We start from the raw sequence: 112,790 nt of genomic DNA, 5'->3' as shown, positions 1-112,790 counted from the left end.
GATCTGGCGGCGGCGCATCTGGGGCTGATCGAGGAGCTCTTGGCCGTCAAGCTGGAGGATGTCGAAGGCGATGAAGTGCGCAGGCAGTTCAGCGGCCAAGGTCTTGGCTTGGCGAACCGTGCGAGCCCGGCGCTGCAAGGCGGCGAAGCTGAGTTGTCCATTTTCAAGGACCGCCAGTTCGCCATCGAGGACGAGCCCTGGAGGCAGCTGGTCTTCTGCTGCCGCGATGAGATCGGGAAAGCGTGCCTGGTACATCGCGCCGCGCCGCGATTGCAGCAGCACTGGCTGTCCTGTGTCGAGCGGGGTGAACAGCAGTGCTCGGAATCCGTCGAATTTGGGGTCGACGGCCATGCCGCCCGGGACTGCTCCGGGAAGCGGGATGGTCTCGCGGGCCTGGGCGAGCATCGGCTCCACGGGAGGACGCAGCACCACAGGTAGGTTCCTTCCTGGGTCGGTCGGGACCGGGTCAGCTGTCCGGGTGCGCGTCTGTTTTCAGGGCCCACGCCTCGCCAGGACAGCCCGCGGGGAGGGGTGGGAAGCGGTGGCCCTTCACGTCCGTGCTCCAGTGGTGGGCCGCCCCGCAGTCACACTCGTAGATCCCGCTCTCGGGCACGATCTCGCCTGGGTGCCATGTCGTCTGTTTGTCGCTCATACCTTCTGGTGTACGTCTCCGCGCGCCGAGCCGCGACTCAGGACGCCGGCGCTGAGTCTTCTCACTGATCATCCGGGAGATCTGAAGAGGGCTTTGGAGGAGGCGTTGGGATTCTCCACGTGCTCAGCTCGTCGCGCGGCCTCGTCGTCACCGATCCGTTCGAGGTACTCCGCAGCCCGGCCCCTGGAAGCTTCGTCCTCACTCACCGCGGCGCCCCACAGGCGATCGTGCTGCTCCTCCCCCATCACTCCCAGGCTCTCGTGGCCGTCGAGCGCCATCAGGGCTGCAATGTGGCGCAGCCGCAGGCCTCCCTCCCCGCGGCCGTGCCGGGCCAGCTGACTGGCCTCGATCCCTTCCTGAAGCGTGCACGTGTCAATCCGTGTATGGCGAGACAGGGGAGTCGGCGGCGCGTTGAAGATGAAGTCTGTGCCGGAGATCGCATCCTGCTGGGTTATCTCCGCAGCAGGATGCCTGTCAGGGATGAGGCAGGCACCGTCTATCGGGGCCACACGCGCCTCGATCACCTTGAGCAACGCACTGGCCGACAGCACCCGCCCCTTCTTGGCCTCCTCCCCTGGCCACTCGAAGGCAACGATCGCGGCCAAGCCGTTGGACAGCCCCTGGTCGAAGATTCCCTCCTTGCCCCCCATAGACGGAGCGAAGAAGTCATCGCCCGTCGGAGCGGAATCCAAGGAATCCGACTGCCCCTCCGATCGAGGGGAGCCGTTGTACTGAAACTGCCTCGGCAACCCGGCCGCCAGCGCCACAGCACACCGGGCAAAATCTCTAGCTCGCTGCTCGTTCATGGGCACATCGTGCCGTGCGCCCTGTCACCCGGACAGGCGCTATCGCTGCCGCCCCAGAATCAGCAGCATGCCTGCGTCGGACCGCCGGCCGCGCCAGACTGCCCCGTCGGCGCGGCCGGAGATCGGAAGCGTCAACCGTGCCACTTACTTCCCGGCGTCGGCGGCGACTTCGTAGGCGAGCGGCTGGTTGCCGCAGGTCTCGGCGAGGGTGGTGAGTGCTTCGGCCTCCGGCTGGTCGACGGTCAGGCCCCATCGCAGCTTGGTGGCGACCCAGTCGGCTGCGTAGGTGCAGCGGGCGTCGGCGAGCGGCGGGAGCCAGGTGGAGGGGTCCTGGTCGGCCTTGCTGCGGTTGGTCTTCGCGGTGACGGCGACCAGGGAGCGCTCGGCGTCCAGGTCGTTGGCGTAGGCCTCGCGTCGGGCCGGCGTCCACTGCGAGGCACCGGAGTCCCACGCTTCGGCGAGGGGGACCATGTGGTCGATGTCCAGGCCACCGGGCGCGGTGAGGGTGAGGCCGTCGTAGTACGAGTACCACTCCCCCGCCGTCACCTTGCAGCCGGCTTCGACGGTAGGAGCGATCCTCGACTCGGCGATCAGGACCTCCATCCGGCTGTTACAGGAGTCCTTGTCTGCATCGACCCAGTGCTTGAACGAGGAGCGCTCGTAGCCGGTGCGGGACTCCGCGGCCAGCGGCAGCTCCTGGACGCCGTCGGCGAGCGTGGTGATCTCGGCGGCCTGGGCCGGGGCGGCCGAGAGCAGGGGTGCGAGAGTGAGGACAGCGGCGGCGAGGCCCCGCGCAACGTTGGTGATCATGGTGTTCTTGTACCGGCACTCCGCCCCGCCAGGGGCCGGACGGGCCGTCATGTCACCCCTGCGGCCGGTAAGTCGTACAACCGGCCACGACGTTGGCTGCCCCGTTGGCTCAGCGCTTGATCGTGACGCAGGGCATCCGATCGTGACCCTTGAACTCAACGCAGAGCTTGGAGCGGTGCGGGAAGCTTTTGTTGATCTTCCAGGTGGTGACCTCGAACTTATGCCCCGAGAGCTCCTTGGCGGAGGTGTACTTCCACCCCCGGACCTGACGGATGTAGGTGTGGCCCTTCCAGAGGCTGACCCGGGCCCGGGCACCGGCCTCCCACCCGGTCAGAATCGCCCGCACCTCCTTCACCTTGAGGCCTTCGCCGATGACCCCAATACTGACCGGCCCGTCATCGGCGCCACCGCTGGCGTGCGCCGGTGCTTGGCCGAAGCAGCTGAGGACCATCGCAGATGCGGCAAAGCACATGATCTTTCGCATGTCGTACTCAACGCCCGTGCTCGGGCGAGGCACCGGCCGGCAACGACTTCTCACTCGTGCGGGGGACCAGTCCGGCCGGCACAGCGCGCGCTGGTAGAGGCCGCTTCCAGCCGCTCAGGCCGTAGAGCGGGCGCCCACAGCCAAGGCGGCTCGGCGGCGAGAAAAGTCCGACAGCAGCGGGGCGATCTTCTCCGGGGTGTACGGAGCACCGGTGATGCCCCGGGCGGCCAGGGCGTCGAAGAGTTCGTCCGGGGTCGGCTCTGCGCCCTGGTCGTCCAGGTGCTGGGCCCACGCGGCATAGATGCGGAAGGGAGGCAGGTAGCGGCGCAGGGTGGAAGGGCTGACGGGTGCTCCGCCGCGTCCGGTCATGCCCTGCTCGGCGAGGTGTTGCGACAGAGCGCTGTCGCGGGGCTCGTGTCCGTGCTGCTGAAGGTACTCAGCCCAGGCGAGGTAGTAGCGGTCCACGGTGGTGAGCGGTTCGACCGCAACGCTATCCAGCACAGGGGCTCCCCCCTCCGCTTCAGCCGCAGAATCCACTTCCGCCTCAGTGGCTGACGCCGGAGCCGGCACGGCCTCTGCTTCTCCCTCGACTTCCTCTTCGAAAGGCAAGGGGTCAGGTAGGGCCTTCGTGAGGTCGACGGCACCGGGATCGAGGTCTTGCTCCTGGGTGGCGGTGAGCTCCTCGACCGGCATGGGGGCCCTCTGGCCGATGAGCGCGTGGACTGTCCGGCGTTCAGGGGCCAGCGCCACCGACCGGTGCTGCGCCGGCTCGAAAGCGTTGAAGGAGCCGGTTGGGTTCCCCGACCGGGCTGCTCGCGCAGTTCGAGGCGAAGCGTCGGCCACCCAGCTGTGCTCTGTGGCCGCTAGGCCACTGTCCTGCTGTGCGAGTTGCAGGTCGTGAGGTGAATCAGCGGCCGCCAGTCCCAGGGCGTGGGGTGCGAGTACGAACTCAGGGGGAAGGTTGATGCCCCCGTCGGCGGAACCGGCCGAGGCGGTCTCGGTGAGCGGAACACCGCGCAAGGAACCGGTCGGGCGTCCCGAAGAAGCTGCCGTTTCCGCATGGCGACGCGAAGCGTCGGCCATGCTGGGCTCTGCGGCTTCCGGGGCGCCGCGCCGCTGCGTGAGCTGCAGGTCACGAGGTGAATCAGAGGCCGCCAGTTCCGGGGTGTGGGGTGCGGAGGCGTGCCTGGAGGAAGGGCCGATGCCTGCGGCGGCGAGGCCGGCCGGGGCGGTCTCGGCGAGCGGGACGCCGTACTTCGCCAGGCGCAGCGGCATCATCGACTCGACGGGTGCCTTGCGCCGCCAGTTGCGGCCGAAGCGGGCCTGGAGGCGGGCCTGGTAGATCAGCCGGTCCTGTTCGAGCTTGATGACCTGCTCGTAACTGCGCAGCTCCCACAGCTTCATCCGGCGCCACAGCTTGAAGGTGGGCACCGGGGAGAGCAGCCAGCGGGTGAGGCGGACGCCCTCCATGTGCTTGTCGGCCGTGATGTCCGCGATCCGGCCGACCGCGTGCCGTGCGGCCTCGACGGCGACGACGAACAGGATGGGGATCACCGCGTGCATGCCGGTGCCCAGCGGGTCGGGCCAGGCGGCGGCGCCGTTGAAGGCGATCGTCGCCGCGGTCAGCAGCCAGGCGGTCTGACGCAGCAGTGGGAAGGGGATGCGCATCCACGTCAGCAGCAGGTCCAGCGCGAGCAGGACGCAGATGCCCGCGTCGATGCCGATCGGGAAGACGACGGAGAACTCGCCGAAGCCCTTTTCCTCCGCGAGTTCGCGCACGGCGGCGTACGAGCCCGCGAAACCGATCGCGGCGATGAGCACGGCCCCGGCGACGACGACCCCGATGAGCACGCGGTGTGTGCGTGTCAGCTGCACGGGATCCCCCAGTTTGCTGCCCCCACTGTCTCCTGTCCCTCCTGCACATCCTGTGTCACGTCAGGTAACACTCTCACGGCCGTCGGACACGTCGCATAGGTGTGCGACAGCGAACCGCCGCGCGACGCCTACGCGCATCGCCGATCGCTCACTTATCCCTGCGCCCCGGCATCAGACTCTCCGTATGCTCGGGTCGTGGATGAGTACCTGGGCCTGACGGCGTTCATCGAATCGGCCTGGCAGGAGTTGAACGACCCTGACACCGACCGCCGGCACTTCTGCCTCGACGCCATCAGCGATGTCCTGGAGACGGGCCGGCTGACGCAGAGCGACGCCGAGCGGACCGTCGAACGCCTCGTCGCGGTCGCACTTTCCGATGAGGGCTACCCGGTGCGGGAGTCCTCCCTGCACGCGGCTTGCACCGCCGCCACACTCTACGAGCTTCCCTACCAGGTAGTGAAACCGCTCGCCGTCGGTGCGGATGGTCTTGAACCCCTCCTCTTGACCTACGTCCTGGGCATCCTCGGCTCAACTCACGACCAGGCGGCACTGCCGATCATCGAGCGGTTCCACGATCACCCCCACCCCGAGGTACGCAGGGAAGTCGAGGAGGCAGTGCACGAACTGCGCTGGAGCGGGGAGTCGTCCCAGGGAGGGACTGCCTAGTGCCGCATCAGAAACGTTCGCCCTATTGTGAGTGTGACGTGCCGTCCGGAGGATGCTCCGGACGGCACGTGTGGTGCCCGCCGCAGTGCACGGCGTCCATGTGGACCTGGTGCTCGGCAACGCGGACTTCGCAGAGTACGCCGGGGCTGCTTCCGAAGAGCCTGATCAGGCGCTGCGGCCCATCTGACCCGATCAGCGGCGGCCGTTGCCTCGGCAGATACTGAATCGTTCGTTGGGGCATGCCGTTGAGTGCGGACGGGCCCGGGCCCCGCCACCCGTCCGGAAGTTCCAGGAGCGTCGACCCGCGCTGCTCAGCAGGCCGACGAGCATTGCGAGGGTCACTCGTTGAGTTCGTGCCCCAGTTCGCTGGCCCGCTCTACGGCGGCTCGAGGTATTGAGTGAAGCGACACTGACCGCGGGACCGGTGTCGACTGCCGGAACGATCACGGGGCCTACGGTCCGGATGGCGCGCCGCGGTACCGGTCGACGGCCGATAGCCGTTCTCGGGAGACCGACGGGTGTGCGAAGCGACGGCCTAAATGCCTCGAAAACACCCGCTCCTGACCGTGTTGCACGTTCTGCCATCTTCAAAGGTTGGCCTGCACGTACCTAGCGATCTCCACAAGCTGCGGCTCGTTCTCGGCAAGGGGCCGGTAGTCATCTCCTCTCACGCGTTCGAGGAATTCTTCCGGAAGTTGTACGTGGTATGTCCAGACGTAGAACCAGAGGTCGCCCCTCCAGATCCACTCGTTGTCGCTGAGGATCGAGTCGCCGCCAAGTACCGCTTTCCCGGATCCCAGCACGTCCTCGGAGGAGCCCATCACGCTGAAAATATCGTGGCCAGCCAGTAGATACTCAGTGATCTTCTTGGCGTCCTCATAGGGGGTAGGACGAGTGAAGTCCCGCACCCTGCCTGCTGCCCTCCCAAAGCACGGCGCCCACAGCTCATGAAAGAAACCAGCGATCTTCATGTGCGTCACCCTCTACTCGCGTGCCAGAGGCAGGGACCCATACCTCTTCGCGGCACCTCTACCACCGGCCAGCGCCACAAGGCCAGGCAACCACCGATCCGATGCTGCATCCCATTCCACCTCTTGCCCAATACGTGCGCAATGCTCGTCCAATCACTGGATAGAGGCATGAGTGAAGGACTGAGCGCCGTTGAAGCACTGCTGGAGGAAGCTCGCCTGACGGCGTCCATGCCGTCCCCTGCCGAGCGTCGGCGTCTACGTGAGGTGGCCAGCCTCTCCCGCGCCCAGGTCGCCACAGCTGTCGGCGTCGGACGCTCGACCATCGCGAACTGGGAAGAGGGGGCTTCGGATCCGCAGCCCCCGGCTCGCCTTGAGTACCTGCGCCTACTCAAGGACCTGGCGGAGATCTATCCGGCCCCGGCCTCCGAGGAAGCACCGGCGGAGCCGGCACCGGCAGCGTTCGTGCCCGTCCCTGAAACGCTGCGGGGCGAGGACGGGCTGGCCGTTCACGGTCCGCCCGGCCCCTGCATCCGCTGCGGTGTCGAAACCACTTACCAGTCCAGGCCGCCAGCTGCACGTCGGTGGTTTCTGCCAGCCCGTCACCACCCAGACTGCCAGCACTCCTACGCCCGTCGCCGAGGATCCGGTCTCCGCTCCCCCAGCTCCCGCCTCGCCGGCCCCGGTGCCCGTGGCAACCCGGCCGCAGCGCCGGGCTCGCTCGGCCGCCCGCGCCCAGGAAGAGACCACTGGCCTCATCAGCCTCGCCGTCCACGAGGAACTGGAACGCGCCGCCGGTGACATGGACGCAGCGCTCAAGGCCCTCATCAAGCGTGCAATCCCTGACGTGATGACACTCTTCGCCGAGACGCGCGCCACCGGACGCTACGACTACACCGCCTACCCGGCACTACCCGACATCCTGAAAAAGACGTTGAAAAAGGACCCGGACCAGATCTGGGAAGCCAGGCCCCGCTTCCACCACCCCGGCTACTCCCTCAAGGCCCCCGGCGACATCAAGGTCACCGCCCTCGACGTCAACGCCGCCTACCTGTCCGCCCTCAAGACGTGGCTGCCAATCGGCAAGCTCGAGCACAGCACCGGCACCGACGGCGTCGAGCCCAAGCGCTCCGGAGTACACCTGATCACCCCCGCCCCCTGGGAGCACCCGCACCTGCCGGACCCGATCGGCGAACGCGACGAGCCCGGCGCCCTGTGGGTCACCAACGCGACCCTGCGCCTCCTGCAGCGCCTGGCCGGCCCGAAGTACGCCCTGGTCATCCATGAGTCGTGGACGTCCGGGGCGACGGAGAACTTCCTCGACGCCCTGCGCAAGACCCTCACCGCCGCGCGGGAGACCGCCATCGCCGAGGACGACACCCTGACTCTGGAGTACATCAAGGCGATGTACAGCAAGTTCATCTCCACGATGGGCGAGTCGATCCACAACAGGGAACTGGTCCGGCCGGACTGGATGCACATCATCCACTCCCGGCCTACGCCAACCTCTAGGGCAAGGCATACAAGGCCCACCAGGCGGGCCTGGAGGTCATCAGCATGATGGGCACCGACGAACTCCACCTGACGGGCGACTGGCGTACGGTTTTCCCCGAGGGCCGGGGCGTGGCCCAGATGAAGATCAAGCACGGTGACGCGAAGGCGTCCGGTGAGTACACCGTCGGCAAGGTCTCCCGCTGATGGCCGGCCGCTGGATGGACCTTGGCATGTTCAACGCCCACGGGGTCCCGGGCGCCGACGCGCTGGGCGCGGCCATCGAGAACATGGTCACCGGCATCACCTCACCCGTAGACAGCGACCGCGGCCTGGCCGCCCGCCTGCGCTACCTCACCAAGACCGATGCCGGATACGAAGCCATGGACCGCGCAGGTATCCACGTCTCACCCCGAACGCTCATGGCCTGGCTCGCCGAGGAACGCAAACCCAACGGCGCCAACCTCAACCGTCTGGACGCCGCCTACTGGGACCTGCGCCGCCGCAACGTGGCCACCGACCTCAAGCACCGGCTCAACAACGACGGCCGCGGCACCCGTGTCGAGATCAACCCCGTCGACCAGTCCCGCGTCGAGAACAAGCACCAGCGCGACGTCGCCAGCCGCAACATCAACGTCCGAGGCGTATGGGACCGCGCCGTCGACGCCTGGATCGACGACGACGTCGAAGAATTGGACGCCATCTGGGACGAGATCATCCAGGACCTCGGCTCCGAGTACGACGCGTACAGCAACGTCTCCTCCATCGGCTGGGCCGCCTGACCACAGCCACACCCACGGAGCGGGCCCGGAGTCATCCCAACTGACTCCGGGCCCGCTCCGTCAACCGTACAACTGGTCGGACAGGGCTTACGGCTCGGTCCGCGATCGACGGTGGGAGTAGCTTCGTCTCGCGGGCGGCCGATCTGGAGTGTGCGAGGACCGTTGACCAGCCCGGGGTGTTGTGATGGGCGGTGCTCGGTTGGGATATTCGATGGTCGCCGCCTGTTGAGGCTGGTCATACTGCCGCGATGGATCCAGTGACGCTTGAGACCGACCGTCTGGTGCTGCGGGCCTTCACACCTGCTGACGTGGATGCGGTGTACGAAGCCTGCCAGGACGAGGACATCCAGTTCTACACCCCGGTGCCGGTGCCGTACCGGCGTGCGGACGCGGAGAAGCTCGTCGGCGAGAAGCTGCCCGCTCAGTGGGCCGAGGACAGGGACTACACCCTCGGCGCCTTCCGCAAGGACACCGGTGCCCTGGTTGGCTCGTACTGCCTGACCCTCGTCAGCCGCGGCGTCTGGGAGCTCGGTTACTGGGCGGTCAAGGAGCAGCGCGGACGCGGGTACTCGGTTGAGGCCGCTCGGGCCCTGTGCGACTGGGGCTGGGCCACGCTCGACGTGCACCGCATCGAGTGGTGGGCCATGGCCGGGAACACCGGCTCGCGTGCCGTCGCCGAGAAACTTGGCTTCACCGTCGAAGGGACACTGCGCAATCGCAGCATCGCCAACGATGGTAAGCCGCACGACTGGTGGGTGGGCGGACTGCTGAGGCCCTGATGCTTCGCCGGCTGCCGTACCCAGCCATCGCGATGCGGCTCAGGAACGCCACCGGTTGGATTGGCAGCATGCGCGGCTTGGTTCTCGGCAACGCGATCGAGCGGCACACGTCCCGCACATCGCCGAAGCGGGTCAGATATCTGCCCCGCTCGCCCCGCGGTCCGCCCTCGGTCATCCGGCCAGCCTTCCGGGCGTTCTCCCGCTCCTCCCCCAGGGATAACGAAATTCGGGGACGAGAATGCCGGGATGAACGGGACCGGCCGGCTTCAGCGCCTTTCCTCCGCCTCTCCGTCGACTTACTTCTTCAAGAACGGCGCGCGTCAGGGCTGACATGGGCAGCATGGCGTTATGACCACCGCCATTCACGAGCCCGTCATGGAGCTCCTGCGCGCCGCCCTGGATCCCGCCAGCCATCGCACCGACGCCCGGTCGCCGATCGAACTACCCACCGGCCGTCTGGTCGCGGCCGCCGCCCACGCGGACGCTGACGCCGAAGGCATAGACCGCCTGACCCAGCTGGCCGCCGGCACCTCCATGGCCGCGCTCGGGCTGACAGCCGAGCTCGCCGCCCGCAACGGGCAGAGTCCTGCCGAACTCCTCGACGCGATGGACCGCACCGCCCGCGAGCACGGCCACGACGAGCCGGCCCCAGTCGTCCAGGTTGTCCGCAGCATGCTGGAGGGTCCGGCCGACGAGGGTGCCGAGCTTCTGGGCCGCACCTTCGCCCGCGACCAGGGCGACTTCCTGACGCTGCTCCTCGAGCTCGCCACTTACTGCGGGACCAGCATCATGATCTTGGAGAAGAAGTACGACACCCCCAAGGAGCAGACACTCCAGGATCTGGAAAACGCACTGACGGCCTGGGGTGACCAGGCCTGAACCGCCCCGCCAGCCGACCAACTCCAATGCCTTCGACGCCGCCGCCGACGACGCCCTTCGGCACACGGTCACCGCCGACGTCAGCGGCACCCCGCAGGTCACCCGGCACATGCCCATCCCGGGCCCCCGCGTGCCGCGAGTAGTCAGCCCTGGCGTCCTGGCCCTTCCTGCCGATCGGCGGATCTGGCTGGGTGCGACCGGTACGGTGCCAGGTGAAACGTCGGACAGCAGGGGGAGAGTGTGGCGAAGATCCGAGACCGCGGCGAAGTACTGGGTTTCGGGGTGCCGGTCGCGCTCTTCCTGCCCGGGGTCGCCTACCTCGGGATTGCCAACGGCCACCGGTTCATCGCCAACGACTTCTTCGCCTTCATGTACTGCCTGGCCGGCATCAGCTTCGCGTCCGCCCCGCTGCTGGCGTGGTGAGCCGAAGCGCGATAGTTGTCACATAGGCAGGCTTGTTGTCACCGGCCGGACTGCAAGCCCTTATGGCGACGTAGGCCGTGAGGTGCGTACGGCTGGATGATCTGGCTCGTGGCGAAGGGCAGCCGACTGCTGGAGGGCCTTGCAGCCGACCTCCGTGATTGAACGCCCACCCCTGCGGAGCAGGCGGTCCGGTTCAGGCTGCCAGCTGCTGAAGCCATTCGCGGAGCAGCGCCGTCTCGGTGTCTCGCAGGGTCAACCCCGCGTCGGCAGCGGCGGGTTTGGTGGTGAGCGCGGTTTCCAGTGCGGCGTCGAGGGCGAGTGCGCGCGAGGCCAGGTCTGACCCGGATGAGGCGGGCGGGTCCGTGGTGATCGAGGCGATGACGGTGTCCCGCAGTCGTGCGGACGTGGTCAGGTCCCGTTCCGAGGGCTCTTCGCCGATCAGTGCCAGCGTGGCGCCCGTTGTCGCAGCGTGGATGACGCGGGTCGCCTGCTTCACCGGAACCCGAAGGCGTCCGGCCTCGGCCGCCCGGCCCAGCAGTGTGACCAGCAGGGCGTGTGCCTCGTCCGCGGCCGGGGGTCGCCGCCCGGGCTGCACTGTGCCGTACATGAGCATGTAGAACGCGGGGTGCCGCACTCCGAAGTCGACGTGCAGGTCCCAGCCGCGGTAGAGGTCGGCCACAGGGTCGTCGGGGGTCAGCGCCAGTGCTTCGCGTTTCTCGGCCAGGTACGTCTCGAACCCGTAGGCGGCCAGCTCGGCCAGGAGTCCGTCCTTGTCGTCGAACATCCGGTACAGCGCGGGGGCGGTGATGCCTGCGGCTGCGGAGACAGCGCGGGTGGAGACCGCCTCGCTGCCGCCCTCTTCCAAAAGCTTGGCGGCCACCTGCAGCACCTGGCGCCGCGCGGCGCGTCGTTCCTCGTTCATGGAACAACGATATCCGATTTTGCGTATCGCCGCCTTATCGGTGATACGGTTGCAACCGGAACGACGATCCACGCTGATGCGGTCGGCCTTGGCCCGCGGCATCTGGGCAATGCGCCGCACCCCGGCCGGTGCCGTCGGCCCTCACTCGTGGAGCCGTGCGGCCGACCGCCGCAGCGGGCAACGCGTCGTCCGCCGGACCACCACCGAACACGCCGCCATCGCGGCAGGAGAGGAATACCCATGTCCGACATCTCGATCGTCATCGCGTCGCATTCCGGCTACGGCCACACCGCGCAGATCGCCACAGCCGTCGCGGACGGCGCGCGCTCCATCGCCGGGACACAGGTCCAGCCCGTGGACGTCGCCTCCCTCAGCGACTCTGACTGGGAACTGATGGACGCCGCGGACGCCATCATCTTCGGCACCCCCACCTACATGGGCACCGCGTCCGGGGCGTTCCACGCCTTCGCCGAGGCCAGCAGCAAGCGGTGGATGACCCGCGCCTGGAGCGACAAGCTCGCGGCGGGATTCACCAACTCCGGCTCCATGAGCGGCGACAAGCTGCACACCCTGCAGTACCTCTCGCTCCTGGCGGCCCAGCACGGAATGCTCTGGGTGAGCCTGAACCTTCTGCCGGGCTGGAACACCACCACCTCCAGCCCCCAGGACGACAACCGCCTCGGCTTCTACCTCGGTGCCGGCGCGCAGAGCTTCAACGACACCCCCGCAGTCCACGACGCGGACCTGAACACCGCCCGCCACCTCGGCCGGCGCGTCGCCGAGCACACCCGCATCCACCGCGCCGGACTGGCCGCCGCAGCGCACTGACCCAGCGGGTCGCTAGAAATCTACCTTCCAGACTTCTTTCAGAGGAGTGCGTCATGCAGCACCGGACACTGGGAAGCCAAGGCCTTGAGGTCGCGGCGATCGGCTACGGCGCGATGGGCCTGACCATGGCTTATGGACCCACCGACGCGGAGGCCGGCGTCGCCGCCCTCCGCCGCGCCCACGACCTGGGCGTCACCTTCTTCGACACCGCCGAGATGTACGGCTGGGGCACCGGATCCAACGAGATCCTGGTCGGCAAGGCAGTCAAGGACTTCCGCGACGACGTGGTCCTGGCCACCAAGTTCGGGGTCGACATGTCCGTGCCCCCGGAGCAGATCGGCGGCCCTCTCAACAGCCGGCCCGACAACATCCGCAAGGTCGCCGACAACAGCCTGCGCTACCTCGGCGTGGATCACCTCGGCGTCTTCTACCAGCACCGCGTCGACCCCGAAGTGCCCATCGAGGAGGTCGCGGGCACCGTCAAGGAACTGATCGACGCGGGCAAGGTGAAGTACTTCGGCCTCAGCGAGGCCGGACCCGAGACGATCCGCAAGGCGCACGCCGTGCAGCCGGTCTCCGTCCTGCAGACCGAGTACTCCCTGTTCGAACGGGACACCGAGCAGCTCTTCCCCACCCTGGACGAACTCGGCATCGGCTTCGTCGCCTACTCCCCCCTCGGCCGCGGGTTCATCACCGGCACCGCCAAGCCCGCCGGCCAGTACGAAGGCAGCGACATACGCAATGTCGACCCGCGCTGGCAGCCGGGCAACTTCGAGAAGAACGTCGAAGCCGTCGACCGGCTCGCCGAACTCGCGGCGGCCAGGGGCGCCACCGTCTCCCAGCTCGCACTGGCCTGGCTTCTGACCCGGGGCGAGCACATCGTGCCCATCCCCGGCACCCGCAGCCCAAAGCGCATCGAGGAAAACACCGCCGCCGCCGACCTCACCCTCACCGACACCGACCTCAAGACCATCGACGAGCTCCTGCCTCACGGCGGCTTCGGCGCCCGCTACGCCGGAGGGCACGTGCCCACCTGGACCTGAGATGTGGTTCCTTCCGAGTGCGGACAGACCGCCGAAGCAGATCACTGTGTCTCAGCCCATCGCCCGGCCGCAGGTTACAGATCATGATCCGCAAGCAGCGTGGCGGGGCTTTTTGAAAGCCTGGTCCCAGAGCACGTGGTCTCCAGCCCAGCGCGTCTCCCCGCCATGGCCTTATGGAACCGTCCCAGACAGTCACGGGCTTTCGGTCTCGCTACTGGTGACAGAAAGGCTGCTGAATGAGCGTTTGTGACAAGTCGCGTGCCTCATTGGTGACAACCAGGCTGCTTCGACCGGTCCTATTCATCAGCTCAACCGGCTCTGCAGGTGACAACAACTGAGCTTCGGCTCACGTGGCGCCGGGGCCGCGGTTGGTACGCCGACCCGGGCTTCGTCCGCTCCGCGTGGTTCCCATGGCTGTTCACCACCATGCAGGGCGTCGCCTACAGTGCCCCGCGCGTCAATACCAACGTCTTCATGCTGATCTTCGGCTGGGGGATGTTCATCTACGCCGGGATGGTCGCCCTGTACTCCCTGGGGAACGCGCTGTGGGACATCGACGACGATGGAGCCGCGCCTTGCACCAGCGGTACAGCTCCCGAGATCCCTCGTCCGCAGGCGGCCAGTGCCTCTGCCCCCGTCGAACGTACCGACCGTCCGGCGGCAGGTGGCAGACGAACCGGACACGGCGCCGGGCCTGCTCTGCGCCCAGCGGACACAGGAAATCCCTGCTACAAGGCCTGGCTTGACCAGTCGCTGCGCGAGCTCAATCAAGCGGCCACTGACCAGGAGCAGAGCGCGTGGGCCGATGCCCTGGCCCAGGAAGTGCGGGCCACCTACCCGGGTGTACATGTCAGCCTCAGGATGGATCGTGGGTATCTTCTGCTGTTCTTGATCGTCCTTCCCAAGCAGCTGCAAGGCAGCGGGCTCGGCACGCGCGTCATGGAGCACCTCACCTCCGCAGCCGACATGCGTGGAGTAGGGATGACGCTCAATCCGAGCGGAAATTTCGGCGCGGATCCGGACCGACTCCACGACTTCTACCGACGCCTCGGTTTCGTCACGAACAAATGGCGCGGTGAGATCGGTGCCGCATCGGAAGTCATGGTCCGCGTACCACGCAACTCCGCAGCGGCTGTCGAAAGCCCCGTTTGCTTCGACAGTTGCTGTGAAGAAGGCACAAGCTGACGCAGCTGGCCCAGCGGGGTGGGAGTCGACCCGACTCTGGCTGCCCCACCCCGGCGTAGGCATCTGCTGGAGTGCGATTACCAGGGGCGGAGCTCGGTGGTCAGTTCCTCCCACCACCGATATTGGTGTTCGTCTTCGGGATCGGGGCAGGGACCGAGGGCGAGGACCTTGTCGTCGACGTGGTAGGTGAGGCGGTAGAGCAGGACGCGGGTCGCGCACTCGAGCCAGCGTTCGGTGTCTCGTGCTGGTGGGGCCGAACCGAGGACGGTGGCGAACCACGCGGGCAGGAGCAGGCGGTTGCTGACGGCGTCAGCCAGTTTGCTGCGTAGCGCCAGCGTGAGGCGTTGTTCCGCGCGCCGGCCGGCGGCAATGGCCGGCTGTTTGTCAGCGGTGGCCGCCCGGTCCGCGGCGAGTGCCCCAGTAGACATGCGTGCCTCGGAAGCCTGCCGGGCCAGGCCCTGCCGCTCGGTCACCTCGCGCACGATGACAGAGCGCAGCTCGGTGGCGGCCTTGGCATGGGGCTGGGTGGTGTAGGGGGTGGAGAGCAGCGTGCCGACCAGGGCGACGGCTTCCTCCCGGGTGGCCTGGTGCCGGGCCTGGGCGTCGTGGAAGCGTTGCACCCGGTTCTTGTGGTGGGTGCGGAGGGTGCTGGTGAGGAGGGCGTCAGCGGCGTCCCAGCCGGACTCCATCGTGGCGGCCAGGGCGTGCTGGTCCTTGGTGTAGGTGTCCAGGTCCGCGGCAGGGACGTTCCCGGCGGCCATGATCTGGCCTTCCAGCAGCCGCACGTGCTGGGTAAGCCTCTTCACCGTCCGCTCCGCGGCCTTGACGCGGTCATCGAGCTCGTCGGCCCGGCCGTCGACTTCCTCAGTCGTGGTCTCCAGGCCGGAGATGTCGTCGCGAAGGGAACGCAGCTCGTGGTCCAGGTCCTCGGTATAGCCGAACCGGGACTTCAACCGCTCGTGCTCGCCCTCCAGATCGTCCAGCCGGCTGTCGAGGTCGCTCACTCGCCGGTCGGTATCGCGGACCCGCCGCTCGGTGTCCCGGAACTGGGAGTCCAAAGCGTCGCTCACTTCCCCGCCCCCTGTCCGTCCGCGACCGCTGTGCCCACAACGGCCCAGCCGATCAGGAAGGCGACGATGAACCAGGGCGACAAGACGCCCAGGACGACCAGGACGAGCAGCGCCCCCACCGCGTGCAGAGCGATGGACGCGTTACGGCGGGCGAGGTGGTTCTTCACGGTCGCTTCGAGCCGCCAGCCGCAGAGAGTGCCCACCAGGTGCGGCACGACCAGGGCGTACCACCCGTCCGAGTATCCCAGCAGGTGGAAGACTACGATCAGGGCGATCGCCACCGCGCTCTGGGCCCGCCAGGACCAGAGGATGACCTTCTGGCTGCGCAGGCGTTGTGGTTCGGCAAGCAGGGCCGGCATCTTCTGCTCGTACGCCATCAGGGCTTGCGCGCGTTCCATCAGGATGTCGAACGCCTCGTCCGGAACGCCCCCGTCGTGGTCCTGGACGCCGGTACGGGCGTGCTGATCGGCCAGAGCACGTTCCAGCTTCTGGTGCTCCTGGTGCACCTCGTGTTCCGTACGCGCTTCGTCCACCGGCCCCCCTCGCTCCGAGCCCTCCCCCGGCTTTCCGGAAGCGGGCGGAACGAGTATCGCGACAGCCGGACAGGCCTGCTGGATCTTGACGAAGGATGGCGCAAACCCCACCATCACGGCCTGAACCAGGAGCTTGGACCAGCTGCCGGACTGAGCTCATCCGGTCATCCCCTGCACGCCCGGGCCATGGGTGTACCGGGCACCCGAGCGCTTCGCGCTGCACGGTCATCCCCTGCGCGCCCCGGGCCGGAGGCCGGGTCGTTGCGGCCGACGGAATTCCCACGCGGTCAGCCCCTGCGCGCCCGGGCCGGAGCACCGGAAAACGTGCACCGAAGCCTTCGGCGTCGGTCATCCCCTGCGCGCCCGGGCCGGAGCAACTCCCGCTGGTCTACTGGCTGGTAGGGGGCGGTCATCCCTTGCGCGCCGGGCCGGAGCTTTCCGACCTGCAATTCAGAACAGCTTTGCCTGTTCTTGACGCGGGTTGGGGGATGTCGGCAGATTGCTCTGCCGAGGTGGCACCATTCCCGGAGGACTGGTGTCTTCCCGTTTCACTGTCTCCTGCTTCCGGCCCCGAGGGGCCGGGAGTCTGACAGAGACTCCACGGGCGTTTTTCGTCTCCCCTGTACCGGGGGCGACGTGTGGAGCGGAGGGTGCGACGGCGTGGCGTTCGATGTTGCGGGCTGCGTTGAGGTCCCGGTCCATGGAGAGGCCGCAGGTGTCGCAGGTGAATACCCGGTCGGCGAGGGTCTGGCGTGGGTTTTGCCAGCCGCATGCCGAGCAGGTCTTGCTGGAGGGCCACCAGCGGTCGAGGACCGCGAGTTGGGAGCCGTACCAGGAAGCTTTGTAGGTGAGCTGCCGTCGCAGCTCACCGGGGGCCGAGTCGAGGATGGCCCGGTTCAGTCCCGTCTTCTGCCGGACGTTCTTACCAGGGCGCTCCTGGGTGCCGCGGGCGGAACGTGTCATGCCGGAGACGTGCAGGTCTTCGATAGCGACCGTGGCGAAGCGGCTGGTGAGCTGCTTGGTCAGGAGGTGCAGTGCGCTGTTGCGGCGGAGTGCGACTTCGTGGTGGAGACGTCCGACGCGGCGTCTGGCCTTGTCCCGCCGCGCGGATCCCTTCTTGGTTCGCGACAGCGCCTTCTGTGCCTTGGCCAGGCGCCGGCCGGCGGTCCGCAGGGGACGCGAGTTGGGGACGAGCATGGAGGCTGGCTCGTCGTCGATAAGGGGGCGGGAGAGTCCGGCCAAGACCTTGACGCCGAGATCGACGCCGACGGTGCCGCGGGCCCTTTGCGCCTTGCTCGGCTGGTCAGGAACGCTCACGGCGACTTTGCACAGGACGGATGCGTACCAACGGTGTCCGCCTCGGGAGACAGTCACCGACTGCACGACGGCCTCACCCTTGCCGATAAGGCGCTGGAGGCGTTTCGCGGACTCGTGGAGGCGGACCTCGCCGAATGTTGGGAGGCGTAGGCGCCGGTAGGTGGCCAGTCGGATGCCGGGCTTGTTCACGTTGTGGTGGAGGCGGAAGCTGTCGCGTGCGCGGCCGCGCTTCTTGAAGCGTGGGTAGCCCACGCGGCGCCCGGCCCGGGTGCCCTTGAACGAGGTCAGCCAGTTCTTCCACGCCGTGTCAGCGTCCAGGAAACCCGACTGGAACACGTACGTGTTGACTTCGTGCCACCACGGGCAGACCCCTTCGAGGCCGGCCCGGGTGTCGCCGCGCTCAGCGACGAACGCCTTGTACACCGACGGCTTGCTCGGAATGGGAACACGGACCCTCTTCCGGGCCTCCGCCTCCGGCTCCCCGGCCTCCACCAGTGCAGCGACTTCGGCTCGCCACTCCTCGTGGGAACGCCGCTTGGCAGCTAGGGCGTAGTTGAACGCCAGCCGCGCATTCCCCGCCCATCGCAGCAACTGCTGCTCCTGAGCCGGCGTGGGGTCCAGAGCGAACCGGAACGCCTTCAACACCTCGGTCCGCACAAGAACACCCCCCAAACGACTCGCTGTGGCTAGGTGATTGCACACGGTAGAGGACTCCACTGACAATCCACCCCTCAGTGGCCCTGAACTTGCGCCTTCGGGCTCAGAAGACCGGCAGCCAGCGACGGGAGAGGGTCCGTCGCGTTGACTACGCTTATCGAGTTTCAGCGCGACTCTCCGTGACGCTCGATAGGCTGAGCATCTGATCGTGATCTGCCTCTTCCCGCGTCCGTCGGGGAGCTCTCGCGTGGGCGGGCGAGGTGGGCTGTGCTGGCGAGGGGGCTGGCGATGGGCATTGACAACCGGCAGATCCAGACGGCTGTTCTGGATGATCCCGCGTCCGATGATCCGGTGGTCTGCCCGACGGAGGCCGATGAGCTCGACGAGTTCCGTGTGGAGTTCGACGGGACAACGTTCTGGTGCGGGGTCCTGCTGGGCGGGTGCGGAGGGCAGCTCCTGACGCGGCGGGGCAATGTCCGTGTCAGCCACTTCGCTCACTTCCCCGACCCTGACGGGCTGCTGCCCGAATGCGGGCGTCGCTCCCGGGGCGTGGCAAGCGCGGACCACCTCTACGTACGGACAGCCACCCAGAATTGGCTGCGCGGTCAAGGGCGCACCCCGCGCTACCGCTACATCGACCAGGACGACACCCCGGTCGGCTCCCTCGTGGAGATCGAACTGGAGGGGCACACGCTGCTGCTGCACATGGACCCCACCACGCCGCCCGAATGGGACGCCCTGAAGGCAGGCGACATCATTCTGGGTCCCGGGGTCCCCATCGATCACCGCACGCTGGCGCGCCGGGGCTACGTCCACCGGGTCAAGTTCGTCAGCGAGGGCAACCAGCGGGTCATGATCCTCGGCACCGAGCTGCCGTATGTGGGCACCGACTGGGACTTCGAGCTGACGGATTGCACCGTCGACGAGCACGGCCGGCTCATCACCCCCGTAGTCACGCGCTGGGAGGCCACACGCGCCGCCAAGCCACAGGCTCCCGTACCGCAGCCGCGTTCTGAGCAGGCAGAGGGGCGGGTGCAGATCGGCGCCCTGACCCGGCTCATTTACCACGCCGTACAGAAGAAGGAGACCGACGCCGCCCGCCAGCTGCGGGACACAGCACGGCTCCAGTTACCTCGCTGCGAGGGCCAGGCCCTCGAACACCTGCAACGCGCGATCGACCACGCGAACGACTGGATCCGCCAGCAGGACCGGGCCCGCCGACGGCTCTTCGACCGACTGGACGAAGCCGTTGGGTATGGACACGACCGCAACGTCTCAACGCTGATTCCCCTGGTCAAGAAGCTTCTCCTGAGCGATGCCGCGGCCACACCACAGGAGGCCGCAATTCTCCAGGCAGCCGAGGCGTTCCTCGAGGAAGCACTTCGTCGTGCTGCCCGGGAACGGCGTGCGGCCAGAGAACGGCGTGCGGCAGAGGACCGGAGGGAGGAAGCCCGCCGTGCCGCAGCCGAGGAGGAGCGCACAGCACGCCGAGCGGCAGCGCGCGAGGAGCGGCGGCTGCGCCGCGAGGCAGAGGATCAGGAGCGGGAAAACGAGACCGAGGCGCCGGCCCTGGATCGCAAAACGCGCAACAGGGCGCGAGGACGGGTTCAGAGCATCACCGGCCGCCTACGCCGTGAGGCGCTGTCCACAACACAACGGCAGGAGCTTGTTGAGGAGCTCGTGGTCGCGGCGAAGGATGCCGGAGACATCCTGTCCGCGGGTGAGCAGGAAAAAGTGAATGAGTGGACAGAGAAGGTCGCAGTCCCCACAGAGGCGCCGGCCGCTCCCACGGTTCCGTTCCCGGCCACACGGCCGCCATCGCAACCGGGCACCACCACAGCCCCTGTCACGCTGCCGACGCAACTCGTAAGCGCTGCGGCGGCTGTCCGGGGAGCCCTGAAGAAGGCAGCCAGGGAACGGACATCGACCAGCTGGAGCCGACTGGAGCACCAGCTCGGCTCCGCGCTGCCCTCCCTGAACAACAGCGAACGCGTCCAGGTCCTGGTCCAGGTCGACCGATCCACAGCAGACAACGAGCCGCTCCTGTCATCCCTGCTGGCAGCGGGCGACCCGCACTTCGCCTACCAGCACTACCGGCACGTCCTCATCGCGATCGGCCTGGACGCCCCGGACGACGACGAGGACCTGCGCGACGTCATCGAAGCCGACGCCGAACAAGTCTTCACCGACAGGCGCCCTCGCTAAACCGTGCGGAAGAAGCGCGAGAGTGCACCCGGCCCGGCAACGAGCGGCGCTGGGCCTCTCTATGTACGATCACGCGCAGCGCTATAGCCTCGGCCGGTGACCAACAGAGGAAGCCGAATAGCGGAGATCAATCCTCACCCCGAGCTCCCCCACTTTCAGGAGCTCTTGGACGGGACAGACTGGGCGTCGCTCGCCACTCCGTACGGGACCGGCGAGTCCCTGCCGGCCGCGCTTACCCGTCTCCTCGACCTCGATCCGGCCGTGAGGGCGGCCGCCGCCAATGACGCTCTCAACGAAGTGACCCACCAGAACAGCATCTACGAAGCCACCGTGCCCGTAGCTCTTTATGTGGCGGCCATCCTGAACCACCCGGCCACCGCCGCAGGTGAACACGCCCACGAGGCGGACCTCCAGCCGCGCCACCCCACCCGCGAGAGGCTACTGGACTGGCTCGGCTACACCGCCTACGACGCTGACGACGAGACCGTCGCCATAGGCGAACGCCATTTCGATGATGGCTTCCTCGACCGTTGCCCCGACATGCGGGCTTTCCGGGACCTGCGCCCAGTGATCTACTTCGCCGTTCAACCGTTCCTTACCAACGACGACGCGAAGGTGCGCGACGCGGCCCTCGTCGCGGCCATCCCCCTCGCAGAGCACCACGCCCTCACCGAGCACCAGAATGAGTTGGCTGACCACGCCCGCCGCCTTCTCAGCACCAGCACAGACAGATACAAACGCGACCGCGCACTGGACGCGCTGAATGCATGGGGCCACGACACCAACACCCTGGAAAACGCGAACGACACCGCTGCCCGTGAACTACGCACCCGCATGGAGGATCACGATCTGTGGTGGGCGGGCAACGGGACAGGCGGCTGCGCCGAAGACCCGCCGTTCTGACGAAACGGAACTCGCACGAGCGCTGACAGGATGTGCCGGACGGGGCGCCGAGCCCCGAGGGGGAGGAACAAGGGCATGCTGAGAGCCGGAACGGCCTGCGCCGAGGCGATCAATTTCCGGGATAACGGCGCGGTCCTCGAATACTTCAAGATCTGAATTTGACAGGGGAGATTGTGGCTACGAGCGTGTCCCGACAGAGCTATCCGACGGCTGCGATGGAGACGGTCCTTCCCGTCATGGAGAAATCCCTGGCCAGTTCGCTGCAGACCATCGAGTCCTCGCACGGCACCAGGAGCGCGTCGCTGACGACATCCTTGAACGTGGCGCGCATCCGCTGTGTCGGCGACCCGGACGCGGTGATGGTGGAGACCTGGGAGTCCTGGCTGCTGACTATGCAGGTGCACTCTGCGGTCTTCGCGGCCGCGTCCACCGATCAGGAGACGGTGACCTGCAAGATCCGCCAGGAGGAACGAGAGCTCACCGCTACCGGTCCGCAGCTCTACCTCAATGCGGGGACGTGGATCAACGCATTCTGCCTGGCGCTGATCTGCCGGGAGACAGCCCGCCTCGACATGCTGGCACGAGTGCCCATGTCGCTGCTGCGTGACTGCGGTGGCGTGTTGGACGAGTACGTCTACTCCTGGGTGGCTACCCTTCAGAGCTTCTGGCTGCGGCGGGACGATGTCAGCCAGCACCTGGTGAAGGCGGTGGACCTGAGCGCTCCAGAGTCAGCTCGCATCCTCGACGCCGAGACCATGGGAAAGCTGAAGTACCCCCCGATCATGATGTTCTACCGCTACCTGCGTAACGACGCGGCGGGTTTCAACCAAGCCCTGAACGACGCTCTGCGCTGGCACAAGGAGTACTGGACGGCCGACGAGGACCGCACCCAGAATATCGAAGGCGTCGTGGCCATCGCTCCGCTGGCGGTGGCGTGCCTGGCAAAGGCCGAAGGCATTCCGATCGAGGTCGAGTCCGGCTATCTGCCGGATGCACTGCTGGACTTCGCCTGGCGCGGCGAATTCGACGCCTAGTCTGCGGGCAGTAACGCCGTGGACCCGATCGTTCCCCGTTCCGCCGGGGGCGGAAACAGGGCGCCGCCGTGCTCCAGGCGGGCGTCCAGAAGCTTATCCATAGGCTATAGGCCGACCCTACAACCGCGCGCCGAGATCGCCGAGCGCTGAACCACGGACCATCCGATGCAACACGCTTGCCACAACACTCGTCGCCGTGGTCTGTCGCCTGCCTCTGAAGAAGAGCACGGCTCCGACAGCCCGAACCAGTACGGCTACGACGCCGAAACCCTCAAGCGGCCGAAGGCCTCGCCTGGGGCGACCCGCTCGTCGAGTCCACACCGGGACGCGGGAACACGGTCGTCGGCGGCGGCAAGACCGCCCTCGCCGCGAAGGCCCTGTCCGCGGCGGGCAAGGCGGGCCGCTTCGTGGACCCGATGACGTACGTCTTCAAGGGCGCGGGCTTCGGCCTGACCAAGGTCGGCGACGCGATGGCCGGCCTCAAGGGCCTGGGCACCATCGAGATACCGCCCCTGCTCGACAACGTCTTCACCCTCCCCAAGGCGCCGTACGCCTGCCCGACGGCACGATCGACCTCCCCGCGGGCGCGACACTCCCGGAGGGCGCGGTCCGACTCGCGGACGGCACGGTCAGACTCGCGGAGGGAGTGATCGATCTCGTGGCCGGAACCCTCACCAACGTCCCCAACCGCATCCCTCACGTGATGAGGACGGGCGCGGACGACGAGTTGGTGGCTGCGGCAGTTTGTCTGCGACAGGCCGTCGCTCCGGGGGAAGTGGTCGTCGTCAGCCGCGACATCGGCGTACGGACCCGTGCCCGCCCCTGGGGGCTGTCGGCACGGGCCCTGCCCGACACGTACCTGATCGAGGGCGGCGAACTTCGCCGGCAGGCGCTGGCCCGCCGTCTCGGCGAGGTCGGCGATCAAGTCGGTGACGGCGGCGGACACGTTGTGGTCCTCGGCAAAGGCCCGGCGGTGCGCCGAGCAGTGCGGCATCGCTAAGGAGGCCGCCAAGCTCGCGGCCACCCAGGTTGCCCGCGTCTACGGCGAGGACATGGACGCCAAGGAGGACGCGGACCTGACATCCGTGTCGGCCGCCGCCCACCACGACTAGGAAGGGAACACCCGCTGATGAGCGACCTCGAACCCCGCAGTAGCGGCACGGCTCCCGCTGACGGAGACAACCGCTACAAGTCCGTCCAGAGCAAGCTGGTCAGGCTCGGCAAGGCGATGGACGACGCCGGCCTCGAACTCGAGGCGCTGCGGCGCAGCATGCAGGCGAACGCGGCCCACACCCATGACGTCGCCGGCGATATTGAGAACGCCGACCTGGACGCCAGGTTCGTGGAGGTGACCAACCTCGTCTCGGTGGCCCTGGGTGGCGCCGCCGTGGAGGTCAAGGGGCTGTGCGACAGCGCGCAAGAGACCGCCGACCTCACCTACGAGACCAAGAGCACCCACTCCCGGCTGTATGGGGCGCTGGACGACATTCGCTCCAACCGGCGCGAGAAGACACCCCGGCCGGGCTTCTTCGACCGCTGACCGACCCCTCCGCCACCCTGCCGCGGGCGGCCCCGCAGACCTTGCGGGGCCGCCCGCGCCCGTTCCCGAAGGAGCAGCTGGTGACCACGCCGCGCAGTGTCGTGCTCGAACGACTCGCTTACACCCTCGCCGCGCCCGTGCTGGCCGTGGCCCCCAACCTCTACCCCGACAGCCCCGTCCACCAGGTCGTGCAGTTGGCCGGTGCCGCCGGGATCGGCGGCTGGCTCCTGGCGGCCAAGAGCGACGAGAGCGGTGCCGGACGCAAGATTCTGCGCTGGTCCCCGCTGGTCCTGGCCGCCGCCATCGACGTCACCGCCAAGATCACCACTGACTTCGGTCCGTACGGGATGGACGGGCTGCTCGCCGCCGGATGGGCGGCGGCCGGCTACCTGGTGATGCCGTTCTCCCGGCACGCCCGCCGCCGCCACCGCCCCGCCCTCGCGGCGCCGGCCCCGCAGCTGGCGCCCGCCGAAGCCCCGGAGCCCGCGGGCGCGGTGCCGGACGACGGAGCCGATCTGCTCACCCGCGAGGTGCGGATGATGTGGGAGAACGCCGGCATGCCCGGCCGTACGCACGTCGTCAAGGCCACCCGGCACCCCGGGATGCGGCACGACATGACGCTTCTGTTGCGCGCCTCGGAGACCGGACGGCCCATCACCGGCCTGTCCGAAGCAGCCGTAGCCGCTCCGTTCGCTGTGCCTTCCAGCGACGTCGTCCTGGCGGACGTCGCGGTCCAGCCCGGCCGGCAGGGAGGGCCGGGCTGGATGGAGGCCCGCATCACCCCCGATGCCAACCAGCGCCGCCGCACCAAGCCGACCGACCAGGAGCGTTGGACGGACAGGGTCGGCTCGCCCAAGGGCGGCGCCCCGGGCTCCGAGCTGGTTCACCGCACCCGCGACGACGTCCGGGAGGTGACGTTCTACCGGGCGAAGATGGCCGATGCGACGGCCACTCCGCGCATCGACCTGGCGAAGGTGTGCCGCGGCCTGGGGCTGCCCGAGGACGACAGTTGCGTGTTCGTCCTCATCGACGGCACCGAGTTCCTCATCAGCGCGTTCGACAAGCCCCCACTGTCCGCGATCTTCCCCGCCACCCGGGAGCTGCTGACTCCGGACGCCAAGGGCATGTACGTGTGCGGGTTCACGATCACCGGCCAGCCGGTGAAGAACATGGTGTTCCAACACGACAAGAACGCAGCCGCCCACGGCCTCATCCTGGGTGTGAGCCGCAGCGGGAAAACGCAGTTCTTCGCGATCAGCATGGCCGCGCAGTCCCTGTACGGCCAGGTGGTGTGGCTCTCCACCGTCCGCAAGGACGAGAAGACGTCCACGCTGGGGCGGTACATCGACCGGCAGGGCTCGAACGCCCTGTGGATGGCCCGCTCGCTGCGCGCGGCGAAGGCGCTGTGTGAGATCCGGGGGGAGATGCCCTGGCCGCACGACGGCCAGCCGCACGACTACAAGCCGGGCGACTCCCGCTGCCCCTACCGGCAGCTGAACGTCTACGCGGACGAGTTCATGACCGCCGCCCAGGACGGGGACTTCGGCGAGTTCATCCAGAAGGACGGGGACGACCTCACGGTCACCGGCCTGAAGTACGGGATCGGCTTCAACCCTGCGGGCCAGTCGCCGTTCGCGCACAACGGGTTCTCCACCGAGATGAAGGACAACCTCCGGCAGAACAGCCGGCCGACCATCTTCAACATGGGCTCCCCCGGTGCCACGCGTAAGGCGGCGGAGGGCACGATGGAGAACGCCTACGACGTGCCGACCATCCCGGCCCGCTACTCCCGAAACGAAGGCTCCGCGATCGAGCGGGCCATGAAGGGCGAGGCCGACCCCGAGAACGGGGTGAGCACCGGAGGCGTGGCCGTGATGGTCCTGGACAACGGGCGCGCCGTCCTCATGCGGTCGCTGTATGCGGATTTCGACACCGACCTCGCCGACCTGTTCCCCGACGACGTCAACCGCCTCACCGACCACGAGATCAGCGAGCTGGACAAGCGCGGCCTGTGGTTCGACTGGCACGAGCCCGTAAGGCCCGGCGAGTTCTGGCCCGAGCCTGAGGAGGACGGCGACGAAGACGGCGGCTCCGGCCGACGCGGAGGCAGCAAGGGAAAGCGCGGCAGCAAGGCAGGCAACAGCCGCCAGGCCGAGCCCCAGACGCTTCACCCCGACAGGCGCTGGAGGCCATCAAGAGCCTCAACAACGCCTGACCCGGCCCATCACCGGCGGGGCCCAGCCTGGCCGTCAACTGCAGCCTCGCCTCATCTGACTACGCCTCCGTCCACGGAGGGTCGGGGGTGTAGTTGAGACCGTCGCAGAAGCGGCAGTCCCACTCCGAAGGGACCTCCCACTTGTCGACCCAGAAGCCGACCTGCCTCCCCACAAAATAGTTGTCCCCACCACACCACCCACAGTCGAAGACGAACTCCACCCGCTCCCCCTCTCCGGCGCCTGTCAAGTCGAGGATGCCCGGGGCGCGGGCGCGGTGACCACCAGTTCGTGAAACCCCCATCTCTCCCGCTGCAACGACGTCGAAGGGCGCCGCCGGACACCAGCCGGCGGCGCCCTTCGACGTACCTCGCCTGGAGCGCCGATGCCCTACGCCACCCCCACGCCCACTTCCGCCGTCGCGGCTCCCTCGCCGGCGGCGGCACTCTCCCTCGATGAACGCCTCGCCCTCGTCAACACGACGATGACCGCCCGTCTGGATGAAGCGGCTGTCGCCTACGAGATCAACACCGCGCACATCCCCACCACCCCCATCGACCTGAACGACCTGGTCGCCCTCCCGCTCACCCCCACACTCCAGCCCCCCGCCCCGCCCTCGACGCCGGTCGCAGCCCTGCTCCAGCGCGCTCACCACCGCCTGCTCACCGACGGCTGGTGCGCGGGGAGCTTCCGGAACGAGTACGGGGCCCTGTGCCTGTTCGGCGCGATCCGGTCCGAAGCTCACCGCGACCCGGGACTGGAGATGGACGCCATCACGGTGCTGATGGACACGATCCGCCGCCAGTTCGGTGACCGCTTCGAGTCCGTACCCGCCTTCAACGACTCCTTCCGCGCCGGCGACGCACGCATCCCGCTACGGATCCTCGGCCAGGCCGCAGACCTCGCCGACGCCCGCAGCTTGTGAATTCCCTCCCGGCCCCCTACCTCGCACCCGGACCGCGGCCTCGGGTGCGGGCCAGGCCGCCCGGCCCCGGCACCAACCCCCGCCCTACCAAGGAGCTGCCCGATCATGCGCGACGCCGACACGCCCCGCACGACCCGGCCCGAACTGTCCCCTGGCAACCGTTCCCGCACCCAGCACCTTCACCACCGAGAAGGAGCAGGCAGACCAGTTGCACCAGTGCCCGACCGACGACACCATGCCCATCGACGTCCGCACGGTCGGCGCACTCACCCTCCTGTTCGGGCTCCAGCCGACCAAGCTGCTCGAGCTCACAGTGCACGACATCGTCGACGATGAAACAGCCACAGTTCTCAACCTCGACGGCCAACGGATTCCACTGCCTCCCAAAGTCGCCCGGCTGGTCCGCGTACTACGCGACCGATGTCAGGAACGCTGGCAGTTCAACCAGACGGCCAGCACCACCCCGTGGCTGTTCCCTGGACAGGAGCCCGCCCGCCCTCTCGGCGCCACCTACCTCAGCCTGAAACTCCGGCAGCACGGAATCACACCCCTTGCCGGTCGCAACAGCGCCCGCCTCGCCCTGGCCGCCGACCTGCCAGCATCCGTCCTCGCCGACTTCACCGCGACCAGCATCAGCAACGCCACCCGATAGACCGGATACGCCAGACGCGACTGGTTCGACTATATTGCCACCCGCAAGAAGAACTGACGCAAGGTCAGCCGGTGCTCCGGGCACCCCCACGGATGGTCGTCACAGTCAGCACCGGATTAACAGGGGGTACCAGTTCCTCCGTGGCGACCCTTAGAAGATGATCAGGAACGGTGCCGTCCTTCAAGGCGCCCACGTACTCGATGACCTCGGCAAGAGACAGCACCGGCAGTCGCTGACGCAGGGTGTGCATGGCGTGGATCCGCCCACGAGCAGCCGCCACACCGCGAACCTCTTCGTGCAGATCATCCACCGCCGTCCGCGCAGCCTGGCCTCGGATGCGGCTTCTGTAGTCCTCCTGCCACCCATCAGACACCGCCGAGACGACGCCGATCTGGTGCAGGCTCCCGTCGAGTCGATCAACCAGGTAGGGACCGTTTCCGACCACCATGAAGTCCGGATTTCGGGTGCGCAGGTACTCCTCGGATGTCCAGGAGACGATCCACACCAGCTCGTGCTCTTCCACTCCCGCGACAGCCATGAGCATCGGGTCCGGGCGCACCGAGCGGTCCGTCTCGTAGTCGCGTTCCAGCTGTTCTTCAACGATCTGAACTGCGGTTTCTCGATCGATCACGTGTGCAGCATCGCGCACGACCTCACACGGAGACCAGCGGGTTTTCGCGGTTCCAGCGCATCCGGGGACGCCGCTGACCTGCCAACGGTCCTCGCCGACTTCACCGGAACCAGCGTCCGTAATGCCCTCCGCTGGACCGGCTGAGCGAAACGAGACCGGCTCGACTGCACCGCCAGCCCAAAGCTGGCCTGACGAAAGCGATGTCAAGTGAAGTGGCGACGAGGGCAGGATTCGAACCTACGTCCACCCGGGATCAGAGCCGGGCGCTCCTCCGCAGAGCTTCCTCGTCGCCACGTCGATCATGGCTGGGGCTGCCGTTTTGGGCAACCGATTTCCCCACGCCCTGGGCAAGCAGTCACAGCCACTCCCTCGCCGCTGCACGCTTGCCATTGCCGGAGAACACGCCTGCCGACCGGAGGGCACTGGCCATGAGAGGGTCCGCAACGGCAACACCGTGCACAAGCTCGGGCGTCCGGCGGAAGGCGACAGCATCAGCCGTCGGCCTGGGGGCGGTCCAGGCGCTGGCGACGGGATCCCTCTGATGACGGGCGCAGACTGCCTCGACCAACGAACGTGGGCATTCCTTTTCCCCTCGGAGTACCTCCCAGGGCAACGGCAGCTCTGCCCAGATGTAGGTGTCAGGGTGCAGCCCGCCGCCGCTCATGCGGTGCCAATACGCCACATCGGCAGCCATCAGGCGGGGAACCTTACCCGGGCAGACCCGGTCCAGAATCTTCTCCTGGCCCAGTTCGGACAGAATCGCGAACCAGTGCGCTCGGGCCGTGTTCCACGCCTGCGCGGCCTGGTTCCACGTCGATGAGTCGTCGCCGCGGCGCACGATCATCGTTTCGCGCTCCAGCGGGTGCCGATTCCAGGCGTCCTCCAACAGGTCCGCGACCTGGCGCAGGAAGCCGTTCCATCGGACCAGCAGTTGAGTGAGGTCCTCCTCGGAGACTGCCGCGAGCACCTCCGACGTGGGATGCACATGCGCGACCGCAGACCAGCAGGTCCGCTCGGGCTGCGCGCGCAAGCGCTGAAACAGCGCCTCGGCGACCTCGTCGTAGACCTGGCGCTGGCGGCCGTTCGTGAAGACGCTGCGCATGTAGCCCCGCGCCGTGATGTACGCGATGAAGGCCGCCGTGTTCGGGTCCACAGCGAAGAGACCGTACGGCACTACGTGCGCGAGTGCTCCCTTACCCGTCATCGTCACCTCGCGGCGGCGTTGCTCGTGGATCAGCCGCGCCAGCTTGGCCTCCATGCGGCGCAGGAGACGGAAGCGCTTGTTGTACTGGCGCTTGGAGACCTCGCCGAGGCCGGCAGCAGTTCGCTCGGCCCGGTCGAGACGGTCCACGCCGAAGTCATTTTGGCCGTACATGCGGCCTATGGACTCGCCTGCAACGCGGATCACTACCTCGATCCGGTCCGGGTCGTCTCCGGCGCTGTCCGGAAGCTCCGGCACATCCGTGAACAGGCTTGCCGCACGGGCGAGCTGGCGCTGTGCGCCAACCGGGCGGGCAAAATCCTCCCGCATGGAGGTGTAGCCGTGCCAAAGGTTGCGCAGCGAGTGTTCGGCGGCCTTGGCGAGTGCGGCCTCAGTGACCTCGTCGAGTTCGGTGCCCTGTGTCTCATACAGATCCTGGATGAGCCGGGCTACATCCTCTGGACGCTTGCGCAGTGTGAGCGAGGCGTGCAGTTCCCGGAAGATTTCTTCGACGGTGGGCGACAGCATGGGCCTCACCTTGTCACTCCTCGGCCAAGTGCCCAACTGGATATCTACCGGCTGCAGCCACGGACCACCCTGCAGTGGTGATGGCGGGATTGCCAGCCCGCCGCCGGGCCGCGACAGGACGGCTCGCTGTCCCACCAAGCCGACATCCAGGAATACGACAGCTGCAGAACAAGGGCACTCCGCCAATACCCTTACGCACCCAAGGCTGTTGTAACGCATGCAACACGGGCACCGAGCCCACCCCCGGCACCTACTTGGCTCCCCCGGCACCGGCCTCCCACCGGCTGGCTGCCTGACCAGTCAGCCGACGCCGGAACAACCGACCCGCCTCACCCAGTAGAGAGGGTTCCCCATGCCCAACCAGCTGTTACGCACCCCTGAGCAGCAGCTCGTCGCCGCAAAGCGCGGCCTCGGCCTGCCGGTGATCGTGGCGATCTGCGGTTCCACCCGCTTCATGGAGCAGATGGTCGAAGCCGACCTGCAGGAGACGTTCGCCCACCGGATCGTGGTCAAGCCGGGCTGCGACCTGAAGAAGCCGCACCCTTTTTGGGCGGACCCTGACCGGGCCGAGCGCCTCAAGTGCGAGCTGGACGAGCTGCACCGGGCGAAGCTCCGCCTGGCCGATGAGGTCCTGGTCGTCGGTGACTACATCGGGGATTCCACCCGTTCCGAGATCCGCTACGCCCGGGCTCTTGGGCTGTGGGTCCGGTTCACCCACCCCGAGGTCGACCCCGATTCCGTCACTCTGCCCGAGTCCGCATACGCATTGCGCACAGTCGGTTCCACCGCCACGATCTCCCTGCCGTCGGTAGTGCCGGTACCAGGCTTGCACGTCTACGAATTGCCGGAAGATCTCCGTGAGGAAGGCGACGGCGTCGCGAATCCGTGGCGGCTGGGGCACCACTCCGGCCTCGTGCTCGCCGCCTTTCCGTCGAAGGAAGACGCGCTCCGCGGCGCCCGCGAGATCGCCGACCTGACCGACTGGACTCGCGGCGCCGGAGACCTGACCGCCGACCCGTCCTTCGACGTGGACGACTACGCCGGCCGCCTGACGGGGCGCACCAACGCCCTGCTCATCTCGGCGCCGACGGGCCGGCAGGAGCTGGCATGACGGTCCCGCTGACCGGCTGCGCGCCGTCATCCCAATCGGCCTCGTGCGGTGAGGTCCGTGCCGATCTCGAAGAGCGGCCGCCGGAGGTTAACGAGGGGGTGCCGGCCAAGCCTGCGCGCGGGTGGGATCAGGCTGTTTTCCGGTGCGGTCAGTGTGGCATCAAGCGCTCTGCCGCCACCGAGGACGACTACCTCAAGGCCGTCGGTGCTACCCGCGACGCCTACGCAGTAGGGGACCGGCTCCACCCCATCGAGCGCGACGGCATCGCCTCGATCTTGCGCACCGTCCTCTCCGCGCCTGATCTTGCGGTGGAGCTCCTGGCTCTCGCGGACGGTGGCCTATGAGCTTCCGCGAGCACACCAGCAAGGTCGGTTGGAGCGACTGGGAGGTCGCCCATCTCGCGGTGGACATCCGCAGCTTGGCGCGTTACGGCGGCAGCCTGCAGGCCGAAGTGGAGCCGCGGATGAGGATCGAGTTCACGGCCGACGAGGTTCGCCGGATCGACGCCTTCCTCGCCGCGAGTCTCCCCGGCACAGGCCGTCTGGCCGGCTCGAGAAGAACCGCCCGGGGCCCGTGGTGGCGATGACATGGGGTGGGTGATCGAGCAGCTCAGGATCGCGTGGGCCCGGCTGGACACACTGCGCGACCGGCTGGATGACGGCGCCAGCCTGATGAGTAACAGCCACGGCGCCAGCGCTATCGGCTACGTCCGCAGGACCCGCGAAGCCGACAACGCCGGTCCTTCCGACATGCCGCGGGGATGACGACGAACAGCACGGCCCCAGCCAGCCCAGCTGGGGCCGCCTCCCCACACCGAAAGGACGGATCGATGAACCCCCTGAACCTCCCGGCCGGCGCTTTGTGCGTCCTAATTGCGCCGCCGGGCTGCGGCAAATCCACTTTCGCCGCCCGCTGGCCAGAGAGCTGGTGTGTTTCTCTGGACAGATTTCGTGAGCTCGCCACGGACTCCTTCTCTGTCAAGTTCAGCATGTTGAGCTGAACTGGGGCAGAGGGTTCAGTTGCCTCCGCCCTTAGCCTTTGTGAGAAAGCCGCAGCCGCCAAACGCACGGTGTTCCCGTGCGCTTGGCGGCTCCGCTAGGCCGTGTGACCGGTGGTCAGCGGTTGTCGTTGAGTTCCTGGTGCATCTGAGGCTGGTCGTCCTGGTCGTGGGTGAGTGCGTACTGCTCGATCTCGTTGAACGCCTTCGAGGCGACTCCCAGGAGGTCCTTGTAGGGGTTGACGCCGACGGCTCGCTGGGTGGCTCCGCCGAAGAGACCGCCGGCCGTTCCGCTGACGACGCCGTGGCCCGCTGCGAGCGGCTTGCCCACGAGATCAAGGGGGCTCTTGGGCAAGCCAGCCATGTCCGCGTACTCGTCGGTGAGCGCTACGCGGGTCAGCGCGATGTAGGCATCACTGGCACCGGGCTTCAGAAGGTCGCGGTAGAACTTGATGGCTTGGGCGGTCATGAAGACGCCGTCGTCGGTCTTCTTCCATTCCTTGTCCCGCTCTTGGTTCCACAGCCGCTCGGCCTCGTCGGCGTCCTTGGGCAGCTGCCATTTCTCCGGCGTGCCGAGGTAGTGGTTGACGTAGTGCCAGGCGCACATGAAGCCGCGGGCGTCGTCGGCGGAGACATCGATGCCGAGGTTCCGCATGCCCTGCAGGATCTGGGTGCTGAAGATACAGGCTGCGCCGGTGGTGTACTTCTGGGAGACCGGCTCGCCCCACTTGTCGTAGTCCCACTGGCCGCTCTGCTTGTGCAGTTGCCGTACCGAGGCGTGCACGAGGCGCACCTTCGTGGCGGTGGCTGCCAGGGTTCCGTCGCGCATGACGTTCTTGTTGCCCATGTCGATGAACAGGCGAGAGGACTGCGACAGCCTTCGGCCCGGTCCCTCGACACCTCCGAGGCGGCCGGTGGAGCGCAGGGTGAATGCCCCAGTGGGTGCGAGGTAGGTGCCGATGAGGCCGACGGTGCCCTGCAGCATCGAGGCGGTGCCGTGGTGGTGGCCGAAGAAGCCCTCAGCGGCCTTGACGTCTGCCTCGCTCCAATCCGGCGGCGGGGTAGCTGCCTCCCGCAGGAACTGGGCCAGCCGATCGGGAAGCCGTGACATATCCGTGTCGGGCTTGAGCGTTCCGATCGTCCGGAACAGGGCGTTGATCCCGTCGACCTCCCTGTTCTCGAGGAGGTCGGTCACCAGCGTGTCAGCCGCGGGATCCCCGACCTTGCTCGCAGCCTCCAACTCAGCCGCAACCGTTGCCGATGTCAACGCCATATCAATACTCCTCGGGTTCAGCCAATTGACCATGCAATGGGTGACCTGCGCACAGACGCGCTCCCGCCCACGGGGCCGCCCCTTCGTGCTGCGCGAGAAGACCCTGGACTGCCGCTCTCGCAGAGGTAGGCCCATCGTGCGGGCTGCTCGATGGGCATGAATGAGAAGGACTCGTGCGGCAAGATCACTTCATTTCGATCTTGCCGCAATCGTCACCGCGAATTGGTCACCCAATAGGAGTAAGGGGGCGTGCGCCCCGCGTGAATCACAGAGTGCGCGGAGACTGTCGCTTCGGTCGGTAGCGTGTTGTGGTGCCGTGTTACGAGGCCGCAGCCGGGCGACTACCGGCTTTGGGGTTGACGAAGCCCCTTCGGCGGGTGGCGTCCGTATGTCTTCTTCCAGGCCGCGGTGGCATCCTGCTTGTCAGGTTGGGCCAGTACCAGCACTCCGTCGTGGAGAGCTCCGAGCCGGGACAGCGGCACCGGTTCGCCCCGGATAGCTGGCTCTCCTCGATCGGGTGGTTATCTCCCGAAAAAACGGTTTGGCACAAATCTGGCCCGTAAAGATCGTCCGTATGACTATCCGTCGCTGGGCCGCTGCTGCGGCCGCCATTCTTTCCGTCGCAGTCCTGACCGGGTCCGCTCAGGCCGCACCCACCGCCGCCGCCGTCCCCTCGGGGCCTGTCGTCATTACCAACGACGCCCACACCAACTACCTGGTCCCTGACGACACGGTCGGCAACGCTGGCACCTTCCTTCAGGTCTACTACCGGCAAGACCATCCCTTCCCGCGCACATTCCAGTTCGAGCAGGTGAACGGGCGCCCCGGAATCTTCCACTGGAAGAGCGCCCGAACCGGGAACTGCGCCGACGCCAGGGCCGGAGAGCCGGGGGGCTCGGTGTACCTAGCTGCGTGTACGACGAACAAGTCCCAATGGTGGATCCTCCGGTCCACCGACGAGAGCCCTGCACGGTGGGTTCTGTCGCCCTTCCTGGACGAGGACGTCGCTGTAACCGGCCTGTTCGGGGACGACAACTACGCACCGCTGCGTGAACTGCCCAACCCGAACTCTCCGACTACTTCGCAGATGTGGCACTTCACCCGGCAGTGATTGCGCTGTCCTTCGGTGCTGCGTTCCGCGCAGGGCTCCGTCCCGCCCTACGGCAGGGTCCTGCGCGGGAAGCTGGTGGCGGAGCGGCACGGTGATCGGCTGCCGGATGTGAGCCGCCGGCGGCACGTGGAAATGGGTCCTGCCCTCGAATTTTCGTGACGGTCCACCGACAGGGTCGGTGGACCGATTTCGTGCTGTGGGCCGAGGCTGCACAGGCGGATGGCCTGATTGCCGCCCTGAGGTGGCAAGCCCCTGCGCCAGCCGAGGCGGTCCCCCTTCGCCACGTAGCTAAGTCGCAGAAGCGACGAGGCCGCTTGCGGCAGTCCCACCGCACGTGCCCGTAAGTTCGGGCAGAGCCGGCCTTCGGTCGGAACGGGGGTGATGCCGAAGGTGGTCCAAAGTTGTTGCGGCTCGCCCACCGGGGCGTGGGCGGGCTCTTCGTCGGTGGCGGTGATGTCAAGCAGGACGAGCCGAGGCCGGCCGCTGAGCCGCCGGGGACTGAGGGGGGAGGTCTCGTCCGTGACGCAAAACAGATTAATGATCTACTCGTCGTGACTGGGTGGAGGGGGGCTTCGCTGGTGGCCCCGGTAGAGGGCGTGGTGGTTTCAGTGGGGCGGGGCTTGCGAGTCGCGGTGCTGGGTGGTGGCGTGGCCGGGTTGACGGCGGCGATGGAGCTGGCGGAGCGCGGCCTCGAGGTGACAGTGGTGGAGCCGGCCGGTTGGGGTGGCAAAGCCCGCAGTGCGTGGGTGCCGGGGACCGGCCGAGGCGGGCGGTTGGACCTGCCCAGTGAGCACGGGTTTAGGTTCTTCCCCGGGTTCTACCGGAGTCTGCCGGACACTTTGCGCCGTATCCCGGTCGACGGCAGCACGGAGGGGGTGGCGGGGAATCTGCGGGAGGCGACACAGATGCTTTCCGCGCGTTCGGGTCGGGTGGGTGAGCGGGTCACGGATGTGTCCGTGGCTGTGGGAGCCCGGACTCCGATGGAGTTCCTGCGTGCCGTCGGGCTGGAGGCGGGTGGCAGGGGGCTGACGAGCGAGGAGCTGCTGTACTTCGCGAACCGGATGCTCGTCTACATGACGAGCAGTGATGAGCGGCGGCTGGGCCAGTGGGAGTCGACCTCGTGGTGGGACTTCGCCGCGGCCGACGGCGCCTCCGAGGAGTACATCAAGGCGTGTGTGGTGGGCGCGACCCGCACGGTGGTCGCGGCACGGGCCGAGGTCTGCAGCGCGCACACGGTCGGCGGGTTCCTGGAGGCTTTCAGTTACGGGTTCCTCGGCAGGGGCGAGGAACTACAGCCGGCGGACCGGGTCCTCAACGGCCCCACCAGCACAGCCTGGATCGACCCGTGGATCCGTCATCTGGCATCCCTGGGGGTGCGGCTGCAACTCGGCTGGGCAGTCGAGCGGCTAACCCTGAGCGGTCGCCATGTCACCGGGGCCCAACTGCGCGGTCCGGCCGACCGGCTGCGGGAGCTGGAAGCTGACTGGTATATCTGCGCCCTACCGGTCCACCGCGTCGGCGCACTGCTGGACCGCGGACTGGCGGAGGCCGACATTGAGCTCAAGAACGTGACGGGCCTCCACACGGACTGGATGGTCGGCATGCAGTTCTACCTGACCCAGCCGGCGCCCGTCACCCACGGCCATGTCCTGTTCCTGGACTCTCCCTGGGCGCTCACCTCGATCAGCCAGGCCCAGTTCTGGGACTGCGACTTCCCGGCAACCTACGGCGACGGAACGGTGGCCGACTGCCTGTCGGTGGACATCTCCTCCTGGGACACCCCGGGCATCCTGTACGGCAGGCCGGCCCGTGAGTGCAGCCGGGCAGAGATCGCGGCCGAGGTCTGGGCGCAGCTGTGCGACGGGCTCAACGGAGCTGGTCGAACCCGCCTGCACGAGGGGTTGCTGCACTCCTGGGAGCTGGATCCGGCGGTGCGGAACCTGAACGGGCCGGGGCCGGCCGTCAACGACGAGCCACTGCTGATCAACACCACCGGTTCCTGGGCGGCGCGCCCGCGAGCGGTTACAGCGGCAACGAACCTGTTCATGGCCGGGGACTACGTGCGCTCCCCCGTGAACCTGGCGACGATGGAAGGCGCGAACCAGGCCGCCCGCCTCGCCGTGAACGCCCTGCTGGAGGCGGCCGGTGGCGCCGGGGTTCCCGCGCCCGTGCACGCCCTGCACCAGCCCGGGGAACTGCGCAGGCTCAAGGAGGTGGACGCCGAGCTGTTCGGCCAGGGCCGCGCTCACATCATGGACGGGCTGCCGCCCTGGAAGGTCAGTGCACGCGCCTGACCACGACCGTGCACAGCGCTTCGAGGTCTTCGAGAGCTTCGGGCAGTGCTGTGAGGCGGTGCAGCCGCTCGCGTGCGGCTGTCGCGTGCTGGGCGGCGCGGTCGCTGGTCCAGCACCGCCCGCCCGCCTCCTCGACCAAGCGGGCGAGGCCGGCCGTATCGCCCCCGGGCTGCGCGTAAAGGCGGGCGAGTTCGTCGCCGGCCGGCGTCCCGGAGCCCAGCGCGGCGACCACGGGCACCGACATCTTGCGGTTCTTCAGATCGTTGAAGACGGGCTTTCCCGTCACCGCCGGGTCGCCCCAGATACCGAGCAGGTCGTCCACGAGCTGGAAGGCCATACCGAGGTCGTGCCCGAACTCTGCCCACTGGACGGAGACGGCCGGGTCGGCGCCTCCGTAGAGGGCACCCAGCCGGCAGGCACAGGCGAAGAGCGAGGCCGTCTTGCCCGAGACCATCTCCAGACACTCAGCCAAGGTCACCTCAGTCCGGCCTTCGAAGACCAGGTCCAGGCTCTCGCCGACGGCCAGTTGGATCAGCACGTCCACCAGGGCGGCCGACGCCTCACGAGCCACCGGCCCGTCCGGCCCGTCGGCTTCCGACAGGACCTCGAACGCGGTCAGCATCATCGCGTCCGCAGACCGGGCTGCGGACGACGGGCCGAAAACCTGCCACGCGGCCGCACGGTGACGCCGCACCGCGTCACCGTCCAGGACATCGTCGTAGAGCAGCGACAGGTTGTGCACCATCTCTACCGCCGCTGCCGCCGGCACCGCTCGCCGGTCCACACCTCCCACCGCACGCGCACACGCCAGAGTCAAGGCAGCACGAACGTACTTACCGCCCTGCCGTGCCCCCTCCCCCGACCAGCCGAACTGATAGGCAGCCACCTCAGCAGCGGGCCCCTGAAGCGACCCCACCCACCCCCGCAGCTCCCTCTCGCAAGCATCGCCCGCGCTCCGCAGCACCTCATCGACCGTGCCCACCGTCAAGCCCCCTATCGTCAGCTCCACACGAAACCATGCGCCTCTCTGCCCCGGCCGTCGGCGGGCAAGATCCCTCCAGGCCTCCATCATGGTGGGCCCGGCCGGTACATAACTTCGCCGCTGCCCCGGCAGTGCGGTCGGGCGGGCACGAGAAGCGTCAGAAATACTGCTGCACATGAATGAACGACCCACCAGCACGTCCGGCAAGCTCGGACTGACGCGACGGCTGGTCCCCATGACCGGCCGTGACCCGGAAGAGCACGGACGAACCGCCTCACCGCTGGAGCTCTTGTTCGACCTGACCTTCGTGGTCGCCGTCGGCACAGCGGCGTTTCAGTTCGCCGAGATGGTCGCCGAAGGGCATGCCGGCCAGGCGGTCATCGCATTCGTGCTGGCGATGTTCGCGATCAGCGTCGCCTGGATCAGCTTCAGCTGGTTCGCCTCCGCCTTCGCCACCGACGACTGGCTCTACCGGGCCCTGACGATGCTGCAGATGATCGGCGTTGTCATCTTCTCGCTCGGCCTGCCCGCGATGTTCCACTCCGTCGAGGAGGGCAGTCACCTCGAACTGCGCGCCATGGTCATCGGCTACGTCGTGATGCGGATCGCCATGGTGCTCCAGTGGTGGCGCGCCGCCCGGCAGTCCCCCTCGTTCCACGATGTCGGCATGGCCAACATCCGCTGGACGCTGATCGTCCAGGCAGGCTGGATCGTCGTGGCCTTCGTCCACATGCCGATCGCCGTCGTTTTCGTTGCGTGCGGCATCCTGGGCGCCCTCGAACTCGTCCTGCCGGTGCTGACGCAGGGCTCCGCGGGAGGCACGCCCTGGCATCCGCACCACGTCGCCGAACGGTACGGACTCTTCGCGATCATCGTCCTCGGCGAGGGGGTCGTCGGTACAGTCGCCTCCTCCGGTGATCTCCTGGGCGGCGGGGACGGCACTCACTGGACCTGGAACGCCATCGCCGTGGTCATCGCTGGTGTGGGCCTGACCTTCGGTATGTGGTGGATGTACTTCCTGACGCCGTTCGGCGACATCCTGGTACACCGACGCAAGCGCGGATACCTCTTCGGCTACGGCCACATCCCCTTGTTCATCGGCGTCGCCGCAGCCGGCGCCGGGCTCCACGTCGCGGGCCTGTACATGGAACATCACGCCAAGATCTCCGGCACCGCCGTCGTCCTCGCCCTCGCTCTCCCCGTCGGCCTCTACATGCTCATGATCTACCTCCTGCACACCCTGCTGCTGTCCACGGCCGACCGCTTCCACATCCTTCTGGTCGCCCTCACCATCGCCGTACTGCTCACGGCAGTCCTCCTAGCCGCCGCTGGCGCAAACATCGCGGTATGCCTGCTGGTCGTCATGCTCGCGCCGTTCGTCACCGTGGTCGGCTACGAGACGATCGGACACCTCCATCAGCAGAAGATGCTGCAAGAACTTGATACGCAGTAAGCAGAGCGCCATCTTCACTGGACCATCAACGCGCACAGTATGGGCGGAACAGCCCCACCCCTCACTGCTGACGCCGCCGGGGACGCGGTCATCGCAGCGACCGCGGAGCGGCTCAGCACCTGGGCAGGCAGCCGTACGGCCGTCGGGCGACTCGGCGGCGACGAGTTCGCCCTGACCCTGCGCATCGCGCGGAGCGACGGCAGGCCCGCCTGGCCCACCTAGTCCACAAGCTCGCTCAGCCCGTGGTCCCCGAGGACGACCGCGTCGTCCAGGTCGCCGCGTCGATCGGTGCGGCGCCCCGGGGACTCTCTCGGCACCACGAACCTGTCGCTCCTGCAACGCGCCGCCAAGTCGCCCTATACAAGGGCAAGCACACCGGCCGCGCAGTCCTGGGCACCCCCGGACGACCTCACCGCGGCCTCCGTCAACGGCCGCCGCGCCGGCCGCCCCGGCACCCACACCCCGGAGCGGACCGCATGAGCAACCACCCTCCGGCCACCGCCGACTGGATCCGCGGCATCACCATCCGGCAACCGTGGACGACCTGCATCGTCACCGGCGCCAAAACCATCGAGAACCGCCCCCGCCCCTGGATTATGGTCAGTTGAAGAGACGCTTACCGGCTTGACCAGGTTGGTTGCGTGGTGGACGTGTCTTCCACGTGGCAGAGGGAGGGGCGCGGGTTTCCTCCCTCTGCCTTGGGAGACGTCGAGGTTGACTTCGTCTGCTATGAACGGGTCGCACTGTCCCACAGTTCGGTGCTGTGGGCATCGATGAGGGTGCTGATGTGGGTCAGGACTTCGCTGACCGGCTGCGGGCTGAGTCGTCGACCGTCACGCAGACGCATTGCGACGAGATTGTCAGCGGCTTCCTTGGCGCCGATGACGGCTTGGTAGGGAACCAAGCGGGCCTCTCGAATACGTGCGCCCAGACTGCCGCGTTCCGGACCGGAGATTTCAGTACGCAGTCCGAGGTCGGTGCATCGCTGGGCAAGCACGGCGGCGTTCGGTAGTTCGGTGTCGGAGATCGGGAGGATCGCGAGTTGAGTGGGGGCGAGCCAGGCGGGGAAGGCACCGCCATGTTGTTCGATGAGATGAGCGACGGCTCGCTCCACACTGCCGATGATGCTGCGGTGGACCATGACCGGGCGGTGTTTGGCGCCGTCCGCGCCGATGTAGTGCAGGTCGAACTGTTCGGGCTGGTGGAAGTCGACCTGGACGGTGGACAGGGTGGACTCCCGGCCGGCGCCGTCGGTGACCTGGACGTCGATCTTGGGGCCGTAGAACGCGGCCTCCCCCTCGGCCGCCTCGTAGGACAGGCCAGAGCGGTCGAGGACGTCGGTCAGCAGGCCAGTGGACCGTTGCCACTTCTCGGGCGCGGCAACGTACTTGCCACCGGGGCCCGGGAGGGAGAGCCGGTAGCGGGTCGCGGTGATGCCGAGCGCCTCGTAAGCACGGCGGATCATCTCGAGCGCGGCCTGCGCCTCCTCGGCGACCTGGTCCAGAGTGCAGAAGATGTGCGCGTCGTTGAGTTGGATGGCCCGGACGCGGGTCAGCCCGCCGAGCACGCCGGAGAGTTCGGAGCGGTACATACCGCCAAGTTCGGCCATTCGCAGGGGCAGTTCGCGGTAGCTGTGGGAGCGGGAGCGGTAGATGACCGCATGGTGAGGACACAGGCTCGGCCGCAGGACGACTTGCTCGCCGCCGATGTCCATCGGGGGAAACATGTCGTCGCTGTAGTTCGCCCAGTGTCCTGAGATCTCGTACAGCTCCCGCTTGCCGAGCACCGGTGAGTACACGTGCTGGTAGCCCGCTCGTCGCTCGGCGGCGCGGATGTACTCCTCCAGGGTGTGCCTCACGGCCGCGCCGTCGGGTAGCCAGTAGGGCAGTCCGGCGCCGATCAGCGGGTCGGTGTCGAACAAGTTCAGTCCCCGGCCAAGTTTGCGGTGGTCGTGCACGGTGGTCATCGCGGTCTCCTTGCTGGTTGCGGAGCAAGTGACCGGGCCTACGACGAAGCCCCGGGGCACTTGCCCCGGGGCTTCGGATCAGGTCGTCTGTCAGCGCGCCGGGACACTCTCCGGCGTCGTCGTCATAGCAGCGCGCTTCATGCCGATCACCGTAGCAGGGGCCCCGGTCACCTGACGGTCATTTTCCGGCTGGGGTGCGAGGAGTTCAGGAAGGGACGTTGTTCTCCTGCCTCTCAGGCTCAAGCCCGCCGGGGTGGGAGATGCCGCGCAACCTGCGGATCTCCCCGTACGCCATTTCTAGGCGGGTGGAGAGGTCGCTGTTCTCAGTCCGTAGCTGCTTGATCCGCGCGAGCGCGACGTCCAGGCGTCGCTGGATGGATGCAATCGAGGCGGGCTGCGAGCCGGTCCGCTGGTTAGAGGGCTGTCGGTTCTGCAGCTGTCGGATGGAGGTGACGAGATCTTGCTGCGTATAGAGCCAGGACCTCGAAACACCCGCTTCCTTCGCGATCGCCGCGCAGCTGGTGTGGCTGCCGGTGCGCTGGGCCGCTGAGATGGCCTTCTCGGCGTTGGTTCGGGCGCGCTGGCTGCGGCGTCGGGTGGCCTCGGCAAGAGCGGCGGTGTTGTCAGCTGGCGGCATCGACGTCCTCCACCTGGCCGCCGACGACGATCTGGTTCTCAGTGGTTCCTTCGAGAGCGCTGATGATCTTGTCGAGTTTGCCGAGGGTGCGGCGGTCTTTCTCCGCGACCCGGGCGAGCCCGGCGTCCTCGGCCTGGGTGATGAGGCTGCTGGTCCGCCCCCGAACCGCGCCCGCGGCCTCGGGTGCGGCCAGGCCGCCCGGCCTGCGCACCACCCGATGCCCACAAGGAGCCTCCCACCATGCCCGCGCTCAACAACACCACCGCACCGAAGGCCCCCGAGCAGCCCCGGCCGAAGAGGACCTCCCGCTTCACCGCTGTCCGCACCTGGTGGGCCACCACCTGGAGCAAGGGCGGTGTGCCGCATCAGCGGTGGGAGGACCTGCGCCGCGCCCCGAAGGGTGGCTGGCACGGCATGGCCCACTGGATCAAAGCGGTGCTCGGCCTCGCCGGGATCTGCCTCGCGATCCTGCTGCTGGAGGGGTGACCGACGTTCTGGCCAACGCGATCCAGTACTTGCTCACCGCCGCACACGACGTCCAGGTCGGCACCGACACCACCACCGGCGTCTGGGGCGTCATCGACCACCCGTCCGCACCTACATCGCCACCCACTCCGCCTCACTCACGATCAGCGGCTCAACCATCTACACCCTCTGGCAGGTCACCGGCCTCTTCGGCCTGACGGCGGCTGGTCTCCATGATCGGCGCCCGCCTCACCTGGACCCTGTGGGGCGCCGCTACCATCGCCATGACCTGGGCCACCGCCCCCACTGACAGCCGCACCATCGCCACCGGCATCACCGTCCTGGCCTGGACCGCAGCCTCCACCCTCGCCCTGCACGGCTGGACCCTGCGGCCCTCCGCTTTCGTCCACGTCCACACCACGCCCCCACCGTCGACGTCCGACCCCAGATTCACCTCCCGGCCCCGCCCGCAGACGGCATCCCAAACAACGTGCACCCACTCCAGCGCTGGCCCGACGCCCTGCCCGGTGCTCGGCCTACTCGCAACACCAGCGCCCTGACTAGCCGCGCGCCGCAATTGATCCCGCTCCCGCCAACCTTCCGGCGACCGACGGGAGACCGCTCCGCTCAACGCGGAAGGGCGCGCCTCGACCTCCCCAGGTACCGGCGCGCCCTTTTCACCCCCAGAGGAGTGATCGTCATGGTTCCTGCCCCGTGTCCCTCCAAACACACCGGCCGCCCACGGCCGATCCTGCCCGGCCCCCGCCACCCGCTCCCGCCCCACCGCCGGCTGCCCGGCGCCCGGGACGCGTCATGAGCGCGAGGATTGGCCCAGTGAGGGCTGTGGTCGACGTCGACCTATACGCGACCGGTCTGTCCACGACCATCGAAACCGGAGTTCACGCGGGTTCCTTCATGCTGTGTCTGCTATGAAGAGTGCAAGTGGGGAGGTGAGGGCCCCTTTGCCGAGCTTTATCCGTGCGGTGAGTTGTCCGCAGTTACTGGCAGATTCTGCGGGTACGGCCAGTAACTTGCGATGCCCTGCAGGATTCAGGAAGTCGCCGCCGACTAACGCTGCTGACTGGTCAGACGGAGGATGGCGACGCACAGGGCGCCGCTCACCCCGAGCGCTTCGCTATCGACCCCACCCGAGCCTGGCGGCCCCGGTCACTACGGAGGCAGCGGCTGCTCCCGCCTCCAGAATGTGGGAAGCCACCAGCACAACACTGAAGTGTCCTGCGGCCACGGGGCTCGTTCGTCGCTCTTCCCGTCCTCGAATGAATCCTGCGTCAGGTCGATCGGACGCCAAGCAGGATCTACAGATTCGTCGGGAAGCGCAGGCCGAACATGCCGTCGGCCGTTCTCGTCGCACGCGCCGAATACCTGGTAGTTCAGCTGCGCCTGCACCAGCGACGTGCTGTTAGCCCCGCCTGCCATCGTCGGCCAGCGGAGCTGAAGCAGATCGTCCTCCCAGAAGCACACTGGACAGATCTCATACAAGCCGACCGATCCAAGCACCAGATGACCACAGCACACACACGGCAGAACCTTGTTCACTCCCACAGCATGGCCGACGCGGCCACGTCGAACGAGGCCGCCCTGGACCGGGCCATGGCGCAAAGGTCCACGTGCCCCACGTGCCGCCGCAGGTACCACCACTGCATGCCGCTCCGCACCATCGGCTCCTGCCTTGTCCGAACTACTGGTGAGACGGCCGTACCCTGCATGAGCCATATCCAGCTTACGAATGATGGAGCTCGTTGGGCTCCCCCATCCCGTGGTCAGAGGTGGGAGAGACCTGCTCACCGGGATCCCCCACCCGCGTCGACAGCGGCGTCAGTTCAACACCTTCCTGCCGTGAATCCCTCCCCGTCCTGGAACTCGATCAGCACTCCGCTGTCGACGAGGTAGATCCAGCATTCAGGAGAGCACCCCAACACCGCTTCCGCCTGGACTGCTACAAGCGCGGCAGGCAAAGCCACGGATGACACTGCGAGATGACGATGGCGCAACGGTCGCAACGCCGACCGTAAGCAGAAGGCGGCAACCCCGGTTCGACCGGCGGTGCCGCCTTCTGGCGTCTCCCGGTACCTGCGCGAGGACGACCGGATCTACATCGCCGACCGGCTGCGGGAGAAGGCCACGATCCGTGCGATAGCCGCTGAACTGGGCCACAGTCCCTCGACCATCAGCAGAGAGGTACGCCGCAACCGGACGGTCGGGACCCGGGGTCAGTGGCATTACCGCCCGCACGCAGCTCAGGCCCACGCCGACGCACGCCGGCCCCGACCGAAGCCGGGGAAGATCGGCCAGAACCCCGAGCTGCGGGACTTCATCCAGAATCACCTGGACCGACGGTGGAGTCCGGAGCAGATCTGCCAGGCTCTGCGCGCCCGCTTCCCCCGACGGCCGGAGATGCACGTGGTCCACGAGACCGTCTACCAGGCCCTCTATGTCCAGGACCGCGGTGAACTGCGCCGCAAACTGGCCCAAGCCCTGCGCACGGGCCGCGTGCGACGCAAGCCCCGCCGTCAGGCTCAGCAGCGGCAGCCCCGCTTCCGCGACCCGATGGTGATGATCAGTGAACGGCCGGCCGAGGCGGAGGCCCGGGCCGTGCCCGGCCACTGGGAGGGTGATCTGATCATCGGCAAGGACGGCGCTTCCGCCATCGGCACCCTGGTCGAGCGTGCCACCCGCTACGTGATGCTCCCGCACCTGCCCAATGGCCGGGGCACCGAGCTGGTCCGCGACGCGCTGGTGCAGGCCGTGCAGACGCTGTCGTCCCCCCTGAAACGCTCGCTCACCTGGGACCAGGGCAGCGAGATGGGCCGCCACCGCGAGTTCACGATCGCCACCGACATCCCCGTCTACTTCTGTGATCCGGCCAGCCCCTGGCAGCGCGGCTCGAACGAAAACACGAACGGCCTGCTGCGGCAGTACTTTCCCAAGAGCACCGACCTGTCGGTCCACACCCGTGAGCACCTGGCCGCCGTCGCCGCCGAACTCAACGGCCCACGCAAAACGCTCGGCTGGGAAACCCCAGCCGAGCGCCTGCACAAGCTGCTCGCAGCCTGAGTCCGACTAGGTGCTGACCGCGCGGACTCAGCTGACCGGCCAGGTGCGCTTGGCCGCCCAGGTGCCGAAGCGCTGCCAGCCGATCTCCGGAAAGTCGCGCCGCAGTGCGTCCACGTCCACATCGAGGCCGACCTCGGTGAAGTAGCGGAACATCGCAGCGAGATCGGCCGAGAACGCCTCGACGTGGGCGATCGGCAGCCGCTCGAAGACGATCGGCCGGCCGCATACGTCGGTCAGGGCTTCCGCGATCTCCAGGCAGGTCAGCTTGTCGGAAGCGATGTCGATGCGCCGGCCCGCGAACTCCTGCGGCCGCGCAAGAACATGGGCTGCGAATGCACCGATGTCCCGCGCGGGAATCAGCGTCAGCGGCCGGTCGGCCGGCATCGGCAGCACGAACCGGCCTTCACGCAGACCCTCGAGCGACCACTCGACCGTGTAGTTGTCCATGAACACGGCCGGACCGAGGATCGTCCACGGCACACCCAGCCCTCGCAGGTGCCGCTCGATGCGGTACTTGCTCTCGAAGTGCGGAATGCCCGTGCCGCGGTCGGCGTGCGCGGCCGAGGTGAACACTATGTGCCCGACACCACGGGCGGCCTGAAGCAAGTCGATGCCCTGCCGGACCTCGGCCTCCGGGTCCGAGCCGAATGGCGTGGACATCGCGAACAATCTGTCGGCGCCTTTCAGGGCCGCCTCCAGCGACTTGCTGTCGTCGAAGTCCGCCGCGTGCACCTCGGCGCCGAGGCCCCTCAGCGCGTGTGCGGCAGCCGAGTCGGGAGTGCGGGTGAGGGCGCGGACCTGGAAGCCTTGATCGAGCAGCGAGCGGGCGGCTGCGCCGCCTTGGGCGCCGGTCGCTCCGGCGACGGCCACCACGGGCCGGTAGGATTCCTTCGTCATGCGGTTACCGTACGACACAGTCACTGCGTTACGCAGATATTTAGCGAGGGTGTGCATGCTGATCGACGATCTCCAGCAGGAGTCCCGCCGCTACCTGGCGTCCTACGTCATGTTCAACCAGACAGTCGCGGACCATCTCAAGCTGCACCCCACCGACGTCCAGTGCCTCAACCTGCTGACGACCGAGCCAGGCCCGTTCACCACGGGCCGGATCGCCGAACTCACCGGCCTGACCAGCGGCTCGGCGACCCGGCTGGTCGACCGCCTCGAGAAGGCCGGCTACGTGGTCCGGCACCGCGACAAGACCGACCGCCGCCGGGTCCGGGTGGAGCCCGTGCCGGAGGCGATGCGGGATCTCATGGAACTGTGGTCCGAGCTGGGCCAGGGATGGCGGGCGATGTTCGCCGACTACACCGAAGACGAGCGCGCCCTGCTGCACCGGCACATGCGGCGCACCGTCGAGCTCTCCCGGCAACAGATCGCCCGCCTGCGCGGCAAAGAATGACGGCCGCCCACGCAAAACGCTCGGCTGGCAAACCCCAGCCGAGCGCCCGCATAAACTGCTCGCGGCCTGATCAACCGACCACGTGTTGCGACGACCCCTAGAAAGCGCCGTCAGGCCGTCGGGCCTTCTCCCTTGCGGACCAGCCGCCAGGCTTCGGTGAACAGTTCGGGGAGCGTGCCGGGGAGTAGCTCGAAGTCCCTCACCTCGGTCCCGTCCGTGCTCAGCTGCGCGCCAATCAGGGGCGCTTTCCAGGACTCCATGGGCGGTAGCGGCTTCTTGGCGTGCGCCCACGGGCCGGGCAGGAAGAGCGAGCGTCCCGCTCGGGCCCGGCGGTCCTCCACCACCAGGCCGCGCGCCGACAGTTCTGCGGAGGCTGCCTTGTGACGGGTTGGTTTCCAGGCGTTCCAGCGCCGCACGTTACGGTCTGAGGGCACGGGGAGCAGCAGGAGCTGGAGGTACAGGGCGGCGGCGTCCTCGGACAGGTCGAGGGTGTGGGCGACGTCGGCGAGCAGGTCGGGAACGCAGGCGCGCGGGTCGGACTCGTAGCGGCCCGGAGGCAGGTCGCCGGAGGTGATGCGGGCTATGACGCGGTCGCAGGTACCGTCGGTCAGCCAGTCCCAGCGCTGACTCCCCCGGCTGCCGCGAATCACACCGGCGTAGAGGACCCGGGCCGGTGAGTCGCCGCCAGCCAGTACCTTGCGCAGGTGCCGGACGGCTTCCGGCGCACCGTTACGTACGGGGTCTCCGGCCGGGAGGTCCGCGTACGCCCACGGCAGGCTGGCGAAGAAGGCGTCCGCGACGGTCTCCGCGTCGTAGCGGCCCATGACGTCCCACGCGGTGCGCAGGTGGCGGTGTTCGGGCGGGCAGGGCCAGATCCGCAGGTAGAAGCCGGGCGGCAGGGTAGCGTTCGCCGGGTCCAGAAGCAGATGGCACAGGTGGGCCGCCGGCATCTCGGTGCCCAGGGTGACCGCGGCCTGCCAGGTGCTCCAAGGCGTGTGCGCCCGGGCGCCGTGCTGCTCCACCCAGACCGCGGCGATGCGCTCCGCGACGCGGGCGAGACCGCCGGACTCCCACAGGTCCGCGGGGTCGGAGGGAAGAACGTCGGCGAGCAAGGCGAGCCGCTCGTCGTCGTGCAGCATCGAAAGCTCGTCGCGTGCCGATTCGAGTTCGCCGGCCTTGAAGCCGTACAGGGCACACTCGTGCTCGTCCAGGAAAGGCGTGTAATAGCCGCCGGCACCGGGGTTGCCAGCCAGGACGAGGGCAGCGGCGGGACGACTCAGGCCTGTCGCCTCGCTCAGAGCGATAGCCGCGTCCGCGTCCCAGGGTATCGGGCCGCGCTCGTGGACTAGCTCGACCAGCCGCAGCAGCTGGTCGGGGGTGCCCCAACCTCGGTGGCAGTCCACGACGTAGAGCGGCTCCTCGGGGCGCGGGGCCGCTTCGCCGCCGGGGAGCACGGCCTCGAAGTAGAGGGTCCGGCGCGCGGCCGGCAGGTGCAGACCAAAGGACGCGCCCTGGTGGTCGCGGACGGTGAACGAGGTCTCTCCGGCGAGCCGGCCCAGCCGGAAGAGAAAGGCCGGGTCGGCGAACGGGGTGTCCGCCCACATGTCCAGGAAGTCGAGCAGCACCTCGCGGCGTTCCGGCCTGGTCGCAGGGGCGGCCGCGCGCAGGGCGAGTGCGCCCGGCCGGCCTATCAGTTCCGTCCAGCTGCCCGCTGCGGGCGGACGGACCTCCCGTCCGCCCGGCTCGGGTGCCCAACTGCCGTCGATGTAGCAGCCGATGGTCCTGATACCGGCGAAGGAGTCTGTGTCCCAGCAGCCCGAGGCCCCAACGAACCCCTGCATGGCAGCGGATGCGGCGAACCCGTTCCACGTACGAGGAGCTCGGGGCGCTGCCGTATTGGTGATCTCGTTCATGCGTCCGATCATGGCGGAGGGCACCGACAATGACCGAGCCGGGTGGCGGTGGAAAGCCAACGCCTCATCAATCCCGGAACCCGCGGCGCCCTCGCCGCTCAGGCAGTTGGGCCTTCTACGAACCGCAACCGGTCGGCCGAAGTCACCGGACCTGCAGGCCAGCGAGAAGAACGACTTGATCGGCCTCGACATCAAAGCCGAGCACTGGATGGCCACAGTCGCCTTCCGAGTCCATGAGCACCGGCTTGCCCAGCCGCCGCCCGATCTCCCGAAGAAAGCCGCAGAACACATCAAGTCGATCCTGGCGCTGCAACTCGCGCAGGTCGACGTCGAAGTCGACTTCATCGTCAGCATGAAAACGGAAGATCGCCAACACGTCGGCAGCCGGCCAGACCCGCAGGTCCGGGCACTCGGCATCCGCCGGACGGGACAGCACGGCCTTCGCCCGGGGCACCGGAAGCACCTTCTCTCGCCTCGTCGCCGCCCGACTTTCCGCCCGCATGTCCCGGAACACCTTGGCAACCCTGTCGGCGTAGAGCGCCGCACCATCCAGCGGTACGAAGCAGGGGAGAGACCCCAGGTACACCGATCTGCTTTTCCTGGCTGACGCCCTTGGTGTGGAACTCGCCGACCTCGTCCGGACGTGAGGAAGCCCCGGCCACAGCATGCGGCCGGGGCTCCTGGTGCTCAGCGCTGCGGTGTCTCAGGCTCTGCCGGGACGACGAAACCCCTCACGCCTCGCGGCTCCTGCGGGTCACGGGAGTCGGGTGCCTGCCCGGCCTCCCACGCTGCGACCAGGTCGGCGTATCGCGGGTCGATCCATTCCTGCGCCATGGGGGCACCTCCTCCCATCAGGCTACCGCTCCGCTGGCGCCAGGCTTGGGCTTCGGCGTGATGACGATGGTGCAGTCTGGGGCGTGCTGGCACTTCGCAGCCACGGACACGAGGGTCTCGTCCGACGGCGGCCCCCACAGCTCCTCGTCTGCCGGGTAGCCGAGGGCCGCGATCGTCTCGCGCGTGCGGTCGATGATCGGCGGGTCGTAGTTCGTGGGGTCGTACCCCGGGAAGTGGTGCACGAAGGATCCGAGCCTCTCGCACAGCTCGGCGTACGTGGCGGTGTGCAGGATCAGGGCGTGCCACCCCTCGTCCACGATCCGCGACGGGGCCAGCCCCGTGGCCGGGTTCTGCGCGCAGGCGGCCACGAACTTGAGGCTGTCCTCCACGATGCGGCCGGCCATCTCCTCGGACATGTCCGGGTTGGCGTCCATCACAGTGATGCAGCAGCTGGTGAACTGCGCGTCGGTGATGAGCGCGCGGGCGATGACAGGTAATACGCTCATGGTGATCTCCTTCTTCTGGTTGGGGATCCGCCCGCCCGGCCGCTGTCCTTCCAGGGAACCGGCGGCCGGGCGGGAGTCTTGGTAGGGCTTCTCGCCTGCGTCGCAGGGCGGGCAGGCCCAGACCTCGGTGTCGAGGACGTGGGCGCCGTCGCGGTCGCAGATCGTGCCGACGGACACGGCGCCCGTGGTGAGCAGGCTCTTGCACCAGACACAGGCCCGGCCTGCCATCTGGTCCCACGTGAGTTCGTCGAGCGGGGGCAGCTCCCGGGCGGGAGTCACGGCCGCTCCTTGCACTGTGCGCACTCGCAAGGCGGGAACCGGTCGGTGGATTCGGGCCGTTCGAGGAGGACCACCTCGGCCTCCGGCTGCAGCACCCGGATTCCGCCGTCGCGGTTCACTTCGTACACCTTCATCGTCATCGTCACGACGACGCCCCTTTCCACTACCCTGAGTTGCCTGGTCATCACTGCACCTACGACGGTAGGGAGCGGGGGCCGCCGCTTGAACTGACCGCGGGTACGGGTGTCCGGCATCGGTCGACAGGCAAGGGGGACGCCATGGACGCGAGCTCACGCACCACCCTGACCGGCGGTCAGGGAACACAGCAGCGGGCCCGCGGCGGCATCGTGTCCGGGTACGTCTTCCGGCTGATCCGTGAGCAGCTGGGCCACACCCAGGACGCGCTCGCCGAGCGGTTCCGGGTCTCGCCCGACACCGTTGCGGGCTGGGAATCCGGGCGCCGGCCCCTGACTGCTGTGCCGGTCGGGCAGATGCTCATGTACCGCCACCAGCTCCTGCAGCTGGGCAGTGCACCCGCCCTGCTCCTAGCTCTGGAGCGGGCCATGGAAGCGGACGTACTGCTGGCCGGCGCCCTCGACGAGGATGTCCCCGCCGAGGACAGCCCGATGGGCGCATGGGTCATGCAGCGCGACCTGGTCGAGGTCCTCTCCTGGCCGCTCAACGGTGTGACCCCCACCCCGCTGCGAACCCTGCCCGAGCCGCCGCGACCGCGACGCGGCCCCGTGCCGCGCGGGCCGGAGCTCCCGGCCCACGACCGGCGCCGCTTCTTCTCCCGCATGCGCCAGACCGCCGAGCAGGCGCGCGGCGAGGACCGCTTCCTGCTACGCCGCCAAGCCCTCTACCTGGCCGGGTATGACGACGCGCCCGACACCTCCGCGTGGCTCGCCCAGCAGCAACGCACCGAGCGCCCGGACGGCTGGCTCACAAGCTGGCTCAACTCCCGTTCCGTCGCAGCCGTCGCTACCAGACAGGGCGACCGAGACCGGATGAGCCACTTCATCCAGACGACGCTCACCGACGACGACGCAGGCGAGGCGGCGAACCTCAACTACTGGGCCTACTGGATCGGCGAGGCCCCACACCTCCAGCTGTCCGACGACTTCATCGCCGACGCGAACCCCGGCCCGTGGCCCGGCGACAAGCTGATGCACCACCTGGTGCGAGGCCTCACCCCGAACCACGGCTTCTTCGACCTGAACGTCCACACCCTGTGGGCGCTGCTCGCCGCCCGCCCCAACCTGCTCCGTCCAGGAACCGTGATCGGTAACGAGCTACGCGCAGCGCTCCCCGTGATGTTGGATGACCGGGAGCTGTCGGCGCAGGCGCGCCGGGAGCTGGAGGGCATCCGGTACGCAATCCGCCTTGCTGAGGCGTGAGAGGAGACGGGCGTGGCTGACGACCTGGCCGCAGTAGGGCGCTTCCTGTACGAGGCCGGCACGCTCAAAAACACGCGGCGCACCGGCTGGTGGATGGCAGGGGTCAGCGATCCGGAAAGCGTGGCCGAGCACTCGTGGCGCACCTCGCTGATCGCGTCGATCATCGCCAAGCTGGAAGGTGCCGACCCAGCACAAGCCGCGTTCCTCGCCGTGTGGCACGACACCCAGGAGACCCGCACCGGGGACGTCAACCACCTGGGTAAGAAGTACGCGCCTGCCGGTGACCCGCAGGACGTCACCGCCGACCAGACGGCGGGCATGCCCGAGGTTTTGTCCTCGGCCGTCCGCGACCTGGTCGCCGAGTACGAGGCGAAGGAGTCGCCCGAGGCGATCTGTGCCCGCGACGCCGACAAGTTGGAGTGCATGCTGCAAGGCATCGAGTACAAGGCTCAGGGCTACGAGAACGCGCAGCGCTGGATCGACAACAGCAGGGGGCGCCTGGTCACGGAGACCGGGAAGCGGCTGGCTGACGAACTCCTCGGGCAGGGGTCTCTCGACTGGCTGCGCGCCGCGCTCGGCGAGAAGCCCTGACCTGCGTTTCCTGGGGTCCCAGAATAAGTCCTCCCCGCCGACGGGGGGTCTTCCGGTCGCCCGGGCCGCCCGGTGATCCTGGCCAGCGTCCTCCCCGCGCGGGGATGGTCCCTGGGGGCGCGGACCAGAACCGTTCCTCAACGGTTCCAGGATCACCGGCATGCCCGTGCGGAGGTCCATGTGCGGGCATGATGCTGCATAGCTCAGTCGCGTAAAGGAACGGAAGCGGGACTATGACGAGTGCGCCGGACTACAGCCAAGGAATCGACGTCGAACGTGCTCTGAAGTTCGCCGTGCAACACATTCGTGGAGACCGCGTTCAGATCATTGAGGGGATCATTGAAACCGTGTCACCGACCTGGGACCACGAGCGTGCCGCCAAACTTGTGCGCCGGCAGATCGAGGACCGGGTTGACGAGCTCGGATGCGTCGAGGGCTCCGGAAACCTCGATCTGCCTGGGTCATCGAACTGGTACGTTCCTGACATCGCGGTCGTTCCTGAGGACCTCGCAAGGGGTGGCGGCGCGCTGCTACCGGATCAGACGCTGCTCATCGTCGAGGTGACCTCAGAGTCGAACGCTGAGACTGATCGAGTAGTGAAGCGCCGGAGGTACGCGGAATACGGTGCACCGCTCTATCTCCTCGTTGACCGCATTGAAGGTAGCGTCACCTTGTTTTCAGAGCCTGGACGGCTCGGCTACACACGGGTCGACGGACCACACCCCTTCGGAACGCCAGTACACCTTCCCGCCCCGTTCAATGTTGACGTCGATACGAGCGGTCTGCAGGCGGGTTGATTGGTTTACGGCGAGGTCGAAGAGGGCTCCGTAGCGGATCCGCAGAAAACCGTCGGGGCGCACGACGTGCGGCCGGGTGACGCAGGCGGCGTGCAGGGCCAGCACGAGGACGACGCCGTACAGGTCGAGTACCAGGATTACCCGGTGGACCACCGGCCAAGGGATGAGGAAGGTCAGGACCGCCGTCTCGAATCGCGGCTGCGGCCCCCTCTACCAGAGGGTAGATACGCCGACACGGGCTCCCTATCCCACCTGCGGCCCCTCGAGAGATGGCTCTCACTGACGGGGGCGGGAAGCAGAAACCCGCACCGCACGGTCTGACGTGAGTCCGCAAGCGCAGCGGGGTGGCTTCTGCAGCCGTGATTCTTTGCCTTCGGCCTTCGCCTGCACCAGTTCACGTGCCTGCCTGATCTCGACGAAGTCGAAACCCGCCTGCTCCGCGAGAACCCCTTTCCGCCGCGGTTCTGGCTCACTTTCAGTGGAGCATGCACTCTGAGTGACGAATGTCGAGCGAGTGGGCCCAGGGGAAGAGACCCGGAATTGATCGGTGCGGACGATTCTCCGTTTACGGCCGACGATCTTCTTGCCTGCATTGATGTCTTGCCCGGCGGCGGGACTTCAAGCCGATAGGCAAGGGTTGCCGGGGCACTTGTCGAAGGTCCGAGCCAAAATCCTGACTAAAGTAAGGGGTGATGGTTGCCCTTCGTGCACTGCGGATGCCCCTGCTCCGCCCTTACGTTCAGTGGCGTGACGATGAACGTGAAGAAGCAGGGAGCGCGCGGATGATCACGCTGCAGGAGCTGACCAAGCGGTACGGGGACCGTGCCGCGGTGGATCGCCTCTCCTTGACGATCCCGGCGGGCCGGGTCACCGGCTTCCTTGGTCCCAACGGTGCGGGCAAGTCCACCACCATGCGCATGATCATGGGTCTTGACCGGCCCACCCAGGGTCACGCACTGGTCAACGGCCGACCCTACGATCAGCTTAAGCACCCGCTGCGGGAGATCGGCGCACTGCTCGATGCCAAGGCCGTGCACCCCAGCCGTAGCGCCCGCGCCCACCTCAAGGCACTGGCCCAGACGAACGGTATCCCGCTGCGCCGGGTCGACAAGGTCCTGGACACCGTCGGCCTCGCCTCCGTCGCCGGACACCGCGCCGGTTCCTTCTCGCTCGGCATGAGCCAGCGCCTCGGCATCGCGGGCGCACTCCTCGGCAACCCGAACATCGTGATGTTCGACGAGCCGGTCAACGGCCTCGACCCGGACGGAGTGCGCTGGATCCGCGGACTGATTCGGGGCCTGGCCGCCGAAGGCCGCACTGTCTTCGTCTCCAGCCACCTCATGAGCGAAATGCAGCTCACAGCCGACCAGCTGGTCATCATCGGCAAGGGACGGCTGATCACCGAAACCTCGGTCAAGCAACTCATCGACGCCAGCTCCCTCAACGCCGTGCGGGCCCGCGGTCCCGAGACCCTGGCCCTGGAGCGCCTGGTGGTCCGGCTGACTGAATGGCGGGTAGCCGTCCGCTGGGAGAGCGCCAACGAACTGCACATCAGCGGACTCGGTGTCGAGCAGGTCTCCGACCTCGCCTACGAACTGGGCGTACGGCTGCACGAGGTGCGCACCGTCGAGGCTTCCCTGGAGCAGGCCTACATGGAACTGACGGCCGACAGCGTCGAGTACGGAACCCCTGCCTCGCGCCCCCTGCGGTCCGACGACGTCAACGGAGGCCGCGCATGACCACCACCCCCGTATTCCTGGCCAAGGCCGGGCCCGGCTACGGCGTCGGCGTGTACCGGGACCTCACCGAGTGGACGGCCGGCACCCCCGGCTGGCAGCAGTCCTTCGGCGAACTGTTCACGGAGGGCGGCCTCCTGCTCTTCGTCGTCATTCTCGCCTACCAGTGGTGGCACGCCCGCAAGGGCGACGACCGCACCATGGCCTACGCACTACTCGCCCCCTCGCCGTGGCCGCTTTCTACGTCCTCAGCGAGATCATCAAGATCTGGCTGCACGAGGAACGGACCTGTCGCGACATCCCCGGAGTGCGGCCTTTCGCCGAATGCCCGGCCACCGGCGACTGGCCTTCCCCAGCAACCACCCGGTGATCGCCGCCGCCTCAGCGGCCGCCCTGCTCGTCACCTGGCGCCTAGTGGGCATACTGCTGCTGCCGGTGGCGTCCCTGGTCGTTTTCCCGGGTCTATGTAGGCGTCCACTACCTGCGCGACGTCGCCGCCGGCCTGCTCCTCCCCCCACTTGTGCTACTTGCTTTGGCCGTGCCCGGCACATCTCTGGTCATCACCTTGCGCAGGCGGCCCCTCCCGGCCCGCGTCCTTGGCCCCTCATCCGCCGCGGTGGCGCCCACGCCGCAGTACACCCCGTACTCCGCGCCGCGCCAATGAGTGCCCGCGCCTCCTCACCTGAACAGGAAGAACGGTCATGACTACAACACCCCATCCAACCGCCGTGTCCGATGCGGCACAGGCGTCCGGCGGCGGACTGCCCGGCGCCGTGGCAGCCGAGTGGACCAAGCTCTGGTCGGTCAGGTCCACATGGTGGAGCCTGCTCGGCGGCGGTCTGCTGATGCTCCTCACCTCGCCGATCATCGGCTCCACGATGGCGAACAACAAGAAGAACAGCGCAGGCGTCAAGATCGGCGAAGTCGCGGTCAACACGGTGTACGTCGCCGAATTCGCCCTGATCGCCCTGTCGATGCTGGTAATCACGGCCGAGTACACCTCCGGCAGCATGCGTACCACGCTCCAGGCGGTGCCCAAGCGCGGACAGATGCTCGCCGCCAAGAACCTCGTCGCGGGCGCCGTCAGCTTCGTCGGCGGCATCGTGCTCTGTCTCATCGGCGCCGGAGTGTCGGCAGTCACGCTCGGCGACAAAGCGATCGTGGACGGCGCCGCAGTCCTGAGCACCTCACTGCGCATGGGCATCTACCTCGCCCTCATCAGCATGCTGACCGTCGCCGTCGCCGTCGCCGTACGCAGCGCCGCAGGCACACTGACCATCGTCTTCGTCGGCCTCACCGTGATGCCTGTGATCCTGCAGGCGTCCGACATGTCCCCGCTGGTCTGGCTCTCAGACCGGATGCCGAACTCGGCTGGCACCCACTTCATGAACGCCGACGCCAGCCCGTACGGACCGGAGACCGCCTTCTTCTTCCTCTTGCTGTGGTCTGTGGTCGTCACCGCGGTCGGGCACCAGGTACTACGCCGCCGCGACGCCTGAGACGGACCCAAGAGCACGCGCCCGCCCCACCCTCCAGACCAACCGCGAGACCGCCCGCGATGCACTGAAGGGGCGCACCGCCGACGAGGGAGAGTAATGACCGTGCCCGACCAACTGCTCACCTCTTCCCGCGCCGGCTCATCGAGGAACGCCGCATTACGTTCGTCAAGGTCGGCCGACACGTCCGCAGCCCCGAGAGCGCCGTGGAGGAGTACGTCGGTGCCCACACGGTAGCGCCGACCATCCTGCGGCCCGCGTCGGCGTACCCGTACCAGAAGGCTGGCTGATGGCCGGCAAACACAAGTCCCTCCGCGCGTTCGACAGAATCCGTAAGCTGCCGTCCGGCCGGTTCCAGGCTCGATACCCGGGTCCTGATGGCGTGCTGCGTGCCGCTGCTCAAACGTTCGCGACAACCACGAACGCCGATCGTGGCTGGCACTGAAGCGCACCGAGGTGGAGGAGGGCCACTGGCTCGATCCAGCCGAGGCAAAGACCACCGTCCGCGACTGGTCGGCACGATGGCTCACCGCCGTCTCCCCGCAGCTCAAGCACAAGAGACAGGCATCGTATCGATCCCTGATCAACTCGCTGACGGTTCCGGCGCTCGGTGATCGTGAGCTGTCCAGCCTCCGACCGAACACCATCGTCGAATGGGTCGGGGCGATGAAGACGCGCGGTCTCAGCGCGTCGCGGATCAGACAGGCCTACCGGGTGCTCTCGCAGATCATGCGGGCGGCCGTCGACACCGGGATTCCATGATTCGTCCAGCGGCCCTCGACCATGACGTGGTCGAGGGCCGGTCGCATCGCACGCGCAGACTTCACCGGTCGGGGATGCTGCTCGATATGGTCAAATCTGATCGCGCTGCTTCGTGAAGCACGTTGAGCGCTTCCACCAAGGGAATCGGCCGGAGTTCAGCCACACCGCTGGATGGGTTCCGGGTCGTTCTCAGTAGTTCCCACGTCCGCTGATTGACCGTGTGAGCGGCGGTAGCAGCCCTCTCGTCGCTCAGGAGGACAAAGGTCTCGAAGAGAACCGATCTTCTGTTCTCGCTCTCCTCCATATCGCTCAACGCCTCAGCCGCGTCCGCTCCTTCGTCGCGGGCCCGCCCGGCAGCCATGGCGGCCCTTTGGATTTCTTTGATGCACGTCAAGTAGTCGATGTACGTGTCAAGCTTCCGCTCGTCCCATCGTGTGGCCATCTCCCGGCGAAACTTGGCACGTTCAGCCATGGTCGTTGCAAAGTAGGACGTCAGAGCGCCTATGAGGACGCCGAGCAAGGTGAAGATCTGGGTGGCCATGATTGCCAACGTACCTTCGTGGGATGTTGGGGTCCGGGGGATTGACGAGACGGATCTCAGACGCAGAGGCACGGTCACGTCCGTGGGGGCACGTGGCGGATACGACACCGGTGGCGATGCCTTCACGAAACCTTCGTACCCCTCTGACCTGCGGTGGAGTCCAGATGGGGCCTGAACGGCGAAAGGGACTCATCCGGCGCCAGGGCCGCTGGGATGGCAAGCGAGTCTGCGTGAGCAGATGAGGGTGCAGGCGATGCTGGTGAAGGCCAGGAAGTGGTCGCCGCCGGCGGAGCAGGTTGGCACGACAGCGGCGCGCCCGGGTTCCGGCCGCGCCGCTGACGAGCTGTGGTCAGCCCTCGGGGGAGCCCTCGGGTCAGTGGAGCTTGTTGACAGCGGTCTTCGTCGTGGTGCGGAAGGCGGTCAGCGGGGCGTCCTCGAGGTCGCCCATCTGGCCCCAGCGGACGAGGGTGACGGTGCGGCCGTCGCGGCCGACGGAGAACAGGTGGATGTCGGAGATGCCGATCTGCGGGTCGGCGGTGTCCAGGCTGTAGACCCAGGCGCCCTCCTCGACGGCGAGCTTGCCGTGGGAGGCGCTGACGGCCTGCAGGCCCGGGTTCTGCTGCTCCAGCAGGGGGCCGCAGCCGACGAGGGCCGCGCGGAGGGTGTCGACCAGCTTCACGGCGTCGGCCTCGGTACGGGCGACGGTGGTGACCTGGACGCCGTTGGTGTCGAGCTCGGTGCTGAACTCGCGGTAGCGGGTGTTCTGCGCCGGGATCTTGTACGGGGCGCAGAGGACGCCGCCGTTCTCCGGGACGCCGGTGAAGACCTGGGTGGCGGTCCACGGCGTCGACGACGGCGGCATCTGGGAGGCGGCGAGGAAGGCGGGCTGGGCAGCGGCCTGCGCCGGGGCTGTGGCGAGGGCCGCGAGGCCCAGTGCGGCAGCGGCTGCGGTGGCGAGTGCGGTGCGGAGCTTGTTCATGGTGGTGGATCCCCCGTCGGGTCGTTCGTTCGGTCAGTGCTCAACCAGCGTGGGGCCAGCGCCCGCCGGCTGCAACGATCACGCGCCCACCAGCCGTCCCGGAACCATTCCACCCCCGCTGACGTGCAAGGACGTGAAGGATGGGACGCAGGGTCGAGGGGGATGGAATGCCGAAGGACGCCGCCGTCGAGGAGTTCGCGGGGCTCGTGCACGCGCTGAAGGCGCGGGACGGGAGGAGTTACGAGGCGCTGGGCCGGCGGCTGAGCGTCAGCGCGTCCACCCTCCACCGCTACTGCTCGGGCGCGACCGTCCCGGAGGTGTTCGCCGTGGTCGACCGCCTCGCCCTGCTGTGCGGGGCGGACGAGGAGGAACGGCGGGCCCTGGAGGCGGCCTGGACGGAGGCGGACCGCGCCCGCCGCCGAGCGGCCTCGCCCGCGCCCACGCCTGTGCCAGCCGTGTCGGCCGCGCCGGAACCGGGCCCCGGCCCCGCCCCGAACCCGACCGCGCCGGAGGCGCCCCGCGCCCGCCCCCGTCGTGGCGCCCCCGCTCCCCTCCTCCTCGCCGCCGCCGTCGCCCTCGTCGTGCTCGCCCTCGCCGCCGCCCTGCTCGGCCACCCCACCCGTACGGCTTCCGCCCCCGCTTCCCCCGCTCCGGGGCGGACCGCGGCCCCCCTCCCCTTCACCTGGAGCATCGGTTCCCAGCTCTGGGAGGGCGGCTGCGGGCACACCTACCTCGTGGACCGGGCCCCCCGCGCGGTCGCCCCCCCGCCGGTCGCGGCCGACTCCGGAGCGTGGGCCGGGACGCACGGTGCCGTGCACGGCGGGGAGCCGCTGGTGCGGATCACGGTCCGGGGCCGGTCGCCGTCCGACGCCGTCGTCCTCCATGCCCTGCACGTGCGCGTGGTCGACCGCGCCGCGCCGCTGCCGTGGAACGCGTACCGGATGGACAACGGCTGTGGCGGCGCCGTCACCCCGCGCCACTTCGCCGTGGACCTCGACCGGCCGCGCCCGCTCGCGAGGCCGGTCGACGGCCTTGACGCCTCCGGCGCAAAGGTCCGGAAGATCCCGGCCGTCTCCTTCCCGTACAAGGTCACCTCCTCCGACCCCGAGGAGCTGCTGGTCTCCGCGCGGACGGCGGGCTGCGACTGCCGCTGGTACCTGGAGCTGGAGTGGAGCGCCGGGGGCCGTACGGGGATGGTGCGGATCACGGACGGCGGGAAGCCGTTCCGCACGAGCGGGACCAGGGGGAGGCCGGCGTACGTGCACGACACCGCCGAAGGGCGCTGGATCACAGACTCGGACTCTGGACAGACCGGGTACTGAGCAAGCGCTTTAACTCGATGCCCTGGAGAAGGACCTCGACGTGCGGCACTCCCCCGCATCCAGCCGGAGTGCCGCTGCGTGAGCATGTCCCTGCACATAGACCTCTCCTGGATCCTCGAAGTAGCCGGACGCGCCGGCCACCACGATCCGGCCCCCGAAGATCTGGGAGTCCCCCTAGCCGCCGTCGCCCGCCATCAAGCCCAGCTGCTGGAGACCCCCGTCTACCAGGGTGCGTTCGCCAGGGCCGCAGCCCTGGTGCACACCTTGGAGCGGCTGCGCTGGCTGGAGCAGTCCAACCTGAGCGTGGCCTGCGCCGTCGCGTGTACCTCGAGGCAAGTGGCGTTCCTGTGGCGCCGACACGGGAGCAGCTGTCGGCACTGGCGCATGAGCTGTACGACCCGAAATGCACAGCCGCACGTATCGCGATGCACCTGCGGGCCTGGCGGGATTGAGGCGCGGCCGCGTGTTGGCCGCGGACAACACGCGCTCCGCCACTGTTTAAGAGGTCGTCTCAGTTGGAGGCGAACGGAGCAGAGCCGGAAGCGGGCCAAGGCCCCAAGGTGCCTTTCTTGGGCCAGGTTGTCTCGAAGGCTTCGCATGAACGATCATCAGGCGGTGAACACGGACTACTGGGTGGTGCTTGCGGACACGGAGCGGGAACAGTGGGGGTACGTGCCTCGCCAAACTCTTGGACCGCTGAGTTTCGGCACCAATCGCCACGAGGTCGTGAAGACCATGGCGGAACATGGATTTTCAGCTGCGGAGAGCGAGATCGAGCGCTGGAACCCTCAGCGCGCCCAGTGGCGGGTCGAGCTCCGCAGGTCTGAATCGGACACTCGACCTGCGGTGAAGTGCTACTTCGTGGAAGGCGTGGGCTTGACGTGTGTGCTCGTTGATGGGCTGTGTGGCCCCCAAGTCATCTTTCAGGGGCTGCGCCTCATAGGCCGTGTGCCGTCCGAGCTGGACGCGGAGATGGAGGCACATGCGCTGGAGCGGGACTTGGGCATTTGCTTCTGCCTTGGGGGCGACCTCAACTTGCATGGCTTCGAGTTCGATCGAGGGGCACAGCGCGCGGGCGACGCGGTCGTGAGTTGGGCTTCGTTCTTCAACACGGCGGGAATCGCGGGCACCTCTTGGGACATCACCCCGGCTGAGGTCTGGCACCACGGATAGGTCCCCTGACTTCGGTCGGGTGAGAACGGACCTATGCGGTGAGCCGGCCGGAAACAGGCAAGGGATGCTGGATCGTGAGGGGGCAGGCACCTGGGTAAGCGGTGCCTTGGTGGGCCCATGGCTCGTTGCTCTGGCATGGGCATAGTTGAGCATGCCGGATGGACTGTGGGAGCTCTTCCAGGATGTGGCGCCAGAGGCGCCGACGCGTGCCCAAGGGGGTGGGCGACGGCGGTGTGACGATCGGGCAGTCCTGGCAGCGATTTTCTTCGTCGCCACGTCAGGCTGCACTTGGCGGCAGTTGCCACCGGTCTTCGGCGCCTCCTGGCAGACGGTCCACCGGCGTTTGGCTGGATGGTCCAAGGCTCGAGTGTGGGCGAAGTTGCACCGGGTGGTGCTGGATAGGCTCGGTGCGGACGGCGAGCTGGACTGGACCCGGTGCGCGATCGACTCGGCGAGTGTTCGGGCGGTGAAGGGCGGCCCTTTGACCGGACCGAGTCCGACCGACCGCGGCAAGCTCGGGTCGAAGATTCACGTCATCTGTGACCGCAACGGCCTACCGATCTCAGTGGGCGTCTCCGGTGCCAACCTGCACGACAGCCAGGCCCTGATCCCGCTGATGCGCGGCATTCCGCCGATCCGCTCTCGTTACGGACCGAGACGTCGCCGTCCGGCCAAGCTGCACGCAGACAAGGGATACGATTTCGACCATTTGCGGGCGTGGCTTCGCCGCCGCCAGATCACCCCTCGCATCGCCCGACGAGGCATCGAACCCTCCAACCGCCTGGGTCGCCATCGCTGGGTCATTGAACGAACCATGTCCTGGCTCAATGGGTGCCGCCGTCTGCACCGTCGCTACGAACGCAAGGCCGAGCACTTCCTCGCCTTCGTAGGCATCGCGAGCACCCTCATCTGCTATCGCCGCTGTACCAACTGAGACGACGTCTAAGTAGCTGTATCTCAACGCCTCACCGGGGGGGCAGGTCGAACGAGGGGCCTGGTTGAGTGATCTTCCATGGAACACGCATGTCCGCCTTGGGCGGGGACTGTGTTGTACGACTGCGACCTGCCTGGCTGGCCTTCAGATCCGGAGAGCGGAATCGACTTGCGCGGTCGAGTTTTCACGGCCAGTTCCGTAGGCGGCCATGTCGCACGGAAGTACACGGCCGTGGCGCACGTCAGCGTCCCCGCCGAGATGCCCGCATCGCTGCCCGCAGAGCTGCACTACGACATCACCGACCCCTACGCCGTGCGGCTGTCCATCGGAGGGCCTGCGACGAGACCCGTCGACTGGGTGTTCGCCCGCTCACTGCTCGCGGTGGGCCTTCACCGGCCCACCGGTACCGGGGGCGTGATGGCGATCCCTCTGCCGCGCTGTCGTCCCGACTCCGTGCGCATCGTCCTGAGATCGGCCGCCGGCACGGCGCTGATCGACATCGCGGCCTCCGTGGTCGCCGCGTTCCTGAGGCGGACCGACGCGCTCGTGCCCCCGGGAACCGAGAGCCTTCATGTCGACATGGACCGTGCGCTCGCCGAGCTCACGGGCACGCGGGACTGAGACACGCGGCCACAGCGGTCGGCAGTCGCTGCCGCCATCCCGCGCCTGAGCTCGAACCCGGCGGCACCCCAGACGCGCCAAGAGAAAACCGCGATTGCGCAGATTGCGCAATGCAGGTCAGGCACCAGGTTCTGAGCGAACTAGGGGAGCGTGGCGGCGGCAGAAGCCGTAGAGAAACAGCAGCTCTTTGGCTTGTTGACCGCGGTTAACAAGCCGTGATCCTCGCTTGCTGCAGCACGACCCACTCTGAGTGCCCACCGCTTCTCGATCAGGAGCGGGAGCAGGTGGGCTTCGGCTGGGCCCCCTCCTCGTGCACGCACGCGAGTCCGACCTTCGTGTTGACCGCGGTCAACAGACCAGAGCACCTCTGACTGCCAAGGCCCGGAGAACCGTCCAGCACCGAGTGCGATGGCCGGCCACTCCGGCAGGCTGGGCGAGATCACCAGCCGGTGGTTCATGAACAAGCAGTCTTGGCCGCTCCTGGCGGAGGCTCTGTCATATCGGGTGAACCGTTCATTTCTCACAAACGAGCCAAAACTTGAAGCGCAGAATTGGCCCAAGGGCAGCCGTTTGCGGAGTGGCTGGTGTAAGCGGACCTTGCGAGCCGCTACAGGCCGCCAGAAGGGCACACAGGCGTTTTTTCTCTCGGAGATGGAGCAGTTGGGAGCTGAAACCCTGTCTTGATCGGCTTTCGGGCCGCAATTACACCTCGTGCCACTCCCCCAGCGTGGCAGGCGAGCCCGCCCGGATGAAGTCGCCCAGGAGGTTCCATGCGCGATCGACAGCCAGGACGAAGCCGCCACTGAACTCAGCCAGGTCGCCCATGAACGGCGCTGGGACTACGAAGTCCGCTGCCGCTGTACCGTCGCCAACGAGCAGGGCCGACCGATCGGCATCCTCGAACAGATGGATGACCGCTTGATCATCTTGGAAGCCCAGGGACAGCACGGGAAACTCACTGTCCGACAGCCGGACTTCGGGGTAGCCCTGACCGCCGACACGCAGCCCATCGAAGTGAGCGGCCAGGTCCGCCAGGTCTGGACATCGCTCAGTCGCGGAGAACCGGCCCGCTTCCAAGGCGGTTGCTGTCCATTGCACAATCATCCCCGCGCCTCCTGCTTTCTAGCCGCGTCCTGAGGTATCCAAGGATGTCTTGGTCGGGCAGGGCGCCGACAGCAGATCAAGGGAGTGGCCAAGCCCACGAAGGCGAGGAAGTGCTCGGCCTTGCGCTGCGTAGCGTCGGTGCAGGCGACGGCAGCCGTTCGGTCAGGACATCGTGCGCTCGACCACCCAGCGGTGCCGGCCCAGACGGCCGGACGGTTCGATGCCGCGGCGGGCAATGCGCCGCACGATCTGCCTACAAAGCAGTCATCTTCGCAGGTGGTCGAAGTCGTAGCCCCTGTCCGCGTGGGTTCCGACCGGGCGGCGGCGCTGGATCCAGGGCGGGAACGGGTCGGCGGGATGCCGCACACCCCGAACACAAGAAGAAGAACAGCGTCGCGCCTCCAACGAGTCCTACTCCTGCTGGACCAAGACCTCCGCCGACCCCCGGCTCTGCGCGGCCATCGGCGACCGGTTCACCTTCGGCGGCAATACCCGCCCCATTTGAACCGTGATCAATACACCTAGGCTGCTGGTCACGGCCAGGCAGGTGGACGAGGCGATAGCTGTCCCCGCACCGCGTCTCGACCGGGCGTGGCGGCTTTCCGCTTTGGTCGAGATGACCGAGGGACAGGACCGTGACGAGCGGATGCTGGAGCTCATCGCTCCGAGAGCCCAACAGGCGCGTAGCGCCCGCGCCGCGGGCCAATGGAGCTTCGACGCCAGCAACGCGCAGGAGCTGCATGCCCAGGTCCCTGGAACGTGCGAGCCACGTCAACGAAGCCGTCCAGGTGCTCGGAGCTGACATACCCCCGGCCGTTTCCTGGCCCAGAACACGCTCGTCGCCTATGCCGAGCTTCTTCAGCGCCACGAGCGCCTTGAGGAACTGCGAACACTGAGCACCGGGGAGCATTCGCTGACCGTTCTCCCCCACTACGCCATGGCACTCGAAGACTCTCTGGGCAGGCCAAGCAGGAAGAGGCAGTCCTACGGGGAGTCATCGCCTCCGCAGAAGATTCGGACAGAATGCACTGGGGCCGCCAGGGCCGACTCGACGAGGCCGTGGAGGTGGGTCACCCCACGTTCGACTACCACGATGCCTGCCTCATGGAGGGCGTCATCCACCTCCTGTACACGTCCGGACGCTCTGACGACGCCGTCGCGATGCTCGACGAGCGCGACGCCGAGTTCGTCGAAGAGCACCCTTCCTGGTTCCACACAAACCCCGGCTCTGGCTGTTGGGTGACGCCGGCCGGTAAGAAGGCCCTTGCCTACTGCGACTTCGCCCACGGAGTTGTACGGACTGACGTCCAGCATCGCAAGGCTCCTGGAGCAGTCGGGGCGCGTTGAAGCGGCCCTCACCCTCCACAGAGCCGATGCCGACGTACCGGCGTGGGAGGTGGCCGAGCTCCTGATCAAGCAGGGACCGCGCCGCCGAAGCGATCACCAACATGCCAGCCACCTCCGAACTCCATGAGGTCAGTCGGCACCGTGACGCCAATCGAAGAGCCGCCCACTCCCCCAACGACCCTCCCTCCTAGCCAGCCGGTCGCTACTCCCCCGATACACGTGGCCCCACAGCTCCGGACCGGGCCCCCGACCAGCACCCCGATTCCACACCGGCTGTGACCCCAAGCCTCGTCCCTATACGCGCTCGGTCTGGAGCAGCGAACCGTCTTGTGATCTTCCGCCCTCACCGTTAACCGGCTCCGACGGTCCCTGCCCCGCCGTTCTCGACTCTCAACGTCCCGAATCCCAAGGGCACGCACGAGGTCACGCCGGACAGGATCGGACCGGCTCGGTCGGCGAGTGGTACCCCCAGGGCATCACCGCCGATCTATCTCACTATCAGCCCGAGCAACAGCACCGGAAACTGTGCTGCCCTGCCCGATCGCCGACCAGACCCTGGCGTTCATTACACACACCGGCCTTCTCCCAAGCGGGACTTCCGCAGCAATACGCACCTGCGGTTGTGGCACTCCCCCGGTCAGCCGCTGTGCCTCTACGTCTTCACGCTCAACACCCTCACTCCCCCGCCGGGACGCGACGATCCCGACGTCCCCGCCTGGACCGAGAGCATCAGCTAGGTCGGCAGCGCAGAAGGCTCCGGAGCCATCGCGCAACGCTTCGCCGAATACGAACGCCGCCACTCCACCGGCAGCTCCTGGGTATCGAGGCGCTGCGCAGGCACCAATACCTGCGAGCATCTCAGTACGGCCCTCACCGCCCGCCGGGAAGGGCGGTAGTGGGGTTCAGGGAGTCAGCCCCAGCCCGAATCCCGCATGGAGATGGCAAAGCGAAGCGAAGGGCGCGATCTCGCGCTTCACCAGCCTCATCGAACTCCGGCAAGGTCTACCGGCTCGTCGGCTTGGGGTGGCATCGCGCCCTCAGCGGTGCGGGCTATGTAGTGACCAGAGCATAGGAGCACCGGGCAGCCAACGCGGCTTCACAGGCATCGCTGGCGAGGGCCCATTGGGCGTTGGTGGTCTCTTCGGATTCTGCCTGTCGGCACCTGTGGCCGTGCATCGTTCACTTCGTCGCCAGCAACTACCTCCCGCGCTCCCATCCTCCCCTTCGGTCGATGAGCAGCATCTGAACCGAAGCGACTCCCGGAACCGGGGTGTAGACGCCCGATCTCCATCGTCCTTGTGTCTCGAACAGTCGAGCTCCAGAGAGTTGCCAGACCGCACCCAGGAGGTTCTGGCCCGATTGGTCGCGCCTCCATCGCCCGGATAGGTCATCCGTGGAACGGCTGAGGGCTTGAACTGACCCGCTGGGCCAAGCAAGAGGCTCGCTCCAGACTGATGTCCAACGTCCCATCCGCTAGTGACCGGCACGGTTATCACGGCGTGATAGCTCAAGCAGCTGAGATGCGGGGAATCGATGTCCGCCCCTGTGCCCTCAGGCGAACTGGAGATGCGCCAGAGCGCAGCCCCTGACGTGCCCGTGGCAGCTACGCGTAACAGGCAACGTTGGCCCTCTCGACCGAGCCTGAGGGCCTGTCCACGGCCGCTCCTTGGCAGGAGTTGTCGGGGGCCAATGCGATGCTGGCGCCGACAGCTCCGCTCCCAGCGACCATTCAGGGGTTCCGATGAGTGAACAGTCAGCGTCTGACCTGTCTTCGGTCGACCTCGATGCCGCTTGGTGCGCCACCGACCTAGGCAAGTACCGTGCCTGCCGATACACCTACGAGCACTACTCCCTCGAGAGTCTGCCGCCACTGGACTCCAGCCAGTTCACGGGTGCCTTCGGATGGCTCGGGAACGCCGGCGACCCCATCCCTCGGCAGGTCATGAAGCTCAGCGACCTGGCAACAGACTTGGCCGCAAAGGGCCTCTCCTTGCCGCAGGATTTCGTCACGTTCCAGACCACCGAGAATCTGTACGGCTCGCTGGACGAAGTCTCGGTAACTGGGTGCTGGACGGATCTCTCGGCGCCGCTGTCCAGTCCGGTCGAGCCCGATGCCTTCCTGGTGCGGTTCTTCCGGGATCAGCAGGACTGCGTCATCTGGTACCTCTACCTCCGCCCGATGAGCGAGGCGTTCGTGGTGTACTCCGACCTCGACTACGAGATTGAGTACGAGGCGCGGCGCGACGGGGAAGAGACACAGACCGACCTCGAGGATGCAGAGGAGCAGAGGGCCGAGATCTTGTGGTGTGCGCCGTCGTTCGAAGAGTTTGCCCATCGGTTCTGGCTCGAGAACCGGCTCTGGCATGCGGTCAACGACGGTGAACTGCCAGTGCTCGAGCCGCGGCTGCAGGATTACTTGAATCACTACGCATCGCCTGGAGCTCCCATGTGACCGTGCCATGAGACGGCATCCCTAGGACTGTGAAGTCTCCCTCAGCGTCTTGTGAGTGTTGCGCTCGCAGAGCGAGGTGATGATGCCCCCGAGCGTCTACCGAAGCGCCGAGGCGTCCCCCTCCTTGACCCTCCCCCGAAGATCGCAGGCTGAGGGTCTTTCTGTTACCGGGTCGTCGTGCTTACATGCTCTATCCCCACCCACCATCGCCTTACAGGTCCGCCGCGGCGGGGCGGGCGCCCTCTCGGCGTCGAAGCAAGAGGCCTTCTTGCCTGGCTCGTCGTCACTCGCTCTGACCGCGTACGTCGTAGACCTTGCGCGCTCCGATCCTCGCCGACGTGATTGGTGGATGCGGTGAAGCACCGTTGGCCTATCACGGCGTGATAGGTCGACAGTGAGTGCGCACCTATCACGCCGTGATAGGTGCGCAGTTCTGATGCGCCCGTGCGGGTGGCACACAGCAGGGTAGGCAGGGCAGCTATCACGGCGTGATAGCCCATGAATGCAAAAAAACATGCCTAGCTAACGCGTGGCGTAGCAAGTCGATCTCTCGCGTTAGTAGAGTGTCGGACTATGACGTCACCTGACACCAGCGGCGACCGCGAGAAAGTCGTCTCCAAACTGCCCTCCTGGCTCCGCCAGGAATTGAAGATCCGTGCTGTTCAGCACAACCTCGACATGCAAGACGCCGTAGAAGCTGGCATCGAAGCGTGGCGCGGCCTCGGATCCAACCTCAGCCCCATCGACACGAGCGGCGCCGAGTCCTTTGCTACCTTCCTGCCAGCCGAGCTCTGGTCAGGATTCCGCGCCGACTGCAAACTCCGAGGCGTATCCCTCATCCAGGGCCTCGCGCAGTCCGTGCAAATGTGGCTCGACATCAATCCCGCGCCAGCCGTGAAGCGCCCCGAGATCGTCCGCCGCTTCATCGTCTGCAACCAGAAGGGCGGGGTCGGCAAAACCGCCATCACCGCCGGCACCGGAGAAGCCCTCGCAGAATCCCCCACCGCGCTGGTACCCGTACGCGTCTCCAAGCACTTCGCCGCTCTACTCACCGCAGACGAGACCAGCACCCAGGACCCGCTCGCCCTCGAAGACCTCCCCGGCCTCGGCCAGCGAGTACTGCTCGTCGACTTCGACCCCCAGGGCCACCTCACCCGCCAGCTAGGACAGGAGCCCCTCCCCATCGGTGGGGACTCCCTCACCAATCACATGGCCGGAGAGGGCAAGGGCGAACTCCGCGACCTCATCGTCCCCATCGACGAAGAGCGCTTCGGTGAGCGACTCCATCTCCTGCCTGCCTGCACCGACGCCTTCCTCCTCGACGTGCGCCTCGCATCTGTGCGAGCACGCGAGGCTTCCCTGGAACGCGCCCTCTCCCCCATCGAAGCCGACTACGACGTCATCCTCGTCGACTGCCCGCCCAGCCTCGGCCTGAGCATGGACGCCGCCACCTACTACGGACGACGCCGCCCCCAGGAATCCCCTGGCAACTCCGGAGCTCTCATCGTGGTGCAAGCCGAGGACAGCAGCGCCGACGCCTACGGACTCCTCACGTCCCAAATCGAGGACATGCGCACCGACCTCGCGCTCGACGTCGACTACCTCGGACTCGTCGTCAACCACTACGACGCCCGCCGCGGCTACATCGCCACATCCTCCCTACAGTCCTGGATGGACATAAAGGATCCCCGCGTCGTCGGCGTCATCGGAGACCTCAAAGAACAGAAGGAGGCCGTCCGCGCCAAGCGGCCCCTCCTCGCCTACGCGCCCCGCTGCGACCAATCAGTCGCGCTGCGCGCCCTCGCCCGGGAGATCAGCAAGTGAGCAAGGCCAAGAACCTCGGCGCCGGAGCCTCCTTCGCACAGGCCCGCCCCATCAGTGCCCGCCGCGCCGCCATCGGCGCCGCCACTGGCGCGCCCACCGACGGAGTTCCCGACCCCACGGAACTCCCCCTCGGTGTCATCAGCCAAAACCCCGACAACCCGCGTGAAGAACTCCGCGACCTTGACGGACTTGCCGACAGCATCCGAGAAATCGGACTCATCAACGCAATCACGATCGCCAGCGTCGAGGCATACCTCGCCGAACGCCCAGACCGGGCAGATGACCTCGACGAAGGCGCCCGCTTCATCGTCATCGACGGCCATCGCCGACTCGAAGCCGCCCGGCTCGCCGGCGCTCCGAAGATCCGGGTCAGCGTCGACAACGCCCTCGTCTCCACCGACGAATCCCTCCTCGAAGCAGCCTTCGTCGCCAACGTTCACCGCGACGACATGAACCCCCTCGAGCAAGCCCAAGCGCTGCGCAAGCTCGTAGAGTTCTACGGTTCACAGAACAAGGCAGCCAAGAGGCTGGGCATCGGGCAATCGACCATCTCCTCGAAGCTGTCGATCCTCGACCTCGACCCCGAGCTGCAGGCCGACCTTGTCGCCGGACGTCGAAAGATCGAGCACGTGCGGAACTTGGCCAAGCTGGCCCCCGAGGAGCAACGACAGAAGGCGGATGCCCGAGCTGCTGCATCCACAGAGGCGAAGTCCCCTGTCGCACCCCGCGCGGATGTGATTCAGGAAGCTGCCCTGCCACAGCCTGAGACACCGGCTCCTAGCCCGATGACGCCGGTGGATCAGCCACAGCTATCACGCCGTGATAACTCCGCCGCCGCCGGGAAACCAGAGACCACCCCTGAAGAATTGCCAGCCCAGCGCACGGAAGCCGACAACCACCAAGCGGACGTCCCGGAGCTTGCACCGGGGGAGTCGGGCTTCGCTCCGCTGGTCCGCGTCACCAACATGCCGTGGCACGACGGTGACGCCGTGGCGGAACTCGTACTGAAGAAGATGGACGCCGAGCAACAACAAGTACTTTTGTCGCGGCTTCGCAGCGTACACAGCGAGGCGGCCAGCAGCTGAGCCGCAAATCTCTGAGGTCGAACGGAGGGCTCGAGAGTGGGGTACCCGGGCGTCGCCCCGCATGTCGGATGTGGGGCCGCCTCGGGACCGGCGGGCAGACGGCCCACCACGATCGGCAGCTAGCCCCGGCATATGTGCGAAGTGGCCAGGGCCAGTACGAGCGCCGCCCCGTCATCGGCAACGCATGGTTCGGCGGGTCGGCTCGGCGACCTGCCGAACCACGAGTCCACCCGGCTCTCCCCGAACACAGCTCGATGGTTCGTTAGGACCAAGAGGTCCTAACAGAAGCCGTTGATCATGCGACTGTCGGCTTGGATGCTCGTTGGGTCATCCGTAGCAAAAAGAAACTCCCGGCCGTGGATCGTCTCGGATGAACTGCTCATCGAGCCGTTGTTGCCGGTCCCGGTGCCGAAGATGCCTGCAGGCAGGCCGCGAGTGCCCGACCGGCGGGCTCTGTGCGGGACCCTGTTCGTGCTGCACACCGGCATTCAGTGGGAGTACCTGCCCCAGGAGCTCGGTTTCGGGTCCGGCATGACGTGCTGGCGGCGCCTTGCCGCGTGGAACGAGGCCAGGGTGTGGGACCGGCTCCTTGCAGTCCTGCTGACGAAGCTGCGCTCGGCGAGGCAGCTGGACTGGTCCCGGGCGGTGATCGACTCCACCCACGTCCGGGCTGCCCGACGTGACCCAAAAGCGGACCCAGCCCGGTCGACCGAGCACGTCCGGGCAGCAAGCACCACATCCTTGTCGACGGGCAGGGCATCCCACTCGCTGTGTCGCTGACCGGCGGAAACCGCAACGATGTGACGCAGCTGTTGACTCTGCTTGCGAGGATCCCGTCCGTAGCGGGCCTGGTCGGCAGACCACGACGCCGGCCGGACGTGCTGCTGGCCGACCGGGGCTACGACCATGACAAGTACCGCCGTCTCGTCTGGGCCCAGGGCATCAAACCGGTGATCGCCCGCCGCGGCATCCCGCACGGCTCCGGCCTTGGCGTCGACCGCTGGGTCGTCGAACGCACCATCGCCTCCCTCCACAGCTTCCGGCGCCTACGCGTCCGCTGGGAAAGACGCGACGACATTCACGAAGCCTTCCTCGGCCTCGCCACCTGCCTCATCACCTACCGCCACGTCCAACGCCTCTGCCAGGATCCTTGATCCGCAATTCGGTCGACAGTTCGTCACATCCTCGGCAACGATGCGGTGCCGTCGAACCTTCACCGGGGGCCATCAGTGTCGTCCAGGACCGCAGACATCGACTTCACCTTCGCCCACGAGCTCACGGTCCGCGCCAGCATCACGGCCTTGGCCGCCACCGGTTGGGCGCTGGAGGATCCGCTCTCGTTCATGGTGAACGACGACGACGACCTATACGACTGGCGGACCACAACCCGCGACCACACGCAGGATGTCTTGGCCATCCTTGACGCACCCGAGAACGCGAACCACCACGTGGCCGTCTGCATCTACCACGGGAAGGCGAGCACAGGCGGTCAGCTCCTGTTCTTCCCTGGCCGCATGACCTGCAGCTTCCTCCCGACCATCAACCGGCGGCGTCTACCTGACTCGGTCGAGTTCACCGACCTGAGCTGGTACATGCACACACTCGTGCCGCCCCTGCTGACGGTCGGGCTGAAGAGCTACGAAGCATGCGACATCGGTCACTGAAGCCGCCTGATCGATCAGCCCCCGAACCACGCAAAGGCCTTGTTGGGACCTCTGAGTCCGAAGTTCCTCTACGTGAGACCTGCGGACGAGTGGCATGGTCCACGGCCATGGCAGACATAGGTACGAAGGTTTCTACGACAGCCGGGGTGCTGGCAGGAAGTGGGCTGACAGGCCTGCTTGCCGCTCTAAGCGATCGCCGCAGGCTTAAGGATGCTGCCGCAGCACAGGAAATTGAACGGTCCATGAGCACGCGCGCTGGCTTCGCGAGAGGCGGGCCCAGACCTACCGGGAACTCCTTGAGGTAGCCCACGACACCAAGGTCACGATCCTCGCACTGTCACGCTCCGCAGAGACTATGGAGGGCGGGCCCCTCAGGAGCGCTCTTGAGGACGCTCATCGTCGCCTTGTACGCTGCCGCCGCCTTGTCACATTGGAAGGGCCCGATGAGGTCGCGGTCACTGCGAAGGAATTCGAGGACCAGATCTGGCGGATGTACCGGGCCGTTCGCAATGCCCTCGACGAGGGTTCGACCCCTGACGAAGTTCGCAGAGTCGGACAGACACAGAGCCGCATGGCCTCGCAGACCGAGGCCGAGTTCGTACAGTCCGCACACCAGATACTGCAGGCAGCGACTTGAGAGCTCAGTAGCGGTGGGCTGGGGGAGGACCGTCAGGACGCCGCCCCAAGTCTCTACGGCACGTCGCCGACCGAACCATCGGATGCCCGAGCAGCTGCTTCCGCTGTGCAGAAGCCCTCGACCGAACCCGGCGGGGGAGTGAAGAGGCTGTCCCCATCCTGAAGCACCAGCCCCCACCCCGAGGAGGACGGTGGACCAGCCAGAGCTATCACGACGTGATAACTCCGCTGCCTCCGCGCCAGCAGAGTCCGCCCCTGAGACTTGCCTCCCAGCGCTCGGAAGCCGACAGTCAGTACGCGGATGTCGGAGCTCACACCGGGGGAGTCGGGCTTCGCTCCCCTTGTCCGCGTGCCAAGTTACTGACCGAACGTCGGCCCCCCTCGTCTAGCGCGGGGCCGCCAGACTGGCTGACAGACGGATACGTCGAAAAGACAGCTGGCCCCGCGTACGTGCGAAGTGGCCGCGGGGCCAGGGCGAGCGTCGTCCTGTCAGAGCGCTCAGGCCGACCGTACGGGGGGGCACCGGCAAAGCGCATCTGCTGGCATCTCGCGCTGCCGCCGCCGGGAGGGGGAGTTGTCTCGGGAACAAGGCCCGGCAACCGTGGGCCACGCCCGATCGTCGGAGAACGGGAAGAACGAGCCTGAACACGGCCGACCTCTACACGGCGGAGCCCCCTCTGTGCCAGCAGTCCGCAACCACGTCAAGCCCTGACCAGCGAAGGAGGACGCCAACGACCAAAGGTTTCAGGTCCCACAAATGCCTGAGTCACGGTCGGTGTCGCTAGTGACAAGCGCCGACTATCCAACCGCTGCTTGCACCGTCGGTGCTGCCAACGCAATGCAGGCGCTGGTCGCCCCCGCAACCACGCTCAAGGCTGTCAACTCGCGCAGAACTCGGCGAAGTCTGAATCGCAGTAGCCTCACTATCCCCACCCTTCACTCGCATAGCCTTGTGAACAGGCGCTCAACTACCCGCAAGCGAACTGAACATGCCGCCGACTAGTGCCGCATCAGGCAACGTTCGCCCCGCCGTGGGAGACTGCTCCGTCGACTGGGGGAGAGGGTGGCCGTGGAGACTGCCAACCGCGCGCTGACGGCGGACGTGATCACGGCGCTGAGGTACTGGCCCGGTGTCATATGGGGAGGTCAGAAGAATCCTCCGGACCCGGTGGACATGACCGTCCTGCCGCCCTTCTTCAACCAGACGCTGCAGGACCTTCCGTGGTGGAACCGCGACTGGAGAGTCGACCGCGTCCAGCCGAGACATCCCGTAGAGACCGGGGATCACCGCTGCGATCCCGCCGTGAGGTTCACCGAGGTGTCGATCCCGGGAACGGTCGCCTCCGACAACGGCGAGAGCCTGCCGTTCGTCGCGAAAGTCGGGTTCATGGGCGACCAACTCATGCGCTTCCAGGCCAAGATCGGTGACGTTGTCATCGGCCCGGCCGTTTCCCCTGCCGGGCGGTCGGAGCCCCATCCGTTCGGACGGTTGCTCACCGGGTTGATGGACCAGCGCGGGATTCCGGTCAGGGACATGGCTAGGGCCGCCGGACTGTCGATGTCCACCATCCACATGCTCCGCCGCGGACACAATCCGAACTTGCTGCAGGCCCGCCTGATCGCCGGGATCCTGGACATGTCCGAAGCGGACGTCAGAGTCATCGCTGGACTCGACGACGGTAGTACGCAGTAGCTGACAGGTGGCAGCGCACAATAGGGAGTTGGCGCTGCGTCAAGCGACGTTCGCCCTGGTGACGACTTCGCGTAGGCGCTCGTCGGCGGCGTGCTTGTTCCGCCAGATGATGTAGCGGCGGATCATGCTGCCCTGGGCCTCGTGGCTGGGATGATCGGTGCCGTCGAGGGCGAAGTAGCGCAGGGCGGTGAACTGGGCCTCGATCCGGTTGAGCCAACACTAGGTGGACGGTGTTCGGGCCCACGAACGCCCTGCTGCACGCGGTCTCGGTGGAGATGACCGATGGCGACGCGACCGAAGCGCTCCGCCTGGCCGACCGGGTCGATACCGACCGGCTCCCGTCGAGGGAGCGGCAGTTCACCTTCGGACTGGAAGTCGCCCGCTGCTACGACCTGCGCCGCGACGATGCCGCCGTGCTAGTGCAACTGCTGGAGCTGGAAGCCCTCGCCCCGCAGGACCTTCAGCGCAGCACTTTGGGCAGGAGCCTGGTCGTCTCTCTCGTTGGCCGGGCCCGCCCGGCCTACCGCAGGCAGGCCACCGCGCTGGCCGAGCGCCTGACCCTCCTCTGAGCTCTCCCGGGCCCTCAGGCGACCCGGACTCTCAGCTCGGGTCGCGGCCCGCTCCTCGTCGTACGGTCACACCTCGAACCACGGCCAGGGGGAGCGGGATGGACACGGGCAGCGCTGCACGGGAGAGGTCAGCAGTGAAATTCGAGGGCGCCATGACACCGGCCGGTGCGGACTGGGACGCGATCCGCGTACCGCGCTTCCTGGGCCTGCAGGTCATCGAGGCCTCGGCCCTCAGGTCGGTCCGGTCATCGTGAATCCGGGAGCCCGCACCATGTACTTCCTGGTACCTCCCGGCACCACCGACGCCTGGACCGCGATGGCCCCCGCCGCAGTGCTCGGCGAGGGAAGCCACGTGTTCCTGCCGGCCCGGCAAGAGCAGAGACCACCCGGTCCTTACTGGCTCACTCCCCGCCAGCAGCCCCTCGCCGACACCCCCACTCTGCGCAGGACCCTGGAACCCCTCCTGCGCAGCCACCCGGGAACCGCTCATGACCCGCGGCTCGACCTGGCCCGCCTGACCTTCGGGCAGGTCAAGGGGTGGAACTGCGCACTGTGTGGCGCACGCCTGCACGCCGACCGGTCTCTGGGTATCCACTGCTCCGGCACCGGACTCCTGACCGAAGCCACCGAACTCTGGGCCTGCGCACCTGTCTGCCTGTGACGGTCAGAAACAGACGCTTTCACGTGATCCGGTCCTCTGCGGACGCACGAGCAGCCGTAGTTCTTCCTCGCTCCTCGTCCTCTTCTAGAGTAATCGGCATGCCGATATCCGTACATGCGCTTGCACACCGGCCGGTGACCGCGGCTGTCGTCGCCGAGCTCGTTGCCCTACCAACTGTGGCTGCCCCGGACACCGACGACGCAATGGCTGCGGAGGTACAGCGGCGTGGATGGAGCTGGGAACACGAGTTGGTCTGCGACTCCGTCAGGACCCGGGACGGACATATCCTGTGCACCGACGGCTATGAGCCGTTCGGCCGCCCTGATGCCCGGCGCTTCCTTGTCTTCGGCGAGATCTATCCCGTCGACCCGGAGGACGACAGCATGGACAACGGCCCCTGGCTGTACGACATCATGGACGACTGGCAGCAGCTGCCCGGCTGGAGCGGCCGCCGGCCGTCCACAGACCAGGCCTGTGAAGCAGTTCTCGCCGAGGCGGCACAGGCCGTGACCGAACACCTTGGGTCAGGTCCGGAGAGGACACTGCTGTCGTCCGCAGCCATTGCCACCGGCCCACCCCTGACCCACCGCATCTGGCGCACCCCAGCCCACGCTGTGATCCTCGGGCCACATGCCGACAACGGCCCCTACGCCTATCTCACCCACCTGCAGCTGTCCCTAACACCCCTTACTTGCGGCCCCGACCTCCCGTCCGCTGACGACGAAGACGGCCTGACCGCTTGGATCAGCACTCACGTCGACTGGTGACTCCGCCTCCGGCGCGGGCGTGCGTCTCCGAGCCCTTTGTTACGTGGTGACGACCAGCACATATGACCGCCTGTCAAGTGCCTTACGGCCCTGGGAGCATGAGGGTGTAACACCGCCCAGCACCGGGAGTCCGTCAGTGAATCGTCGCCGTATCTTGCCTATCGCCACCGCATTGCTCGCTGTGATGCTGGCCGGGTGCAACCCGCAGCTGGTTGATGAAGGTGACGCGAAGCCGTCCGGGGCGGCTGGATCGTCCGCCTCGGCCGCAGCACCGTCTGGTGCGGGCGGTGGCGGCCCTGCCGAGGGTGGCCTGTCGCTCGTAGACGCCCTCGCGAAGATCCCGGCCGGGGTCGAGAAGCGGGAGGGGTACGAGCGCGACAGCTTCAAGCACTGGGTCGACGAGGACGACGACGGCTGCGAGACCCGGGCCGAGGTCCTCCTGGCGGAGGCGACCACGAAGCCGGAGCAGGGGGAGCGATGCGCGCTGACTGGCGGGGGGTGGAGTTCGTACTACGACGAGGTCGAGGTGACCGAAGCGCGGAAGCTGGACATCGACCACATGGTCCCGCTGGCCGAGGCCTGGGACAGCGGCGCCTACGACTGGACCGCCGAGCGCCGCCAGGCCTACGCCAATGACCTCGGGGCCGAGCGGTCCCTGGTGGCGGTGACCGCGAAGAGCAACCGGTCCAAGTCCGACAAAGACCCCGCCACGTGGCTGCCGCCGGCCGACGCCGCGCACTGCACCTATGGAGCCGACTGGACCGGCACCAAGCTCCGCTGGGGCCTGACCGCCGACGACAAGGAACGCGCCGCACTGCTCAAGCTCGCCGAAGCCTGCCCCGACACCACCGTGCAGTACAAGGTCGCGAAGTAGAACAGCGCCCAGTCGCCCCCGGGTACCTCTCCACACGGCAGAGGTACCCGGGGGCGGCTCTGTTGAAGCTCCTATAGGTCGTCAAGTCGGGCGGCGAGGTCCATAGGATGCGCTCGTGGCTCGGTTTGATGAGGTTAAGGCGACGTTCTGGGGCGAGGGCCTGTACGGGGTTCAGCCACCGCTAACCGACGCGGTCGTTCAGGATGCCGAGCTCCAGCTCGGTGTCCGTCTGCCAGCCTCGTTGCTGGAGATCCTGCGGGTCCAGAACGGCGGCCTGGTGGCGGAGGTGTGGAACGCGTTCCCGACCGATGTGCCGACGTCGTGGAGCGAGAACCACGTTCCGCTCGACGACATGATGGGCATCGGCCGTCACGACGGCCAGCCGTCGTTGCTGGACTCGGGTTACCTGGTCGAGGAATGGGGTCTTCCTTCACCTCTCGTTCTACTCTCCGGTGATGGCCACTGCTGGATCGCCCTCGATTACCGGACATGCGGAGAGCGCGGGGAGCCGTCCGTGACGTGGTTCGACGTGGACACTGACACGGAGCTCCCGCTGGCAACGGACTTCCAGACGTTCGTCGAGCGGCTGGCCGCGGCCGCGTCGCTCGATGACTCGGATGGCAGCCAGTCGGCATCATGATCCGGCTCCGCCCGAGCCCGCCGTGTTCAAAATGCCTGTGCTCCTGAGGTGCCTGTAGACCTCGCGGGCGACGAACCTCTTGAGGCACCGCATGATGTCCTTGGTGGATATGCCCTCGGTGGTGCGTCTGGCGACGTAGTCCCGGGTCCGTTGGTCGTGCCGCATGCGGACCAGGACGATGGTGTAAAGGGCACTGTTGGCGTTGCGGTCTCCGCCGCGGTTGATGCGGTGACGGTTGGTCCGGCCGGACTAGGCGGGGATCGGGGCGGCCCCACACAGGGGCGCGAAAGACGCTTCGGACCGGAGCCTGTCGGGGTTGTCTCCCGCAGTGATCAGCAGTTGGCTGGCTGTCTCGGTTCCCACCCCGGGCAGCGCGTCGAGGCTGGGCGCTGCCCGAGCCACGAGGGGAGCCAGGTCTGCGTCAGCCTCTTTGATCTCCTGCTGAAGGGCCTGGTAGCGCCGGGCGAGGCGGCGAAGTGCCGTATTGGCCGCGCAGGCCGGGTCCGTGAGGTCGCCGATAGGCCGGGTGCGGGCGAGGGTGTCGATCAGCAGACTGGTAGGCAGTCCTCGCAGCTTGTCCCGCAGGGCGGAGGGAGCGGTCACCATCAGAGCGCGGATCTGGTTGATGGTCTGCGTCCGCGTCTTGACCGCGCTCTTGCGGACCACACGCAGCGCGCGGATCGCTTCCACGATCCCGTCCCGGCTCTTCGGAGTTCCGTTCGCGCGACCGGACAGGACGGCGGTGGCCGCCGCGTAGGCGTCGATCGGGTCGGACTTGCCGTGGGCCCGCCTGGCTTTCGGTCCGGGCGGTCGACTTCGACGACCGTGATGCCGCTGGGCGTGAGGAACCGGGCGAGTTCGGCGCCGTAGGCGCCGGTGCCCTCCATCCCGACCGCGATGACCTCGCCCTGGGCACGCAGCCAGGCCGGCAGCTGTTCGTAGCCGGCCGAGTTCGTTTCGAACGGCTGCGTGTCCAGGTGGCGGCCGACCGAGTCGATCACCGCGGCCTGGTGGACGTCGGTGTGGGTGTCGATTCCACCGATCACCGCTATCTCGGGCGCTGACATGCTCGGCTCTGCCGTCCTTCCGTATGGATACAGGATCAGCGTGTGCTGCCCGGGCAGACGGACAAGACAGTGATGAGCCTGACGGCCAAGCTCCTATGAGGTCACGGACGCCCGCGAGCACACGCGGTGGCATCAACGCACAGAAAGCCGAAGCGTCAGTCGGACCCTGAGTCAGGCCCCCGGGGAATGCCGAGTACATCCTCACTGTCAGACCCCGCTCGTACCGTCGTAAGCAGGTACCCAATGAGGACGGGACCGCAGGACGAAGGAGCGGATCATGGGCGAGATCGAAATGAAGGGCCAGCACCTGGACCGGCTGCTGGCAGACAGCACCAGCACCTATGGCACCTCCTACCAGCACGCCTTCGAGCGCCTCGCCGAAAGCCACCGCGGCCGCCCCGCCACCGACATCCTTCCCTTGCTGCGTCGGGCGGCCGAAGAGTCGCTGCTGGAGTTCACCCCGGTCGATCTGCGCGAGCAGGCCGAGGCCATCAGCACGGGACTGCCGTACACACTGCGCGTGCGAGTCGTGTGAGTAGTGCCCGGCAGGAATGGCCGCCGTCGTGCCCACTCCGCGTCTGTGAGATCGCCTGGCCTCATGCTCAGCTCAACGATTCGGGCACGGCGGCCGTCACATGGGTTGCACGCCCCCTGCGTACTGGCCGCTCTCGGGTCTGGAGAGGAACACCCGGCGGGTTGGCAGATCGACTTCCCGAACGGCGACGGCAATCTCGTCGCCGGCCTCGAAGCCTTCTACTGGACTTGCCGCAGGGCGCCCGTCGATCTCTCCGAACGGGACCAGCCCCAAGATCCCATCTTCGAGGTCGACGAAGATGCCGATGGGAACCACCTTCGCAACCGTCCCGCGGAAGTCCTGGCCGACCATTGTGCGGTCGGCGAAAGCCTGGAAGGGGTCGGGCTCCAGTGCCTTCAACGACAGTCTGGCCTCAGCGTTGTGGGTGTCGGATCCGAGGAACTCACAGGCGACACGCTGCCCCACCTGAACAACTTCGGTGGGATCATCGAAGCGCCGCCAGGACAGTTCGGGGATACCGAGGAACCCGACACCGGGCAGGGTGGGATGACCAGGCCCGTCGTCCAAGGCCACGAAGACCCCGAACCGTTCGATCGCCACGACGGTGCCGGACAGGATGTCGCCGCGGTGCAGGGACTCCAGGTACGCCCAGAGTTCCGGGCTCTCAGACTGCCAATCCATACCCGCAACCCTGGCACACGACGTCATGTGCCGGCATGCCCTCAGGATGAAGCGACCATCTGCGATCCCGCCATGCCGCAGCCGTGAGGTGGCTGGTACTGGCTGGGGCGTCCAGCGCTACCAGCAGCCGGGCTCGGGCCCGGCCGATCAGAGCGGTCAGCGCGTCCGGCTGGGGGACGGTCTCCTGTTCGCCCCACAAGGTGGCGGTGCCGCGGGCACGGTAGACCAAGGCGGGCCGGCCTGCTTCGGCTCGGTGGCCGCAGGCGTCGGAACAGGCGGCGCAATCGCCCTCGCAGGCGGCGCGGCGGAACTTACTGCAGGCTGGATGCTCACCTGGCGCCCGCCCACCTCTCCGGTCCCCGTCCCTAACTGCTCAACGGGACAAGAGAACGGCACCGAAGAGCAAGCGTGTAGCTCTCCAGCGCAGTATCCGTCATAGGTCGGGGCAGCTGCGTGCCGTCACGCCCCCGGGCCCTATGCCGCCCGTGCGCAGTCTGCCTGGCCGGACGGTCTCCGTGAGCCGGGTGGACGCCGCCGGAACGAGCGGCAGGCCCACCCCGGCGGGGGGCCTGCCGGGGTGGGCCGCATCGTATGCGTCCCTCATCACTCAGCGCAGAGAGGTCACGTGAATGATCGCGCAGGTGCGAGGCGCTGTCCTGATGCCAGTAGGCCCAGACCGAACAGAACCGCGGCTACAGCCCACGCGCTCGGGCTGTCGGCCGGGTAGAGGGTCAGAGCCCACCATTCGCCAGTAGGTTGCCCGGATGGTTGATAGACGCGGCCGAGGCTGGCGCTGGCCAGTAGAAGAAGTAGACAGACGGCGCCTGCTGCTGCCTCGTTGCTCAGCCTGCGGACGATCAGAGCCACAGCGATGAGCACCATCAGGTTGCGTGGAATGTCCATGCCCACGATGAGGCCGGGCAGGTGAGCCACCACCACAGCTGTCGTGATGACAGTGAGGTCCCAGCGCCTTATGCGTACAACTGCCGTGATCTCGGATGCGTTGAGGCGGCGGTCAAGGCAGTAGAGGATGGCTCCGATGACCAGGATGGGTGTGAAGTACTGGAGGCGCATGCTGACCATTCCGCCCAGGAAACCGGGGACGGGTACTTCTGTCCCGCCGAGTACCCAGCAGACCAGGGTGAGCAGTACGAGTGCTGCGGGCACTGACCACCAGCGTCGTACGACGGACAAGTAGAGCTTCACGTCTGGCCTACCACGCAGTGCGTCTGGTCAAGGGCGGCTTTGGTGAACCAGTCGGCCTGCTGCGTGGACGGCAGTTCCCTTATCTGCTGCACCTGTGTCCAGTCCTGGGGAGGGACACTCGCTTGCACGTCCTTCTCCTCCACTCCTACGACCAGCGCTGCCCAAGTTTCGGCAAGGTATGGCTGTCGGCAGGCCCGCACGCCATGGAGTGCGGCAACGCCGGTGACGGCCGACCGTGCGAGGTCGATCTGGAATTGCTCGGTTGAGTTCTCCGGCGACCAGTACAAGGGCCACGTGCCCGGCTCCAGGCCGACGTCGTCAGAGCTCATTTGCAGCGTCTGCGGGGAGGGGACTCCGGCGGCCCGCAGTGCCTCCAGCGCGGGCAGGGAGTCATTGCGCAGGCCGGCGGCCTTCTTCTCGTATTCCTCGGGCAGGCAGAGTGCGGGCGACTTGCCCACGCAGACGGTGTGGCCGATACGCGCTTCGGTCAGCGGGCTGTATCCCCAGTCCGAGACAAGAGCGCGGCCGGTGACGAGCGTGGCTACGAGCACTGCCACGCTTGCCGCGATCAGCCACGGCCTACGGCGGGCCCCCGTCAGCAGGACGACAGCCACGGTGAGACCGGCTGTGATCAACCATGGAATGAGGTAGACGAGCGGGTCGAGGGTGTCGGTGAGAGTGGATCCTTCGGTGGCGAACCCGGCCAGGTGACGCCATGCCGGAGCGCTCAAGGAACGCGGCATGGCCAGCCATGCCCAGCTGCCGACTGCCGCGATCAGTGCGGCTACGGCGCGGGGACACAGCAGTCCCAGTACCCAGCCGATGACCATCCAGCCGCACGGGAGGACCAGCAGGTGCCCGACTGCGAGCAGACCGGCGCCGCTCGGCCAGACGCCGACCGTAATCCTGGCCATGATGAGGGCGCCGGCGACGAGGAGCAGGTGGAGGACGAAGACGGGCCGAGCCGCCCAGAACCACTGTCGCACCGTGCTTCGTGAACTGACTTTCCGGAGGTCTCCCATACTTCGCTGGCGGCCGGCTTCCCAGGCGGCGGCTCCAGCCACCACCGGGGCGATCACCGTGATGCCCCACGAGGCGAGTTCGCCCGAGGAGGGGCCGTAGTCGGGGACGCCCCAGAAGTTGTCGCCCCCCACGAAGCTAGCCATGTAGAGGAGCGCCGGCAGCAGCAGCCAGGGAGTCGAGGACGCGCGCAGGTTCCCGAACGAGATCACAGTTCCACCGATCCCAGCAGAGCCGAGTACGCGCTCTCCAGACGCCGTCCTGGAACACTTTCGGAGTCGGCGTAGCTCTCGAATTCCGCTACTCCGCCCTGGAATCTCGGACGGCCGTTCTCCAGTACGACGACCTCATCGAAGGCCTGGTCCAGATCGGCTATGTCGTGGGTGGAGACAATCACCTGCACGCTTCCGCGGAGCTCGACGAGCAGGTCATGGAACCTACGGCGCTGGTTGGGGTCCAGGCCGACCGTCGGCTCATCCAGCAGAAGGAGCTCCGCGTCGTGGACCAAGGCCTGGGCAATGGCCAGCCGCTGCCGCTGCCCACCGGACAGGGTGCCGATCTTGTCCTTCCTCTTCGCCGTCAGTCCGACACGCTCGATCGCGGCGGGGGCGGCACGCCATGCTTCGCGCTCACGCATCCCCTTGAGCCAGCCGACGTAGGCGACGTGTTCCTGGCAGGTCATGCCCGGAAGGAAGGAAGCCCGCTGGGGCAGCCAGGAAACCTTGCGCCGGTAGTCGTGCAGTGTCTTGCTGCTCGTGGACCGCAGCTCACCGAAGCGGACCGTGCCCCCCTGCGGGACGCTCGCGCTCGCTGCGAGCGCGAGCAGTGTGCTCTTGCCGGCCCCGTTCGGGCCCAGGAGCACGGTGTTGCCCGGCGAAAAACTCAGATCGAGTCTGTCGATGACAGGGCGCGTCCTGCGGCTGTAGCGGAACGTACAGGACTGGTAGTGCAACGGCATGAAGACAACCTCATCGACAGAACATGTTCCCCGTGCCGCTCCGCACGCGGAGCGGCACGGGGACAGTGTGATCAGTAGGTGACAGTCAGCGAGCGAACCGACACGTTTCCGCCGCCACCATCACTGACGACGAAGTAGTAGTCCCCGGCTCCATGGTCGACCCGATGGTTTCACCATGACTTGGCCGGACAGCTTTGCACTGCGCACATGCGACTTGAACGCGGCGGCTGAGAACGCCTACTTCATGCGCGACCACGCGCACAGCACCGAAGCGCTCATCGCACCCCGGGAGGACGCCCGCGAGGCCCACGACCGGTTCGTGAACGCAGCAGCCGCCTACCTCACCGGCGCCTGACCTCCTACCCAGCCGCTCCCGGACCCGCCGAACGCGTCGCACAGACTAACGGTCACCTCACCGACGCCGACCTCGACTGGCCCACATCGTCTCCGCGATCCGCGGCTGCCCTGATCCCGCTCCCAGCCACGGTCGGCACTGTCGCCCCGGGCACCTCCACACGGCGCAGGCACCCGGGGGCGGCTCTGTTCAAGCTCCTATAGATCGTCAAGCTGGTCGGCTGTCATGGCTGGGTCGTACTGTGCCTGGGTGCGCTACTTGGCTGAGCCCTTCATCATCGGGGCCTTGAGGCGGGGCCGTTCGGTCGAGCAGTTCCTCGGGCCGGTCGGCTCGTCCGAGCGCCCCGGTGTGAGATATGCCGAGGTCCGGGCGGCGAGGACGTCGTACGAGGTCTACGTCCATGCCGTCGAAGATGTCGGGCACGAGAGTCTTCTGGACCTGGAGGTGTTCCCGCCGTTCGATCAGGACTCCGAGGACGAGGACTTCGGCCAATTCCTGGGCACGACTGAGGACCCGCAGGACGCGCTGGTTCTTGCCGAGGAGTGCACGGGAGCCCTTCGCGGCGATGGGTCAACCAGGGTGTCGTGCAGGACGAGTACCGCGACTTCGTCCAGGCCGGCCGCCCGTCCGGCATGCCGCCGGACGGGTATCCCTGGCCTGACCTGCGCACCGGCCCATGCTGATGTAATCGCCTCGTAGGTGGCCCGTGCCGGGACCGGGACGCCGGAGGCTTTCATGCGCCTGTAGACCTCGCGGGCGACGAACCTCTTCAGGCACCGCATGACGTCCTTGGTGGACATGCCTTCGGCGGTGCGTCTGGCGACGTAATCCCTGGTCCGTGCGTCGTATTGCATGCGAACCAGGATGATGGTGTAGAGGGCAGTGTTGGCGTGCCGGTTCCACCGCGGTTGATGCGGTGGCGGCTGGGGCAGCCCTAGGAGCGCGGGGGAGCCGTAGGTACTCGGGTCACCGTCACGTGAGGGCGGGAGAGCCGGGGTGTCAGCCGTCTCCGCTGCCCGAGCACGTGGGATGGGATCGCTCGTCTGGTCAGTAGTTCCCGCCCACGATGTACGGGGACTGGAACATGTCGTCCGACAGTTCGACCTGCTTGGTGGCAACGAATGAGGCGATGGGGGTAGTTCTGCGAAAAGCACCTTCGGGAGCGGATGTCAGACACGTCGTGTGGTCGCCGGTCGAGGCTTCGGCTTCCTTGAAGTCGTGGGGGACGCAGTCGTCCGGGACATTCTGGAATCCGCACGCGGGGTTCGTGTCACTGTCACCCCGGAAGGACTGATGGATGCCCACGGCGACGATGGCTGCCGGGGCTGACTCCAGGAGCGAGTGGGCCTCAAAGTAACTGCCGGAGTGGGCCCCGCAGTCGCCGAAAAGGACGGATGGCTCGCCGCAGAAGCACTCGATTCCAGGGTCGCGCCCGGCGCCCTTTCCCCAGCCACCACGGAGACGCTATGACCACCCCCGCCCCCCACCGCTAGAACTCCCGCATCCCACGGAGCCGGACGACAACAGCCGCCCCTCGCGCCCGCGTCGACCCGATGACAGCCGGCCGCTCCTCGGCTCCACGCAGGGCGACAGGCCTGACCCACGCAGACGTCCTCGTTGCCCTCGAATGCGCGCGCCTCGACCTACGACACGAGGAGTCAGCCGACGACGGAGGCCGCGGCGAAGCGGTGCTCGCCGAGTGGGAGCGCATCGAGCAGCTGCTCGCCGACACCACGGCCCCTACACACCGGACACCGACCCCTTCGTCCAAGAGGAGCTCGCGATCGAGCAGCGCCGCCAGGACGCCGTGCAGACCGAGCTCGAGGTGCAGCAGCGCATTGCCGAGAGGGCCGACGAGCTGGCCCAGCAAACCAGTACCCCAGACACCACGACGGTGAGCCAGGCTGGTGACGAAGCCGCCCGGGACCATCTCGCACAGCAGGGGGACGGGCGGGTCGAGAAGGTCGACGCCTGGCTCCCCCAAGCCCTCGCCGACCACAACGGCCACTACGCGGATCCCGCTACACGCACCGCAGCCGCCGCCACCCTGCCCGCAGCTATACGCGCCCACGCAGCGCTGCTCTCTGCCCTCGCCCGCACCGGGACCCCAGCCGACGTAACCGAACTCCCCTTCACAGGCTGTCTCGCCCATGTGGACCCGGCAGCCACCGCTGCCCTCGCCGCATGGCTCGCCACCAGCCTCGCTGCGGACTCCACATCTCAAGGAGCACTGCTCCCTGCTCGGAGTGAGAGGGAACAGGCCCTGGCGCAAGAAGCTTGATCAGCGGGCGGGGCGCAGTGCTGTCCGGCACCACCCCGCCAGGGCGCCGGCGACAGGGGGCCCGCCGCCCCCGCGGTTTTCTGTAGTGGGTGGTCCTGGTACGGAGAAGCGCGGCATACTCGACGCATGGCTGGCATCGAGATCGACGACACCACCCTGGACGCACTGCAGGCCCTGGCCGACGCAGAAGGTCTTCCGCTGGATGACTACCTGGCCCAGGTAGCCGCGGAGAAGAGGCGTGAGCTCGCGCTCGATGAGGGTGCAGAGATCTTTCGCCGGGTGACCGGCGACACGGCGACGGCCAGAGCATTCGACGCCGAATACGGCGGACCCGCGGCGGCCACGCTCGCTCCGCGGGCGGCCTGACCTGTGCCTGCCGAGTACTACGTCGATTACCGCTGGTTCCTGGAGCGGCAGGCCGACCTGCTGGACGACCTGGCCGTCAACGACTACTCCGTGTTCGCTGGCCTGGCCGCTCGGCACAAGACCGACCCGCCCCGCCACGACCAGCACACCCCGGACCCCTTCTGGCGGGCCGCTGTGATGCTGGAAGAGTGCGTTCTCCTGCGTCCGCTACCTGCTCGCAACGAGCTGTACGGGTTCGGCGTCGCCGTCGCCTACCTGGGCATGCACGGGGAGCAGATCAACACGAAGTTCGAAGCGTGGCGTGACCTGATCGCCGACATCCGAACCCTGCAGCTGGACTCGTACGCCATCGCAGAGCGGCTGCGATCGCTGCGGACAGAATGACCAGCCCGAGTCGCATTCCGTACTTCGGCAGCGTCACCTGCCGCGCCTTGTCCAGGACCGGAGTACGGGCCTGCACCGGACCGAAAATCAGGGGGCCGCGGGCGGTGCGGTGACAACCGCGCCCCCGCGGTCGAGACCCCGCGCTGCTCCAGCAGCTGCACCAGCCGCGACGCCTCAGCGGTCGCCCGGTCTTCTTCCTCGCTGGTCAAGGGCCGTTTCAGCAGGCTCAGCCACTCCACGACCTCGCGCCGCAGAGCGGCCACCGGCGCGCTCGGACCGTCGTAGGGCAACCCTTCCGCCCGGCAGGTGACCCGCGCGGTGTGCTCCTCGACGCCCACGAGGACCTCGGCACGCCACACCAGAGTGGTCAGCCCCTGCGGCGCGCTGATGCGCCGGAGTGCCGTGGGGCCCGCCTCACCGGGTCTTGACGTAGCACGTGATCACCGGGTCGGAGCCGGCTCCCCACCCGCCGGCGCGGGGCCAGGTGTACGTGAAGTGGCCCTTCCTCACTGCCTCCCTCGTCCAGGCGGAGGGCGCCGCGTCATGGGCGTCGTCGCATGCCTCACCGGCCATCCGCTTCGCCGCGTCCTTGCCCGGATACGTGGCGTCGAACCGCGCGTGACCGAAGACGCGGATGTCGTGAGGCTGCTCGCAGGGAAGGGAGACCACCATGCCGAAGGTGCGGGTGCCGGTGGCGAGGTCGGCACACCCCCCCTTCTTCACCTTAGCGACCTTCGTCACGGCCTTTTTCGCGTCGAGTGCCGGCTCGGACGCCGCGGGCATGACCGGGGCGGAGACCCCAAAACCCGTCAGGTCCAATCGGGCGCGCAGCCCGGTCATGCCCTTCAGGGCGCTGTCCTTCCGGGCGAGCAGGGCGGAGAGGTCCGCCTCCGCCCGCAGGACGCGGCCCTTGGCGTCCACGGAGATGCTGAGCGGCACGAACGGGACGTCGCCGTTCGCGTCCATGGATATGGCGAGTTCTGAGCCCAGGTCCTTGGGGAACAGCCGCAGGGCGTAGGTCTGGCTGAGTTCTGCCCGGTAGACGCGCCCGCCCTTCTTCGCCGGCGCCTCCTTCACGTCCTCAGCGGCACTGAGAACCTCCAGGAGGGTGCCACCGAACGCGGCCTCGGATCCCCGCAGCGTGTCGACCGCGGCGCCGGGCGCGATGGCGCCGGAGTTGCCCTCGTAGAGAAGCCAGTAGCGTGCCTCACCCGCACGCAGCCTGATGGTGCCGGGGTCGACCGCCAAGCGGGTACGCGTCGGGGCGCGTCCCGCCAGCCGGGTGCCCAGCAGCGTGTCCTGGGCCTGCTGCGGGAGCTTCTCGGCCGGAGCCCAGTCGATCGAGCCGACGGCCCGGCCGCCCGGGAAGTCGAGCCGCCCCGAGGTCGTCTGCACCGTGTCGCCCGACGGTGAGCTGAAGGTCAGGGTCTGGGTGAAGGCCGCCGAACGCGCGGCCTGTGTCGCCAGCAGCGCCTGGTGCGGCTGCTGTCCGACCGGTACGTCGAAGACCGGGTGGGCGGGCTTGTCGTCCGCCGCGCCGCCGGAGCAGCCGGTCAGCAGCAGGGCGGCGGACGCGGCGACGGCGCAGAGCGGGTGGAGGCGGCTTGTGATCACGTCGGTTCGACCAGGGAACCGGGGGGCTGGTTGCCCTCCTGCGGATAACGGAACGGTCACCCGCCCTGCGGTCCCGGCGGCGCTGCTCAGGCTGCTCCGCCCGTTCCTTCCGCAGCCTCTCGATTTTCTCACGCATCTTCTCGAATGAGGGGAAGCGCACCAGATCCGGGAGACTTTGGTCGGACCGGATCTTAGCGATCGTTGCGTGCTGGTCGACCTTCACGTACTCCGCCGGCGTCGTCTCGGTGCCGGGGATGAACTCGGCTACGCGGTAGCTGTAGGGCGGGTTGAACTGGTACACGCCGCGCTTCACCTTGAACACGATGCCGTGGAACATGACCTCGCCCAGGCCCTCGTTGGCCTTCGTCCGGGACACGTCCAGCACCGCGGCCATCTCACCTTGGGTCAGAGGAATGCGCCCACCTCCTCGCTCGCACGCCGGGGTGCGGGTTCGCCCGGCGAGAGACTGAGGGAGCTCGTCTCCCACTCAGACCCTGTCTTGAGTCCCTCGGCATAAGGCCAGGTCACAGGTGCTGTGAGCACAAAAGTGGGGGACCGAAGGGACTGAAGGGACCGAACTTTCCAGTTCCACGGATCACGTGTGCGTGTGTATGCGTACGCGCGAGACTAAGGAACTCTAGTCATGTGTAGCTCATAACTAGAACTTTCAGTCCCTTCAGTCCCTCAAAAAGGGGGGGAGGGGCATCTGACCTGCACTTTTAGGGGAGGGACTGAACAGGGACCGAACAGGACGTGGTCCTTCAGTCCCTCCCTGCCGGTGAACGCGGCGTGGGCACCGACACGCCCGGGCCGGAAACGCGCTGCAACTAGGACGAGGAGGGCTACCCGACCCAACTCCCCAGGGACGCAAGGGACCGAAGGGACTCAAAGTTGGAATCGGCTACACGGAAGCCCAACGCCCTGTTGTAGGCTCTGGGCTCATTGGAAAACTCAGTCCCTTCGGTCCCTCGTTTGCCAGCAGCAGACGCTTGACCAGGTCTTTTTGTGGCCAGGGACTGAAGGACTGTTGGCCCCCTGCAAGGACGATCAGCGTGCCGCGTCACAGCGAGACCAGCGTTCCCCGTACCGCGGGACACGCCAGTCCCTACGCTGTTGCGCGCTGGTGCGCCGGAAACGGCTGGCCCGTTCACCCTCTCGCCTCAGGACGCAAGACCCCAGCAGCCAACTGTGCCTCCTGCCGAGAGACCACACACCGACCTCACCAGTGCCCTTGCCACGCCAAAGGCAAGTGGTGCCACGGCTTCCACGCAGCCACGACCGATCCCAAGCTTCTGGACGCCTGGTGGGGGAGCAATCCAGCCCTGGGGGTCGGAGTCTCCTGTGGGCCGGCACGTCTGGTCGTCCTCGACATCGACGCGCACAGTGTGGAAGTCCCCGACCGCGACCGGCTTCTTCCGGGCATCCCCATTCACGAGAGCGTCAACCTCGACGGCCTGGCCTCAGGTTTCGACACCCTGGCTCTCCTTGCCGCCCTCCGCGGCAAGGAGAGCCCAGCAGACGACGACTCCACCCTCCGTGTCAGAACCCCCTCCGGAGGACTCCACGTCTGGTACCAGGCCCCGAGCCACGGCCCCCACTACAAGTCCTCCGTAGGCTCCAGCCCCAACGTAGCTCTGGCCTGGCAAGTAGACATCCGATCCACCGGCGGATACATCGTCACACCCGCCACACGCACACCCGCCGGTACCTACCGTGCGCTCGGTACAACCCGCATCCCAGCCCCCCTGCCCAGTTGGCTGGCCACGGAACTCCGCCGCACAGGGCACGTAGTCAACAACCTCCCTGCGCCCAGCCCCCGCCCGAGCCGAAGAAGCGCGGCCCCGGCCAGGGAGCAGGCACCACGCCTTCTCGAACCCCTCCTGGCCCAGGTCGAAGCATGCGCTTCGGCACCCGAAGGAACGGCATTCACAGAGAAGCTCAACCGGGCTGCCTACACTGCCGGAGGCCTCGTAGCCGCAGGCCACCTCGACCACAACCAAGCACACGACCTGCTCACCGCGGCCGCCGACGCCGCGCGCCCCCACCGCCACCGTCACAGCAGCGCCGTCATTTCCTCTGCCTTGTCCGCCGGCGCCAGCCGGCCGCTCCATCTCAAAGGACGCCCATGAGCAGCGCTGACAGCCCCCGCTTCGACGCCACGGCAGCGGCTCAGCAAATGCTCGAGCTCGAAGTCCAGAGCACCCAGCCCAGCCTCCCCGCACAGCAAAACACCGCCAGCGTCGTCACCGTGCACGAAACGACCATGCCCCGAGGCCTACTCCCGGCCATGCTCACCGACCGCGGCAACGCCAAACTGTTCGCCATCATGTTCGGCGACCAGTTCCGGCACGTAGAAGGTTTGGGCTGGTACCACTGGGACCAGTACCGATGGAAGCGCACCGGCGGAGAGAAAGCCGCAGTCTGGGCCGCCGGAGACCTCGCCGAACAAATGCCCACCAACGACCCGACGGGCACCTTCCACGACCGGGAAATCAACGCCCACCGCCGCAGGTCCATGTCCACCCCCGGCATCAAGGCGCTGCTCACCCAGGCCAAGGCGTCTCCCGCGCTCGCCCTGGACCCCGATGTCCTGGACGGCGACCCTTACGCCCTGTGCACCCCGGCCGGAGTCGTCAACCTCCACAGCGGTGACCTACACAAGCCCGACCCCGAAGCCGACATGCATTCCAGGGCCACCCGCGTCGCTCCCGAAGCAATGCCCACCCCCCGCTGGCACCGCTTCCTCCATGACACCTTCGGCGAGGACGCCAAGGGCCAGGAGACCATCAACTTCCTGCACCTGCTGCTCGGCTACTCCATCACCGGCGACGTCGGCGCCCAGGTCCTGCCCTTCCTCTACGGCACAGGCGCCAACGGCAAGTCCGTGCTGCTCGACGTCATGACGCAGATCCTCGGTGACTACGCCCAGGCCGCCCCGCCCGGCTTTCTCATGGAAAAGGGCAAGTTCTCCGAACACTCCACCGAACTGACCGAACTCCACGGTCGACGCATCGTGGTCTGCTCCGAGCTCAAGCCCAACGACAAGTTCGACGAATCCCGGGTCAAGCTCCTGACCGGTGGCGACCGCATCATGGCCCGCCGCATGCGCCAGGACTACTTCAGCTTCAACCCCACCCACAAGCTATGGCTGCTCGGCAACCACCGCCCCGAGGTCGGCACCGGCGGCCACGCCTTCTGGCGCCGCATCCGACTCATCCCCTTCGAACGCGTCGTCTCTGCCACCCGCAAGATCGACAACCTGGCTAAGGAACTCGTCCAAAGCGAAGGACCCGGCATCCTGCAATGGCTCATCGAGGGAGCCAAGCTCTACCTCGCCACCCGCGACCCCCTCGCAGGTCCCGCCACAGTCCGCTCCGCAACCGAGGCCTACGCCACCACCGAAGACCACATCGGCCGCTTCCTCACCGAATGCTGCACCACCGACAGCCCTGACAAGAGCCCGGACCGGGCCCCCGGAGACCTCCGAGTCGAGCAAGGCCTGCTCTACGCCACCTACAGCAGCTGGTGCAGCGCCGGCGAAGGCATCCGCCCCGCCACCGCACGAGCCTTCGCCACCCGAGTCCGCCAAGAACTCTCGCTTGCCTCGCCCGCCGACATGATGAAATCCAGCGGCAAGAAGTACTACCCAGGCCTCGGCCTTCTCACCGACGAAGACCCCCAGGACGACCATGCCTGACCTTCGCGCCCTACGCACGCACACCTTGGCCGCCTATCCTGGACACGGTGCCCTCACCCGGGAACGTGCTCACCACACAGACACTGGCCCACAAACGGGCAAGGACAACGAAAAGGGGCTGCAGCCATGAGCTCGCTGCTGAACGAGAGCGACCTCTGCCACGAGAACGCAGTGGTCTGGCTGGAAAGCCCCGATGAGCTGGACTACGTCCGCCAAGCCCTCGACAAGACACCACGACGCCGCGGCAAGCCCCGCTACGAGCGTGACGGACGCATGGTCGGCTACACCGAACTAGACGCCCACGCCGAAGCCGACCCTGACAGCGGCCTACAGCTCCGGCGCGTTTTCTTTCTCCTGCCGCACGACCGTGACGCCGCCCCCGACGGCCCCTACCACGAAGGTGCACCCGGCGAAGCCGTCGACCCGCGCACCATCGAGCCCCGCCGCGTCGGCGACAAAACCCCCCGCTCCCAACGAGGCCCCGCCGCGATAGCAGCCACCAGTACCTGACTGTTATGCGGGAACAGCCACGCTTGCCTAAAATGCGCTGGTTTTCACCGTCATGCCGGACGTCATCACGATCGCTTGAGGAATGAGGTAGTGCCCCGCTGGTGGCCGAAGCTGCCGAAGCGAGTCGCCGTCGGGTACGGGCTCAGCGGCCAAGCCGGTAGCCCATCACCGCCGACCTTCTGGGGCGCGACGCAATACGACATATGCTGTCGAGGGCAAGCAGTGTGCTGGCTCGAGCTGACCTGTCGCGTCGGCCTCGGCCTGGACCCACTGGAGCAGGCGCTCTGTAGGCCGACCCACAAGGTGGCGTTCATTGACGGTCTTCGACGGTCCGAACCTCTTGGGCAGATCATGCCAGTGAGAAGACCGCGACCATGTACCTGGCCGGACTCCACGTCGCCGACGTTTTCCTCTGGGTCCGCCTGCTGACTGGGCTGGCTGGATCCGTTGCAGCCGCCCAGGAAGCGACCTTCGCACCCGTGACAGACAAGTCAACCATGCTCGCCCATATTGCCCCAGAAGTCGGTATTGAGACGTTCCGCCTTTCACCAGCTCCGGCGCCTTGGTGGGGCACTCCACCGGATCCTCGGAATCAGCGTTGTCGAGCACCGCTGTCTGCACGGGACGAGCGTCCCTGGCCATCTTGCCCCCAGGGTGAAAAGCGGTACGGGAACTGACCTTTGGAGGGTAAGGCACCCACTGACACAGCCGGGCGAAACGGCGACCGGATGATCGCGCAGAGGCCGGTGCCACGTGGAGTGCTGCCTTCACTGCGGGCCCTTGACGGTGCCGCTGGGCAGGACGACCCTGCGCAACGGAGAAGAGAGCCCCGCCGTGCGCCTTCGACGTCGCAGCCGGCCTGCGCCCGGACTTCGCAGGCTCGGATTCCTTCGGCGAGAAGGGAACGGGCTTGGTCCCGGTCGATGGGCCGGCGCCGGCTTCCTGCGGCGTGGCGATCACTGCCGGCCCGATACCGATCTCGGGGTACTCGGATAATCACGCGGTCAATCACGTTTTGATGGAAGAGGGGTTCCTGTGCGCATGGTGCGCCGCGTGGATTGAAGGCGCGGATCTGCAAGTCATCGTTGTCTTACGCCTCTTGACGAACAAAGGGGGCCGGGGCACCGGTCGTTCTGCATATGATCTGTGCGGGGTTCAGGGAGGGGCTGATCGTGGCGTGGGATGAGAGCAGCGGGGGCGGTACACCGGCTGGCCCGTCGGCTCCGGGTGGCGGGGGTCTGTTCGGCTCGTCGCCGGCGGAGAAGAGTGCGGCGGCGAACGACATCGAGACCGAGTTGGAGCCGGACACCAAGAAGGTCTCAGATGGTGCGAGGGAGAGCACGAATGCCGCGGCCAGGACGCTTGACGGCTGGGAGACTGCCTCCGGCCTGAAGAAGGTCGTGGGGACCTGGGACCAGCAGGTGAGAGTGCTGATGGGGCGACTTGCCGCGGAGAAGGCTTCTCTGCGCAACACCTCGGGTCTGTTCTTCCAGAATGATCTCGGCACGGGCAGCGAGCTCCGAGGTGTCAGATCCAGTCTTGACGAGCTGTAGGGGACCGGCCCGTGCTGACGTATCAGGAAGTCATGACGACCGATCTCAGTGCTCTGACGAAGGCTGCCGAGAAATGGGAAACCATGGCCGCCGACCTAGCGAAGGTCGGGAAGCGCTACGGGGAGACCGTCCAGAAGATCACGCTGGGGCAGAACTGGCACGGGCTCAGCGTGGAAGCGGCGCACACGAAGTTCGCGACGACCCGACGCGAATACACGTCCGCGCAAACCGAGGCAAAGTCGGTCGCTAAGACCGTGTCCTACATGGTCAGTTTGAGGAACCGTTTGTAGCAGCAGAGGGTGGCTGCGAGTCCGAGAAAGGCCAGGTAGTTGCCTGGTTTCCGCTCGTAGCGGTGGTTGAGTCTGCGGTATCCGGTGAGCCAGGACATGGTGCGCTCGATGACCCACCTGCGTCGACCGAGCCGCTCGCTGGACTCGATGCCCTTGCGGGCGATACGCACCCCGATGTGCTTGCCCCAGAGCCATCGCCGCAGGTGAGGGACGTCGTACGCCTTGTCAGCGTGAAGGCGGCGGGGCTTCGATTCCGTCGCGTGGGATTCGTGTCCCATGTGGAAATGGGACAGCATCGGCTTCAGGGCCCGGCTGTCATGGGTGTTGGCCGCGGAGAGCCCGACGCGTAGGGGCAGTCCGTCCGCGTCGGACAGGACGTGCATCTTGGAACCTGGCTTGCCCCGGTCCACGGGACTCGGACCTGCAAGTTCGCCCCCTTTTTAGCGCGAACGTGCGCGGAGTCCAGGACCGCCCGTGACAGATCGATCAAGTCCCGCTCGTCCAGAAGCTGGAGAATCTTCTGATGCAGCCGGCCCCACACCCCGGCTCTCGACCAGATGACGAACCGGCGGTGCACGGTCGACTTCGACGCCCCGAAGCACGGCGGCAAGGCCCGCCAGGCGCACCCGCTGACCAGCACGTAGACGATCGCCGCGAAAACCGCCTCATCATTGATGTTCGCGACCCCGCCCCCTTGCGGGCGCACCCGAGCCGGCGGCAGCAACGGCCCCGCTATCTCCCACAGTCCGTCCGGAACGATCCATCCCCACCGTCCACTCCCCATGCCCAGTATAACTACCAACTGGCCATGTAGGACACGGTCTAAGATCCTGAGAGACGCGCACACCGGTTTCGTGGACCTGAAGAAGAAGGTCGAATCGGCCCGGGACGACGCGGTGGCCGCCGGCATGGCGGTCTCGGCAGCAGGACGGGCCGGCTTCGACTTCACACGCCTCAAGGATCCGTCGCAGGAACATGCCCTGCGCCACGACCCGGACCTGAAAGGTGTGGAGGAGTCTTGGACCTCGCACATCGCTGCAGCTGTACGCGCCGTGGACGAATTCGACAAGGCCGTCAAGCAAGCGCTCGAAGCCGTGGTTGTGGACGGAAACCTGCTTGACGGCACGGTCGGAGGCTTCAACGCCACCGCCACGCCCGTCATCCCCCCGACAGGGCAGGAGCGCAGCGAGCAGAAGTTCACCGACGCGGAGAAGTGGATCTTTGAGGAGATGAAGCGGAACGCGAAGTCGGACACCGTCGGCAACATAAAGGCCCTGCTTGATGAGCCGGAATGGTATGAGTTCGGGCGGAATTACGGATCCGACATCAACGCGGCGATGGTGATGTGGGGTGCGAAGGTGGCCCCGGGCCAGGACTGGGACCACAAGCCCCAGCTCCAGCAGCGGTACGACCTCCAGACGATCGACGACTACTACTTCAAGCAGCCCGGAACGAACCGCGAAGTCTTCTACGACATCTACTCCAACGTTCACTACGGATACGTCGGCCGGGCCGCAGGCTTCGACACGGACACCCTGATCCAGGGCGCCTCCCTCGGAGAAACGGTGCTCACGGGAGACGACGACCAAGGCGACCAGATCACGATGCGGGTTGGGATCGACCTCTACGAGAAGTACGGTGACGACCTGACCGAGGAACAGCTCCGGCAAGGAATCAACGACGCGATGGACCAGATGGAGCAAGCGCAGCATAACGGCGAGAACGTCCCGCAGGTCAGGACCCGGAAGTGACGCGCGGGCAGTGGGGCTGTGTGGCCGCCCCCGTAGGAGGCCTGGCCACCGGCGTAATCGGGTCTGTACTCCTCTCGGCCGCCTGGCGCGCATGCGACGTCGGAGTGAACGGCGCGGCCAACAGTCTTGCGCTGATCTTCTACGGGGCTCTGCTCACGATCATCTCGGCAGTGTGGTGGGGTGCGCTCATTGGCTACGTAGGACGTTGGAACCTCGCCGTTGCCCTCCTTGGTGGCACGGCCGGCGCTGCGGTCATGGTCTGGATCTTCGTGGCTCTTCTCCACGTTCCGAACGGCTACCGCTGCTGATGAGGTGCGAGCCGCACCGCACGCCCGGGCGAGGGACACAGCGCACACCACCAGCACCGACAGGTCGACCGTAGAGGAGCGCAGCAGGTCAGCCAGTGCCCGCCAGGTAACACCGCTTGGCGATCTATGAGGTCGATAGTCCGAAGCGTCATCTTGGTGGCAGAGTCATCTCAAACCAGACCACTTTGCCCGTGGACAGCCGCGTCGCCCCCCACCGCCGCGCCAGCCGGTTGACGAGGAACAGCCCCCAGCCGCCCTCGTTGGTCTCCCGGGCGCGCCGCTGCCGGGGGAGCTGCGGGGAGTCGTCGCCGACCTCGCAGCGCAGGATGTCCGTACGCAGCAGGCGCAGCGTCACCGGCCGCTCGGCGTACCGCACGGCATTGGTCACCACCTCGCTGACCAGCAGCTCCACCTCGTCCGACAGGTCGTCCAGCCCCCACCGGCTCAGCGCCCTGCGGGCCAGCCTGCGGGCCCGGCCGGGCGCCGCGTCCTCCGGCTCCAGGAACCAGTACGCGACATCGCTCGGCGCGATCCCGTCGAACCGCGCCGCCAGCAGGGCGATGTCGTCGTCCCGGTCACCCTGCCCGAGCATGTCCAGAACGTCGTCGCAGAGCGCTTCCAGCGGCGGCGATTGGCCCGGGTCGGCCAGCTGCGCGGTCGTGGCGAGGCGTTCGCGGAGGATCTCGATGCCCGTCCAGACGTCCCGTATCCGGGACTCCACCAGTCCGTCCGTGTACAGCAGCAGCGTGGCGCCGGCCGGGGCGTCCAGCTCGACGGCCTCGAAGTCGACCCCGCCGACACCGATCGGCGCGCCCGGCGGCACCCGCAGCACCTCCGCCCGGCCGCCCAGGTGGAGCAGCACCGGCGGCGGATGGCCGGCGTTGGCGATCGTGATGCGGTGCGCGACGGGGTCGTACACCGCGTAGAGGCAGGTCGCCATGCGGTCGCTGCCGAGCCGCTGCGCCTGCTCGTCCAGATGGTGCAGGACCTCCTGCGGCGGCAGATCGAGGCCGGCCAGGGTCTGCGCGGTGGTGCGCAGCTGCCCCATAATCGAGGCGGAAATCATGGAGTGGCCCATCACGTCACCGACGACCAGGGCGACACGGTTGCCGGGCAGCGGGATCGCGTCGTACCAGTCGCCGCCGACCCGGGCCGTCTCGGCGGCCGGGAGATAGCGCGAGGCCAGGCGTACGCCCGTGGGCTGCGGCAGGGAGTCGGGCAGCATCGTGCGCTGGAGCTCGTCGGCGATGTAGGCCTCTCGGCCGTACAGCACGGCCTTGTCGATGCCGAGCGCAGTTTGCGTAGCAAGCTGGGCAGCGGCTAATAGGTCATCCGGATCGAAGGCAGGGCGTCCGGCCCCGCGGAGGAAGACAGTGGCGCCGATCACTCGGCGGCGTCCGCGGAGCGGGGCCAGGATCGCGCGGTGCCCGGTCGGCACGGTCCGGCCGGCTCCCAGCAGTTCGGGCAGGGCGACGCGGGCCACGGCGGAGTCCCCGAAGACCGGCCGCACCCCGCGCAGTACTTCCGCCAGTGCACTACCGGGACGGATCTCGCTCAAGTCGAGCACATCTAGGTCGATGAAATTCGGTGCATGCTTGTCGTCTTCGTGTAATTGGTTCAAGCGACGCAACCGCAGCACGAACGGACTGACCGGCTGTTCGTCACCGACGGGGAGGGGGTCACGGAGGTAGACCAATACAGCGTCGGCGAATGTAGGCACGCTGGCCCTGCATAGCCCCAGCACGATCTCGTCCAGGTCCATGCCGCGGGAGATACGCCGGGTCGCGGGATCCGACGAACCGAATCCGGTCTGAATCCCTTCGTACGACGAGCTCGGCTCCTGGTCCATCTCTCCTGCTGGGAGGGTTATCCGGGGTTGTTCCGGACAACCTCCCCTCGCCAACGCCCCAGCCGTCAGCTTCGGGCCCGTTCGGGATCGCGGCTTCCCCCATGCCTGGCCGTGGGTCTCCGAGGAGGTCCCGCCACCCCAGTTCGTCAGCGATCTCCTCCACGGTTTCGTGCTCACGGTCGAGTACGAAGCGGGCAGTCTCGAGCGCTTCGTCGACCCGGTCAAGAGTGCTGTCCTCATCGGAAGGACCGGTGAGCTGCTGGGGGAGTTGGATGCTCGAGTCCGGTTGGGGTGGGAACCCTGGATTGCCAGCGGTCCGTAGATCCTGAATCTCAGCCTCGAGTACAAGAATCCGGCGTGCAGCCATGTCCGCAACAGCCTGAGCCCTCACTCGTTCGGCTTCCGCACGGGCAAGGTGAAGTTCCAGGTCACCTCTCTGCACCGTGGCGCGCCCTAGGCGGTGACGCAGGGGACCAGTGTTCGCGACTCCGGGACCTGGCCTCGAAACCAGAGCATCCAGGCGGTGTGTAAGCCCGGAAATTTGGGCCTGAGCCTGCCCTAGAAGGTTGAAGAGGACCGTGGCGACCTGCAACGCCTGATTGCGTGCTCGCTCGCTGGTTTCATAAGCCTGTCGTACTCGGTTGAGTTCCTCCAGGGCGTTGAGAGCTCGCTCCTGGGCCTGGAAGACCTCACGGACGGACACGGCTGGCTCGCCATTGGCAGCGAGCACCGTGGGGTTCGACTCAGCGGCTTCCCACACGGATCGAGCGGGGGCTAAACGGCGATCTGTTGCTGGCTGGGGTTCGTGGTGGAAACACGAGTCTGCCACTGCCTCAACCAGGTCCCATGTCAGTCCGTCACCAGCGAGCCGGTCCCGTAGTTTCCTAAGCGGGGGCACCACTCCGTCATGGAAGTGATCAGAGACAAGCCGGACATGCAACGCCGGAACGCTCAAGGCGGCTTCGTCCAGCCATGAGCGGACGATGCCGACAAGATCGTTGATCTCAGTGCAGGGCCCCTTCGCCGTCGCCCACGGACGACCTGGCCGCTTCGCACCAGTCACGCTTGACGCCCCTTCAAGGGTTGTTGCGAACAACCCGGCGTTGTCAGCTGAACAACATCCAACCTGCGCGCGAAGACCCACCGCAGGCGGATCCTCACATTGCCCAGCGCTCAAACGATTCTCAGTCAGCGACGAACCTGGTCGTGGAGCTCCTCAATCCGCCCAGCCCCAGCCGGACTGCGAAACAACACCCCCAAGAAGCGGAGTCACCTCGTGCAGAGCAGCCATCGCTCACCTAGCTCAGCCACCGTCCGGCGGGTCCGCCGCGCACAGCACTGGCTTCTCCGTCGACGCCATGCCCTGCTCTCCAGCGCACTCCGAGGCGCCGCCTATGCCACAGGGGCGGGACTGGTTGGTCTCGGCTTCTGGTGGGTCCAGCAACAGCTGTAAGTCACCGCAGCCGCTTAGCTTCCGCTTCACCGATGCAGGTGAAGCCGTCCGGCCCTGCTCCCGCCCGCCTACGACGCCTTGGTGCGTAACACCAAGGCGTTCAAGGAAGCCGTTGACCGGACGTTGGCGGAGCTGGCCCGCCGGGGGTGACCCTTGCGCCGGCGACCGTGGTGGACACGATCGAGAAGCAGATCACCACCGTCTCCGAGCGGCTTGGGATCCAGGTGCGCTCCGCCTGGCGGTTCCTTCGACGCCTCCGTCACCGCCGACCGGCTCGTGCAGAGCCTGGCGTCATACGAGGAGAGCAGCAGCGGGAAGAGTGTCGGGCAGGCCCCGAATCCGATCGACAATCCGGAGCTCGCCCTGGTCATCGCCGGGGTGCCGGACTCGCTGGCGCAGACTGGCGGCGACCTGTACCCGGTCGTCATCAACGTTGCCGGATGCGCACCATCACCAAGCTGCAGTCGAAATCCACCAAGTGGTTCGGCCGCGACGTGTGGTCCCGCGCCGTCAGCGACGCGGGCTACGCAGTCACCCGCCGCTGACGTCAGCGCGCAGGGACAGGCCGGACGCCACGGACGACCAGCTGTCGTCCGTACGGGGTGGCCATGGGTTCCATCTGGATACCGGTGCGCAGCGGCCTCACCGAGAAGCCCCGGTCGGGGTGGGAATGCCAATGCCGTCGGGGGAGAGGGTGAAGCCGAGCCCCGTGTAGAAGTCCGTCAGCTCCGGCTCGTGCGCGGACAGGACGGCCGCGCCGAACTTCCCCTCCTCGTGGGAGCCAGCCTTGCGCGATGCCCTTGCCTCGCCATGCTAATGGGTGCCGCCCGCGACCACGCGATCACGGCGGTCGGAGCCGCGCGCCTGGATCCGCTCGGTTGTCTGGCTGGTCGGGTCTGGTCTGTATCCACGGTCGGGGCCGGCCACGCTCGTGGTCGCTCGTGATCTGGCCTCCCGGATGGACTACCAGCGCGGGCTTTTCGTACGGGCTCGACGGCACTCAATCTGTGTCTCTCCGGTCGTGCGTACACGGCCACCGCCAATAACTACGTCGTGGTGATCCCGGGAGCGTGCGGTCGCGGCATCAGGGGCACGGAGCGGGCAGGGGCATAGCCCTGTGCATAACCGATCTGTGGATAAGCCCAGTTCAGGGGTGCGTGAGCCCCATTCTCTCGGTCGGTTGATGAACGCCCCTCGTTCATCGGGGCGGGCATCGCCGTGAGCGTTTCATCAGTAGGACGCGCGTCCCAATCTGCTTCCGGTGCCGAGGGAGGCCGCGCCGCAGCCGAACTTGAGGTTGCAGTGGGTCGCGTATAACGGTGCCGCCGCCCCTCGGCTCCACCTGCCCAGCCTCGTGAAAGCGCACGCGTGAGCCCCGTGACCAGGCCCACATGATCCACAGTCTCAGCGGTCGCTCGCGGGGGATAACCCCACCGCGCTCGCTGGTCCCAGCGCCACCACCATTAGACATGTCAGCCGGATCGTGCGAGCTGCCGGGATCTCGAATGATTGGGCAGACACGGCGCACCCTCTGCTCTTGAAGGATCACTCATGTCCCGCACCCCCCGCAGGTACCGGTCCATGTACCGCGTGCTGTCGTCTCTCGCCGTGCTGACCCTGGCTGCCGGCGCCGCCACGGCGTGCAGCAGCGACGACTCCTCGGCCGGCTCCTCGGCCTCTACGTCCGCCATCCCGTCCGCCTCTGCGGGGACCGGCAAGGCGGCCGAGGCGAAGCTGCACATGGTCGACAACGACGGTCACCGCCTGGCCTTCTACGCCATACAAGGCAACGGTTCCACCATCGTCCTGGACTCGGGCGGCGGCGAGGACTCCTCGCAGTGGAAGGACATCGCCCCCAAGGTTCACGCGGCCACCGGCGCCACCGTCATCACCTACGACCGGGCCGGCCTCGGTAAGAGCGACGTGGTGCCCGGCGCGTGGAAGGTCCAGAGCGCCGTCAGTGACCTCAAGGCGGGCCTCAAACAGTTGGGCGTCGCCAAGGACGTCACCCTGGTGGCCCACTCCCAGGCCGGCGAGATCGCGAACAACCTCGCCCAGGACGATCCGGTGATGCTCTCCGGCGCGGTCCTGGTCGACGCCAACCTCCCTCAGTTCTTCACCGACGAGGAAATCCCCCGCCTCGTCGCCGCGACCCAGCCGGACGTCGACGCAGCGAAGAAGGACCCCGAGAAGCCGGCCAACCGCCAGCTCATCTCTACCGCGGAGGGCTTCGCCGAAGCACACCACGCCTTCCACAAGGTGGTGTGGCCCACCTCAGTGCCTGCAACGGTCATCGTCTCCGAGAAGACCCCGTTCGCAGGCTCTCCCCCGGACGCCCAGCACTGGCGTGATGCGGCGGCCTCATTCGTCAAGGAAGCGCCCAACCGGACGCTCGTCACCGCCAAGGGCACCTCCCACGAGGTGCCGACGGAACGCCCCGACCTCGTAGTCAAGGCAATCGAAGACAGGTTCGCCGCACAGCACTGACCCCACGGGCGCCGGCGTTCTTGCAAACCAGGTGCGGACCGCCCGGTACCAAGCAAGTAAGTGGCTGATTGGACGGCAGTACGCCGACCAACCAGCGGGCACCAGTGCGCCGGCGGTGAGGCTGTGGCGGCCGAGCGCTGCACCGTGAGGGCTGGCCCACAGCGGCCGCCGCACCCGACGTTCAGCTCCCTGCCGACGACCTGGTGGCGGCCGTGCTTGTCCTGGACGGCCCGCACCCGCCGACCCCAGCACTCGTCTGGCATGAGCGGAAGGGATGGCGCACCGCCACATCCCGCCGCCACCCCCTCACACCAGGCGCCACCGCCCGCCAGGCGCCGGCGGGCCGAGATTCTTGCTGGCGGTGAGGGTGTCGGGGTGTTGGGCCGAGGAGTCGTTCCTGGTCGGTGAGGACGGCTTCTTGGAGGGCGATGGCCTCGTCGGTGCGCCCACCCCGCTGCCCCTATGTAGTCTCGTCCAGCCGGTTCCTGCGCCGGGAGGAGAGCAGACGTACGTACAGGGCTACGGCGAGCAGGATCCAGGCCACCGCGCAGTACGCCCACCCGGACTCGCCTCTGATCAGGCCGACAGTGGACCAGATCCCCCACAGGAGAAGCACCACGACCAGCGCGGTGAGGGCGATGTTCTGGACGCGGCTGCGCAACTGCTCCCGCTGCCGGGTGCCGGGTTCGAGATCGCCGAGTTCCGACGGGTCGTCCGTCCCTTGGTGGCTCATTATCGAGGTCCCCTCCGTTGGCTGTCGAGAACTCCCGTGTACCCCAGGGCTGTTACCGCAGTCGGTTCGCGGCCGGTTGGAGAGCCGCTGCCGCCCGGGATTGCCGACCGGTGGGCGGCAACCGTCGATGGCGCGGCGGTGTCTCCATTCGCATGAGACACCGCCGGCGTTCACGGGCCCTCCCCGAATGATGGGGAGCTGAGGTTGTGGAGGACCGACCGAGCGCTGACCCGACTGGGCTTCCCGTCAGTCCGTAAAAAATTGAGATGCGGGCGCTGGGACGCTTGACTTGCCCCTGCGGGTCCTGCGGGCGCCCCGTGAACCGGGGCAGGCCAGAGAGGCGGACCCTTGCCCGGCTGCCCCGCTGACCTGCCGTGCTCGTGTTGTCCCCCATAACCACCGGGCCGCCACCCCGCGACACTCGGAATGCCAGCAGCCTCACCCTCTCGGTCAGTCCACAGGAGCGAGTGAGGGCCTCCCGGATCGGGGTGGGCGCATCGTGTCGCCCGGCGAGGGGAGGGGAGGGGAGGGGAGGGGAGGGGAACGTCGAACGCCCCGCAGTGAAGCCTGCGGGGCGTTCGACGGGCAAGCAGCCCACAGGGGTAGATCTGCATCGCCTTGGTCTTGGTAACGAGGGGCCCGGGGGCCGGTTACGGGATCGTGAGGTGGTGTGGATGGTGGGACGGCTAGGAGTGGTCGCCGGTCCAGCCGCGTACTTGATCTCAGGGACCGATCCCTCGGAGAGACCAGGTGGAAGCCGCCACCGGCGGCGTGGCGGGGGCTGTGGCTCCGGGGGGCGTAGGGGGTGCAGCCCGTGGGCCCGGCAGCCACAGCTGGTGCTGCGGCTGCCGGGGGCTGAGTCCCCCGGCAGCCGCACTGGGTCGGCGCTCGGCGGCTGGCTGGAGAGCTGAGCGCGTACCCGCTGTCACTGTGTCGCCTTGGAGGCAGTGCTCCGTGCGGCGACACGCGGCCGGTTTTGTGGTTTCAGGCGGTGTTCGTTGTCGCCTGGGATCGGTGATGCTGGGCTTCGAGATGGGTGGGAGGTGGCCGAGGGCGGAGTGCAGGCGTTCGGTGCTGCGCACTTCGCCAAGGCTGGGTGATGCCCCGGCCAGATGGAGGACCACTTGAAAAGCTGTGGTCATGACTCGCCGTGCTGGTCATCCGTCCCGGACACAACCGGCTTGGCGCCGCGGCCGGCGATAGCCGGCGTCATGCAGCTTGCTCAACGCCGAGCGATCATTGGACACCATCACCTGGGCCAACCGGGCTGCCGCGGCGACCACGGCAGACCAGCCTGGTGAATCCAGATAGACCTCGTCGCGGGCCGTGGAGCCGATCGAGTCCTGCACCGCGTTGTAGGCGGTACCAAGACCTGCCATCAGTTCAACCTCCTCCTCGCTGCGGAGACACTGCCCCAGCCAGGGCGACGGATTGCCCGCATCGCAGAAGTCGTCGAAAAGCACATGCACCGTGTAGTTGAGGTCCTCGAACTGACCCGGATCGAGCCACACCTCTCGCTGCCATGTCGGGCTCGCCAGCGCCACGACGGCAGGCACCACATGGAGACGGTAGTACGGCAGAGCAATACCGTGATCAATCACGAGCCAAGAATTGCATGATCGGCCGGACAGCTCCTAGGGGTTTGGTCGCCGAAGACCGATGACGGGGTACGGGGTGTACCTACCGAGCTGACACGATCACGCTGACCGAGGCGGTGCCGGTGAACGGTGATACCGCGTGGTGCACTGTTTGGCGCAGAGCGTTGGCTGGGCCAAGTCCGGGAGGGGTCGGTTTGGTGAATCTGACGGAGCTGTTCGGGGAGGCCTGGTGCGTCACGCTGGCGCCCGGGGACCCTTCGGAAGCGCTGGAACGTATGGGTGTCGCGGCCCTGGGGGTGATGCCTGATGGGCTGAAACGGGCGACCGAGCGGCTCGTCCTCGGCGACGATAGCGGCGTACTGCTGCTGGGGTGCGAGGTGGCAGCAGGCTGGACCCTGGTGGTCGAACTCGAAGGCACGACCGGCTGGGTGGGAGCGAACCAAGAGGTGCTGGCGGCTCTGTCCGGGGACGGGCGGACCGCGGTCTCCGCGTATGAGGATCCCAACCAGTTGACGGTCCATATGGCGGTGAATGGCGCGGTGCTCGGCTGGCTCGACGCCGTCACCGGCAGACGCTTCGGCGAAGATTTCGGCTCGGCAGGGGAGGCCCTGACCGCGGCCGGGTTTCCCGATACAGCAGACGGCGAACCGTCAGGAGAAGCCGCCGCACTGGAGCCATCCGAGCGCGCTGCGCTGGCGCTGCGGGAGGTGACCGGCGTCCAGCTGGAAGATGACCACCTTGAGGGTCCGTGGCTCGGAGGCATCAGCGTCATCGGCGCGTGAGATTACTCGGGGCCGCTTGTTTGTGCGAGGGGAGAACAACCAGCCGGGGAATGTCTCCCGCCAGCCGCCCTCAAGGGTGACTCAAGGGCGTGAGCCCCCTTGTGCGCCTTGTTTCGCTTCGTGACGGCCTGTCACGCTCGGTTACGCGTCATCACTACATGCCTTGAACGGGTAGACGGCTTCGCCTGCCCGGAAGCGAGTACGCAAGGGGGAACTGAGTGATGTCATACCGCAGGCCATGGCGTGCCAGAGCACTTGCCGTGGGCACCGCAGCCGCCCTTCTCACCTCACCCGCTCACCTCGCCACCGCTCAGCCCGCACCCGCCAACACCTACACGCAGTTCGCCGGGCCCTCCACGGCAGAGACCACGACCATCACGATGAGGGTCGGCGTCAGCCAGGAGACGCTGGCCGAACTGCGTGCTCAGGGGTCACGAGCCCAAGCGGAAGGCACAACCGGCCTCCCGAAGCCCGCTCCTACCGTGCAATCCGCCAAGCGGCCGGCCTCCGGCGAAACCTCAGCGCGCAGTGTGCGGCCGGCGCTCACGCTGCTGAGCGGTCAGCAAGCATCGAATGCGGCGGCCACTGCGAACCCGCAGCCGTCCTCCCAGGCCGAGGGCCCCGGGTCGTTCGTTGCGGCGCCGATCGGGGACCGGCCCGATCCGGCGCTGAGCGAGGCGTGCTTCAAGGGCGACAACGTTGAAACAGGTATCGGCCGGGTGTTCAACCGCTTCACCTACTGCACCCGGGTGAACGTCGAAGCCGTCTACTGGTCGATCGATGCAAAGGGCATCCCGATCGAGGAGGAAGGCACCACCACCGCCAAGCTGGAGGTCTTCTCCCAAGGCGACGACCACGACCGCAGAGCCCGCGTCTTCGCCCAAATTCAAAAGGACTCCGTCGACTACGACTGGGGGCCCCTCGACAACATCTTCGTCGCCCCCAACGTCCCACTGTCTCTGCTGGGTCAGTGCGTACAGGACTCCGACGTCTGCCACGCCAGCCGCGGCGCCTACACAATGCCGTGGACGACCTGGGACAACAACCCTGACTGGGCCTACTGGGACGTCTACAACCACGAACGGGTCAGCGAAGGCCGCGACAAGATCTCCTACAACCAGTGGAGGGTCGAGCTCTACACCGACAACGAGGAGTACAAAACCCTCGTCCGTGGCCGCACACCCGCCCGCATGCTGCGCTGTGACTCCGCCGCCTACTTCAACCTGGGCAAGGCGAAGTACCCCCAGGCGTGCATCTTCAGCGAGGTCACCCCGTACCTCACCTACACTCTCGGCTCCACCCACCACGCCGTCGCCGAACACATCGACACCGCCCACAACCGCCCCAACACCACCTACCCGCTCCTCGCACCGCCCGGCGTCCCCTGGCCCAGGGACAAGAACATCCCCGGCAAGTACATCGCCGGAAATCCTGACGCACCGGGCCTGCACCGCATCACGAAGAAGCTGCACCCCGCCGAGTCCAAGGCGAACAAGGACCACAAGGACGGCGCCTGCTTCAAGACCGGCCCCGAGCGGCTCAAGTACCTCGACACCGGCCTGCCCACCCGACCCTCCTCCGGTGAACAGTGCGACGAATACCCCTTCGCCTCCACCCTCGAAGGCGCAGGCCACCCCAGGCCCGACTTCTCAGTGAAGTCCATCCCCGCCACCGACAACCGCGTCGCTGGCGGCATGCTCCGCAAGTACTACGTCGATGACCGGGTCCTCGCCTGGGACCCCACCCTGCCACGCCCCTACCAGACCAACGACCGCTTCTACGTCCAGATCCAGTAACTCCCCACAAGGCGCTCGACGGTGCGCGGCCCGGAGAACCCGGTGGTGCGCCGCCGAGCGCCGATGGGCCGGTCTGCTGACCGGTCTCAGGCCGGCTGCCGCAATGCGGAGGACGGTCCTACGCGCTTCGCACCGTTGGCTGCGCGGGGATTACCCGTGGTACGTGATGTAGCCGTTGCCGTCGCGGTCGTTGGCCTTCTTGGTGTAAGAGTGGACGTCGGCGCGAGCGCCGGAGGGCTTGTACAGGTAGATGGTGTCCTTGTCGTTGTTCCAGATGAAGTTGCAGTTCTGGCGGTAGACGACGTTCTTGGCGTCGGAGTCGGTGCCGCGGTTGCCGCGGAGCTTGATGTAGTCGCCGGGCTGCAGGTTGTGGGTCGCCTTGAAGGTGAACTTGTTGCCGGCGGCGTCCTTGACTACGTAGCCCTTGAGATTGACGGTCGCAGTGCGTGAGTAATTCTTGATCGTCAGGTACTCGTTCGCGGTGTTGCCGCCGGAGCACTTGTTGGAGTCGCTGCCGGGGGCGTCGTATTGGACACCCTTGATCTTCAGGGCCGAGGAGTACTCGGCTGCCTGGGCCGGGGCGCCGGCCACGAGGCCGAGCGAGATGACCGAAGCGGCAGCTGCGGCGGCGGCCAGGGCATGACGGATACGCATGAGGATTCCCCCCTCTTGGTGCGAATGTAGCGTCCTGGAGCATACCGAGGTTTGTGACCATCACGTGAAGAGAGATGGAGAAAGTGTGTGCGGTGATCGTTGTCGTGTTCGGCCTTGCAGGAGGGCCTGCGCGCGCCACCGCCACCACCGCCGTGACCGGCCCAAGGCACCGGCTGCGCCGGTCGGCCCCCTGGAGCTTGACCCAGGACAAGCGGTGCCGGGGAGGTCAAGTGATGGCCTCTGGCCTCACCTGAAACGGCCAGGACCTACAGCACTGTCGCTGCGCAAGCCCCGTCTCGGCAGTAAGCGACCACCGGTGCCCGATCGGTGGCCGAGTCCTTCCAGGCCCGGATTGCCCGATCTCGCCTGCCTCCAGCGCTGCAGCTGCCCGCGCCGCCGTCTCCCTTCGGAGCGAAGCGTTGTCGGGGCAGCCTCTCAGCCGCCTTCTGGTCCGGCTGTCAGGTCGCGACCGGAGCGTCCTGGGTGGGTAGTTCGTCCGGCTCGTCGGCTGCCTCCCAGCGCAGGAGGTCCCCTGGCTGACAGTCGAGAACTTCGCAGAGCGCAGCGAGCGTCGAGAAGCGCACTGCCTTGGCGCGCCCGTTTTTGAGAACCGCCAGGTTGGCCGGAGTGATCCCGACACGTTCGGCGAGCTCACCCACGGACATCTTCCGCCTGGCCAGCATCACGTCGATGTCGACAGCAATCGGCATCAGATCACCTCGTTCAACTCGGCCTGCATCTGGGCCGCCTCGGCGTCGCGTGCGACTGCCTGGGCAAGCAGCGTGCGCAGCACGAGGACCATCAGTGCGACTCCAAGCACAGCGAGGCCGGCACCGCCGATCAGGAGGACGACGCCTGGTGCGACGGCTTCACCCGGTGCCAGGACGGCATCGAGCGCCCACAGCAGGAGCGCAGCTGCCGCGAAGGCGCCGGTCACGATGTCCACCTGCCGAAAAGCGGAAGGGGAGAACACCGTCCCGCGACGAACCTTCGTCACGAGCTGCCACACGCAGGCGAGGACGACCTCGGCGCACACAATGCCCAGCACGACGATGAGCAGGATCGGAATACGAGGCAGGTCCGCAACATCCTTGTCCAGCCCGTCCAGATCGCGGGCGAGCAGCGGCACCAGTACCCCCTGCACGAACACGGAACCGGTGAGCAACACCACGATCACGGTACGTAGTGCGAGCACGGTCAGTTTCCCCATGGTAACTCCTTCTATCGAAAATCGATAGTAACCCATCGCCTTTCGATAGGAGGATGAGTGGGGGATTGTCCACAGCGAGCGGCGTAGCTACACGCAGTAGCGCTCCGTACCCTTGAGTGATATTCCCTGGTAGTGGGCATCCTTTGGGGTGCGATGCTGGGGGATGCCGAGCGGCTCCGCGGTGAGTTGGCGGAGTTCGTGGGTGATGTGTTCGGGTCGTCGCCGCGGCGAGATCAGCCGCGGTGGGATGCGTGTAATCCGCGGGGCCTGATGCTGGACGGTCGGCGTAAGTCGGTCCAGCCGATTGCCGAGCGGCTGCCGCCCATACCGGCGCTACGTACTCCAGGCAGACCGTCAGTCCCTGTTCGCGCGCCCGCACGCACGCCTCCACCCGCAGGGCGAGCCGCTCGACCAAATGCTCCCGGATCTGGTCGAGTTCCTCCGCCTGCAAGTGGACCCCGCCAGCCGGTCCTTGCCGAGTACTCCGCCGTCGAACACGTAGGCCAGACGCCTGGAACAACGCCGGGCTGTTGTGGGTGAGGATGGGACAGTGTCCCCGGGCTTCACCTGTAGCCCATGGGGAAGATCGGTCGGCTGAAGCCCCATGGAGCCCTCTGCCGAGAGGCGACCGCCCTCCGCACCCATGCCCCTATCGGCCCCGGCTGGCCCCCAACCAATCGGGGCTTTTCCATGTGTGCCCACCTCCCGCCGCTTCCCTCGGGGTCTTGTTCAGGCCGCGTGACCGGAAGTGATCTTCTGGTGACGGGTTGTCAGTGGTGGCTGCTTTGATGGATCGGCTGCGCAAGGGGGCGCGGCTTGGTGGGGGAGGGGGTTCGTTGTGCCGTGGGTGCGGGAGTACATGCGCAGGGACGGGACGAGAGTGAAGGCTCATTCCCGGTGGGCTGCGGGCGGCCGCCGGGAGATGTCCATCGTGGTCATGGTCGGGTTGGCGGTGGTCGTGCTCGGTAATCCGTCGAGCTCGGCCGACAACCCGGGGGAAACACCCCGCCCGGGCCCGACACCGGTGTATCCGGTCAAGTTCCCCGGGACGCAGCAGTCGACGACCAGGCCGAGGCCTCAGCCGACCATCTCGTACCCGATCAAGTTCCCCGAGACGCGGAAGGCTCCGGCGCGGCCGGCGCCGCGGTCCACGGTGACGTATCCGATCCCCTGGGACCGGAGCAGCCGATGACGGCCCGCCGACCTGCCCCACGACGCCGGCCCCGCTCACGGAAGCGCAAGCAGGCCTACACCGGCGGCGAAGTGCTCGTCGGTGTCATCGTCCTCGTGTGGCTGATATCCAGGCTGATGGACTGGCTTGCCTCCAACCCCTGGGTTCTCCCTCTTGTTCTGCTTGCGGCAGGAGCCGGAGCTTTCCTCTGGTTCCGGCTCCGCGTGCAGGAGGAACGGCAACAACAAGCTCAGACAAGGACCCTGCGGTACCCGATGGCACGTCTGGACCAGCTGCATCACCGCCAGTTCGAGCACGCCATACGGGATCTGATGCTTCGCGACGGCTGCCGTGACGCAGTCCAAGTCGGCGGCGCCGGCGACAACGGAGCTGACGTCAAGGCCACCGACCCCCACGGCCGCCGCTGGGTCATCCAATGCAAACACCGCCGCTCCGGCCTCGCCGGAGCAGCCGTCGGCACACCCGATCTGCATGTACTGAACGGCACCGGACGCCCCGTACACAAGGGCGACGTCATCGTCCTGGTCACCAACGGCCGCTTCACCAGGCCCGCCCAGGACTTCGCCACGTCCCAGCGACTGCACCTGGTCGACCGGCACACCCTGGCCACCTGGGCAGGCGGATCCCGTCCCCTGTGGGAGCTCCTACCGGCGATACCACCACCCCGCCGGCCAACGCCCCTGTCGTGAAGGGGTGCGGCCACCATCCACACCCTTGCCAGCCCGAGTGGATCAAGAAGAGACAGCCGCCGCTGCGATCGTCAGGGCACGTCGCCTTCCCAGACCCACGGACCGTCAGGACGGCTGAAGGTGGGTGCGTAGGATGCTCGTCCGCCAGGGCCGTAGGCGCTGTGTGGGGTGATCAGGTAGGCGCCGAGGGTGCGTTCGTCGGCGGTGAGGCCGGTGACGTCCAGCAGTTGCCCGTCCAGCGGTCCCCCGTCCAGTGGGACGTACTTGTGGTCGGGGCGGGTGGCGTGGGGGTCGGTGCCGTCGTGGTCGGCCCCATAGACCCGCGGCCGTGTGTGCTCGGTCATCAGCTCAGGCTGCCAGCCACCCACCGGGGTGCCGCACCGGTTTCAGGCATCCGCTGGTGGTGACCGGCGGGGGAGCGCCCCGCCACGGGCGCGGTTTGCTGCTGGGGGCGGGCGCAGTCGTATGCGGCACCTCCGGCCGGCTCGCAGCCGAACGGGGGTTACGGCGCGGGCTCGTAGGTGACGGTGGTACCGGAGCAGTCCTCGGCGGTGCCGAGGAGGGCCTGGCGTTCGGCGTCGTCGACGGCCAGGTCCCAGCGGAGCTTCGTTGCGACCCAGGTCGCGGCGTAGGTGCAGTGGTAGGCCCCGTCCGTGGGCATCCACTGCGCGGGGTCCTTGTCGCTCTTGGACCGGTTGGAGGCGGCGGAGACCGCGATCAGCGTGTCCGGGCTGTCCTGGTCGTTGGCGTAGGCCTCGCGCCGCTCGGCGCTCCACGGTGTCTGCTCGGAGTCGTACACCTCGGCCAGCGGCACGAAGTGGTCGACGTCGAGCTTCCCGGCGTCGCTCACCACGAGGTTGTCGTACGCGCTGCGCCAGGAGCCGCCGGTGAGTTTGCAGCCGGCCGCGACCTGGGGTGCGTTCACGGCTTCGGAGAGAATGACTTCTCGGCGGGTGTCGCAGCCGTCCGTGGCGTTCAGTCCGCGGTTCCAGTGCTTGTACAGGGTCCGCTGGTAACCCGCCCGGTGCTCCTCGGCGACCGGGAGCCGGTCGACCGCCTCGAAAAGCCCCAGCGACCGCCGGGCACCTGGGAGACCGTCGGGAGTCTGCGCCGGGGCGTAGGTGGTGAAGGGCTGCTCTTCTACCGGCAGGGGAGTGCCGGCGGAGGCGGCGGGTGTGGCGAGCAGGGGCAGGGCGGCGAGGGCGAGCGCGGGCAGGCCGCGTCGCATCAGGGAGATCATCACGAGACGTGATGTAGCAGCCGCCCCCTGCCGGGCAGCGGGGCATCGGCGCTACGTCACCCGATCGCGACACCGATTCACCTGAAGAAACGGATCTCCCGCTGAGACCGCCTCCAACGACGTCCGGCGGGGGCAACGACTTCGGGTGAACCGGCCCCTTTGCCCGTGACGGCGGGGGTGACCAGGCACGTTGAGCCGCCCATGCAACGAATGATCATCTCTGCCGCCCTGGCCGCTGTCCTCGTGCCCCTGGCCGCCGCTCCTGCGGTGTCCGCTCCCACGGCGGCTCGGGCCTACGTGGACAAGCGGGTCAACGCGTGTGCAGGGGAGAGGGCTGGCTGCAATCCGGGAGCGGTGGCCCACTACTGGTACAAGCGCGGTTCCTCGGCCCGTGGGGTGGGCTGGGTGTACGCCTCGCGGGAGGGCGTGCGCTCGGGCACCGCCCGGTGGCTGGTCAAGAAGCCCGGCGGCACCTGGAAGACCGGCGGCGGCTGGAAGCGCGCGGGGCGCGTGGGCGGCACCTTCGTGGAGACGTCATGGGGCAGGGACGGGCACACGGGCCCGGT

General features: G+C 67.4%; 115 protein-coding genes, 1 tRNA gene and 11 pseudogenes (2 of these 127 only partly in view). 79 read left to right on the top strand and 48 right to left on the bottom strand.

All coding sequences use genetic code 11. From position 1 onward, the window contains the following. From OG379_RS41070 to OG379_RS41045, 6 genes are all read right to left on the bottom strand, one after another. On the bottom strand, positions 1–405 hold the beginning of the coding sequence (locus tag OG379_RS41070; protein WP_405669032.1) for an ATP-dependent DNA ligase. The gene continues 585 nt to the left of window position 1, outside the view; the window shows 405 of its 990 coding nt (coding positions 1–405); its start codon is at positions 403–405; the stop codon falls past the left edge of the window. Positions 406–466: 61 nt separating this feature from the next. Further along, complete coding sequence (locus OG379_RS41065) at positions 467–652, bottom strand: hypothetical protein (RefSeq protein WP_331735520.1); 186 nt, start codon at positions 650–652, stop codon at positions 467–469. Between the two features lie 68 nt (positions 653–720). Continuing rightward, the gene (locus tag OG379_RS41060; protein WP_405669030.1) at positions 721–1,458 is read right to left on the bottom strand and encodes a hypothetical protein; all 738 of its coding nucleotides are present in this window, start codon (positions 1,456–1,458) and stop codon (positions 721–723) included. Positions 1,459–1,602: 144 nt separating this feature from the next. Beyond that, the gene (locus tag OG379_RS41055) at positions 1,603–2,268 is read right to left on the bottom strand and encodes an HNH endonuclease family protein (protein WP_331735516.1); all 666 of its coding nucleotides are present in this window, start codon (positions 2,266–2,268) and stop codon (positions 1,603–1,605) included. A 109-nt stretch (positions 2,269–2,377) separates the two neighbouring features. Further along, positions 2,378–2,752, bottom strand: a complete 375-nt coding sequence (locus tag OG379_RS41050; protein ID WP_331735514.1) for a hypothetical protein — start codon at positions 2,750–2,752, stop codon at positions 2,378–2,380. 114 nt (positions 2,753–2,866) lie between these two features. Beyond that, positions 2,867–4,627, bottom strand: a complete 1,761-nt coding sequence (locus OG379_RS41045) for a DUF2637 domain-containing protein (RefSeq protein WP_331735512.1) — start codon at positions 4,625–4,627, stop codon at positions 2,867–2,869. Between the two features lie 195 nt (positions 4,628–4,822). Here OG379_RS41045 and OG379_RS41040 point away from each other — a divergent pair, with 195 nt between their 5' ends. Together OG379_RS41040 and OG379_RS41035 are read left to right on the top strand one after the other, a co-directional pair. After that, a complete protein-coding gene (locus tag OG379_RS41040; protein ID WP_331735510.1) occupies positions 4,823–5,293 on the top strand; it encodes a hypothetical protein in 471 nt (156 codons plus the stop codon). A 52-nt stretch (positions 5,294–5,345) separates the two neighbouring features. Continuing rightward, positions 5,346–5,480: a DUF6924 domain-containing protein gene (locus OG379_RS41035; protein ID WP_405669027.1), complete on the top strand. Its 135-nt coding sequence runs from the start codon at positions 5,346–5,348 to the stop codon at positions 5,478–5,480. Positions 5,481–5,880: 400 nt separating this feature from the next. On the opposite strand, the gene OG379_RS41030 is transcribed toward OG379_RS41035, so the two are convergent. Next, complete coding sequence (locus OG379_RS41030) at positions 5,881–6,264, bottom strand: hypothetical protein (protein WP_331735508.1); 384 nt, start codon at positions 6,262–6,264, stop codon at positions 5,881–5,883. On the opposite strand from OG379_RS41030, the gene OG379_RS41025 reads away from it, so the two are divergent. The 7 genes from OG379_RS41025 to OG379_RS40995 all read left to right on the top strand — a co-directional run bounded on the left by OG379_RS41025 (position 6,241) and on the right by OG379_RS40995 (position 10,615). Beyond that, positions 6,241–7,062, top strand: a complete 822-nt coding sequence (locus OG379_RS41025) for a helix-turn-helix domain-containing protein (RefSeq protein WP_405669025.1) — start codon at positions 6,241–6,243, stop codon at positions 7,060–7,062. The two genes, OG379_RS41030 and OG379_RS41025, sit on opposite strands and share 24 nt — an antisense overlap. After that, positions 6,953–7,822, top strand: a complete 870-nt coding sequence (locus OG379_RS41020; RefSeq protein ID WP_405669079.1) for a hypothetical protein — start codon at positions 6,953–6,955, stop codon at positions 7,820–7,822. The genes OG379_RS41025 and OG379_RS41020 overlap by 110 nt, the downstream gene beginning before the upstream one ends. Continuing rightward, positions 7,819–7,959 (top strand): hypothetical protein, encoded by a 141-nt coding sequence (locus OG379_RS41015; protein ID WP_405669023.1) that lies wholly within the window; start codon positions 7,819–7,821, stop codon positions 7,957–7,959. Before OG379_RS41020 ends, OG379_RS41015 begins: the two co-directional genes overlap by 4 nt. Continuing rightward, the gene (locus tag OG379_RS41010) at positions 7,959–8,534 is read left to right on the top strand and encodes a transcriptional regulator (protein WP_331735506.1); all 576 of its coding nucleotides are present in this window, start codon (positions 7,959–7,961) and stop codon (positions 8,532–8,534) included. The genes OG379_RS41015 and OG379_RS41010 overlap by 1 nt, the downstream gene beginning before the upstream one ends. Before the next feature lie 248 nt (positions 8,535–8,782). Then, the gene (locus tag OG379_RS41005) at positions 8,783–9,313 is read left to right on the top strand and encodes a GNAT family N-acetyltransferase (RefSeq protein ID WP_331735504.1); all 531 of its coding nucleotides are present in this window, start codon (positions 8,783–8,785) and stop codon (positions 9,311–9,313) included. A 348-nt stretch (positions 9,314–9,661) separates the two neighbouring features. Beyond that, positions 9,662–10,192: a hypothetical protein gene (locus OG379_RS41000; protein WP_331735502.1), complete on the top strand. Its 531-nt coding sequence runs from the start codon at positions 9,662–9,664 to the stop codon at positions 10,190–10,192. 240 nt (positions 10,193–10,432) lie between these two features. Further along, positions 10,433–10,615 carry a hypothetical protein gene (locus tag OG379_RS40995; RefSeq protein ID WP_331735500.1) on the top strand — a complete coding sequence of 61 codons (183 nt, stop codon included), beginning with the start codon at positions 10,433–10,435 and terminating at the stop codon, positions 10,613–10,615. 193 nt (positions 10,616–10,808) lie between these two features. Here OG379_RS40995 and OG379_RS40990 read toward each other — a convergent pair whose 3' ends face one another. Further along, positions 10,809–11,537, bottom strand: a complete 729-nt coding sequence (locus tag OG379_RS40990; RefSeq protein WP_331735498.1) for a TetR/AcrR family transcriptional regulator — start codon at positions 11,535–11,537, stop codon at positions 10,809–10,811. Positions 11,538–11,777: 240 nt separating this feature from the next. Between OG379_RS40990 and OG379_RS40985 the strand changes: the two genes are divergently transcribed. From OG379_RS40985 to OG379_RS40975, 3 genes are all read left to right on the top strand, one after another. Further along, entirely contained in the window at positions 11,778–12,365 is a 588-nt protein-coding gene (locus tag OG379_RS40985) for a flavodoxin family protein (RefSeq protein ID WP_331735496.1), read from the top strand. Between the two features lie 53 nt (positions 12,366–12,418). Next, positions 12,419–13,408 (top strand): aldo/keto reductase, encoded by a 990-nt coding sequence (locus tag OG379_RS40980; RefSeq protein WP_331735494.1) that lies wholly within the window; start codon positions 12,419–12,421, stop codon positions 13,406–13,408. Positions 13,409–13,732: 324 nt separating this feature from the next. Next, a complete protein-coding gene (locus tag OG379_RS40975; RefSeq protein WP_331735492.1) occupies positions 13,733–14,593 on the top strand; it encodes a GNAT family N-acetyltransferase in 861 nt (286 codons plus the stop codon). Positions 14,594–14,670: 77 nt separating this feature from the next. On the opposite strand, the gene OG379_RS40970 is transcribed toward OG379_RS40975, so the two are convergent. The 3 genes from OG379_RS40970 to OG379_RS40960 all read right to left on the bottom strand — a co-directional run bounded on the left by OG379_RS40970 (position 14,671) and on the right by OG379_RS40960 (position 18,170). Further along, on the bottom strand, positions 14,671–15,663 hold the full coding sequence (locus OG379_RS40970) for a hypothetical protein (protein ID WP_331735490.1): 993 nt from the start codon (positions 15,661–15,663) through the stop codon (positions 14,671–14,673). After that, positions 15,660–16,196 carry a hypothetical protein gene (locus OG379_RS40965; RefSeq protein ID WP_405669019.1) on the bottom strand — a complete coding sequence of 179 codons (537 nt, stop codon included), beginning with the start codon at positions 16,194–16,196 and terminating at the stop codon, positions 15,660–15,662. The genes OG379_RS40970 and OG379_RS40965 overlap by 4 nt, the downstream gene beginning before the upstream one ends. A 450-nt stretch (positions 16,197–16,646) precedes the next feature. Then, positions 16,647–18,170: an RNA-guided endonuclease InsQ/TnpB family protein gene (locus tag OG379_RS40960; protein ID WP_405669018.1), complete on the bottom strand. Its 1,524-nt coding sequence runs from the start codon at positions 18,168–18,170 to the stop codon at positions 16,647–16,649. Between the two features lie 288 nt (positions 18,171–18,458). On the opposite strand from OG379_RS40960, the gene OG379_RS40955 reads away from it, so the two are divergent. From OG379_RS40955 to OG379_RS40915, 9 genes are all read left to right on the top strand, one after another. Beyond that, positions 18,459–20,375, top strand: coding sequence for a hypothetical protein (locus tag OG379_RS40955; RefSeq protein WP_331735486.1), 1,917 nt, complete (start codon positions 18,459–18,461; stop codon positions 20,373–20,375). A 96-nt stretch (positions 20,376–20,471) separates the two neighbouring features. Next, a complete protein-coding gene (locus OG379_RS40950; RefSeq protein ID WP_331735485.1) occupies positions 20,472–21,278 on the top strand; it encodes a hypothetical protein in 807 nt (268 codons plus the stop codon). Positions 21,279–21,514: 236 nt separating this feature from the next. Further along, entirely contained in the window at positions 21,515–22,312 is a 798-nt protein-coding gene (locus OG379_RS40945) for an immunity 49 family protein (RefSeq protein ID WP_405669017.1), read from the top strand. A gap of 407 nt (positions 22,313–22,719) precedes the next feature. Beyond that, positions 22,720–22,962, top strand: a complete 243-nt coding sequence (locus tag OG379_RS40940) for a hypothetical protein (RefSeq protein ID WP_405669015.1) — start codon at positions 22,720–22,722, stop codon at positions 22,960–22,962. Further along, the gene (locus OG379_RS40935) at positions 22,959–23,312 is read left to right on the top strand and encodes a hypothetical protein (protein WP_405669013.1); all 354 of its coding nucleotides are present in this window, start codon (positions 22,959–22,961) and stop codon (positions 23,310–23,312) included. Before OG379_RS40940 ends, OG379_RS40935 begins: the two co-directional genes overlap by 4 nt. 129 nt (positions 23,313–23,441) lie before the next feature. Beyond that, positions 23,442–23,852, top strand: coding sequence for a conjugal transfer protein TraB (locus OG379_RS40930; protein WP_331735478.1), 411 nt, complete (start codon positions 23,442–23,444; stop codon positions 23,850–23,852). A gap of 80 nt (positions 23,853–23,932) precedes the next feature. Next, the gene (locus OG379_RS40925) at positions 23,933–26,164 is read left to right on the top strand and encodes a chromosome segregation protein ParM (RefSeq protein ID WP_331735476.1); all 2,232 of its coding nucleotides are present in this window, start codon (positions 23,933–23,935) and stop codon (positions 26,162–26,164) included. Between the two features lie 286 nt (positions 26,165–26,450). Next, positions 26,451–26,990 carry a hypothetical protein gene (locus OG379_RS40920; protein ID WP_331735474.1) on the top strand — a complete coding sequence of 180 codons (540 nt, stop codon included), beginning with the start codon at positions 26,451–26,453 and terminating at the stop codon, positions 26,988–26,990. Positions 26,991–27,225: 235 nt separating this feature from the next. Beyond that, positions 27,226–27,642: a hypothetical protein gene (locus OG379_RS40915; RefSeq protein ID WP_405669010.1), complete on the top strand. Its 417-nt coding sequence runs from the start codon at positions 27,226–27,228 to the stop codon at positions 27,640–27,642. A 64-nt stretch (positions 27,643–27,706) separates the two neighbouring features. Here the strand turns inward: OG379_RS40915 and OG379_RS40910 are convergent, their stop codons facing one another. The 3 genes from OG379_RS40910 to OG379_RS40900 form a co-directional block, all read right to left on the bottom strand. After that, positions 27,707–28,273: a YrhB domain-containing protein gene (locus OG379_RS40910; protein WP_331735471.1), complete on the bottom strand. Its 567-nt coding sequence runs from the start codon at positions 28,271–28,273 to the stop codon at positions 27,707–27,709. Between the two features lie 213 nt (positions 28,274–28,486). After that, positions 28,487–28,562: transfer RNA gene (locus OG379_RS40905), tRNA-Gln, on the bottom strand. Positions 28,563–28,628: 66 nt separating this feature from the next. Then, positions 28,629–30,002: a hypothetical protein gene (locus OG379_RS40900; protein WP_331735469.1), complete on the bottom strand. Its 1,374-nt coding sequence runs from the start codon at positions 30,000–30,002 to the stop codon at positions 28,629–28,631. 352 nt (positions 30,003–30,354) lie between these two features. Between OG379_RS40900 and OG379_RS40895 the strand changes: the two are divergent. From OG379_RS40895 to OG379_RS40880, 4 genes and pseudogenes are all read left to right on the top strand, one after another. Continuing rightward, positions 30,355–30,741 (top strand): annotated as a pseudogene (locus tag OG379_RS40895) (hypothetical protein); the annotation flags it as partial. 368 nt (positions 30,742–31,109) lie between these two features. Next, positions 31,110–31,457: a hypothetical protein gene (locus tag OG379_RS40890; protein WP_331735467.1), complete on the top strand. Its 348-nt coding sequence runs from the start codon at positions 31,110–31,112 to the stop codon at positions 31,455–31,457. Beyond that, positions 31,454–31,699, top strand: a complete 246-nt coding sequence (locus tag OG379_RS40885; protein ID WP_331735465.1) for a hypothetical protein — start codon at positions 31,454–31,456, stop codon at positions 31,697–31,699. Before OG379_RS40890 ends, OG379_RS40885 begins: the two co-directional genes overlap by 4 nt. A gap of 10 nt (positions 31,700–31,709) precedes the next feature. Then, entirely contained in the window at positions 31,710–31,877 is a 168-nt protein-coding gene (locus tag OG379_RS40880) for a hypothetical protein (protein ID WP_331735463.1), read from the top strand. 351 nt (positions 31,878–32,228) lie between these two features. Here OG379_RS40880 and OG379_RS40875 read toward each other — a convergent pair whose 3' ends face one another. After that, positions 32,229–33,383 carry an oxygenase MpaB family protein gene (locus OG379_RS40875; protein WP_405669007.1) on the bottom strand — a complete coding sequence of 385 codons (1,155 nt, stop codon included), beginning with the start codon at positions 33,381–33,383 and terminating at the stop codon, positions 32,229–32,231. 574 nt (positions 33,384–33,957) lie between these two features. On the opposite strand from OG379_RS40875, the gene OG379_RS40870 reads away from it, so the two are divergent. After that, the gene (locus OG379_RS40870) at positions 33,958–34,494 is read left to right on the top strand and encodes a hypothetical protein (RefSeq protein ID WP_331735460.1); all 537 of its coding nucleotides are present in this window, start codon (positions 33,958–33,960) and stop codon (positions 34,492–34,494) included. 425 nt (positions 34,495–34,919) lie between these two features. Next, positions 34,920–36,788 carry an FAD-dependent oxidoreductase gene (locus OG379_RS40865; RefSeq protein WP_405669074.1) on the top strand — a complete coding sequence of 623 codons (1,869 nt, stop codon included), beginning with the start codon at positions 34,920–34,922 and terminating at the stop codon, positions 36,786–36,788. On the opposite strand, the gene OG379_RS40860 is transcribed toward OG379_RS40865, so the two are convergent. Beyond that, a complete protein-coding gene (locus tag OG379_RS40860) occupies positions 36,772–37,857 on the bottom strand; it encodes a polyprenyl synthetase family protein (RefSeq protein WP_331735698.1) in 1,086 nt (361 codons plus the stop codon). The genes OG379_RS40865 and OG379_RS40860 overlap by 17 nt on opposite strands. 148 nt (positions 37,858–38,005) lie before the next feature. Between OG379_RS40860 and OG379_RS40855 the strand changes: the two genes are divergently transcribed. From OG379_RS40855 to OG379_RS40840, 4 genes are all read left to right on the top strand, one after another. Continuing rightward, a complete protein-coding gene (locus OG379_RS40855) occupies positions 38,006–39,223 on the top strand; it encodes a low temperature requirement protein A (protein ID WP_331735696.1) in 1,218 nt (405 codons plus the stop codon). A gap of 39 nt (positions 39,224–39,262) precedes the next feature. Next, positions 39,263–39,445, top strand: coding sequence for a diguanylate cyclase domain-containing protein (locus tag OG379_RS40850; RefSeq protein WP_331735456.1), 183 nt, complete (start codon positions 39,263–39,265; stop codon positions 39,443–39,445). Between the two features lie 66 nt (positions 39,446–39,511). Further along, a complete protein-coding gene (locus OG379_RS40845) occupies positions 39,512–39,703 on the top strand; it encodes a hypothetical protein (RefSeq protein WP_331735453.1) in 192 nt (63 codons plus the stop codon). Beyond that, positions 39,700–39,831, top strand: a complete 132-nt coding sequence (locus OG379_RS40840) for a hypothetical protein (RefSeq protein ID WP_331735707.1) — start codon at positions 39,700–39,702, stop codon at positions 39,829–39,831. Before OG379_RS40845 ends, OG379_RS40840 begins: the two co-directional genes overlap by 4 nt. A 119-nt stretch (positions 39,832–39,950) precedes the next feature. On the opposite strand, the gene thrS is transcribed toward OG379_RS40840, so the two are convergent. From thrS to OG379_RS40825, 3 genes are all read right to left on the bottom strand, one after another. After that, the gene (gene thrS, locus OG379_RS40835) at positions 39,951–41,180 is read right to left on the bottom strand and encodes a threonine--tRNA ligase (RefSeq protein ID WP_331735694.1); all 1,230 of its coding nucleotides are present in this window, start codon (positions 41,178–41,180) and stop codon (positions 39,951–39,953) included. Between the two features lie 214 nt (positions 41,181–41,394). Continuing rightward, positions 41,395–41,826: a DUF6262 family protein gene (locus OG379_RS40830; RefSeq protein WP_331735450.1), complete on the bottom strand. Its 432-nt coding sequence runs from the start codon at positions 41,824–41,826 to the stop codon at positions 41,395–41,397. Beyond that, positions 41,813–42,040 carry a hypothetical protein gene (locus tag OG379_RS40825; protein WP_331735448.1) on the bottom strand — a complete coding sequence of 76 codons (228 nt, stop codon included), beginning with the start codon at positions 42,038–42,040 and terminating at the stop codon, positions 41,813–41,815. The genes OG379_RS40830 and OG379_RS40825 overlap by 14 nt, the downstream gene beginning before the upstream one ends. A gap of 26 nt (positions 42,041–42,066) precedes the next feature. Between OG379_RS40825 and OG379_RS40820 the strand changes: the two genes are divergently transcribed. Together OG379_RS40820 and OG379_RS40815 are read left to right on the top strand one after the other, a co-directional pair. Next, positions 42,067–42,312: a hypothetical protein gene (locus tag OG379_RS40820; RefSeq protein WP_331735446.1), complete on the top strand. Its 246-nt coding sequence runs from the start codon at positions 42,067–42,069 to the stop codon at positions 42,310–42,312. Positions 42,313–42,524: 212 nt separating this feature from the next. Further along, positions 42,525–42,851, top strand: a complete 327-nt coding sequence (locus OG379_RS40815; RefSeq protein WP_331735443.1) for a hypothetical protein — start codon at positions 42,525–42,527, stop codon at positions 42,849–42,851. A gap of 610 nt (positions 42,852–43,461) precedes the next feature. Here the strand turns inward: OG379_RS40815 and OG379_RS40810 are convergent. Then, positions 43,462–43,827, bottom strand: a complete 366-nt coding sequence (locus tag OG379_RS40810; RefSeq protein ID WP_405669072.1) for a CPCC family cysteine-rich protein — start codon at positions 43,825–43,827, stop codon at positions 43,462–43,464. A gap of 528 nt (positions 43,828–44,355) precedes the next feature. Between OG379_RS40810 and OG379_RS40805 the strand changes: the two genes are divergently transcribed. After that, a complete protein-coding gene (locus OG379_RS40805; protein WP_331735441.1) occupies positions 44,356–45,366 on the top strand; it encodes an IS30 family transposase in 1,011 nt (336 codons plus the stop codon). 27 nt (positions 45,367–45,393) lie between these two features. On the opposite strand, the gene OG379_RS40800 is transcribed toward OG379_RS40805, so the two are convergent. Beyond that, complete coding sequence (locus OG379_RS40800) at positions 45,394–46,263, bottom strand: NmrA/HSCARG family protein (protein WP_405669002.1); 870 nt, start codon at positions 46,261–46,263, stop codon at positions 45,394–45,396. A gap of 55 nt (positions 46,264–46,318) precedes the next feature. Here OG379_RS40800 and OG379_RS40795 point away from each other — a divergent pair, with 55 nt between their 5' ends. Further along, on the top strand, positions 46,319–46,768 hold the full coding sequence (locus tag OG379_RS40795; protein ID WP_331735435.1) for a MarR family transcriptional regulator: 450 nt from the start codon (positions 46,319–46,321) through the stop codon (positions 46,766–46,768). A 110-nt stretch (positions 46,769–46,878) separates the two neighbouring features. Here OG379_RS40795 and OG379_RS40790 read toward each other — a convergent pair whose 3' ends face one another. The 5 genes from OG379_RS40790 to OG379_RS40770 form a co-directional block, all read right to left on the bottom strand. Next, positions 46,879–48,681, bottom strand: a complete 1,803-nt coding sequence (locus OG379_RS40790) for a hypothetical protein (RefSeq protein WP_405669000.1) — start codon at positions 48,679–48,681, stop codon at positions 46,879–46,881. Between the two features lie 142 nt (positions 48,682–48,823). Continuing rightward, entirely contained in the window at positions 48,824–49,267 is a 444-nt protein-coding gene (locus tag OG379_RS40785; protein WP_331735690.1) for a hypothetical protein, read from the bottom strand. Between the two features lie 101 nt (positions 49,268–49,368). Continuing rightward, entirely contained in the window at positions 49,369–49,515 is a 147-nt protein-coding gene (locus OG379_RS40780) for a hypothetical protein (RefSeq protein WP_331735432.1), read from the bottom strand. 17 nt (positions 49,516–49,532) lie between these two features. After that, complete coding sequence (locus tag OG379_RS40775; RefSeq protein ID WP_331735430.1) at positions 49,533–50,300, bottom strand: hypothetical protein; 768 nt, start codon at positions 50,298–50,300, stop codon at positions 49,533–49,535. After that, positions 50,297–50,446, bottom strand: a complete 150-nt coding sequence (locus OG379_RS40770) for a hypothetical protein (protein ID WP_405669077.1) — start codon at positions 50,444–50,446, stop codon at positions 50,297–50,299. Before OG379_RS40770 ends, OG379_RS40775 begins: the two co-directional genes overlap by 4 nt. A 132-nt stretch (positions 50,447–50,578) precedes the next feature. Between OG379_RS40770 and OG379_RS40765 the strand changes: the two genes are divergently transcribed. From OG379_RS40765 to OG379_RS40755, 3 genes are all read left to right on the top strand, one after another. After that, positions 50,579–51,697, top strand: a complete 1,119-nt coding sequence (locus OG379_RS40765) for a helix-turn-helix transcriptional regulator (RefSeq protein WP_331735425.1) — start codon at positions 50,579–50,581, stop codon at positions 51,695–51,697. Between the two features lie 12 nt (positions 51,698–51,709). Continuing rightward, positions 51,710–52,288: an HD domain-containing protein gene (locus OG379_RS40760; protein ID WP_331735422.1), complete on the top strand. Its 579-nt coding sequence runs from the start codon at positions 51,710–51,712 to the stop codon at positions 52,286–52,288. Positions 52,289–52,521: 233 nt separating this feature from the next. Continuing rightward, positions 52,522–53,085, top strand: a complete 564-nt coding sequence (locus OG379_RS40755; protein WP_331735419.1) for a Uma2 family endonuclease — start codon at positions 52,522–52,524, stop codon at positions 53,083–53,085. Between the two features lie 2 nt (positions 53,086–53,087). On the opposite strand, the pseudogene OG379_RS40750 reads toward OG379_RS40755, so the two are convergent. Next, a pseudogene (locus tag OG379_RS40750) lies at positions 53,088–53,274 on the bottom strand (hypothetical protein); the annotation flags it as partial. A gap of 593 nt (positions 53,275–53,867) precedes the next feature. Between OG379_RS40750 and OG379_RS40745 the strand changes: the two are divergent. The 4 genes and pseudogenes from OG379_RS40745 to OG379_RS40730 all read left to right on the top strand — a co-directional run. Continuing rightward, a complete protein-coding gene (locus tag OG379_RS40745) occupies positions 53,868–54,824 on the top strand; it encodes an ABC transporter ATP-binding protein (protein WP_331735688.1) in 957 nt (318 codons plus the stop codon). Positions 54,825–55,522: 698 nt separating this feature from the next. Next, positions 55,523–56,320, top strand: coding sequence for an ABC transporter permease subunit (locus tag OG379_RS40740; protein WP_331735412.1), 798 nt, complete (start codon positions 55,523–55,525; stop codon positions 56,318–56,320). A 125-nt stretch (positions 56,321–56,445) separates the two neighbouring features. Beyond that, positions 56,446–56,607: pseudogene (locus tag OG379_RS40735) on the top strand (excisionase family DNA-binding protein); the annotation flags it as partial. Continuing rightward, positions 56,607–57,064: pseudogene (locus OG379_RS40730) on the top strand (site-specific integrase); the annotation flags it as partial. The pseudogenes OG379_RS40735 and OG379_RS40730, both read left to right, overlap by 1 nt. Before the next feature lie 76 nt (positions 57,065–57,140). Here the strand turns inward: OG379_RS40730 and OG379_RS40725 are convergent. After that, entirely contained in the window at positions 57,141–57,620 is a 480-nt protein-coding gene (locus OG379_RS40725; RefSeq protein ID WP_331735409.1) for a hypothetical protein, read from the bottom strand. A gap of 373 nt (positions 57,621–57,993) precedes the next feature. Further along, on the bottom strand, positions 57,994–58,599 hold the full coding sequence (locus OG379_RS40720; protein WP_331735406.1) for a hypothetical protein: 606 nt from the start codon (positions 58,597–58,599) through the stop codon (positions 57,994–57,996). Between the two features lie 167 nt (positions 58,600–58,766). Here OG379_RS40720 and OG379_RS40715 point away from each other — a divergent pair, with 167 nt between their 5' ends. The 5 genes and pseudogenes from OG379_RS40715 to OG379_RS40695 all read left to right on the top strand — a co-directional run bounded on the left by OG379_RS40715 (position 58,767) and on the right by OG379_RS40695 (position 62,649). Further along, on the top strand, positions 58,767–59,921 hold the full coding sequence (locus tag OG379_RS40715) for a helix-turn-helix transcriptional regulator (protein WP_331735404.1): 1,155 nt from the start codon (positions 58,767–58,769) through the stop codon (positions 59,919–59,921). An 84-nt stretch (positions 59,922–60,005) separates the two neighbouring features. Then, positions 60,006–60,373 (top strand): annotated as a pseudogene (locus OG379_RS40710) (fic family toxin-antitoxin system, toxin component). 145 nt (positions 60,374–60,518) lie between these two features. Then, positions 60,519–61,094: a hypothetical protein gene (locus OG379_RS40705; RefSeq protein ID WP_331735401.1), complete on the top strand. Its 576-nt coding sequence runs from the start codon at positions 60,519–60,521 to the stop codon at positions 61,092–61,094. A 151-nt stretch (positions 61,095–61,245) separates the two neighbouring features. Continuing rightward, positions 61,246–62,028, top strand: a complete 783-nt coding sequence (locus tag OG379_RS40700) for an IS5 family transposase (protein ID WP_331735398.1) — start codon at positions 61,246–61,248, stop codon at positions 62,026–62,028. 231 nt (positions 62,029–62,259) lie between these two features. Continuing rightward, the gene (locus OG379_RS40695; RefSeq protein WP_331735395.1) at positions 62,260–62,649 is read left to right on the top strand and encodes an SsgA family sporulation/cell division regulator; all 390 of its coding nucleotides are present in this window, start codon (positions 62,260–62,262) and stop codon (positions 62,647–62,649) included. Between the two features lie 702 nt (positions 62,650–63,351). Here OG379_RS40695 and OG379_RS40690 read toward each other — a convergent pair. Together OG379_RS40690 and OG379_RS40685 are read right to left on the bottom strand one after the other, a co-directional pair. After that, positions 63,352–63,753, bottom strand: a complete 402-nt coding sequence (locus OG379_RS40690) for a hypothetical protein (RefSeq protein WP_331735392.1) — start codon at positions 63,751–63,753, stop codon at positions 63,352–63,354. After that, positions 63,750–64,080 (bottom strand): annotated as a pseudogene (locus OG379_RS40685) (transposase); the annotation flags it as partial. The gene OG379_RS40690 and the pseudogene OG379_RS40685, both read right to left, overlap by 4 nt. Positions 64,081–64,776: 696 nt before the next feature. On the opposite strand from OG379_RS40685, the gene OG379_RS40680 reads away from it, so the two are divergent. The 7 genes from OG379_RS40680 to OG379_RS40650 all read left to right on the top strand — a co-directional run bounded on the left by OG379_RS40680 (position 64,777) and on the right by OG379_RS40650 (position 74,454). Continuing rightward, the gene (locus OG379_RS40680) at positions 64,777–65,100 is read left to right on the top strand and encodes a hypothetical protein (protein ID WP_331735390.1); all 324 of its coding nucleotides are present in this window, start codon (positions 64,777–64,779) and stop codon (positions 65,098–65,100) included. A gap of 1,741 nt (positions 65,101–66,841) precedes the next feature. Beyond that, positions 66,842–67,552: a hypothetical protein gene (locus OG379_RS40675; RefSeq protein WP_331735387.1), complete on the top strand. Its 711-nt coding sequence runs from the start codon at positions 66,842–66,844 to the stop codon at positions 67,550–67,552. A 573-nt stretch (positions 67,553–68,125) separates the two neighbouring features. Next, positions 68,126–69,376 (top strand): ParA family protein, encoded by a 1,251-nt coding sequence (locus tag OG379_RS40670; protein ID WP_331735384.1) that lies wholly within the window; start codon positions 68,126–68,128, stop codon positions 69,374–69,376. After that, positions 69,373–70,461 (top strand): ParB/RepB/Spo0J family partition protein, encoded by a 1,089-nt coding sequence (locus OG379_RS40665; protein ID WP_331735381.1) that lies wholly within the window; start codon positions 69,373–69,375, stop codon positions 70,459–70,461. Before OG379_RS40670 ends, OG379_RS40665 begins: the two co-directional genes overlap by 4 nt. Positions 70,462–70,776: 315 nt before the next feature. Beyond that, positions 70,777–71,615 (top strand): IS5 family transposase gene (locus OG379_RS40660; RefSeq protein ID WP_405668992.1). Its coding sequence is split into 2 segments (ribosomal slippage): positions 70,777–71,146 and positions 71,146–71,615, totalling 840 coding nucleotides; the frame shifts between segments, so codons are not numbered across the junction. 75 nt (positions 71,616–71,690) lie between these two features. Continuing rightward, positions 71,691–72,125 carry a hypothetical protein gene (locus tag OG379_RS40655; RefSeq protein ID WP_331735375.1) on the top strand — a complete coding sequence of 145 codons (435 nt, stop codon included), beginning with the start codon at positions 71,691–71,693 and terminating at the stop codon, positions 72,123–72,125. A 1,810-nt stretch (positions 72,126–73,935) separates the two neighbouring features. Continuing rightward, positions 73,936–74,454 (top strand): multiprotein-bridging factor 1 family protein, encoded by a 519-nt coding sequence (locus tag OG379_RS40650; protein WP_405669070.1) that lies wholly within the window; start codon positions 73,936–73,938, stop codon positions 74,452–74,454. A gap of 39 nt (positions 74,455–74,493) precedes the next feature. On the opposite strand, the pseudogene OG379_RS40645 reads toward OG379_RS40650, so the two are convergent. After that, positions 74,494–74,670: pseudogene (locus tag OG379_RS40645) on the bottom strand (transposase); the annotation flags it as partial. A gap of 14 nt (positions 74,671–74,684) precedes the next feature. On the opposite strand from OG379_RS40645, the gene OG379_RS40640 reads away from it, so the two are divergent. The 6 genes from OG379_RS40640 (at position 74,685) to OG379_RS40615 (ending at position 77,965) form a co-directional block, all read left to right on the top strand. Further along, positions 74,685–75,023 carry a hypothetical protein gene (locus OG379_RS40640; RefSeq protein WP_331735367.1) on the top strand — a complete coding sequence of 113 codons (339 nt, stop codon included), beginning with the start codon at positions 74,685–74,687 and terminating at the stop codon, positions 75,021–75,023. Between the two features lie 98 nt (positions 75,024–75,121). Then, a complete protein-coding gene (locus tag OG379_RS40635) occupies positions 75,122–75,277 on the top strand; it encodes a hypothetical protein (RefSeq protein WP_405668989.1) in 156 nt (51 codons plus the stop codon). Between the two features lie 17 nt (positions 75,278–75,294). Next, positions 75,295–75,684 carry a hypothetical protein gene (locus OG379_RS40630; protein ID WP_331735364.1) on the top strand — a complete coding sequence of 130 codons (390 nt, stop codon included), beginning with the start codon at positions 75,295–75,297 and terminating at the stop codon, positions 75,682–75,684. 134 nt (positions 75,685–75,818) lie between these two features. Next, positions 75,819–76,451, top strand: coding sequence for a hypothetical protein (locus tag OG379_RS40625; RefSeq protein WP_405668987.1), 633 nt, complete (start codon positions 75,819–75,821; stop codon positions 76,449–76,451). A 136-nt stretch (positions 76,452–76,587) separates the two neighbouring features. Further along, the gene (locus OG379_RS40620; RefSeq protein WP_331735358.1) at positions 76,588–77,325 is read left to right on the top strand and encodes an HNH endonuclease family protein; all 738 of its coding nucleotides are present in this window, start codon (positions 76,588–76,590) and stop codon (positions 77,323–77,325) included. A gap of 115 nt (positions 77,326–77,440) precedes the next feature. Continuing rightward, positions 77,441–77,965: an SMI1/KNR4 family protein gene (locus OG379_RS40615; protein ID WP_331735355.1), complete on the top strand. Its 525-nt coding sequence runs from the start codon at positions 77,441–77,443 to the stop codon at positions 77,963–77,965. On the opposite strand, the pseudogene OG379_RS40610 reads toward OG379_RS40615, so the two are convergent. Then, positions 77,960–79,032 (bottom strand): annotated as a pseudogene (locus OG379_RS40610) (IS110 family transposase). The gene OG379_RS40615 and the pseudogene OG379_RS40610 overlap by 6 nt on opposite strands. Positions 79,033–79,309: 277 nt before the next feature. Here OG379_RS40610 and OG379_RS40605 point away from each other — a divergent pair. Next, positions 79,310–79,567 (top strand): hypothetical protein, encoded by a 258-nt coding sequence (locus OG379_RS40605; RefSeq protein ID WP_331735352.1) that lies wholly within the window; start codon positions 79,310–79,312, stop codon positions 79,565–79,567. 96 nt (positions 79,568–79,663) lie between these two features. Here the strand turns inward: OG379_RS40605 and OG379_RS40600 are convergent, their stop codons facing one another. The 4 genes from OG379_RS40600 to OG379_RS40585 form a co-directional block, all read right to left on the bottom strand. Beyond that, positions 79,664–80,248 (bottom strand): S1 RNA-binding domain-containing protein, encoded by a 585-nt coding sequence (locus tag OG379_RS40600; protein ID WP_331735349.1) that lies wholly within the window; start codon positions 80,246–80,248, stop codon positions 79,664–79,666. 621 nt (positions 80,249–80,869) lie between these two features. Then, positions 80,870–81,415, bottom strand: coding sequence for a hypothetical protein (locus tag OG379_RS40595; RefSeq protein WP_405668984.1), 546 nt, complete (start codon positions 81,413–81,415; stop codon positions 80,870–80,872). 35 nt (positions 81,416–81,450) lie between these two features. Next, the gene (locus OG379_RS40590; protein ID WP_331735343.1) at positions 81,451–82,686 is read right to left on the bottom strand and encodes a hypothetical protein; all 1,236 of its coding nucleotides are present in this window, start codon (positions 82,684–82,686) and stop codon (positions 81,451–81,453) included. Continuing rightward, entirely contained in the window at positions 82,683–83,432 is a 750-nt protein-coding gene (locus tag OG379_RS40585) for an ATP-binding cassette domain-containing protein (RefSeq protein WP_331735340.1), read from the bottom strand. Before OG379_RS40585 ends, OG379_RS40590 begins: the two co-directional genes overlap by 4 nt. Before the next feature lie 214 nt (positions 83,433–83,646). Here OG379_RS40585 and OG379_RS40580 point away from each other — a divergent pair, with 214 nt between their 5' ends. Continuing rightward, a complete protein-coding gene (locus tag OG379_RS40580; RefSeq protein ID WP_405668982.1) occupies positions 83,647–83,787 on the top strand; it encodes a hypothetical protein in 141 nt (46 codons plus the stop codon). 249 nt (positions 83,788–84,036) lie between these two features. Then, on the top strand, positions 84,037–84,486 hold the full coding sequence (locus tag OG379_RS40575; RefSeq protein WP_405668980.1) for a hypothetical protein: 450 nt from the start codon (positions 84,037–84,039) through the stop codon (positions 84,484–84,486). Positions 84,487–84,527: 41 nt separating this feature from the next. Here OG379_RS40575 and OG379_RS40570 read toward each other — a convergent pair. Beyond that, positions 84,528–84,721, bottom strand: a pseudogene (locus OG379_RS40570) (IS110 family transposase); the annotation flags it as partial. A gap of 765 nt (positions 84,722–85,486) precedes the next feature. Between OG379_RS40570 and OG379_RS40565 the strand changes: the two are divergent. From OG379_RS40565 to OG379_RS40555, 3 genes are all read left to right on the top strand, one after another. After that, complete coding sequence (locus OG379_RS40565) at positions 85,487–86,068, top strand: hypothetical protein (protein WP_331735328.1); 582 nt, start codon at positions 85,487–85,489, stop codon at positions 86,066–86,068. Between the two features lie 126 nt (positions 86,069–86,194). After that, positions 86,195–86,434: an antitoxin MazE7 gene (locus tag OG379_RS40560; protein ID WP_331735324.1), complete on the top strand. Its 240-nt coding sequence runs from the start codon at positions 86,195–86,197 to the stop codon at positions 86,432–86,434. 3 nt (positions 86,435–86,437) lie between these two features. Next, positions 86,438–86,818 (top strand): toxin Doc, encoded by a 381-nt coding sequence (locus tag OG379_RS40555; RefSeq protein WP_319306943.1) that lies wholly within the window; start codon positions 86,438–86,440, stop codon positions 86,816–86,818. Positions 86,819–87,232: 414 nt separating this feature from the next. Here the strand turns inward: OG379_RS40555 and OG379_RS40550 are convergent, their stop codons facing one another. Next, positions 87,233–88,432, bottom strand: a complete 1,200-nt coding sequence (locus OG379_RS40550; RefSeq protein ID WP_331735316.1) for a hypothetical protein — start codon at positions 88,430–88,432, stop codon at positions 87,233–87,235. Positions 88,433–89,484: 1,052 nt separating this feature from the next. On the opposite strand from OG379_RS40550, the gene OG379_RS40545 reads away from it, so the two are divergent. The 5 genes from OG379_RS40545 to OG379_RS40525 all read left to right on the top strand — a co-directional run bounded on the left by OG379_RS40545 (position 89,485) and on the right by OG379_RS40525 (position 94,482). Further along, on the top strand, positions 89,485–90,561 hold the full coding sequence (locus OG379_RS40545) for a bifunctional DNA primase/polymerase (RefSeq protein WP_331735313.1): 1,077 nt from the start codon (positions 89,485–89,487) through the stop codon (positions 90,559–90,561). Next, positions 90,558–92,129, top strand: a complete 1,572-nt coding sequence (locus OG379_RS40540) for a phage/plasmid primase, P4 family (RefSeq protein WP_331735310.1) — start codon at positions 90,558–90,560, stop codon at positions 92,127–92,129. The genes OG379_RS40545 and OG379_RS40540 overlap by 4 nt, the downstream gene beginning before the upstream one ends. Positions 92,130–92,255: 126 nt before the next feature. Next, complete coding sequence (locus tag OG379_RS40535) at positions 92,256–92,639, top strand: DUF6009 family protein (protein ID WP_331735307.1); 384 nt, start codon at positions 92,256–92,258, stop codon at positions 92,637–92,639. 1,172 nt (positions 92,640–93,811) lie between these two features. Further along, positions 93,812–94,192: a hypothetical protein gene (locus tag OG379_RS40530; RefSeq protein WP_405668976.1), complete on the top strand. Its 381-nt coding sequence runs from the start codon at positions 93,812–93,814 to the stop codon at positions 94,190–94,192. Between the two features lie 11 nt (positions 94,193–94,203). After that, positions 94,204–94,482, top strand: coding sequence for a hypothetical protein (locus OG379_RS40525; protein ID WP_331735301.1), 279 nt, complete (start codon positions 94,204–94,206; stop codon positions 94,480–94,482). Here the strand turns inward: OG379_RS40525 and OG379_RS40520 are convergent. Beyond that, positions 94,452–95,266, bottom strand: a protein-coding gene (locus tag OG379_RS40520; RefSeq protein WP_331735298.1) for an IS5 family transposase whose coding sequence is annotated in 2 segments (ribosomal slippage) — positions 94,452–94,924 and positions 94,924–95,266 — 816 coding nt in all. Because the reading frame shifts where the segments join, the coding sequence is not laid out codon by codon here. The genes OG379_RS40525 and OG379_RS40520 overlap by 31 nt on opposite strands. 70 nt (positions 95,267–95,336) lie before the next feature. Between OG379_RS40520 and OG379_RS40515 the strand changes: the two genes are divergently transcribed. Beyond that, positions 95,337–96,233, top strand: coding sequence for a polymorphic toxin type 44 domain-containing protein (locus OG379_RS40515; protein WP_405668974.1), 897 nt, complete (start codon positions 95,337–95,339; stop codon positions 96,231–96,233). Positions 96,234–96,337: 104 nt separating this feature from the next. Continuing rightward, on the top strand, positions 96,338–96,541 hold the full coding sequence (locus tag OG379_RS40510; protein ID WP_405668972.1) for a hypothetical protein: 204 nt from the start codon (positions 96,338–96,340) through the stop codon (positions 96,539–96,541). 148 nt (positions 96,542–96,689) lie between these two features. Here OG379_RS40510 and OG379_RS40505 read toward each other — a convergent pair. After that, positions 96,690–98,493, bottom strand: a pseudogene (locus OG379_RS40505) (SpoIIE family protein phosphatase). A gap of 2,901 nt (positions 98,494–101,394) precedes the next feature. On the opposite strand from OG379_RS40505, the gene OG379_RS40500 reads away from it, so the two are divergent. Then, the gene (locus OG379_RS40500; RefSeq protein ID WP_331735289.1) at positions 101,395–102,330 is read left to right on the top strand and encodes an alpha/beta hydrolase; all 936 of its coding nucleotides are present in this window, start codon (positions 101,395–101,397) and stop codon (positions 102,328–102,330) included. A gap of 460 nt (positions 102,331–102,790) precedes the next feature. Here the strand turns inward: OG379_RS40500 and OG379_RS40495 are convergent, their stop codons facing one another. Continuing rightward, on the bottom strand, positions 102,791–103,063 hold the full coding sequence (locus OG379_RS40495; RefSeq protein ID WP_331735286.1) for a hypothetical protein: 273 nt from the start codon (positions 103,061–103,063) through the stop codon (positions 102,791–102,793). A gap of 1,157 nt (positions 103,064–104,220) precedes the next feature. After that, positions 104,221–104,664 carry an SCO4402 family protein gene (locus OG379_RS40490; protein WP_331735283.1) on the bottom strand — a complete coding sequence of 148 codons (444 nt, stop codon included), beginning with the start codon at positions 104,662–104,664 and terminating at the stop codon, positions 104,221–104,223. 194 nt (positions 104,665–104,858) lie between these two features. Between OG379_RS40490 and OG379_RS40485 the strand changes: the two genes are divergently transcribed. Continuing rightward, the gene (locus OG379_RS40485) at positions 104,859–105,443 is read left to right on the top strand and encodes a DUF6461 domain-containing protein (RefSeq protein ID WP_331735686.1); all 585 of its coding nucleotides are present in this window, start codon (positions 104,859–104,861) and stop codon (positions 105,441–105,443) included. Between the two features lie 260 nt (positions 105,444–105,703). Next, positions 105,704–107,239, top strand: coding sequence for a NucA/NucB deoxyribonuclease domain-containing protein (locus OG379_RS40480; RefSeq protein ID WP_331735280.1), 1,536 nt, complete (start codon positions 105,704–105,706; stop codon positions 107,237–107,239). A 150-nt stretch (positions 107,240–107,389) separates the two neighbouring features. On the opposite strand, the gene OG379_RS40475 is transcribed toward OG379_RS40480, so the two are convergent. The 3 genes from OG379_RS40475 to OG379_RS40465 form a co-directional block, all read right to left on the bottom strand. Beyond that, complete coding sequence (locus OG379_RS40475; protein ID WP_331735277.1) at positions 107,390–107,893, bottom strand: lamin tail domain-containing protein; 504 nt, start codon at positions 107,891–107,893, stop codon at positions 107,390–107,392. A 458-nt stretch (positions 107,894–108,351) separates the two neighbouring features. Beyond that, complete coding sequence (locus tag OG379_RS40470; RefSeq protein WP_331735271.1) at positions 108,352–108,603, bottom strand: helix-turn-helix transcriptional regulator; 252 nt, start codon at positions 108,601–108,603, stop codon at positions 108,352–108,354. Further along, positions 108,603–109,103, bottom strand: coding sequence for a DUF2975 domain-containing protein (locus tag OG379_RS40465; protein ID WP_331735268.1), 501 nt, complete (start codon positions 109,101–109,103; stop codon positions 108,603–108,605). The genes OG379_RS40470 and OG379_RS40465 overlap by 1 nt, the downstream gene beginning before the upstream one ends. A gap of 153 nt (positions 109,104–109,256) precedes the next feature. Between OG379_RS40465 and OG379_RS40460 the strand changes: the two are divergent. Together OG379_RS40460 and OG379_RS40455 are read left to right on the top strand one after the other, a co-directional pair. Then, positions 109,257–109,424 (top strand): annotated as a pseudogene (locus OG379_RS40460) (IS701 family transposase); the annotation flags it as partial. A gap of 867 nt (positions 109,425–110,291) precedes the next feature. Continuing rightward, a complete protein-coding gene (locus OG379_RS40455; protein WP_331735264.1) occupies positions 110,292–110,984 on the top strand; it encodes a restriction endonuclease in 693 nt (230 codons plus the stop codon). A 71-nt stretch (positions 110,985–111,055) separates the two neighbouring features. Here OG379_RS40455 and OG379_RS40450 read toward each other — a convergent pair whose 3' ends face one another. Beyond that, positions 111,056–111,328 carry a hypothetical protein gene (locus OG379_RS40450; RefSeq protein WP_331735262.1) on the bottom strand — a complete coding sequence of 91 codons (273 nt, stop codon included), beginning with the start codon at positions 111,326–111,328 and terminating at the stop codon, positions 111,056–111,058. 158 nt (positions 111,329–111,486) lie between these two features. Beyond that, a complete protein-coding gene (locus OG379_RS40445) occupies positions 111,487–112,224 on the bottom strand; it encodes an HNH endonuclease family protein (RefSeq protein ID WP_331735683.1) in 738 nt (245 codons plus the stop codon). Between the two features lie 210 nt (positions 112,225–112,434). On the opposite strand from OG379_RS40445, the gene OG379_RS40440 reads away from it, so the two are divergent. Then, positions 112,435–112,790, top strand: partial view of a hypothetical protein gene (locus OG379_RS40440; protein WP_331735259.1) — the 5' portion only. The gene runs 73 nt beyond the window's last position; only the first 356 of its 429 coding nucleotides appear in the window; its start codon is at positions 112,435–112,437; its stop codon lies beyond the right edge, outside the window.

This window comes from Streptomyces sp. NBC_01166, from assembly GCF_045039765.1.
GTDB lineage: Bacteria > Actinomycetota > Actinomycetes > Streptomycetales > Streptomycetaceae > Streptomyces.
This window is presented reverse-complemented; position numbering and strand designations above follow the sequence as displayed.

Coding starts and splice junctions, on each gene's coding strand:
- OG379_RS41035 (WP_405669027.1), top strand. CDS start 5,346: ATGCTCCGGACGGCACGTGTGGTGCCCGCCGCAGTGCACGGCGTCCAT.
- OG379_RS40585 (WP_331735340.1), bottom strand. CDS start 83,432: ATGCCGTTGCACTACCAGTCCTGTACGTTCCGCTACAGCCGCAGGACG.
- OG379_RS40955 (WP_331735486.1), top strand. CDS start 18,459: ATGGGCATTGACAACCGGCAGATCCAGACGGCTGTTCTGGATGATCCC.
- OG379_RS40475 (WP_331735277.1), bottom strand. CDS start 107,893: ATGCGTATCCGTCATGCCCTGGCCGCCGCCGCAGCTGCCGCTTCGGTC.
- OG379_RS40495 (WP_331735286.1), bottom strand. CDS start 103,063: ATGAGCCACCAAGGGACGGACGACCCGTCGGAACTCGGCGATCTCGAA.
- OG379_RS40815 (WP_331735443.1), top strand. CDS start 42,525: ATGATCGGCGCCCGCCTCACCTGGACCCTGTGGGGCGCCGCTACCATC.
- OG379_RS40890 (WP_331735467.1), top strand. CDS start 31,110: ATGACGGTCCCGCTGACCGGCTGCGCGCCGTCATCCCAATCGGCCTCG.
- OG379_RS40795 (WP_331735435.1), top strand. CDS start 46,319: ATGCTGATCGACGATCTCCAGCAGGAGTCCCGCCGCTACCTGGCGTCC.
- OG379_RS40650 (WP_405669070.1), top strand. CDS start 73,936: ATGACCGTCCTGCCGCCCTTCTTCAACCAGACGCTGCAGGACCTTCCG.
- OG379_RS40725 (WP_331735409.1), bottom strand. CDS start 57,620: ATGGCCACCCAGATCTTCACCTTGCTCGGCGTCCTCATAGGCGCTCTG.
- OG379_RS40985 (WP_331735496.1), top strand. CDS start 11,778: ATGTCCGACATCTCGATCGTCATCGCGTCGCATTCCGGCTACGGCCAC.
- OG379_RS40500 (WP_331735289.1), top strand. CDS start 101,395: ATGTCCCGCACCCCCCGCAGGTACCGGTCCATGTACCGCGTGCTGTCG.
- OG379_RS40700 (WP_331735398.1), top strand. CDS start 61,246: ATGCCGGATGGACTGTGGGAGCTCTTCCAGGATGTGGCGCCAGAGGCG.
- OG379_RS41030 (WP_331735508.1), bottom strand. CDS start 6,264: ATGAAGATCGCTGGTTTCTTTCATGAGCTGTGGGCGCCGTGCTTTGGG.
- OG379_RS40670 (WP_331735384.1), top strand. CDS start 68,126: ATGACGTCACCTGACACCAGCGGCGACCGCGAGAAAGTCGTCTCCAAA.
- OG379_RS40855 (WP_331735696.1), top strand. CDS start 38,006: ATGACCGGCCGTGACCCGGAAGAGCACGGACGAACCGCCTCACCGCTG.
- OG379_RS40635 (WP_405668989.1), top strand. CDS start 75,122: ATGGACACGGGCAGCGCTGCACGGGAGAGGTCAGCAGTGAAATTCGAG.
- OG379_RS40790 (WP_405669000.1), bottom strand. CDS start 48,681: ATGAACGAGATCACCAATACGGCAGCGCCCCGAGCTCCTCGTACGTGG.
- OG379_RS41060 (WP_405669030.1), bottom strand. CDS start 1,458: ATGAACGAGCAGCGAGCTAGAGATTTTGCCCGGTGTGCTGTGGCGCTG.
- OG379_RS40765 (WP_331735425.1), top strand. CDS start 50,579: ATGGACGCGAGCTCACGCACCACCCTGACCGGCGGTCAGGGAACACAG.
- OG379_RS40535 (WP_331735307.1), top strand. CDS start 92,256: ATGAGCTCGCTGCTGAACGAGAGCGACCTCTGCCACGAGAACGCAGTG.
- OG379_RS40630 (WP_331735364.1), top strand. CDS start 75,295: ATGTACTTCCTGGTACCTCCCGGCACCACCGACGCCTGGACCGCGATG.
- OG379_RS40720 (WP_331735406.1), bottom strand. CDS start 58,599: ATGAACAAGCTCCGCACCGCACTCGCCACCGCAGCCGCTGCCGCACTG.
- OG379_RS40745 (WP_331735688.1), top strand. CDS start 53,868: ATGATCACGCTGCAGGAGCTGACCAAGCGGTACGGGGACCGTGCCGCG.
- OG379_RS41015 (WP_405669023.1), top strand. CDS start 7,819: ATGATGGGCACCGACGAACTCCACCTGACGGGCGACTGGCGTACGGTT.
- OG379_RS41000 (WP_331735502.1), top strand. CDS start 9,662: ATGACCACCGCCATTCACGAGCCCGTCATGGAGCTCCTGCGCGCCGCC.
- OG379_RS40840 (WP_331735707.1), top strand. CDS start 39,700: ATGAGCAACCACCCTCCGGCCACCGCCGACTGGATCCGCGGCATCACC.
- OG379_RS41055 (WP_331735516.1), bottom strand. CDS start 2,268: ATGATCACCAACGTTGCGCGGGGCCTCGCCGCCGCTGTCCTCACTCTC.
- OG379_RS40990 (WP_331735498.1), bottom strand. CDS start 11,537: ATGAACGAGGAACGACGCGCCGCGCGGCGCCAGGTGCTGCAGGTGGCC.
- OG379_RS40740 (WP_331735412.1), top strand. CDS start 55,523: ATGACTACAACACCCCATCCAACCGCCGTGTCCGATGCGGCACAGGCG.
- OG379_RS40820 (WP_331735446.1), top strand. CDS start 42,067: ATGCCCGCGCTCAACAACACCACCGCACCGAAGGCCCCCGAGCAGCCC.
- OG379_RS41025 (WP_405669025.1), top strand. CDS start 6,241: ATGAAAGAAACCAGCGATCTTCATGTGCGTCACCCTCTACTCGCGTGC.
- OG379_RS40875 (WP_405669007.1), bottom strand. CDS start 33,383: ATGGCGTTGACATCGGCAACGGTTGCGGCTGAGTTGGAGGCTGCGAGC.
- OG379_RS40470 (WP_331735271.1), bottom strand. CDS start 108,603: ATGCCGATTGCTGTCGACATCGACGTGATGCTGGCCAGGCGGAAGATG.
- OG379_RS40715 (WP_331735404.1), top strand. CDS start 58,767: ATGCCGAAGGACGCCGCCGTCGAGGAGTTCGCGGGGCTCGTGCACGCG.
- OG379_RS40605 (WP_331735352.1), top strand. CDS start 79,310: ATGGGCGAGATCGAAATGAAGGGCCAGCACCTGGACCGGCTGCTGGCA.
- OG379_RS40755 (WP_331735419.1), top strand. CDS start 52,522: ATGACGAGTGCGCCGGACTACAGCCAAGGAATCGACGTCGAACGTGCT.
- OG379_RS40980 (WP_331735494.1), top strand. CDS start 12,419: ATGCAGCACCGGACACTGGGAAGCCAAGGCCTTGAGGTCGCGGCGATC.
- OG379_RS40945 (WP_405669017.1), top strand. CDS start 21,515: ATGGAGAAATCCCTGGCCAGTTCGCTGCAGACCATCGAGTCCTCGCAC.
- OG379_RS40870 (WP_331735460.1), top strand. CDS start 33,958: ATGACTATCCGTCGCTGGGCCGCTGCTGCGGCCGCCATTCTTTCCGTC.
- OG379_RS40885 (WP_331735465.1), top strand. CDS start 31,454: ATGAGCTTCCGCGAGCACACCAGCAAGGTCGGTTGGAGCGACTGGGAG.
- OG379_RS40600 (WP_331735349.1), bottom strand. CDS start 80,248: ATGGATTGGCAGTCTGAGAGCCCGGAACTCTGGGCGTACCTGGAGTCC.
- OG379_RS40920 (WP_331735474.1), top strand. CDS start 26,451: ATGCCCTACGCCACCCCCACGCCCACTTCCGCCGTCGCGGCTCCCTCG.
- OG379_RS40850 (WP_331735456.1), top strand. CDS start 39,263: ATGGGCGGAACAGCCCCACCCCTCACTGCTGACGCCGCCGGGGACGCG.
- OG379_RS40915 (WP_405669010.1), top strand. CDS start 27,226: ATGCCCATCGACGTCCGCACGGTCGGCGCACTCACCCTCCTGTTCGGG.
- OG379_RS40455 (WP_331735264.1), top strand. CDS start 110,292: ATGACGGCCCGCCGACCTGCCCCACGACGCCGGCCCCGCTCACGGAAG.
- OG379_RS40445 (WP_331735683.1), bottom strand. CDS start 112,224: ATGATCTCCCTGATGCGACGCGGCCTGCCCGCGCTCGCCCTCGCCGCC.
- OG379_RS41010 (WP_331735506.1), top strand. CDS start 7,959: ATGGCCGGCCGCTGGATGGACCTTGGCATGTTCAACGCCCACGGGGTC.
- OG379_RS40930 (WP_331735478.1), top strand. CDS start 23,442: ATGAGCGACCTCGAACCCCGCAGTAGCGGCACGGCTCCCGCTGACGGA.
- OG379_RS40860 (WP_331735698.1), bottom strand. CDS start 37,857: ATGGAGGCCTGGAGGGATCTTGCCCGCCGACGGCCGGGGCAGAGAGGC.
- OG379_RS40465 (WP_331735268.1), bottom strand. CDS start 109,103: ATGGGGAAACTGACCGTGCTCGCACTACGTACCGTGATCGTGGTGTTG.
- OG379_RS40780 (WP_331735432.1), bottom strand. CDS start 49,515: ATGGCGCAGGAATGGATCGACCCGCGATACGCCGACCTGGTCGCAGCG.
- OG379_RS40540 (WP_331735310.1), top strand. CDS start 90,558: ATGAGCAGCGCTGACAGCCCCCGCTTCGACGCCACGGCAGCGGCTCAG.
- OG379_RS40560 (WP_331735324.1), top strand. CDS start 86,195: ATGGCTGGCATCGAGATCGACGACACCACCCTGGACGCACTGCAGGCC.
- OG379_RS40900 (WP_331735469.1), bottom strand. CDS start 30,002: ATGCTGTCGCCCACCGTCGAAGAAATCTTCCGGGAACTGCACGCCTCG.
- OG379_RS41065 (WP_331735520.1), bottom strand. CDS start 652: ATGAGCGACAAACAGACGACATGGCACCCAGGCGAGATCGTGCCCGAG.
- OG379_RS40450 (WP_331735262.1), bottom strand. CDS start 111,328: ATGACCGAGCACACACGGCCGCGGGTCTATGGGGCCGACCACGACGGC.
- OG379_RS40830 (WP_331735450.1), bottom strand. CDS start 41,826: ATGCCGCCAGCTGACAACACCGCCGCTCTTGCCGAGGCCACCCGACGC.
- OG379_RS40705 (WP_331735401.1), top strand. CDS start 60,519: ATGAACGATCATCAGGCGGTGAACACGGACTACTGGGTGGTGCTTGCG.
- OG379_RS40680 (WP_331735390.1), top strand. CDS start 64,777: ATGCACTGGGGCCGCCAGGGCCGACTCGACGAGGCCGTGGAGGTGGGT.
- OG379_RS40800 (WP_405669002.1), bottom strand. CDS start 46,263: ATGACGAAGGAATCCTACCGGCCCGTGGTGGCCGTCGCCGGAGCGACC.
- OG379_RS41050 (WP_331735514.1), bottom strand. CDS start 2,752: ATGCGAAAGATCATGTGCTTTGCCGCATCTGCGATGGTCCTCAGCTGC.
- OG379_RS41005 (WP_331735504.1), top strand. CDS start 8,783: ATGGATCCAGTGACGCTTGAGACCGACCGTCTGGTGCTGCGGGCCTTC.
- OG379_RS40675 (WP_331735387.1), top strand. CDS start 66,842: ATGAGTGAACAGTCAGCGTCTGACCTGTCTTCGGTCGACCTCGATGCC.
- OG379_RS40690 (WP_331735392.1), bottom strand. CDS start 63,753: ATGATTGTGCAATGGACAGCAACCGCCTTGGAAGCGGGCCGGTTCTCC.